Below are 114,362 nucleotides of genomic sequence, written 5' to 3' on the forward strand. Positions count from 1 at the left end.
CACATCTCCGAAGTGATCGCCCAGAGGTCGTGATCTCGGCGTAGTCCGCCGACGTCGAGATAGCTGGACATGGTGCCCTCGCGTCGGCACCCGAGAAGCTGCACCGTACGTGCTGCCGCCACGTTGTCCGTGCAAATGGCAGCCGAGATCCGGCGTAGCCCGAGAGTGTCGAAGAGGTGGCTCATCGCCAGGCCGCCGACTGCGAGTCCGATACCCGCGCGGGCGAATCGAGAGTCGATCCAGACGCTCGTCTGAGCAGTCAGGGCCGCGGGATCGATACATTCGAAATTGCACTGTCCCGCGAACCTCCCGTCGATCTCGACCACCAGGGGCAGAGCAGTGCCGGACCGTTCCGCCCGGCGGCGAGCGAGACACTCGCCCACCCACACGGTGACGGTATGGCGGCGGTCCCAATCGTCCCTGGCGGTCAGCCAGTAGGGCTCGATGAGCCGCCGGTCCCGCAGACGAATCTCTCTCCAGGCCGTTGCGTCGTCCAAACGCGGACTACGCAAGGCCACAGTGTGCCCGGCTACCCGGACCGGCCCGAGGAACAGTCGCTTCTGCCGGATCCGACGAGGGTGGGCCAAGTGCCGCATCGACCTCAGATGGAATCGGCAGGCGGCGATCGCGATCGTGATCGCTGTCCGTGGAGGGTCCACATCTGCTCCTCTCGCCCCGCCGTACCGCCCCTGCAAACTTACGACCCGTATTCGACTTATAAAGATACTCCAAGTTGGTTTTATCGGGTAGATTCTTACTCGAGTCGGGAATGGCCTTCATGAACTCGGAGCGTCGAAGCGCTCCCCGGTGCTGCGGAGGGGCTGTGGACAGCACACTCAATGATCGGATTCGCCACCTCGCCCGCTACTGGCCCATCGTGGTGCTGGCGACGCTGCTGGCCGTGGGGGGAGCAGTGTGGACGACAGGGCAGAGTGCTACGGAGTACACGGGCCGTTCGGCCTTGATCGTGTCGTCCCAGAATCGCGCGCCGGAACAGGACGCGGTTCTCGTGCAGGGCTACGTGGATCTGTTCAACGACTCCTCGTATCAGGAGCAATTGCGTGTCGTCGGGAGCCTTCCCGCAGACACGTCCTTCTCCGCTCGCACTGCGGCGGCCGGACCGATCCTGTTCGTCGAGGCTACGGCGGGAGACGCGGAGACCGCTGCAGAGGCGGCCCGCATCATGGCCGGAACGTTTCGTGACGATGTCAACTCCGTGCGCGACCGGGGGCGGGAAGGATCCCTCGAGGAATTGCGCCAGCGACTCGACGAAGAGCGATCACGGCCGGGAATCGCCGACAACGTGGCGCTTGCTCAGCTGCAGGCGCAGATCAGCGAGCTCGAACTCGACGCGACCAACCAGATCCAGGATCTGCAGCTGAATGCCGGCGTCTCGGAGGACTCGCCATCCCTCTTCCGGAACGTGGCACTCGGTCTACTGGGGGGAATGGTGCTCGGAGTACTCGTGGCGCTCGCACTCGATTCCGTCATGCGGCGGATCAGCACCGCCCAGGATGTTCGGGAGCGCCTCGGTATCGAGTCGCTCGGGGTCGTCCCGGCCGGCGGTTCGACCTCGGCGGATCGAGCACGTCAGCTCGCGTTCCACAACCTCGTGAACACCCTAGCCGCCGGCGAGGTTCGCGGGCTCCGCACCGTCGCCCTGACGTCGCCGACCGGAGGCGAGGTGACAGGACAAGTCGCTCGCCAGGTGGCCCGACGCTGGAGTCGATCCGGCGTCCGTGTCGTCGTGATTCCTCAGAACGTGACGTCGTCGACCGTTGCCGGCGCCGGTGCAGAGGCACCCGGCGATGGACTCCGGGTACTGAGCGTGCGGGATACGACCGGTGAGTCCGTGCCGCTGTCCGGCAAACGGCTCGAGGCACTGCTGCAGCAGCTCCGCGGTGAAGCCGACGTCGTACTGTTCGACCTCGCGCCGGTCACCGAGGACGCCGACGCTCAGATCTTCTGCGCGGCGGCACAGAAAACTGTCCTGGTACTCGACCGGCGCCGCGCACGCCAGCCAGACGCGGCAGAGGCCGTCCGATTGCTCACTCAGGTGGACGCCCACCTCCTCGGAGCGGTCGTCGTGGATCCGCGCGGCGATACTTCTGCGCCGTACCCGCCTGCGGAAGAGATCTCCTGGTCCGCTGCTGTGCACAATCACCACGACCTCGGCCGTACCCCTGCGCCGACTCCAGGAATGCGCCCATGACGACGGCAGCGCACCCGGCCACCCGCGGACCGGCGTCGACCGAGCGTCTGCTGCCCCGATCCTTCACAGCCGTCCACCTCGTCCTGATCGCGGCTGCGACGGCGACAGTCCTCGCGATCGCTGCTGTCGCGACCGGGTTTCCAGCGAAGTTCCCAGTGCTGCTGCTCCTCGCGGCAATTGCAGGCGCGATGGTTGCCGCCGGTCTCCGCTCGCCCGTCGTCGCGCTGTTCCTGCTCCTGTTGACGACGTTTCTCCGGGTGGCGCTGCCGCCGATCCTGCCGGTGGATCCGTTCGTACTTGCCTATGCGGGGGTGATTGCCGCACTTGGGATCTGGATGTACACCACATCAGCAGCCGACGCGCGCATCGGCGCAGTCGAGGCAGCGATGGCGCTGTACGTGGTATGGAACATCGGTTCGATGCTCGCGACGCACCGATACCTTGCGACCGTTCCCGTGACCGGGGCGTCGCTGTCCGTCGTGCGCTTCGTTCTGACCGGTGTCCTGATCCCCTTCACTGCGTATCTCGTGGGCAGATACGTCTTCGTGCGGGTGTCGGCGATTCGAGCACTGCTGTGGATCGTCGCAGTGCTGGCAGCGTACTCGGCAGCAGTGAGCATCATGCAGTTCCTCGGCCCCAAGGCTCTCGTATGGCCGCGGTACATAGTGACGGCTCCGATCTGGGAGGGACGCGCTGTCGGGATCTTCAATCAACCGGTCGTCAACGGCATGGTGCTCATTCTCGGTTTCGCTGTCGCGCTCGTGCTGTCGTCGGAACGCACAGAGCCGCGCTTTCGCCGGCTCTGTGCTGCCGTCATCGCGGTCGCGTGCGCCTACGGTGTGTACTTCACGCATACCCGTGCGGTGTGGCTCGGTCTTGCGCTCGTGATCGTCGCCGGAATGCTGTGGGCACGAGGATTCCGAACCGGATTCGTACTTGCGGCAACCACGGCGGTGATCGCCATTGCCACGAACTGGCAACGGTTCACCGGAACCGATCGTTCGGCCGGGGGCGTCGGCTCACCGGCCGAAGTGCAGGACCGGCTCAACACCGCCGGCACCGCCCTGTGGGCGATAGGGCAGAAGCCGCTGACGGGTTGGGGGATAGGCAGATTCACCGCCGTCAACACCTACCACCACAAGCAGTGGTCGCCGGAGGTGCCGTGGATTCGCGGCTTCGCAATCTCCTCCCACTTCAACGAGCTCGGCATCGCGGCCGAACTCGGGCTGATCGGCCTGGGGCTGTGGATTGCCGTCGTCGTCCTGCTCGCGGTGCGGCTGTTCCGGGCGTATCGGATTCTGCCCGAATACGGACTCGACGGCCGCCGGACGGCCCTTCTGGGCCTGCTGGGACTGATGGTAATGGCGATCACCGGATTGACGGTCGATCTGCGATTCTTCGACTTTCCGAACGCTGCCGTGATGGTGCTGGTAGGGGTCGCGATCGGATGCGCCGACCGGTACACAGCCGAGGCCGGGAGCGTGAAGCGATGACGCGGCGCCATGTCGTGTGGGCGTCGACGAGCATGACCACCCGCGGTGGAGTGGGGAGTTTCGTGCGCACCATGCACGACACGCCGCTGTGGGACCGGTGGGACATCGAACACGTGAGTACGCACCGAAACGGATCCAAGCCCGCCCGGATCGCTGCATTCGCGAATGGCCTCGTCGTCTTCCTTCGTGCGCTGGTCAACGATCGTCCCGACGTGGTGCACCTGCACACGTCGATAGCGGGCAGCTTCATCCGGAAGGCGACGTTGGCCTGGGTCGCGTCCGTCTTCCGAGTGCCGGTCGTGCTGCATGTGCACGGTTCCTCGTTCGACAGATTTCACGATCGCGCGCCCTTCCCGATCCGACTGCTCATCCGTTCGACACTCGCCCGCGCTGCGGTCGTGGTCGCCTTGGGGGAGCGCTGGCGACAACGATTGCAGAAGATTGCACCCGATGCCCGGGTCGTAGTTGTCCCGAATGCGGTCCGACCTGCAACCAGAGTCGACCAGTCCAGCCGGAACGGACCCCTGCACGTGCTGTTCCTCGGCGAGATCGGCGACCGCAAGGGCACATTCACGTTGCTGGAGGCCTGGGCTCGGATTGCGGAAGGGACGACCTCCGCGCACGCACGGTTGACCGTCGCAGGTGACGGAGAAGTAGGGCGCGCGCGTGAACGGGTCCGTGCACTGGCGTTGACGGACACGGTCGCGCTGCCCGGCTGGGTTCCGCCGGAGGCGGTGCCCCAGTTGCTCGACAGTGCGCACGTACTGGTACTGCCCTCGCGTGACGAGGGCCAGCCGATGGCAATTCTCGAGGGCATGGCGCGAGGATTGTGTGTCGTAGCCAGCACGGCAGGCGGAATTCCGGACCTCGTCGACGACTCGTGTGGGGTTCTGATCCCCGCCGACGACACGACTGCTCTGGCCGCAGCCCTCGAACGGGTGCTGTGCGACGAGTTGCTGCGCACCAGGCTGGGCCTCGCAGCCTGGGAGAGAATCCGTTCCGACTTCGATGTGGACGTGGTGTGGCGTCGGTTCGACGACCTGTACGAGGAGCTCCGACGATGAGCACGCAACAGCCGGTGAGAGTGATGTTCGTGGTCCCCGACCTGCGGATCGGCGGCGCAGAACGGCACGCGGTGACGCTTCTGCCGCGGCTCGACCCCGACCGGTTCACGGCTCGGTTGATCTGCATCGGGAGCGAAGGGGAACTCTTCGGCGAGCTCCAGGCACAAGGAATTTCCGCCCATGCGCTGCACAGGAGCAAGAGGCAGGCTTTACGGGCGCTCGTCGAGCTCCGCCGGGAGATGCGTCTATTCGCGCCGGACGTAGTGGTGACTCGTGGATACAGCGCCGAGAGTCTCGGCAGGATCGCGGCCGTGTGGGCGCGGGTGCCGCACTTGTCGGTGTGGGTGCACAACTGCGGCGACATCGACCCACGCAGTCGATGGCGTCGAATCTGCGACAAGGTGCTGCAACCGTTCACCGACATGTTCCTGGGCGTGGCACGCGCGCAGACGAGGTACCTCACCGAGGATCTCGGAATCCCGCAGCGCAAGATCCGGGTCGTTCACAATGGAGTCGAGCCGCACGAATTCATCCCGTCACCGAATCGGGATGTCGCAGTTGCACTAGGAATCCCATCGCACGAACCGATCGTGGGAATCGTCGCCGCCCTGCGTCCGGAGAAGGATCACCGCACCCTCCTGCGCGCGGCCCGCCGCGTTCTCGCAGAGGTACCCGAGACGTGGTTTCTCGTGGTCGGTGACGGCCCCGAGCGTGCTCGTCTCGAACGGTTCGCGCGTGAACTCGGGATCGCGGACCGCGTCGTGTTCACCGGAGCTCGATCGGACGTCAGGGACGTCCTGCGGGCCCTGGACATCTTCGCCCTCACGTCCTCCACCGTCGAGTGCTTCCCGATAGCGCTGCTCGAGGCGATGGCCACCGCACGTCCTGCGGTGTGCACCGACGTCGGCGGCGTCTCCGAATTGCTCGATGGGGGCACCACCGGGATCCTGGTGCCGCCGGCAAATCCGGAAGCGCTGGCGGAGGCGCTGCTCACCCTCTTGCGTTCGCCGGATCTGAGGTGGCGATTCGGGCAGGCAGCCCGTGCGCGGGTGGAGTCTTCCTTCACCCTGACGCAGAGTGTCGCCGAGAGTGAACGTGCGTTGGAGGAGGCCGCCGGTCCACCCCGGAGTCCGGTCCGGCTCACCCTCGTGCTCGACCGCACCTTCGTCGGTGGAATCGAGACCGTGATGCTCGACGTGTTCCGGCGTCTCGACAGACGTCTGGTCCTACCGCGCCTGGTCTGCCTGCACGAGGCCGGGCCGCTTGCCGACGACTACCGGGACGCCGGCATCCAGGTCGAAGTGCTGGACCGGCGAAACCGTTGGGACCTGACGACGCTGCCCAAGTTGATCGACACGCTGCGCCGGGACCGGACCGATGCGGTGCTCGTCACGCATCATCACCGCGCCGCCCTGGCTCTCGGCCGGATCGCCGCACATGCGGCCGGGGTGCGGGCGGATCTCGTTGCCGTTCACGACATGGATCTCGTATCGCAAGGCGGCAGATGCCTTCCGCGATGGACCGTCGCCTCGCTGTGGCTTGCCGACGCCATGATTCTCCTCGGGCACAGCCAGCGGGACTATCTGCACGCGCACGAGGGCGTCGGCAGATCCCGGTGGAGCCGAACCTCGGAGGTCGTCATACCCAACGGCATCGCGGTGGGGGACCCCCCGACCGGAGAAGACAGGGTGCGCGCGCGGCAGGCGCTCGACCTCGGTCCTGAGGACTTCGTCGTCGCCGTCGTAGCCCGGCTCAGCGCGCAGAAGGCGCACCACGTGCTGTTCGAGGCATTTTCCAAGGCACTTCCGCTGCTGCGTCCGGCACGTCTGGTGGTGGTCGGGGACGGCGAGCGAATGGCAGAATTGATCTGCCTGGCAGAGAAACTCGGTATCGCAGATCGTGTGCTCTTCGTAGGGACTCGTCGGGACGTCGCCGTTCTGCTTCCGGGATTCGACGTGACCTGCCTTTCCTCGGTGCACGAGGCGATGCCGCTCGCGGTACTGGAGTCGATGGCTGCCGCAGTTCCTGTGGTCGCGACCGACTGTGGATGCCTGAGTGATCTGATCACCGACGGCGCGGAAGGATATCTGGTGCCGGTCGGTGACGTGGAGGGACTGGCAGATGGTCTACTCGCATTGTCTCGGGACCCCGAACTGCGAGTGCAGATGGGTAAGCGCGCCAGAATGCGTGTGGAGCAGAACTTCCGGATCGAGGACACGGCGCGCGCATATGAGCAGCTTCTCGTCGAGACCCTGGGAGGGCAGCGATGAAGAGACACATTCTGGTGCTGGTGGAGAACCTCTCGGTGCCGTTCGACCGTCGGGTATGGCAAGAGAGCCGGTCGCTGGCCGAGGCGGGATACCAGGTGACGGTGATCTGCCCGATGGGCGGTGGGCAGGATCGGGAGCCGGAGGTCACGATCGAGGGTGTTCGGATCCTCCGCTATCCTCTCCGCGCCGCCACCGGAGGGCCGGCCGGTTATCTCAGGGAGTACACCGCGGCCCTGTGGCACACCACCCGGCTGGCGCTGAAAGTGCGGCGCGAAGGCCGCGTCGACGCGGTGCACGCGTGCAACCCCCCGGACCTGCTGTTCGTCGTGGCACTCGTTCTGCGTCCGGGCGGAGCGCGATTCGTATTCGATCACCACGATCTCGTGCCGGAGTTGTTCCAGTCGCGCTTTCCCGGCGGCGGGCGCATGTTGTACCTTGCGACGAGGCTGCTCGAACGGCTGACGTTCGCGGTATCGGATGCAGTCATTGCAACCAACGACAGTTACCGCCGGATCGCGATCGGGCGTGGACATGTGGCGCCGGACCGGGTCACCGTGGTGCGCAGTGCGCCCGATCTCGAACGATTCGTGCGGCGCGCTCCCGATCCGGAGTTGCGCAGGGGAAAGCGTTATCTCCTCGCGTATCTCGGCGTCATGGGACCGCAGGACGGAATCGACTATCTCCTGCGTGCCGTGGCATATCTGCACCGGGACCTCGGCCGGGACGATGTGCACTGCATCTGCATGGGTGCCGGGGACGAATTCGAGGCCATGCAGGCGCTCGCTCGTGACCTCGGCCTCGACGACGTCGTCGAGTTCACAGGCCGGGTGCCGGACGAGTTCGTGCAACGCTGTCTGTCCACCGCGGACGTGTGCCTCGCGCCGGATCCGCGCAATCCGCTCAACGACCTCTCGACGATGAACAAGATCGTCGAGTACATGGCGATCGGCCGGCCGGTGGTGTCGTTCGACCTCGTCGAGGCCCGTGTCTCGGCCGGCGACGCTGCGCTCTACGCGCCGGCGAACGACGAGAAGGCCTTCGCACGAGCGGTCGACATCCTGTTGAGGGACGACGAGTTGCGTGCCCGGATGGGGGCACTCGGCCGATCGCGGGTGGAGCAGGAACTGTCGTGGCGGACGTCGCGAGAAAACCTTCTTCGATGTTACGGGGCGTTGTTCCGCGACGACGTTGCACTTCCGCAGGTCGCGGGGTGAGTCATTGGCTGTTGCGCAACAGGACCACACCGCTGTACGAACGTATCGTCACACGATCCGTAGTGCTTCCGTCGTTGGTTTCCGGGTCGGCGGTGCCGGTCAGGTGCCGGAACGTCCCGCCCAGCGCTACGGTCGCCGGCTCGTCGCTGCTGTTGACGAGCACGATGCCGTGGTCGAAGTCGCGGCGGAAGACATTCGGTGCAACCATCCCGATTCCTGCAGTTCCGGAATACTGCGCCTCGACATGTGCGAGCGTCGGATTCGGGGCTATCGGGTCGCCGAGGTATCCGCTGCCGAGCCCACCGCCGTCCATCTCGTCGATGTATGCGGGTTCGCCGTAGTCGGATCCCATGGGCGCCCAGTAGCCGTCCTGCAGAAGTGTGGCTGTCAGGAAGAACCGTGCACGGGTGAGTTCGCGTTCGGAGCTGGGTTGGGGACCGAGTTTGTTGATGGTCATGGCCAGTCCCGGTTCCCGATGATCGCCCCGCGCGGTGAGACGAATGTACTGCTCGATGTCGAAGCGGGGATCACGCTCGGCACGAGGGTCGGCGAAGTTCTCCCATGCCCGCCCGTCGAGTTGTCGATCGCGCAGGGTTCTGTCTCCGTTGGCGACGAGCAGGGCAGTGGGCATGCGGTCGCGCATGATGCGTTCGGCCTCTTCGATTCCCCTGCCCCACGGCATGTCCTCGCCGTAGATCTGCGCGTCGGCCTCATCCGTGCCGTTCCGGTCGATATCCCATCGGTCGGAATCGGCGCTGTAGATTCGGTCGCCCCACACGTCCAGGAAGATGCCGTCCCAGACCCCCTCCGACCACACCGTGTCGACCACCCAGTCGGCCGCGTATCTGCCGAAGGACAATCCGTCCACTCTCGGTCCCTGGTCGGTGAGGTTCGACATCGACGTGTCGGGCCATTCGCTGACCACCGTGCCGTCCGCGCGCTTCGCCAGCCACTCGTCGGGGAACTGGCTCTCTCCGTGAGAATCGAACTGCCAGAGACGATATCGATTGCGCCAGTACTCCTCGGAACCGAGCCGGTCGGGATGGTCGATCAAGTTGACATAGGCGAGGAGGCGCGTTCGCGGGTTTGTTGCCCGGACGTCGTCGAAGAAGTCCCGCGGCATTCGGTGGCCCCACTCGTTGTCGATGACGACGACGTCGTACTGGGCGAGTTCTTGCGCGGTCGGCAGATCGTGCTGGAACAGGAAGTACGTGGCTGTTCTGGGGAACGTGAGGAGGCCTGCGTCGGACGGCGCGGGCGGCGGGACGCCGTCGGATGTACTGCATCCCGCGACCGATGCCAGGAGGGCGACGGCGAGGGTCACACACGAACGCTGTACGCGGCGTTGCCACATGGTCGAACCGATCACATGTTCAGACTTCCACGGGGGATGGCGGTTGTCATCCGTCCGGCGCAGACTGATTTCGAGCGGAGACATGATGAACCTCGGTTGGTATGCACACAGATTGGGTTCGATGAGTGCCCCGGAGGTGGTCTGGCGCCTGCGTGGCGTCGGACGTACTTGTCGGTCCGGCGGCAGGTACGGAGTCCCCGCGGATTCCGAACTGCTCGGATCCGGTCACCGAACCTGGAGTGATGCCCTGTCGGCATTCCGCGAAGGGGCAGGGGGGGCGTTGCTGTTCGCGAAGACCCGAGCCGAGGAGATCGCGGATCGGCTCCCTCTCCAAGTCGAGGCGCTGATCCGGGCTGCAGAGCGGACATGTGAAAATCGATTCGAGTTCTTCGCCGATCCGGAGGTCCGGCTGGACACCCCGATCGACTGGTGGTCCGATCCGCTTCGAGCTGTGCAGTGGCCGTCGAAACCAGCTCACCGGATCGATCACCGCAGGGGACCGGGTGACCCGAAGTGGATCTGGGAACTGAACCGGCTGCAACACCTTCCGTGGCTGGCATCGGCTCGGATGTTCACCGGCGAAGAGCGTTTCGCTACTGTTGCGTTGTCCCAGCTCGATTCCTGGATAGTCCGGAATCCACCGGGATGGGGTATCGCATGGCGCGGTGCGTTCGAGGCGGGTATCCGCTCGATCTCGGTCGCACTGACTCTAGACGGACTGCGTGACGCCGAGGCATTGACGGAGGCGCGATTCGCCCGGGCCGTACGGATGCTTGCGGCCGGTGCGGAACGCTGTCTGCAGGATCGTTCGCGGTTCAGTTCGGCCAACAACCATCTTGTGGGAGAACTGGCAGGGCCGGCGATCGTAGCTCTGCTCCTACCGGAGCTGCGCCATGCCGCGCGGTGGGAGGCGGACGCGGTCGCGGCACTGGCCGTGGAAGCTGACCGGCAGATTCTGCCGGACGGCGCGGGTGCCGAGCAGGCACTGGGTTATCAGGTCTTCGTCGTGGAGTTGCTGACTGTCGTCGCTGCTGTGCTGTTTCGCAGATACGGTCACGCGCCGGACCGCCTGACTGCCGCAATCTTCCGCAGCAGGGAGTATCTCGAGGCAGTGATCGGTGAGTGTGACCCGGAGCCGCACTACGGCGACGACGACCAGGGATTCGCGGTACGGCTCGGTCCGGAACCACGCCGAACGGTCAGAGAACATCTCGGAATCGTGGATGCTTTCTTGGCTGACAGGCCGGCCGGCGCGGTGGAATCTCCGGAGTCGCTGACGGCGGCGTGGTTGTCGTCAGCGCGTCCTGTGAAGGTCCGGGAGCAGATCACCCTGCGAACGACGGCAGCGGGTTCCGCCTTCGCGCCGGACGGGGGTATGGCAGTGCTGCGGTCCGGCCCACGGACGATTCTCATGGATGTGGGGGCACTCGGATACCTCTCGATTGCCGCGCACGGCCACTCGGATGCGTTGGCGATGAGTCTGAACTTCGCCGGGGAGTCGCTGATCGGGGACCCGGGGACGGGGAGCTACTACCGGAATCCGGAATGGCGCGAGGCTCACAGGAGTACGCGCGCTCATGCGACGGCGTGTGTGGACGGGCTCGACCAGTCCGTACGCGGCGGTCCCTTCCTGTGGATGCGGCATGCGCAGGTCCGGGTTCGTGAGATCGATCTTCTCGGTGGCATCGTCGACGCCGAACACGACGGCTACCGAAGACTTCCGGCGCCTGTTGTCCACCGTCGCCGTGTGATGGCACCACCGACGCTGAAGTCGGTGCTCGTGTTGGACCTGTTCACCGGCCGCGGCCGACACGACGTGCATGTGTCCTGGCCGATGGCCCCCGATCTCGAGGTCGAGCCCGCCGGTGCCGGCCACCGGGCTCGGCGGCGCGGCGTACCGGTGCTGGAACTCGCATATGCGGTCAGCGGCGGGGTCGTGACGACGGAGGCCGTTCGCGGGGACGACGACAGCGCGCTCGGTTGGTGGTCGCGTGAGCTCGAGCACCGCGTGCCCGCGTGGGCGCCGAGCGTCCGCTGCCATGCCGATCTGCCCTTTGTGTGCGCCACGGTGCTCCTTCCGTTTCCTGAGTCCCGTGCACCCGGACCGCATGCGGTGGTGCCTGCTCGGTCGATAGCCGATCTTCGCGTCGACGTCGAGGAAGGCCGGGTGCAAGTGGAGTGGATCGACCTGGACGGTCCACATCGGGTTGCCTTCGAGATGGATCGCGTAAGGACTTAAACCAACCTCAAGTCTGTTATATGCTCGATTGCGAGGTTGACGGTCTGATCTGGGCGGTGAAAACGTGGAATCAGTCAAGTTGGATCATCGGATAGACGCGACGCGCTCGAAGCTCAGCGTCTTCGGTCTCGGGTACGTCGGATGTGTCTCCGCAGCATGCCTCGCGAGCCGGGGTCACTCGGTCGTCGGTCTGGACGTCGATCCCAGGAAGCTCCGATGTCTTTCTCGCGGTGAGGCGCCGGTGGTCGAACGACGGATCGCCGACATCACCGCCGAAGCTGTAGCGAGCGGGCGGCTGACCGTGAGCGACGACCCCGTCCGCGCCGTGTGCGAGACCGATATGTCCATAGTCTGCGTCGGTACCCCCTCCGGGGCCGGTGGTGGCCTGTCCACCGAGTACCTCGAACGGGTCACCGACATCATCGGGGCGGGGTTGGCGGCGAAGGACTCCTGGCATGTGGTGGTCTATCGCAGCACGATGGTTCCCGGCACTTGTGAAAGCCTGCTCGTGCCTCGTCTCGAGGCGGCGTCGGGGGGAAAGCGTGCCGGCATCGATTTCGGCGTGTGCGTGAATCCGGAGTTCCTCCGTGAGGGGAGTAGCGTCGAGGACTTCTTCGATCCGCCCAAGACTGTCGTGGGCGAGAGCGATCCCCGGAGTGGGATGCAGGTCATGGCACTCTACGAAGATTTCGGGGGATCCCGATTCAGAGTTCGGCCGGCCGTGGCCGAGATGGTCAAGTACGTGGACAACAGCTTCCACGCGCTGAAGGTGGACTTCGGTAACGAGATCGGTGCGATCTGCGGAGCGCTGGGACTCGACTCGCACGCCGTGATGGAGATCTTCGTGTCGGACACGAAGCTCAACATCAGCCCCGCGTATCTCATGCCCGGTTTCGCGTTCGGTGGTTCCTGCCTGCCCAAGGACGTACGAGCTCTCGTCCATACTGCGCGCCGACACGACGTCGAGGTGCCTGTGCTCTCGAATGTGTTGACCTCGAACGAAGTCCACCTCCGCCGCGTCGTCGACCTGGTGCTGTCGCTCGATCGACACCGGATCGGGCTGTTCGGGCTGTCGTTCAAGCAGGGCACGGACGACCTAAGGGAGAGCCCGATGGTGGAGCTCGCCGAACGGTTGATCGGCAAGGGATTCGATCTCAAGATCTACGACGCCGACGTGGCACTGTCGCGGTTGACGGGATCCAATCAGGCATTCCTCGACCATCGCCTGCCGCACATCGGGTCTGCACTGACCGACGATCCCGACGAGGTCCTGTCGCACGGTGAGGTACTCATCGCGGGTTCTCGTGACGAACGGGCGGTCGCTGCTCTCGACCGAGCCGGCGCCGACCATGTGATCGTGGACCTGGTCCGCCTGCCTCACGCCGAGGACCGGCGGCGACGTGGAGGCTACGTGGGAACGGGCTGGTAGCCGTGGGCGCCGAGTCCCCAGAGCCGTTCTTCAGTATCCTCACGACCGCGTACCGTACCGAGCAGTATCTTCCCGAGGCGATCGAGTCCGTCCTGTCCCAGACCCGTGGCGACTGGGAGTTGATCGTGGTCGACAACGGGTACTCGGACGACATCGCGCGGATTGTCGGCACATACGCCGACGACCACCGGATCGGATTGATCCGACAGGCCAATCGGGGTTACGGCGGCGGAGTCACGGCGGCTGCAGGGACGGCCCGCGGCCGTGTGCTCACAGTGCTCGACAGCGACGACCTGCTGCGGCCCGACTTCTGCGAACGCGTGGGGGCCGTCTTCGAGGCGGAACCACACGTCGCCGCGGTCGGCTGCGACGCGACGCTGTTCGGTTTCGGCGACGGCACCGAACGCGGGTACCTGAGAAGTATCGGTTACCGCAACCGGAAACGTCACGTGGATGTGCCACTGACGTTTTCGGATGTGCTCGGAGGGATCGTGCCCTACTACAGCGGCGCTGTCCGGCGCGACGTGTGGAATGCTGTCGGCGGCTACACGGCCCCCGCCGGTGTCGAGGAGGACGTCCTGCTGTGGTTGCGCATCACGGCCGCAGGCTGGGACGTGCGGTTGCTCGACGACCGATTGGCGCGGTGCCGGGTGCGAGCGGACTCGTCCTCGCGCGATCCGTCCCGGGTGGAAGCCTTCGACGAGCGACTGCAGGCGACGTTCCTGTCTCTAGCCGGGGGGCCGGTCCAACGTCGTGCCGTGGACCCGACGTTGCGGCGCTTGCGGTACCACCAGTTCCTCCGCCGGGCTCGGTGGGCATTGCTCGAGGGAGACGTGCGCTCGGCTCGCCGCGCCGCGCGCACCGCGTTCGGCCAGAAGCCGAGTCTCCGAGCTGCCACTGTGGTCTCGGCACTGGCTGTCGCGCCGGGCGTGCTTCGGCGCGTCCATCCCCTCAAGCAGCACCTCTCGGGCACTGTGCGGCGATACGGCGTCGCGGGTGCCCGGATCGTCCGCCCCGTCCGGGGATCCGGGTGACCATGTCGAAGCCTACGGAACGCCCGGAGTCCGCCGAGGCCCCTCCTGTCGGACCGCTCGCGGGACGCTTGCGGCGTGGAGCGGCAATGGCTGCGGCGGGGCTCGTCCTCGTCCAGGGAATCACCTTCGTGCAGACTCTGGTCCTTGCACGTCTGCTCACCCCGGAAATCGTGGGTGTGTTCGCGGCGGCAACGGTACTGACGACATTCCTCGTGGTATTCACCCATGGGACCTTGGCCCAGGCGCTGATCCAACGCGAGAACGAGGTCGACGACGCCGTCACCACCGTGTTCTGGGTGACCCTCGCGACGGGATCCCTCATGGCAGTCGGGGTCCTGACAGCTGCACCGATGATCGGGTGGTTGTTCCACAGCGACGAAGTGGCGACGGTGGCAGCGGTGATGTCCGGGACGGTGCTGTTGACGGCTGCGACGAGTGTGCCCGATGCCGTCATGCAGCGACGGTTCCAGTTCAGTCGCCGGGTCGTCGTCGATCCGGCAGTCGGCCTGACCTACGCTGTGGTCTCGATTGCATGCGCAGCCCAGGGGCTGGGGGTGTGGGCGCTTGCGATAGGTTCGTACGCATCGTTGGCCGTATGGATTGCAGCGAGCTGGTCGCTCTCGCACTGTAATCCGTTCCGCGGACACTTCTCGGTGCGGCTGTGGCGCGAGCTCGCCGTGTTCTCCTTCCCCCTCCTGCTGGACGGTATGGCTGCACGTGCGCAGGAAGCCGTCGAGCTGACCATCATCGGTCGAGGTCTCGACGAAGGGGCTCTGGGCAACTACCGCTACGGACGTCGAATCGCCTTGATCCCGTCCATGGCGATCGTCCAGGTGTGCTCGTATGTCCTGTTTCCGGCCTTCTCCAGGATCGCCTCGGACGTCGAACGGTTCCGGGCGGCATTCCTGCGGTCTCTCCGATGGATATGGCGGGTGACAGTGCCGGTGGCGGCATTGACAGCTGCGCTGGGCGAGTCAGCTGTCGTGTTGTTGCTCGGTGAACCTTGGCGCGGCGCCGGCGTCGCATTGGCGTCGATGGCCGGTATAGGCATCGGAGTGGCGATGACCTCGGTCAGTGCGGAGTCCCTCAAGGGTGCCGGGCGATCCGTGCGGATGAACTGGATGACGGGGGCGGGGATACTCTCCGGCATCCCGTTGCTCCTCCTGCTTCTTCCGCTCGGGCTGTCCGGAGTAGGGCTGGCTGTCTCCGGAACGGCAGTTGTCGTCGGGGTCACGGGACTCGCCGTGACGCGCTCGGTAGTAGGGGTGACCGGACGCGACATGCTGCGGGTAATGTGGTCGCCTGTCGCGGCGTCCGTCCCGATGTTCTTCGCCGTCATGTACTTCGAACGATCGGGAGACACTCCCGACGAACTGTCGCTCGTCGCAGGTATCGGCCGGCTCGTCCTCGAGGTTCTGGTCTTCGGTCTCGGGTATCTCCTCGTCACGAGGTTGGTCGCCCCGGCAGATTTCACCGAGATCCGGGCGGCGGGGGTGTCGCTGATCGCTCGTCTCCGGGGACGGACATGCACGAGAGCGTGACGAGCGCTCGGGGGAGACGGATCCGGATCGGACGGCGGTTGTCGTTCGTCGTCTTCGTGCTCCTGGTGGTGGTCGCCGGAGGCATCCCCCTGTACGTAGCACCCGCTCAGGATCACCTCCTCCCGGCAGACGCAATCGTTGTGCTGGGTGGCCCGGGAGAGGAGCGCTACGCCTACGGGATCGAGCTCGCGAACAGGGGTCTCGCGGCACACGTCGCGCTGTCGGATCCCAGCGGCGGTGAGGACGATCGGCTCACGGGTCTGTGTGCGGAGCCGTCGATTCCGACGGTGACCTGCTTCGAACCCCGTCCTCCGACGACATCCGGGGAAGCGCGAGCGATTCGTGACCTGGCCGCTCGGGAGCATTGGCGGAAGATCATCGTGATCACGTTCCTGCCGCATCTTTCACGTGCGGGATTCATCATCCGGCGCTGTTTCGCCGGCGATGTACTGATGATCGCCAGTCCGGACGGGCTCTCCCCTGGGGAATGGGCATGGCAGTATCTGTATCAGACCGCCGGTTACGCGCGTGCGTTGATAAATCCTCCTTGCTGAAACGCCTGTGCGTACCCGTCGAGCGGTACCCAGCGGCCCTCCAGTTCCCGATAACGCTCGCGCACCTCGGGAAGTAGATCCGGCAAGGTGAGCAGAACCCGGTCGGGCTCCGCCATCATCATGACCTCCGGCGCGACGATCGGCACGTCGGTTCCCGGCATGCGCCGGCCCTGCTTGGCCGGTGAGGCATCTGCCACGGCGGTGACGAGGCGCCGATCGAGCCCGGCGCGTGCGAAGAGCGCTACCGCCCGGGACGCAGCCCCGTAGGCGAAGATCCGTCGCCGCCGGCGTGCCGACGATTCGAGCCAGGCGCGCAGCGCGCGGGACTGCGTGTCCGCTGCCCACTGCAAGCGGCGTACCGACGACACGTCCGTGACACCGATCGCCGTCTCCTTCTCGAGGATGTTCTGGGTCTCCGCCGTCGGCACGGCGCGCGGCGTCCGCCGTGCCGCGACCAGCACGGTGCCGCCGTACAGTTCGAACTCGCGGGCATACACAACGTACAGACCCACCTCGGCTAGCAGCGCGCGCAGTGCGGTCAGTGAGTAGTACGCATAGTGCCCGTGCCGGAGTGCCGTCCACTGGCCCCCCGAGACGATCGTGGCCAACGAATGGAACTGCAGCAGCAGCACGCCGCCGGGGGCGACAGCCGATGCGCGCTCGCGAAACGCCGCGCGCTGGTCGGGAGCGTGCATGATGCCGAACGAGTCGAGCACCACCGAGGCCGCGGCGCCCGCCGCAGCTACCCGGAAGCCGTGTTCGGTGAGCAACGGAAGCCAGGTACCGCCGTGCGGGCTGCCGAACTCGGCTACCGTCCGGCCGACGAGGAGACCTTCCGAGGCCGCAGCACGTACGGCGGCGGCGGCCTGGTCGCGCAGCGCCTGCGGTTCGACTCCACGAGGCTCGTCGGGCACCGAGTCGTCCTCGGCGAGCTGTGCGAGCCCACAGTCGCGGCACAGGTTCATCGCGAGCGGGTGCGCTGTCTCGTCGGCCGTGACGGGAGTGTCGACGGCAGGGAAGCAGTCCGCTGCGGGCATCGGGCCGAGGTCGACGACGCGCTCGACGTCCGGGCTCCCGCATCCTCGGCAGGTGCTCACAGCGCTCTCCTTCCGCCGCAACGGTGCACGGTTCGGCCACGCGGTCGGCGTCGATGCGCGACGATGGGCCGATGCGGGTGGAAACGACGGAACTGGCGGATGTGGTCGTCCTGCGCCCGGAGCCGTTCCGGGACGATCGGGGACTGTTCACCCGCACATTCGACGCCCAGGTGTTCGACGACCACCTCGGCGCGAGCGGAGTGCGCGCCGCCGATTTCGTCCAGGACTCGCAGTCGCGTTCGAAACGCGGCGTTGTACGCGGTATGCACGGACGGTCCGGACGGGGCGAGGCCAAGCTCGTGCGGTGCGCGCACGGCGCGATCCACGATGTGCTGGTCGACATCCGGCGAAGTTCGCACACGTTCGGCCGCCACAGCGCCTTCCTCCTGGACGACGTGGAGTTCGCCCATCTCTATGTGCCGCCAGGCTTTCTGCACGGGTTTCAGGCCCTCACCGAGGTGGCGGACGTGTGCTACCGCATCGACCGGCCGCACGACCCGGTGGAGGATCTGGCGGTCCGGTACGACGACGCCGACCTCGCGATCGGATGGCCCCTCCCGGTGACGGTGCTCAGCGCCCGGGATGCGGCAGCGGGGCCGTGGTCCGCCCTGGCGGCTGGCCTCTGACTGCCCGGACGCCGGCATCCTCACCGCCGCCCGGCGCCGGAGTGCTCGAAGCGCATCGTGCTGTCGAGCACCCCGGCCTCCTGGAGACGCTTCAGGTGGGCGAGCCGGACGAACCGGTTCGAGAAGCCCTCGCGCGTCAACCCGTACTGGAGGTAGCGGGCATACAGTTCGGCTGCCCCGTCGGCCACGGTCCACTGCGGCAGATAGTCGTCGAACGCCTTGCGGATCGCGCTGAAATCGACCCGGTACGAGCGCGGGTCGGCACCGGTCTCGCCGGTGATCACGACCTCCGCGCCCGGGGCGACATCGGCGACGGTCCGGGCGATCTGGGCGACGGTCACATTGTTGGCCTCCATGCCCACGTTGAACGCGGCGCAGTGGATCCGGTCGATCGGCGCGACCAGCGCGTGCGCGAACGCCTCGGCGATGTCCTGCGCGTGTACCAACGGCCGCCACGGCGTGCCGTCGGAGAGCACACGCACCTGGCCGGTCAGCACCGCGGTGCCGACGAGGTTGTTCAGGACGATGTCGGCTCGCAGGCGCGGGGAGAATCCGAACGCGGTGGCATTGCGGAGGAAGACAGGCGAGAAACCGGAGTCGGCGAGGGCGGTCACGTCGTCCTCGACCCGCACCTTGCTTTCCGCATACGGCGTCAGCGGGCGCAGGGGCGCGTTCTCGTCGACTGCGTCCTCGCCGGCCGCGCCGTAGACGGAGCAGGTGGAGGCATAGAGGAATCTCCGCACCCCGGCTGCCTTGGCGCAGCGTGCGAGCCGTACCGACGCCTGATGGTTGATCGCATACGTGATGTCCGGATCGAGCGCTCCGAGGGGATCGTTGGACAAGGCGGCAAGGTGGACCACCGCGTCGAATCCGGTCAGGTGCGACGCGGTGACGTCACGGAGATCGAGCCGGATCGTGGACGGTTCCTCCGGTGCCGGTCCGAGAACGCAGTCCGCGAAGAGACCGGAATCGAGTCCGGTGACGACGTGACCGTGGGCACGCAGGACCGGCACCATGACGGAGCCCAGATATCCCTGATGGCCAGTGACGAGGACGCGCATGGCATGCCTTTCAGAAGTGGACTGTGGCCTTCTCGACTACGAACGCTTCGGCGTGCGGGCGACGGCACTGCACGCCGCGCAGCCGCGACAGACCGAGGAAGGCCTGTTCGTCGAACCAGTCGTGGTCGAGCTGAGAGGGGTAGTGCTTGAGCAGGATCCGGACCTTCTCCTCGGCCACCTTGCGGGTCAGGGGGTGGTAGAGCACCGGGTGGGGGGTGTCGGCCTCCCACTTGAGAATCTCGTATCCGAGCACGAGGTGGTCGCGGAAGACGGTGGGGACGAGTTCGGCGAGCAACCGGTGGTCCTGATGTGCGTCACCGCGCTGCGGTGCGAACACCACGTCGGGTTCGCAGGTGTGCCGGAAGGATTCGAGGGCGGTCTTGATCGCGTCCCAGTACGCGGGGGCGCGGCCGTCCGGAACGTCGAGGACCGTGAGTTCGACGTCCGCCCCGGGGCACAGTGCCGCGAGCGCGTGGCGTTCCTCGATCTCGCGTCGCGAGTCTTCACCCGACAGGACGAAGGCGCGTACCCGCAGGGGTTGTGTCGCCCGGCCGGTCAGGGTGAGCAGTGTGCCGCCGATGCCGATCGCGATGTCGTCGCAGTGGGCTCCGAGCACCGCGACCTCCCCGATGTCGCGGGCGTGCAGTTCGATCACGACGTCACCGTCGCACGGGCGCTCTCCCACACGGTCCACGGATGGATGCCGCGGGCGTAGTTGTCGTCCAGCTCGGCGCGTTCCTTGAACGTGTCGGCCGGTTTCCAGAACCCGTCGTGCCGGTAGCCGTACAGCCGGCCCTGCCCGGCGAGGGTGCCGCAGACGTCGGCGACGAGGTCGCCGCCGGGTGGGAGCAGATCGAAGATCTCCTGACTGAGTACGAAGTACCCGCCGTTCTCCCAGATCGGGAAGCGGCTGACCGGGACGATCTCCTTGATCTCACCGTTCTCGGCGACATCGACGCAGTGGAACGACGACTGTGGGGGGACGACGAGCATCGACGCCGTCGCGCCGGACCGGTGGTAGCGCTCGATCATCACGTCGAGGGGAGCGTCGGTCAGGACGTCCGCATAGTTGGCGAGGAAGTACCGGTCCCCGTCCAGGTGGTCACGCACGCGGCGCAGGCGCTCGCCGATCGCGGATTCGAGGCCGGTGTCGACGAACGTGATCGACCAGTCGCTGATGTCGGTGTTGAGCAACTCGACCCGGTTGTCGTGGAGGACGAAGTCGTTGGACTGTTCTTCGTGGTAGTCGAGGAAGAAGTCCTTGATCTTGGCCGCTCCGTAGCCGAGGCACAGGATGAACTCGGTGTGGCCGTAGTGGGCGTAGTACTTCATGATGTGCCAGAGCAAGGGCCGTGGGCCCACCATCTGCATGGGCTTGGGAATCTCGTCGGTACGGTCGTTGCGCATGCGCATGCCGTAGCCGCCGCAGAACAGGACGACTTTCATACCGTGATCCTCCTGACGAAATCGGCGGGGCCGATGGTGGTGTGCAGTTCGGGCAGCGGGAATACGAGCCGGCCGCCCCAGGCGGAGATGTACTGCAATTGGGTCGTCAGTTCCGCCGCCAGGTTCCACGGCAGGGCGACGACCACGTCGGGCCGGTCCTTCTCGATCTGTTCCGGCGGGAGGATCGGGATCCGGGCGCCGGGTGTGTAACGCCCGTGCTTGTACGGATTGCGGTCGACGGTGTAGGCCATCAGGTCCGGCCGGATTCCGCAGTAGTTGAGCAAGGTGTTTCCCTTGCCCGGGGCGCCGTAGCCGACGACGGACAGGCCCTGGTCGTAGCAGTCGAGGAGGAATCGCAGCAGGGTTCGGCGGACGGAACGGGCGCGGGCTTCGAGTTCGCGGTAACCCGCCGTCGTGTGCAGACCGGCCCGGCGCTCCTCCTCGAGCACGGCTTCCACCTGTGTTCCGGGAGAGCTCGCGACCTCGTCCGGCCGGGCCCAGAGCCGGATCGATCCGCCGTGTGTGCCGAGCAGTTCGACGTCGACGACCGACAGGCCACCGGTGGCCAACGCCCGCATCGCCGACAGCACTGTGTAGTACTGGAAGTGCTCGTGGTAGACGGTGTCGAACTGTGCTTCGCGCACTAGGTTCAGCGCGTGGTGCACCTCGATGGAGATCCAGCCGTCGTCGGCGACGAGGGTGCGCAGCGATCGGGTGAATCCCAGCAGGTCCGGGATGTGGGCGTAGACGTTGTTCGCCACGACCAGGTCGGCAGGCCCGTACTCCTCGCGGATGTCCTCGGCGAGTCCTTCGTCGAGGAACGCGGTGACGGTGGGGACACCGATCGCGCGCGCCGCGGCGCCGACGTTCACCGACGGTTCGATGCCCAGACACGGGATGCCGGCCGCGACAGCGTGCCGCAACAGGTAGCCGTCGTTGCTGGCGACCTCCACGATCGAGGAGTCCGGTCCGAGTTGCAGTTTGCGGACGGCGGCTTCGACGAACTGTCGGGCGTGGTCGACCCACGAGTCGGAGAACGACGAGTAGTAGGCGTATTCGGTGAAGGTGTCCTCGGGGGTGATCAGCGCCGGGATCTGCAGCAGCAGGCAGTCCTCACACAACCGCAGATGCAGGGGATAGGTGGTTTCGGGCAGGTCGAGTTCGTCCGCGGCCAGGAAGCGTTCGCACGGTGGCGTGGCACCGAGATCGAGCACGCTGAGGAGCCGCTCCGATTCGCACAGTCGGCACTTCATTGATCACACCCCTCGGGCAGTCGGCCGGGGACCGCGCTTGCGAGATTTTGCAACATCGGGTCCGACTCAACTAGATAACCATACTGAGAGATCGAACGGTAGCCTTAAACAAACCTCAATATTGTTTTGGCGGCTGTTTGGCGCCGATCGGTAGACACACCTAGACTCGGGACTATTCACTCCCCCGCTCGTGGGTCGGGCACGCCGGGGGCGAGGCGTACTGTGAGGTCCTGGGGAGGTCTCCCGATGTCGTTTCAGATCGTTCAGCGCGAACGGACTCTCGTCGCCGGTCTGCCCGTGCGCAGCCCGCGCCGGGCTCTCGGCAAGGTTCGCGACCGCGCGCTCGACCGGGCTTGGTCGGCGGTGCTGAAGCAGGAGCTCGGCGGTCCGCTGGCCTCCGCCTATACCGATCACGCGGTCGACATCGACTCCTACTACACCCAGACGGTCGGGTATCAGTGCGAGTCGCTGGACCAGGTGACGGAGGGGCACATAGTTGCCTGCCTGCCGGCCGGGACGTACGCGAAGTTCTCCTCGACCGGTACTTTCCCCGGCGTCTTCATCGATCTGTGGGACCAGATCCGTGCGGCCGAGGAGGCCGGCGAGATCGTCCGATCCTTCACCGGTGATTTCGAGTTCTATCCGCACGCGTACCGCATCGACATGTACGTGTCGATCGTGACCTCGGAAAAGGCTGGTGTGCAATGAGTTTCGAACTCACCAAACTGCACGGCCACTATGTGGGCGGCCTCGTTCTGCCGGGACTCGAACCGGGATCGACCGGCCAGCAGTCCGAACTGCTGGCCTTCACGGAGGATCGCATCCGCGCGCGCGGCGTCGGCGAGGTGCTCGTGGTCTACATCTGCCATCCCGAGGTCGGATGGAATGCGGTAATCGGCAGTCGTTGCGAGGGCCTGAGCGAGCTGACGATCGGGGACTCGCTGGTACGGGTCCCCGCCGGGTACTTCGCCCGCTTCGTGCCGGACGGAGAGCATTCCGATCCCGTCGACGACGTGTGGCACCAGGTGGAGATCGCCGAGAAGGAGGGGCTGATCGAGCGGGCACACCGGGAGGAGGTGGCAGTCATCGGACCGTCGGGACTGACGGAACTCTACATATCTCTGGCTTGAACGCTGTTGTGTGCTTCGAACACCGTTCTTCGGCGTGAACACTGTGGGGAGCACCCGGATACTGCATACTCGATCCATACAGCCACATATACGATCCGCACCGTCCCGGGTCGGGGATTTCGACCGCGAGGAGCGCGAGGATCCGATGTGGTCCGCCGGGTGACTCCGACCGGGGTCTCCCGCAAAGTCGGGAGGCCGACCGTGGATCGAGCAGTGCGCGCCGCATCGCACTCGGTGCGGGAGCGAGTCTCGACCTACCGGGATCAGGCCTCCGGATATTCGTTCGTCGCAGCCGCACCGAGTGCGGCGCCGGATCTGTGGAACGAATACATTGCCCGGGCGTTGGGCGCTTATCGTCGATTCGGCGTCGAATCCGCACTGGAATACGAAAGTGTGCGAAGCGGGGAGAGCACGGCAATATTCTGCGCGGGGCTCGATCGAAGGGGGGTCGTCGTGGGCGGGGTGCGGGCCCAGGGGCCTTACCAGAACGCGGACGAGTCCCACGCCTTGACCGAATGGAGCGCGCCGGAGCACGTCGACCATCTCCGCCGCATGATCGAGAGCCGAATCCCGTTCGGTCTGATCGAAGCCAAGGCGGCGTGGGTGTCCGAGGATGTGCCCAAGCGCCGAGAACTCACGCTTGCCGTGGCGCGCATGGGCGCGAAGTTCATGGGCCTGCTCGACTCGCGATACATGATGGCCACCGCCGCCGACAACCTGCTGGATCTGTGGAAGACCTGCGGGGGTGTGGTCGACCCGAGCATGCCGGCCACCCCGTACCCGGACGCCCGCTATCGGACCCGGCTCATGTGGTGGGACCGTCTGCGCACCGATCCGTTCGGCGACGAACTCCGACGAGAAGTGGGTGGGATCCGCTTCGACGGGGAGCCGATGTGAACGCCGACGGCGAGACCGGATGGACGCCCTCCGTGTTTGCGGAGGACCGGCCGCAGGACATGGAGGAGCTTCGACGTCTCCGCTCCGAACCCGGGCTCGTCGTCGTCGACCGTCTCGCCGATCAGGTGAGAGGACTGCGCGAGGTGCTCCCGCGGCCGGAGAGCGACCTGCTCGACGAGCCGGCGCGGTGGGTCCATTACCCCTGGCATCGGACCGTCGTCCGCGTACTCGGCCCGAACTCGTTCCGGCGGTTACGGCTGGATCGTAACCGGAACAAGGTGACGTCGGCCGAACAGGATCGGCTGCAGGAAGTGACGGTCGGAATCGTCGGTTTGAGTGTCGGCTTCTCGGTTGCGCAGGCGCTGGTGCTCGACGGAGTGTGCGGAGAACTGCGACTCGCAGACTTCGATCCGATCGAGTTGTCGAATCTCAATCGGCTGCCGGCTTCCCTCGTCGATCTGGGCACGAACAAAGCGGTCGTGGCCGCGCGACGACTCGCGGAACTGGATCCGTACCTGCCCCTGTCGGTGTGGCCCGATGGAGTGGGGCCGGAAACGATCAGCGAGTTCGTGGACGGACTCGACATCGTGGTGGACGAGTGCGACTCGCTGGACGTGAAGGTCGCGTTGCGTGCGGAAGCGGCCCGGCGGGCGGTACCGCTGGTGATGGAGACGAGTGACCGGGGACTGATCGACGTCGAACGCTTCGATCTGCAGCAGGGGCGGCCGTTCCACGGTCTGCTGGGAGAGATCGACCCGGAGCGGCTCGCCGCGTTGTCGGGCCGGGAGAAGATTCCGTACGCGCTGCGCCTGCTCGGACCGGAGCGGATCTCGGCCCGGATGGCCGCTTCCCTCCTGGAGGTGGAGCAGACGCTGGCCACCTGGCCTCAACTGGGCAGCGAGGTGATGCTCGGCGGCGCGACGGTCGCCGCGGTCGTGCGACGGCTGGGGCTCGGGCAACCGCTGAACTCGGGACGCGGCCGTGTGGATGTCGAAGCCTGCCTCGACGCCCTGACCCTCCCGGCGGATCCCGGAAACCGGCCGGGTGCGGATGCACCCCCGCCCCCGGAATCGGACGATCCGATCGACCGGGTACTGCACGCCGCGAGCAGAGCCCCCTCGGGCGGCAACAGCCAGCCGTGGTCCGTCACGGCCGGCGGCGGAACCCTCGAGATCGACATCGCGGACGACTTCGTGCCGACCGCGATCGACATCCACGCCCGAGGCAGCTACGTCGCGCTCGGCGCGGCCCTGCAGAACGCGCGCATCGCCGCCGCGGCACACCGGATACTCGGTGCGGTCCGGGTGCTCGAACGGGACGCCGGTGAGCCGCCGCGCAAGGTGCTCGCGACGATGCAGTTCTCCGACGGAACGGACTCGGTCCTGGCCGCCCAGTACGAGATGATGCTCGCCCGCGGAACCAATCGGCAGCCCGGCGACGGATCGCCACTTTCCGACGCCGAGACGGCTGCCCTCCACCGGGCAGCCGAACAGGAGGGGGGCCGGATCAGGATCGTCACGGGCGCCGATCGCCTCGCCGAGGCCGCGGAGCTGCTCGCAGAATCGGACAGGATCCGCTACCTGACTCCCGTTCTGCGGCGCGAGATGCTCTCGGAACTGCGGTGGCCGGATTCGGAGGACATCGACAGCGGCATCGACGTCCGGACACTCGGGATGGACGACGCGGAGCGCACGATGCTCGACCTGGCGCTTCGAAACGATGTGCTCGATCAACTCGGGGAGTGGGACCTGGGGCACGGGCTGGGGCGGCTGACCGGAATGCGGGTGCGGAGCAGTTCGGCACTCGTGGCGGTCTTCGCGGCGGGTCCACGGCCCGCCGACTACGTCCGTGCGGGGATGGCAGCCGAGAGCGTGTGGATTTGCGCCCACAGTCTGGGGCTTGCGGTCCAGCCTGCTTCACCGGTGTTCCTCTACGCCGAGGACGACACCGACCTCGTCCGGCTCTCGGAGGTCCGGTTCGGCGCGCTCGGAAAGCTGCAGTCGACGCTCGACGACGCGTTCGACCGGCCGGCCGACCTGCGCTTCGCCCTCCTGCTCCGGGTGGCGCGGGCGCGACCGGAACGGATTCGCAGTGCGCGTCGCTCGGATAGAGTTCGAAAACATCCCTGATCCGGTCCGCTCGCGTCGAATGTGCTGTTCCCAAGGGGTTTGAGATGGCGGAGAAGAGCTTCGAGAACATCGTCACCCGGGTGGCTTCCCACCTCATGCCGGCGGACGCCGTGTCTCATCACTCGGTGATCGAACGGGTGCTCCAGGAGCTCGTCGAGCACTTCGAGGTCGACACCTGCTTTCTTCGCTACAACGATCACGAGATCCACGCGACGGTCCTCGTCGCCGAGTGGCCGCCGCGGGAATTCGTGCCGGACCCGGACCCTCTGGGAGTGGTGCACTTCCGGGACGCCGACCCGATCTTCGCCATGACGGAGACCATGAAGGAACCGGCCGTCACCCGCCCGGGACAGTCGGGGGACGAATACGCCGACCGGGTGCGCGCGGGTTCGGGGGTGCCCGAGGTCTCGGTCGCGGCGGTGCCGCTGATCTCCGGGAGCGTCACCACCGGCACCCTGGGCTTCATCAAGGCCGGTGATCGCGACTGGAGCGAGGACGAAATCAACACCTTGATGATGATCGCGGCTCTGCTGGCGCAGGTGCAGGCCCGTGTCCGCGCCGAACAGGACCTGCGCGACGCGGCCTATCACGACGATCTCACCGGCCTCGCGAGCCGGCGCGCCCTCCTCGAACACCTCGAGGAGCGGCTGAAGCGGGGGCAGCCGGGGCCGGTCGCCGTCCTGTTTCTCGACCTGGACCGGCTCAAACCGCTCAACGACTTCCTCGGTCACGCCGCCGTCGACGTGTTCCTGTGCCGTACCGCACAGCGATTGTCGCGCGTGTGTGATCCGAAGGACATGGTGGCACGCCTCGGCGGTGACGAGTTCGTCGTCGTGCTCGACGGGCCGGTGTCGCTGGAGGCGGCCCGGGAACGCGCCGAGGCGCTGCGGTGGGCGGTCGGGATGTCGGTGCAGCTGGGCAGTCAGGTCGTAGGCCGCGGGGGCAGCCTCGGCGTTGCCGTCGGCGAGCCCGGACGGATCACGCCGGTGGCGCTGCTCGGCCGGGTCGACGAGGCGATGCTGATGGCCAAGAGCAAGGGTGGCAACAGCGTCGTCGCATACACCGAGGACATGCGAGGCGCGAGCGAGCGCCGCAACCTCATCGAGCTGAGCCTGCGGACGTCGATCGACGACGAGCATCTCACCCTGGACTATCAACCCGAGTTCGACCTGCGTGACGGCAGCATTCTCGGTGTCGAGGCCCTGGTGCGATGGAATCATCCGGTGCTGGGCAAGCTGCAGCCGGCCGAGTTCATCGAGGTGGCCGAGTCGACGAACCTGGCGGGCGAGCTCGGAGGCTGGGTGCTGCGAACGGCGTGCGGGCAGTTGGCGGAGTGGCGACGGCGTATTCCGGGACTGAACATTCGGATGAGTGTGAACGTCTCGCCCGTGCAGCTGGTGAGCCTCGATTTCGTGGAGACGGTGGAGAGCGCACTCGAGGAGTTCGGCCTCGGCAGCTCGTGCCTGTGCCTGGAGATCACCGAGTATGTGGTCGTCAGCGATCTCGAACGTTCGCGCAAGACGCTCCGGCGGCTCGAGCGTCTGGGCGTGTGCTGCGCGATCGACGACTTCGGAACCGGGTACAGCTCACTTGCCCACCTGAAGTCGCTGCCGGTCCACACGCTCAAGATCGACAAGGCGTTCGTGCTGAACCTTCAGCGCAGCGAGAGCGATCGCGTCATCGTCGAGTCGATCATGGGACTCGCTTCGGCATTCGGCCTGGATGTGGTGGCCGAGGGTCTCGAGTCGGTTTCGGCAGCGACCAAGCTTCTGGACATGGGATGCCGGCGCGCGCAGGGCTTTCTCCTGAGTCGGCCGAAGCCGCCCGAGCAGATCGAGGAAGTATTGCGCCGCGGAAGAATCGACCTTCCGTGGAAGGTGCCGATCCCCCTGCATGAATGAACCACCGGTCCGTTATTGTGTCTAAAACAATCTCCAGGTAGGTTTTAAGGGGTCCGAGGCTCCTCGACTCCGAAATGGGGATGACTCCGATGCGGAACCGCGAGATGAACACCCCCGTCGCCGGTGCGGGTGGCGCCACAGTCCGGACCACGGTGGACCACGCGGGCGCCACGCGGTCGGATGCGGGGCGGAGCCTGCCTGGACTCTGCGCCCCGAATCCTGTTCCGAGGCCCCGGTGGGAGCGCCGGTATGCCGTTCTGGTGTTCTGCTGCGACCTGTTCTGCATCCTGGTGGCCGACCTGGCAATCACCTTCGGCTATCACACACCGGAGATTCCCACGGGGCAGACGCTCGCCGTCGTCGCCGTGGTCCCGGTCGCTGCGATGTCGAGCCTCGCGATCCAGAGGGCTTGGGACGTCAGGGTTCTGGGAGCCGGCGTCGAGGAGCTGCGCCGAGTCGGCCGGGCGTACGTGCTCGCCACGGCGACGTTGGCCGTGGCCGGCTACGCGTGGGGGACCGCGAGCGGTCAGTCCTGGGTCTTCGGCGCACTACCGCTGGCCGCCGTCGCGACGCTCGGTGCCCGCCTGCTGCTGCGTCGCTTCGTGCGCAGCCGCCGGCGGCGGGGACGCTTCGTACGATCGGTCCTGATCGCGGGTGACACGCTGGAGGTGCACGAGCTGCTTGCCCGAGCGGAGGAGTTCCGCGATGCGGGGTGGCAGATGGACGGAATCTGCCTGCCGGTCACGAAGTCGGACGAGGCGCTCCCGCTCGCCGTCGACGACGTGCCGGTGCTGGGAACCGAGGACGACATCGTCGGAATCGCCCAGTTGCATGAGTTCCAGGCGGTCGCCCTGTTGCCGTCGAGCGGCTGGACTCATTCGAAGACCCGCAGACTCAGCTGGGATCTGGAGCGTACGGGTGCCGATCTGCTGATGGCTCCGGTCCTCATGGACCTGGTGGGGCCGCGTCTGCACATGGCACCGCTCGCCGGGCTGCCGCTGCTCCAGCTCAGCGCTCCTCGCTACGTCGGCCCGGCCTGGGTGGTGAAGAACATCTTCGACCGGGTCGCCGCCCTCGCGATCGTGGTGCTGCTGGCGCCGCTCCTGTTGGCCATTGCCCTGGCCATTCGGGTCACGAGCCCAGGTCCCGTGCTCTTCCGGCAGACCCGCGTCGGCAGGGACGGGCGCACGTTCACGATGTTCAAGTTCCGCAGCATGGTGGTCGATGCGGAGGACCGCCTCGCAGAGCTGGCCGACCGCAGCGACGGCAACGGGATCCTGTTCAAGATGCGGGAGGATCCCCGGATCACGCGGGTGGGCCGCGTCATCCGCCGGTACTCGCTCGACGAGCTGCCGCAGTTGTTCAACGTGGTCACCGGCGACATGTCGCTGGTCGGCCCACGACCTCCGCTCGAGTGCGAAGTGGCGTGCTACGGCGAGGACGGCGCGCGCCGACGGTTGTTCGTGAAGCCGGGGCTGACCGGGTTGTGGCAGGTCAGCGGCCGGAGCAACCTGAGCTGGGAGGAGTCGGTGCGGGCCGACCTGCGGTACGTCGAGAACTGGACCTTCGCGCTCGATCTGTCGATCCTGCGCAGGACCCTGCGTGCCGTGCTGCACAGCGACGGCGCTTACTGAGCTCCCGCGACGCGCCCCTTTCACTCCGTCTCGTTCACGCGTCGAAGAGCGCCTGCCCCCAGTACTCGCCCGGCGCCGGCCCGGCCGGGCACGCGAACACCGCCGATCCCACATGCTGGATGTACTCGTTGAGTGCGTCCCGCCGTGCCAGTTCGCGCTGCATCGGCACGAACTGCTCGAGCGGGTTGCGGCAGAACGCGATGAAGAACAGTCCCGCGTCCAGGTGGCCGAATCCGTCGGAACCGTCGGTGAAGTTGTATCCCCGGCGCAGGATTTTCAGTCCGCCCAGGTGCTGGGCCGACGCGAGCCGCACGTGCGCGTCGACGGGGACGAACGGCCCGTCCGGCCCCTTGGACTCGAGATCGAGTTCGTCGAACTCGCCGGTCTTCCCGAGCGGAGCGCCCTCGCGCTTGGTGCGGCCGATCACCTGTTCCTGTTCCTGCAGCACTGCCCGGTCCCACTGCTCGATGAGCATGCGGATCCGTCGCGCCACCAGGTAGGTGCCGCCGGCGAGCCAGGCCTGGTCGTCGTCGGCGTCGACCCAGACCGATTCGGCGAGCGACGCGGGATCCTCGGCCTTGAGGTTGTTGGTTCCGTCCTTGAACCCGAACAGGTTCCGCGGTGTCTGCTGCGATGTGGAGGTCGACGAGGTGCGGCCGAAGCCGAGCTGTGACCAGCGCACCGATGCGGTGCCGAATGCGACCCGTGCCAGATTGCGGACGGCGTGCACCGCGACCTGTGGATCGTTGGCGCACGCCTGGATCGCGATGTCGCCGCCGCTGCGGGCGGGATCGAGGTTGTCCGCCGGGAAGTGCGGAAGGTCCTGCAGCGCAGCAGGTTTGCGATCGGACAATCCGAACCGGTCGAAGAGCGACGGTCCGAACCCGATGGTCAGGGTCAGCTGGGAGGCGTCGAGGTCCAGGGCCTCACCGGTGTCGGTGGGCGGATGGTAGGGGCCCTCACCGGTGGCGCCGTCCTCGGTGGCCTCGCGCCCGGCGGTCATCCGCTCGGCCATCTCCGTCCACGTCCTCAGCAGCGCGATCACCTCGTCCCGGTCGTCGGTGGTGACGTCGAAGGCGACGAAGTGCATGCGGTCCTGGGCGGGGGTGACGATCCCGGCCTGATGCGGACCCCGGAACGGGACGGTGCCGGCGTGGCCGGCGTCCGTGCCGGGGGCGGTGACCCGGCCGACCACCGCGCCCGCCCCGGCGAGCGCGGCGCCGGCGCCGACGGCACCGAACAGGCGCCGGCGGGAGATGCCCGCGCGGGACGCGGGTGCGGAGGTCGGCGTCTCGCTCATGCGCCCCCTGCCCCCGCGACGACGCCCTGCACCTTGCTTACCTCGGCCGAGAGTGCGTCGAGCAGGCGGGAGAGCTCCTGGCGCTGCGACTCGGTGACCGTGTCGTAGGAGACGAAGCCGTCACCCTGCCGATACTGCGCGAGCGCGGCGTCCAGATCGGCGAAGCGGGCGTCGATGGCCTGCGCCAGCTGCGGGTCGTTCGCGTCGAGGATCGGGCGCAGAGCCGCGACCGCGGCCTGGGAGCCGTCCACGTTGCCCTGGAAGTCCCACAGGTCGGTGTGCGAGAAGATGTCCTCCTCACCGGTGATCTTCGAGGTCGAGACCTCGTCGAGCAGACCCTGCGCGTTGCCGGCGATCTTGGTCGGATCGACCGTGTAGTCGTCGGCATTTACCAGGTCGGCCAGCTCCTGGACGTCGGCAGCGAGTCGATCGGCGATCGCGGCCGTGTCGGGCTGGGCTCCCTGCACCCACAGGTCCTTCTCGAGCCGGTGGAATCCGGTCCACGCCTGACCGGGCTCGAGGTCGGCCTCACGCAGGTCGATCCGGGGATCGAGGTCGCCGAAGCTTTCCGCCTCGGGTTCGATCCGTTCGAAGTAGGTGCGGCTGATCGGGAACAGCCGCTTGGCCTCGCCGACGTCGCCCGCTTTCACGGCGGCGACGAATTCGCCGGTGGCGGAGACGAGCGCCTCGGTCTGGCTGCGGATGTACCGGCGGTAACCATCCCCGGCCTCGGCGAGCTTGCCGTCGGCGTCGGTGGCGGCCTTGGAGTCACCCGTGACCACGAATTCGTGCCGGAGGCCGTCGCCGACCATCCCGGGGCGGCAGGACAGTTCGTAGGTGCCGGCCTCGGGCAGGTTCACGATCAGCTGCCGGGTGAGTCCGGGACCGATGTTCTCGATCTCGCCCATCACCCGGTCGCCGGCGGCGAACACGTAGAACTCGGTGACCTTGGTTCCGTTGTTGGTGATGCTGAAGGTGGAGTGCCCGGTCGTGCCCTCCTCTGCCGCGACCTCGCACGCGTTGTCGGTGGCGGTGACGGCGATCGAGTCGTCGGCTGCGGTCGACTTCTCGGTGCAGCCCGCCAGAGCGAGGGGCAGGGCCGCTGCCGCCGCAAGGGCGTACGTGGATCGACGCATGTGATCGGTGCCTTTCGGAGAGGAGGAGGTCAGGCGGCGACGGCGGGTTCGGCCGTGCGCGCCGGCGCGACGGGACGCAGGAACAGGTACAGGACGACGGCGAGATAGCTCACCCACGCGACGGCCTGCAGGACCGTGGGATCCGGGCGGAGGTTGAGGATGCCGGCCAGCACGGTTCCGTACCAGCTGCCGGCGTCGTAGTGGGCAGAGGCGTCGAAGGCGAGAGTGGAGCCGCCGGGCAGGACGCCGCCGATCTGGAGGGCGCGCAGGCCGTAGGCCAGGATGCCGGCGGCGACCACGACCAGGAAGACACCCGTGTACCGGAAGAAGCGGGCCATGTCGATCCGGATCGCCCCGAGGTACATCAGGACCGTGAGGACGGCGGCCACGCCGAGCCCGAGGAGCAGGCCGACGAGCGGCCACGCGCTGCCGGCGGTGTTCTCGGCGTACCCGACCATCAGCAGCGCGGTTTCCAGACCTTCACGCCCGACCGCGAAGAACGACAGGGTCAGTACCGCGGTCGGTCCTGCGAGCAGTGCCCTCTGCATCCCGGCGCGCAGATCGCCCGAGATCGACCGCGATGCGGTGCGCATCCACAGCACCATGGCGGTCACGATCACCACCGCGACGAGCGAGGCGAGGCCCGCGGCGACTTCGGCGGCGAGCCCGGTGAGGGTGGTGGTGCCGAGATGGATGATCGCGAATGTCGCGGCAACCATGGCGACGGCAGTGCCGACGCCGAGCCGTACCCACCGCAGCGCGTCGCGGCGCTCGGACTTGACGAGGAAGGCGACGAGGATCATCACGACGATGCCTGCTTCGAGGCCTTCGCGCAGGCCGATGAGACCTGAACCCATCAGCTGGGTGGCGATCGAGGGCGCCCCGGAACTCGCGGCGAGCACTGACATGGACACGACTCCAACGGTTAGGTGAGGCGAACCTCTCTTAGGTGACGCAAGCCGAAAACATACACCCGGCGAGAGCGCCGTCGAAAGGGACCTTGGTCTCTTTACCTGCGCTTTGCCGGCGATATGGATGATGGGAACCATGCCCCCTGCCACCTCGCCGCGACGCTCACCGTGGCCGCGCGTCCTGTTCGGCGCGGTCGCTGCGACGATCCTCGTGGTCGTCGGGGTTGCGGTCTGGAGCCCACGCGAGCCGCGCATCCCGATCCCCGACGGCGTCCCGCCCGTACCCGGCACCGCCGTCCCGGCGATCGACGTCGACGCCCCCGGCCGCACCGCCGACCAGTTGCGGGACTGGGCCGCGCCGCAGGCCGAGGCACTCGGCATCCCCCGCACCGCCCTCGAGGCCTACGGTCACGCCGCCGCCGTGCTCGCCGCCGCGCGCCCCGGCTGCGGTCTCGCCTGGACGACCCTCGCCGGTATCGGAAGCGTCGAGAGCCGGCACGGCCGGTACAACGGCGCCGCCATCGCCCCGGACGGCCGCGTCGACCCGCCGATCCGCGGTATGCCCCTCGACGGCGGACCCGGACTGGCCGAGATCCGCGACACCGACGGGGGCCGCCTCGACGGTGATCCCGTTCTCGACCGGGCCGTCGGGCCCATGCAGTTCATTCCCGAGACCTGGTCCCGTTGGGGTGTGGACGCGAACGGCGACGGCGTCGCCGATCCCGACAACATCGACGACGCGGCCCTGTCCGCCGGCCGCTATCTGTGCGACCGCGGAGGCGACCTCACCACTGCCGAGGGGTGGACGCGCGCTCTCATGGCCTACAACCTCTCGGGTGAGTACCTCGCTCTGGTACGCGACCGCGCCGCCGCGTACGGGGTGGGCCGTCGACCCTGACGCGACTGTCCGATCCGTCCGCCTCGCCACCGGGCAACCCGCCGGTGGCCGCCACCGCGGGGCGCGCCGTGCTTCGGGCGCAGGTCGGGGCGGTTAGGCTGTCCCCAGCGTGCAGACCCCGCAGCGTGAAGTCCATCGAAGGAGAATCAGCCAGTGGCCATCATTGAGCAGGTAGGAGCCCGCGAGATCCTCGATTCGCGTGGTAACCCCACGGTCGAGGTCGAGGTGCTGCTCGACGACGGAAGTTTCGCCCGCGCTGCGGTGCCGTCCGGTGCTTCCACCGGTGAGCACGAGGCCGTCGAGCTGCGCGACGGCGGCGAGCGCTACTTGGGCAAGGGCGTCGAGCAGGCCGTCGAGGGCGTCCTCGGCGAGATCGCCCCGGCGATCATCGGTCTCGACGCGACCGAACAGCGCACCGTCGACCAGGCCCTCCTCGACACCGACGGCACCCCCGACAAGGGCCGGCTCGGAGCCAACGCGCTCCTCGGTGCCTCCCTCGCCGTCGCCAAGGCGGCGGCCGAGTCCTCCGGGCTCGAGCTGTTCCGCTACCTCGGCGGCCCGAACGCCCACATCCTGCCCGTGCCGATGATGAACATCCTCAACGGCGGCGCTCACGCCGACACCGGCGTCGACGTGCAGGAGTTCATGGTCGCCCCGATCGGCGCGCCCACCTTCAAGGAGTCCCTGCGCTGGGGCGCCGAGGTGTACCACTCCCTCAAGTCCGTGCTCAAGAGCCGCGGCCTGGCCACCGGCCTCGGTGACGAGGGTGGATTCGCGCCCGACGTCGCCGGCACCAAGGAGGCCCTCGACCTCATCAGCGAGGCCGTCGCCAAGACCGGTCTGAAGCTCGGAACGGATGTCGCGCTCGCGCTGGACGTCGCCGCCACCGAGTTCTACACCGCGGGCACCGGCTACAAGTTCGAGGGCAAGGACCGCACCGCGGACGAGCTCGCCGACTTCTACGACGAGTTGCTCTCCGCATACCCGCTCGTGTCCATCGAGGACCCGCTGAGCGAGGACGACTGGGACGGCTGGGTCGCGCTGACCGACAAGATCGGCAACAAGGTGCAGCTGGTCGGCGACGACCTCTTCGTCACCAACCCCGAGCGCCTCGAGGAAGGCATCGTCAAGGGTGCCGCCAACGCGCTGCTCGTGAAGGTGAACCAGATCGGCACCCTCACCGAGACCCTCGACGCGGTCGATCTCGCGCATCGCAACGGGTACAAGTCGATGATGAGCCACCGCTCCGGCGAGACCGAGGACACCACCATCGCGGACCTCGCCGTCGCCGTGGGCAGCGGCCAGATCAAGACCGGTGCTCCGGCCCGCTCCGAGCGCGTCGCCAAGTACAACCAGCTGCTGCGCATCGAGGAGTCGCTCGGCGACGCCGCCCGGTACGCCGGCGAACTGGCGTTCCCGCGTTTCAACATCGAGGGCTGAGCGCACCCGCATGAGCCAGCGCGGTAGGTCCCGGCCCGGCGCCCGACGCACCCGCACCGAGGGTGCGCCGGGCGCTCGGCGGCCCGGCCGGGCCCGCCCGGCCGGACCGACTGCCTCGACGGAACCGACCGCCGACGCCTCCGGTGCCCGCACCGGAGGCACCGGGGGCCGGGCCCGGCCCACCCGGGTCGGGACGCCGCGCGAGTCCCGGGCCGCCCGCGCCGAGCGCACCTTCTTCGGCCTGTCCACCGGCCGTGCCGTCGTCCTCGCCCTCGTGGTGTGCGGGCTCGCCCTGACCCTCGCGGTTCCGCTGCGCACGTACGTCAGCCAACGGTCCGAGGCCGAGCGGGTCGCCGCGGAACGGGCGCAGCTCGAGCAGGAGATCGCGGCGCTGCGCGAACAGAAGGCGCAGATCGAGGATCCCGCGTGGATCCGCGCCCAGGCCCGCGAGCGCCTGCGGTTCGTCATGCCCGGCGAAACCCCCTACCAGGTGCAGTTGCCCGGCGACTATCAGGAACCGGTCGCCGAGCAAGCCGAGGAACTGCCTTCCACGGGCGCCTGGTACAGCGACCTGTGGCAGTCGGTGTCCGTGCCCGCGCCAGAACCCGAACCCGCCCCGGTGCCGCGGCAGATGCCGGTGGCGCCCCCAGAACCAGGAGAACCGACCGGGTGACCGATCCCGTCGCACAGGAAGACCTCGACGCCGTCGCCGCCCAGCTCGGGCGGGCTCCGCGTGGCGTTCTCGCCATCGCCTACCGCTGCCCGGACGGCGCCCCCGGCGTGGTGAAGACCGCACCCAAGCTGCCCGACGGCACGCCGTTCCCGACGCTGTTCTACCTCACCGATCCGCGGCTCACCGCCGAGGCCAGCCGGCAGGAATCCGGTGGGGTCATGAGGGAGATGACCGAGCGGATCGCCGCCGACCCGGAGATCGCGGCCGCGTACCGCCGTGCCCACGAGTCCTACCTGGCCGAACGCGACGCCATCGAATCGCTCGGCACCGACTTCAGCGGCGGCGGCATGCCCGACCGCGTCAAGTGCCTGCACGTACTCATCGCTCATTCCCTCGCCAAAGGACCCGGGGTGAACCCGTTCGGCGACGAAGCCGTCGCCCTCGCCGCCGACGCCGGCCTGCGCGGCACCGCGATCCCCGCCGACTGGCCCACCTACGCCGAACTGCGCGGGCAGGGCGAGTGACCGCGGGTACCCGCCGCGTCGCGGCGATCGATTGCGGCACCAACTCCATCCGCCTGCTCATCGCCGATCTCGACGACGGCGGCCGGCTCACCGACGTCACCCGGTTGATGCGGGTCGTGCGGCTCGGCCAGGGCGTCGACGCGACCGGCCGGCTCGCCCCCGAGGCGATCGAACGCACCCGCGTCGCCCTCGTCGAATACGCCGGCCTCGTCCGCGAGACCGGGGCGCAGGCGGTGCGAATGGTCGCCACCTCCGCCACCCGCGACGCCGCCAACCGGGACGACTTCTTCGCCATGACCCGCGAGGTCCTCGGCGCGGTGCTCGCCGGTGCCGAGGCCGAAGTCATCTCCGGCGACGAGGAAGCGCGGCTGTCCTTCACCGGCGCCGTGGGCGAACTCGACCCGGCACGCGGGCCGTTCGTCGTCGTCGACCTCGGCGGCGGTTCCACCGAGGTGGTGCTCGGCGACGTGGACGGCGTGCATGCCGCCTACTCCACCGACATCGGGTGCGTGCGCCTGACCGAGCGGTGCCTGCACGACGACCCGCCCACGGCCGAGCAGGTCGCCGCGGCGCGCACGTTCGCGGGGGAGAAGATCACCGAAGCGCTCGCCCACGTGCCGGTGGAGCAGGCCCGCACCTGGGTCGGCGTCGCCGGCACCATGACCACGATCGCGGCGCTCGCGAACGGGCTCGAGGAATACGACCCCGAGCGGGTGCACCTGTCCACTGTCGGCTTCGACCGGCTGCGCCAGGTGTGCGACGGCCTGCTCGCCGCCACCCACGACGAACGCGCCGCGCTCGGCCCGATGCACCCCGGACGGGTCGACGTCATCGGGGGCGGAGCCGTCGTCACGACCGTGCTGGCCGACGAACTCGCTCGTCGCGCGGGCATCGGCGAGCTGGTCGTGAGCGAGCACGACATCCTCGACGGGATCGCACTGTCGATCGCGTAGGCAGCCGCGGCACTCAGCCGCTCCGCGCCCAGCCGTACGCGCTGACGATCGTCTCCGCGGATGACTGGGCGCGGCGCGGCTGCGGGCCCCGAGGCGCCACGCTCTACTCTCTTCATGCGCCCCCATAGCCCAATTGGCAGAGGCAGCGGACTTAAAATCCGCCGAGTGTCGGTTCGAGTCCGACTGGGGGCACCACAACCCACCAGCTGTGAGCCGACCCGACCGGTGCGTTCGATACGGCTTCCGGACCGCCCCGCGTGGGGCCGAGGGCGATGGTCATGACGGGCATCACTGGCAGCCGCGACTTCCGCCCCTACAATGCCCTGTGTGCTTACCGAACCAAACGATCGCCTGGGCGCGTCCGTCCGGAGGGGTGCAGTGCGGCTCGGCATCGTGTGGGGGTCGCTGGCCCTCGCAACTGGAGTCTCACCCCTTGCCTCCGCGGATCCGGGTACCGCAGACGAACAGGTCCGCGCCTCCGCGCCGGAGTTCGCTCCGATTCCAGGAATGGCAGCCTCCCCGCTCGCGGCCACCGCCGACGAGGGGGTCGAGGGCATCCGCCGCGCACCGGCTCCGCTGGTCCTGCGTGCGGCCGACGACTTCGATCGTCCGGACGGTCCGCTCGGCCCGAACTGGATCACCCACGGGGGCGGCACCCTGAAGATCGTGAACGGTCATCTCGACGGCCGGGGGACTCCGTCGACTCCGCTGAGTCTCGCGTTCTGGAGTGAGCCGATGCCGAGCGAGACGCAGGTGATGCGGTGTGTGGTCCGCTGGAACGGACGCGACCCGGAGCACTCGTCGATCGGACCGGTGGTGCGTGCCAATCCCGGTGTCGACACCGGTGTGCAGTTCGCGTTCACCGAGAGCATGATGGCGTTGTACTACGAGGATCCTTCCAGCCCGAACGGATTCGCCCCCGCTGCAGGGACGCCGCAGTACGCGTCCACGTCGAAGTTCCCCGAAGGCGCGGTCGTCGAGCTGCGTGCCGACGGGAACCGGTACACGGCCAGGGTCAACGGCAGGATCGTGCTGCAGGGGACCGTGGAGGCCGACCGGATCCCGTTCACGAATCGGTACGTCGGCACGGTCATCCAGGACGACAGCCGGGAACGGGGCGGTGGACAGCCCCCCGCTCAGCTCGACGATTGCCGGGCGTTGACTCCCTGACGGGACCCGTCGAGCAGAGACCCGGCGGAAGCGGCGATCGTTCACGACATCCGGGAGGGTTCGGCAGGACACGTCGTCAGGCGGGGAGAACCGACGACACGCCACCGATCCAGTTGCCGTCGGGTAGTTCGAGCGCTCTTCCCACCCGGCACGGGGTCCGCGATGACGATACGTTCGGAACATGTCGAACGAATCCGAAAGTGCCGTTCTGTCCCTCACGACGCCGGTCACGATGAGCATCGTCCGGGCCTTCCTCGCGGGCGCTCCCGAAGACGCCACGCTGGAACTCGATTCTTCCGATCCCGGAGAGCCGAAGCTACTGCTGACCTGGGCGAAGCGTCAGAAGGGGTGATCCACGGCCGGGGCGGTCCCGACCGGTCGGGTCAGGGCCGCTCCCGGTTCTCCCGTTCCTCCCAGTCGTGCCCGACCTGTTCCTCCAGCGTCCATTCCGGGGCTCCCGACCGCGGGCGGGTGTGCGCCCATGCGAGGGCTTCGTCCTCGGTCTCGAACGACTGCTGGTCGATGACGGCACCGTCTCGGTCCACAATCCGAAAGTGCTTCACACCCGGAATCGTTCCAGGCGAGCATTCCCTTCGGGCCGCATTCGGCCGAATGCGACGCCCTGAAACGCAGGGGAGGGGTGACGACGGCCGTCGGCGAGCCTTCCGCCGCAGCCTCAGCGCAGCGTTCCGCCCGAGGCCAGCAGCAACAGCACTGTCGCCGAGACGACGACCGCAACGACGACGGCGACGATTGCCACCATGCCGCGCGGAGACTCGGGGTCACCGAAGAGCGGTTCGTCTTTGTCCCACTTCCACGGGCAGCGCACAGCTACAGGAAACCGGATGCCCGGTATGTCTGCAAGGCGTAGTCCCGCCGGCGGTCACGAGGAGCGACGTTTCCGCAGTGCCTGCACTGCGGTGGCCGTAGCGGCGCCGGCCACGACCCACGGTGCGCCGACGACGATCGGATCCATCCACTCGTGTGCGGCATCGACTCGCTTGCGGCCGGCTCGGGCCCGCACCCCGTGATGCGTGAACTCGCTCCGGACACCCGTCTCGGTGATCGGGTTGTCCGGACGTCCCGTGACGAAGGAGCGCAGGTGTGATTCGACAGCGTCGACCCGGTCCGCGCCGAGAAGGATGAGCCAATGCGCGGCGCGGCCCTCGCTGAACCGGCGGTAGGCGTACTTGCGCAGGACCCCCGACAGGCCCCGGGGTGGGCAGGAGGTGCCGAAGACCGGGGTGAGAAATGCGTGCTCGATCGAGCGTTCGCGGGGCCATCGCTCTTCCTGGCGTTCCGGAAAATCCCAGTGGGCGCCGCTCGCGCCAGGATCGAAGCGTTCCTTCGGCACCGCCGGCCGGTCCTTCGGGTCGAGGTCCACGCCCCACCCGGGAATGGTGGCACGCAGTTCGTCGCTCGACTTCCTGCGCTCGGGCTTGTCCGCTGTGTAGGGCATGGTCGCCGATTCCTCCTCAATTGCCGCTCGGCACGACGACCGGTTTGATGCAGTCGTCCAGCTTGGCCGAGAAGATGTGATAGGCCTCCGCGATGTGCTCGAGTGGGATTCTGTGCGTGACAATCTCTTTGGGGTCGAGGTAACCGTTACGGATGTGCTCGAACAAGCGTGGCCATTGACGCTTGACCGGGCACTGGTTCATCCGCAGCGTCAGTCCCTTGTTCATGGCGTCCCCGAACTTCACGGCGCTGAACATCGGGCCGTACGCGCCCATCACGGAGATCGTCCCGCCCTTGCGAACCGAGTCGATCGCCCAGTTCAGGGCGGCCGGAGAGCCGCCCTGCAGTTTGAACTTGGCTGCGGTGACGTGCTGCAGGAGATTGCCGTCAGCCTCGGCGCCGACCGCGTCGATGGCCACGTCGGCACCGAGATGATCGGTGACCTTCTTCATGTGCACGACGATGTCGTCGTACTCGGCGAAGTTGTACGTCTCGGCGTGCGCGAATGTGCGCGCCTTCTCGAGGCGGTACTCGAGGTGATCGATCACGATCACACGTCCGGCGCCCATGAACCACGCCGACTTCGCGGCGTACAGGCCCACCGGTCCCGCGCCGAAGACCACGACGGTGTCGCCTTCGGCGATGTCGCCGAGCTGCGCCCCGAAGTACCCGGTGGCGAGCGCGTCGGTGCACATCAGCGCATCCTCGGCGTCTATCCAGTCCGGGACGAGTGCCGGCCCGACGTCGGCGAACGGCACCCGGACGAATTCGGCCTGACCGCCGTCGTATCCGCCGCAGGTGTGGGAGTAGCCGTAGATGCCGCCGACGGCGGTGGCGTTCGGATTGACGTTGTGGCAGTTCGAATACAGTCCGCGCGCACAGAAGTAGCACGAGCCGCAGTACACGTTGAACGGAACCATCACCCGGTCCCCGGGCTGCAGGTTCTGCACCGACGGCCCGACCGCGTCGACCACACCGACGAACTCGTGTCCGAACGTCATGCCCACGCGGGTGTCGGGCATCATGCCGTGGTAGAGGTGCAGATCGGAGCCGCAGATGGCGGCGAGTTCCACCCGAACGATCGCGTCGTTCGGGTGCTCGATCCTCGGGACGTCCTTCTCCTCCACCCGTACCTTGTACGGTCCCCGATACACCATTGCTCGCATCCGCGCCTCCTCGAGTTGCCCACGACAGGTACCCGGTGGCGCAGCGTCGAAACGGAACCCGTGGGCCCAGGGTGTCGATTCCGCCGGCCGAGTCCTCGAACGCCGAACGGGCTAACTCTTCGTCGCCTCGACCACTCGCTCGGCCACCGCGCGCGACGACGCCGGGTTCTGCCCGGTGTAGAGGCTGCGGTCGACGACCACGTGTGATTCCCATGCCGGTCCCGCGTCGAATCGGGCGCCGCTCTCGCGGAGGCGGTCCTCGAGCAGCCACGGCGCCTTCTCGGCGAGCCCGGCCTGCGTCTCCTCCTCGTTGGTGAAGCCGGTCATCCGGTACCCGTCGAAGAGCCAGCCGCCCTCGGCACCTCGTGCGGGCAACAACGCTGCGGGAGCATGGCATACGACGGAGACGAGCTTGCCGGCGGCCATGAACTCCGCGAGCAGCCTGCCGAACGGTTCGGACACGGCGAGGTCCTCCATCGGGCCGTGCCCGCCCGGGACGAACACGAGGTCGTAGTCCTCGGCGCGCACGTCCTCGAGTACGGCGGGCGAGTCGAGGACCGGCTTCAGCTCAGTGAGGGTCCGCCGCAGCTCGTCACTGCGGTCCTCGCCGCCGGCGGCGTCGGGTGCGAGGCTGGCCTCGTCCACGACCGGGCTGCGGCCGCCCGGCGTGGCGAACGTGAGACGGAAGCCGGCATCGGTGAACACCCGGTACGGCTCGATCAGTTCCTCGGCCCAGAATCCCGTCGGGTGTTGCGTACCGTCGGCGAGCGTCCAGTGATCGGCTCCTGTCACGACGAACAGCACCTCGGTCATGATCAATCCTTCCGGTCGGGAACGGGTCGTGGGGCGACCCACAGGGTGCGTTCCCGTTCCCGGCCGGTTCCAATCGTCGTTCCGGGCATCGCCCGGAATGACGAACGCCCCGGCACGGAGCCGGGGCGTTCGCGTGGCCGGGTCTTCCCCTCCGGCCGTGGTCCACTGTACGCGACCGGGCGGCGGTCCGGCCGCACGGGGCATCCGTTGCGAGGGCGGCGCCGGGATCGTCTGGCGGGCACGTCATCCCGCAGTCCGAAACCGATTTCCCGCAGTGCGGAACGACGCGGACGGCGATCAGGCCCGGGCGGAGAAGATGGCGTTGTAGTCGTACGGGCCGCTCGGCGGCTGCGAGGTCGCGACGGGCTCGGTGCTGCCCTCGTCGCCGGGAGTGGTGGGCTCGACGAAGAGCGGCGTCTGGAACTCGGTTTCGTTGTGCATGATGTCCTTTCGGGCCGGCGAGCCGTGTCGGGCGGCGTAGCTGTGGTACCCCGACGCTGCCGCCGCTACACCCGCACCCGGTATGCGGGTACGGCAGTTCCGGGGCAGGGCTCGGTGGGTGGTGCTCGACCGAAATCACGCTGTACTCGCCCGACCGGAAGCGATCGACCGAGACGTGTCGTCGATGCCCTCACCCTACACGCCGCTGGATGGCCGATGCGTTACGCGCACGGAACCGGTGCGTGACGTGTCGCTGGGTGCGGCGCGGCGAGGTGGGGCAAAGTCTTGTTCGTCCTGTTCGGTCGCGTCTACGGTGAGTTCGGACCGCGTGTACGACACTCCGAATCGGAGGCCGCTATGAAGGCCGGCAAGATCGTCATGTTCGTGGTGGGTGTTCTGCTGTCGATGCTCGGACTGGCCCTGCTCGCCGCCGCCGGGGTGCTCGGCTGGGGGTACTTCGTCCAGCGCGACGACGGCTGGTTCACCGCTCCGACCGAGCGTTTCCGCACCGACTCGAGCGCCCTCGTCTCCGAACGCATCGACCTGGTCTTCGACGACACGCCCACCGGTTTCGGCGCCGAGGACTTCGGCCGGCTCAGATTGCGTGCGGCATCGGAGGATCCCGGACAGCCGGTGTTCGTCGGCATCGGCCCGCAGCGGGAGGTCGACGCCTTCCTGTCCGGGGTCGCACACGCCGAACTCACCGACGTCCGGTTCGAGCCGTTCCGCGCCGAGTACCGCGAGATCCCCGGCGACGACCCCGCCCAGGTTCCCGGTGACGAGGACTTCTGGGCCGCGTCGGCTGCCGGACCCGGGACACAGGAATTGCGCTGGGACTTCCAGGAAGGGGTGTGGTCGATCGTCGTGATGAACGCCGACGCCACCCCGGGCGTCGTCGTGGACCTGCAGGCGGGCGCCCAGTTCCCGTTCCTGGGACCCCTCGCGCTGTGGCTGCTCGTCAGTGCTCTCGTCCTGCTCGTGATCGGGGTTCCGCTGCTCGTCCTCGGCGCGGTGGGGCTCGGCCGGCACGGTCCGCCCTCGGCGCACGCTCCGCCGCCGGCCGCCGTCGCCCCGGGCACCTACCCGGTGATGTTGCGCGGCGACCCGGACTCGCCGTCGCGCTGGCTGTGGCTCGTGAAGTGGCTCTTGGCGATCCCGCACTACATCGTGCTCTTCTTCCTCGCGATCGCGCACTTCGTCACGACCGTCGTCGCGGGCTTCGCGATCCTGTTCACCGGCCGCTACCCGCGGGCGCTGTTCGACTTCAACGTCGGCGTGATGCGGTGGTGGTGGCGGGTGGGGTTCTACACCTACTCGGCGCTGGGCACCGACCGGTATCCGCCCTTCAGCCTGCATCGCACGGACTACCCCGCCGACTTCGACGTCCCCTATCCGGAACGTCTCTCCCGGGGACTGGTGCTGGTCAAGTGGTGGCTGCTCGCCGTCCCGCACTACCTGATCCTCGCCGTGCTCGTCGGAGGCGGGGCCACCGCGACCTCAGGCGACTGGGACGACGCGGCGTGGACCTACTCGTGGTCCCTGCTCGGCATTCTCGTGCTCGTCGCGGCGATCGCCCTGCTGTTCACCGCCCGCTACCCGAGCGGGGTGTTCGATCTCGTCGTGGGCATCAACCGCTGGCGTTTCCGGGTGTGGGCCTACGCGGCGCTGCTGCGCGACGAGTACCCGCCGTTCCGGCTCGACCAGGGCCCCCGGGAACTGCACGAGTACGCGCCGCTGGCCGGGCCGCGCGACGACCTCTCACCGGAACCCGGTCGAACGCAGATTCCGCTGTCGAAGGAGCAGTACGGCAACGCGACCTCCGGGGAGCAGGCACGGCCGGGGGAGGGACGCTGACGGCCCCGGAAACGAGCCGTGGCCCCGTCGACGGGGTCGACGGGGCCACGCGCGTGCTTGCGCGCCGCGGCGCTACTTCTTGAACGAGTCCTTGACCTTGCCGGCGGCATCGGAGATCTTGTCGCCCGCCTGCTTCAGACCGCTCGACGCCTGGTCGCCCCGGCCCTCGGCCTCGAGGTCGCGGTCGCCGGTCGCGCGGCCGGCGCCTTCCTTGGCCTGACCGGTGACGTCCTCGGCCTTGTGCTTGGCCTTGTCGATGAAATCAGCCACTTCATCCTCCTTCGTCCGTGGTCACTTCCATCCCCGGATACCCCGGCCCCGGCCATGCCAATCCTGGGGGCTCGGGTTTGAGTGCCGGATCGCCGGGGAAAGCCCCCGGCATGGCTACATACCGAGTGATCGACCCCAAGGGCGAAGTGGTGGCGACCAAGGACATCGAGAGCGCGGACGACGCGCACGCCTGGTTCGTGGACTCCAAGGCCGACAACAGCGAACTGGGCTGGCGTATGGAGGTCAGGGTCGAGGGCGACGACGACTGGCGGTTCTTCGACGACTCCGAAGGAACCACGTAGCCGAGCAGACACGTGCCGTACCCGGCGTCCGTCACAACCAGTTGCGTTGCTTGAACACGATGTAGAGGGTTCCCGCGGACGCGGCGATGACCGCGGTGCTCGACAGCACCCCGCTCCACTGCCCGAAGCCGGGGTACGGCACGTTCTGTCCGTACCACCCTGTCACCGCGGTGGGCACGGCGATGATCGCGGCCCACCCCGTGAGCTTCTTCATCACCGTGTTCAGCTGCGCGTCCTGCAGCGACAGGTTCGTTTCGAAGACCGTGGTGACCATGTCACGCAGGGATTCGGTCCATTCCGTCGCGCGGATGACGTGGTCGTACAGGTCGCTGTACCAGCCGTCGAGTTCGACGGAGTTGCCCCGCTCGGCCCGGTGCCGCATCACCGCGGCGACCACCTCGCGCATCGGCAGGACGACACGGCGCAACTGGACGAGTTCCTTGCGTACCCGGTAGGTGCGACGCTGGAGCGAGCGTATGTGCGCACGCTCGTCGAACAGCCCGTCCTCGAGTTCCTCGATCGCGTCGTCGAGGCCCTGGATGGCCTCGAACTGGCCGTCGACGACGACGTCGAGCAGCCCGTGCAGCAGCGCGGCGGTGCCGTGCCGCAGCAGGTCGGCGTTGTCGTCCCAGCGCCGCACCATCTCCTCGACGTCGAATCCGGTACCCCGGTGCACCGTGACCAGGCCGCGTGGGACCACGAACACCGAGACCCGCGTGGTCTCGAGCCGGGACCCGAGCGTGTCGGCCGGCTCGCTCCCGTACGCCAGCGACGTGGCGTAGACGGTCAGGAAGGTGTGCGTGGAGTAGCGGGTGACTTTCGTGCGTTCCCCGTGCGCCACCACGTCCTCGACGGCGTGCGGATCGAATGCCAGCTCCTCCGCGATGTCGGTCAGCTCGCGGTGCGTCGGATCGTGCAGATCCACCCACACCAGGGCGGTCTCGTCCCGGAGGTAGTCGGAGACGTCCGCCAGCGGGTAGTTCTCGGCGACGAGCCGTCCGTCGCGCCAGAGCCTGGTGCGGACGTGGTCGGGGACGGCAGCGGTCACGCTCGCAGTCTGCCCTACCCCGGGCCGACCCGGGCTCACAGCGCGACGCGCGCGCCGCCCGCCTCCGCCAGCCGCACCATCTCGTCGAGGAAGGCCTCGTCCACGGCCGGCCAGTCCGGGGGCCACAACAGGGTGCGCAGCCGATCGCGCAGCAGGGGCAGGAGCGGCACCACATGAACTCCGCCGTCGACGAGGTAGCGGAGCATGCCCAGGCGCCCGCACGTCGCTACGGCGGGGGCGAGCACGTGCTGGGCCTCCTCGATCCGTCCGGCGGCGTGCAGGCACGCCACCAGCAGCCGCGCCGCCTGCAGTTCGGCGCGATGGCGGCCGCGTCCGGAGACGCGGCGGTGCCACAGCCGGGCCCACTCGCATGCCTCGGCGGCGTCCTCGGGCCTGCCGCTGCCGTAGAGCAGCCGGATGGCGGTGGCGTCCTCCACCTGAGCGGTGATCTCCGCGACGCCGTCGGGGTCGGGGGCATCGGAATCGGGCATCTGTCGCGGGGCGGGCTGCGGCCCCGGCAGGCCGAGCCGCACGCGTTCGTTGATCACCCGGGCACGCAGTCGCGGCAGCCGATAGTCGTCGGCGGCCCGCGCTCCCTCGTCGAGCAGTGCCGCCGCGGCGACGCGGTCACCGCGCAGCGCCTTGAGCCGCGCGGCCGTGACGAACCGGGCGATCATGAAGTCCGGTACGCCGCCCTCGGTTCCGAGCTCGTGACTTTCGTCGAGCAAGGCCTCGGCCTCGGTGATTCGGCCCTGTTCGTAGAGCAGCTCCCCGAGCATGGCGGCGGCCAGCCGCGCGGCGTGGGTGTGGATGCCGCCCACTTTGCGCGCGGTCCGCAGTCCCGCACGGAAATGTCCCTCGGCCGCGGCGATGTCGAGCTGCTCGTTGGCCGCGATGCCGAGCAGGCACTGCCCGTACACTCGGCTGAACGGGCCGTTGGAGGCACGGTGGTACGGCTCGGCCCACCGCTGCCGTCGCCGGGCGGACTCGAAGTCGAACCGGTAGATGTCCACGAAGGTCGCCACGTTCGCCGCGACGGACACCACCCACGGCCGGAAGGCGTCCGGATCGTCCAGGCACGGCGCGACCTTGTCCGCCACGTCGGCGATGCGGTCGGTGGAGACTGCGACGACACCCTCGACGACATCGGCCTCGACCTGCAGAACCGCGATGTCCTCCGCCGCCGCATTGCAGCAGCTGAAACATCCCCGCGCCGCGTCGAGTGCGGTGCGGGTCTGGTCGGCCCGCTGCAGCAACGCGTTCGCCCACGCCACCGTCATCTGCAGCCGCGGGTGCGTGGCCACCACGCGGGGCGGTAGCTTCGCGACCAGCGCCAGCAGAGTCGTCATGTGGGAGTGCTCGATCAGGAACATCCCGTCGGCGGCGATGATGTCGACGGCGAGTTCCTGGTCGTCGGCGCTGAGCGCATGGTCCACGGCCTCGCGCAGCATGTGCTGGTGTGCGAACCATTGCGCAGCGGCACGATGGAGCGGCTCCACGCGTTCGGGATGATCACGCTCGAGCCGGCGCCGCAGGAAATCCGCGAACAGCCGGTGGTAGCGGAACCAGCTGCCCTCGTCGTCGACCCGGCGCAGGAACAGATCCCGGGCCTCGATCTGCTCGAGCATCGCCTGTCCGTGCAGGTCGCCGGTGAGCGCGGTGGCGAGGCTGCCGGTGATCTCCTCGGTGACGGACGTCGCGAGCAGGAACTCGTACACCTCCGGCTCGAGGGTGTCGAGCACGTTGTCTGCGAGGAACTCGCCGATGGCGTGGTGGCGGCCCGAGAGGTTCTCGATCAGATCGGTCGGGTCCTCGCTGTCGCGCAGGGACAGGGACACCAGTTGCAGCGCGGCGACCCAGCCGTCGGTGACTTCGGTCAGGCCCCGGATGTCCTCGAGTCCGAGGTCGAGGCCGCTCACGTCGCGTAGGAAGCCCTCGGCTTCCTCGGCGTCGAACCGCAAAGCGTCCGAGTCGATCTCGACGAGCTCGTCGAGGACCCGCATCCGGCTGAGCGGCAGCCCGGCCCGGCTTCGGCTGGTCACCACGAGCTGCAGGTGATGACATCCTCGGTCGAGGAGGAAGTCCAGTGCCGCGACGGTTCCCGGTGCGGTGACGAGGTGCCAGTCCTCGATCACCAAGGCCATCGGGGTCTCCTCGTGATGGATCTCGTCGATGAGGGTGGACAGGACGTACCGTTCGGCGTCGTCGCCGTGGGCCTCGAGCACCTGCCGCAGCTGGCGGGCGAACTGCGGACGCACCTGCCGGAACGCCTCGATCAGATGGGTGAGGAACCACACCACGTCGTTGTCGTCCCGGTCGACCGCGAGCCAGGCCACCGCGACGCCCTCGGCGGTGAGGACCTCCCGCCACTGTGCGGCCAGCGTCGACTTCCCGAATCCGGTCGGGGCATGGATCGCGACGAGACGGCGGCGGCGGGCGAGGCGCAGCCGGTCGATGAGGTGGGTGCGCGGGACCAGCGGTCGGCTGGCGGCGTGCGGCCGGAACCGGGTCACCGGCACCGGCGGCGTGGCGATCGCGGTGGGCGTCAGGTGGGGCCCGGTGGTGTGCGGGGTTCCCGGGACGGGCAGCGGCCCGGGTCCGTCCGGATCCGCGGGCAGCGCCATTTCGTCCACGTCGCAGCCGCCCCGCTCCTGGGCCCGCTGCAGCAACTCCCCGAACTCCGCGGCGGACTGCGGACGGGCATCCGGATCGGTGGCCATGCCGCATTCCAGGGCAGAGCACACCTCCTCGGGGACACCGGTGCCCCGCAGGTCCGGGACCGGTTCGGTGGTGATCCGCAGGAACTGCGTGACCACTTGTTCCCCGCGTCGCCGCTCGAAGGCCGCATGCCCGGTCAGTGCGCAGAACAGGGTGGCGGCCAGACCGTAGACGTCGGCGGCCGGGGTCGGCGGCGCGCCGGCCAGGATCTCGGGCGCGGTGAAGGCGGGGGAGCCCGTGATCGCGCCCGACGAGGTGCGGAAGCCGTCCGCGATTCGGGCGATGCCGAAGTCGGTGAGCTGCGGTTCGCCGTACTGGGTGAGCAGGATGTTCGCGGGTTTGACGTCGCGGTGCAGTACGTCGGTCCGGTGCGCCGTCTCGAGCGCGCCGGCGAGTTTGACGCCGATGCGCAGCACGTCCGGCCACGGCAGCGGCCCGTAGCGGCGGATGCGCGCCTCGAGCGAGTCGTGGGGGTGGTAGTGCATGACCAGGTAGGGCCGGCCGCTGCCGGTGGTGCCGACCTGCAGGACGGTGACGATGTGCGGGTGCCCGGAGAGCCGGCCCATCGCGCGTTGCTCGCGGAGGAACCGGTCGAGGTTGTCGGCGTCGAGCGGTGCGGTGAGCACCTTCACCGCGACGGTGCGCTCGAGCGCCGTCTCCAGGCACCGGTACACCACCCCGAAACCACCACGGCCGATCTCGGTTGCGTCGGCGAACCCCGCGAGGCGCAGATCCTCGACGGTCTCGTCCTCCGCCGCGGCGGCGTGGGAGACCGTGGCTCGCTGGGTGGCGAGGGGATCGTTCTCGGCCATCGGGGCACTCACCTCACGTGGATTCCTCCAGGATAGTCCCGGGTGTGGCGGGCACGACACGGATGGATCGCCGGTTCTCCATTACCGTTGTCCGGCCGGGGCTCCCGGCAACGACGGCCGGATCTTCCGGGAAACGACACTGCGATCGGAATTGGGAAACGATGAAGAAGACTCTCGCGGCGCTGTTCGGTACGGGTGCGGTGCTGCTCGCGGCGGCCTGCGGATCGTCCGGTGACTCCGGCTCCGCAGCCGAGGGGACCACCGAGTCCACCACCGCCGCGCCGAGCACGAGCCAGGTCACCGGAAGCACCGGCATCGAGCTGGGCCAGAGCTACGACGAGATCTGCAGTGCCATGGTGCCGTACTTCGACCAGCTCGAATCCTGGGGGCAGGACCGCACCCAGGCCGCCGCCTCCGTCGCCGACGCGCAGAAGTCGCTGCCGGGGTGGGCGGAGCTGAGCGAGGAGCAGCAGGCCGACACCCTGCGCGCCATCGAGAACGCCGGCAAGGGGCAGTGCTGACCGGCGACCCCGCTGCCGGCGACGAGCTGTTCGCCCGGTTGCGGCGCCTCCCCGACGTGGAGGCGCCCAATCTGGTGGCCGTCGACGCCGCCGACAGGTTGATTCTCGACGAGGCCGGCGCCGCGCTCGCCGCGGCGCCGGCCGGGACCGTCGCGGTGATCGACGACCACTACGGAGCCCTCACCCTCGGCGTCGCCGTGCGGCACTCCGCGTCGGGGATCCGGGTTCACCAGGACTCGGTGGTGGGGGAGCGGGCCCTGGCCGCGAACGCCGCCCGCGAAGGACTGACCGATCGTTACACCACGCACGACCTCGGTAGCGATCTGCTCACCGGGGCCCGGGTGGTGCTGCTGCAGTTGCCGCGGTCGCTCGCCGCGCTCACCGAGATCGCCGAGACCGTCGCCCGGTACGCCGACCCCGGCGTCACGGTGTTCGCCGGTGGCCGCGACAAACACATCACGCCCGCGATGAACGAGGTATTGGCCCGCTGCTTCACGGAGGTACGCGCCTCCCGCGGCCGGCAGAAGTCGCGGGTGCTCACCGCCCGCGACCCGATCGCGACCGAGCCGACCTACCCGGTGACCGGCACGGTGCCCGAGGCCGGGCTGACCGTCGTCGCGCACGGAGCGGCGTTCGCCGGCCCTCGCCTGGACATCGGCACCCGCTTCCTGCTGGACTTCGTGCCCCGGCTGCCGCGTGACGCGAGGACCGCCGTCGACCTCGGCTGCGGCACGGGCATCCTGGCCGTCGCCGCGGCCCGGCAGTTCCCCGGCCTGCGGGTGACCGCCACCGACCAGTCCGCTGCGGCGGTCGCCTCGGCCGCCGCCACCGCCGCCGCGAACGACGTCGCCGACCGGGTCGAGGTACTGCGCGACGACGTCGCCGGGACGCTGCCGGATGCCTCCGTGGACGTGGTGCTGTGCAATCCGCCGTTCCACGTCGGCGCCGCGGTGCACACCGGTGCCGCCGTGAAAATGTTCGACGCGGCGGCCCGGCTGCTGCGTCCGGGCGGTGAACTGTGGGCCGTCTACAACACCCACCTGAACTACCGTGGGATCCTGCAGCGGACGATCGGCCGCACGGAAGTTGCAGGACGCAACCGTAAGTTCACCGTGACCAGGTCCGTGCGCACCCGGTAGAGTCCGGTTTGTCCGTGCTCGGCTCGGGTCCGGGAACCCCCGGCGTCCGCGGATCGTTGAACGGACAGAACCGACCACCAGAAGGGATGTGCACGGTGCGCACCACCAGTAACCCGGTGTTCCGCAACCTGCCCAAGCAAGAGGGCGGCGGATACGCCACGTTCGGCTCTGCGACGGCGGGCGCCGCGCAGGTCACTCAGCAATTCGGCCAGCCGCAGTACGCGCCGACGGATCCGTGGGCCCGGCCCACGACCGAGCGGTCGATGACGATCGACGACGTCGTCACCAAGACCGGCATCACCCTCGGTGTGCTGGCGATCTCGGCGCTGATCTCCTACGTCCTCGTCAACGGCAACGTGAACCTCGCCGCGCCGTTCGTCATCGGCGGCGGTCTCATCGGCCTGGTCCTGGTCCTCGTGGCCACCTTCGGCCGCAAGATGGACAACCCGGCCATCGTCCTGGCCTATGCCGTCGCCGAGGGCTTCTTCCTCGGCGCGCTCTCGTTCATGTTCACCGACATCACCTTCGGTGGCGCCGGTGGCGGAACCCTGATCGTCCAGGCGGTGCTCGGCACGTTCGGCGTGTTCTTCGGCATGCTCGTCGTCTACCGCACCGGGGCGATCCGCGTGACCCCGCGCCTGACCCGCATGATCATCGGCGCCCTGATCGGCGTCCTCGTCCTGGCGCTGGGCAACCTCGTCGCGAGCTTCTTCATCGACGGCGGCCTCGGCCTGCGCGACGGCGGCACCCTGGCGATCGTCTTCAGCCTCGTCTGCATCGGCATCGCCGCGTTCAGCTTCCTGCTGGACTTCGACGCCGCCGATCAGCTCATCCGCGCCCAGGCGCCGGAGAAGGCCGCGTGGGGCGTCGCCTTCGGTCTGACCGTCACCCTGGTCTGGCTGTACATCGAGATCCTGCGCCTGCTGTCGTACTTCCAGAACGACTAGCCCAGCTCTCCGGCCACCGTGCCGACCGCGGGCCCCGGGAACACCCGTTCCCGGGGCCCGCGGCGTGTCCGGGGCAGCCACAGGCGCGCGACCGCCGACGTCTGCGGCGGCACCGGCACCGGACCACCGGACCAGAGGTCGAGCCCGGCGGCCAGCACCGGCAGCAGGTGACCGGCCGCGAGCTCGTATCCCGCGGCCGAGGGATGAAATCCGTCCGCGGAGAACAGGTGGTCGGGCGCGGACAGGAACTCGGGCGTCAGCAGGTCGGCCAGCGGCACGGGATGCCCCCCGGCCGCGCGCGTCGCCGCGGCCTGCGCGCGGGCCAGTTGCCGCCCCCACGTCCGTACCACGGTGCGCAGCGGCTGGGGAATCGCACCGACCACCCCCAGATCGGGACACGTACCGACGACGACGACGGCGCCGCTCGTGCGCAGACGCCGCACCGCCGAGCCCAGTCGCTGTGCCGAGCGGTGCAGCGACAGTTTCGCGGTCACGTCGTTGGCCCCGACCAGGATCACGGCCGCGTCGGGCGGCGGACCCGCCACGTACATCGCGTCGACCTGCCCGGCCAGTCCCCGCGACGTGGCGCCGGCGATGGCCTTCGTACCGAGCCGGACGCTGCGGCCCGACTCGTCGGCCAGCGCCCTGGCCAGCAGCACTCCCGGCACCTCCGCCGCGCTCGCGCAGCCCAGGCCGGCCGCCGTCGAATCCCCGAAGATCATCAGGTGCAGGTCGAACGGCACGCCGCGGCGCCACGGCACCGGGGACTGCGCTCCGGGCAGGTACACCCCGTCCGCCTCGGGCGGCTTCGCCCAGGTACGGCCGATGACACCTCTCGCTACCGTCGCCTGGCGCATCAGGTACGTGTACGTGAGCCAGGAGGCGCCGCCGGCGCCGGAGCCGGCGGCGACGGCCGTCGCGCCGGCCAACGCCGCGGTGCGCCACGAGGTTCGGGGCACGGGAGATCACCTTTCCGAGCAGACGGCCCTGGAGTTGCGGACGGCCCTGAGGTTGCCGTGTCCAGTGTGCGTCGAATCCGCCGCTCGAGCAGCCGGAACGCCGTCGGGTACCGGCATCTGAGACCATGGAGGAATGCGCATCGCGGATTCCGTCGTCGACCTCATCGGAAACACCCCGCTGGTCAAGCTCAACTCGGTGACGACACCGGGTTCGGGCGTGGTCGCGGCAAAGATCGAGTACCTCAACCCGGGCGGCAGCTCGAAGGACCGCATCGCCGTCAAGATGGTCGATGCCGCCGAGAAGTCCGGTGCACTGAAGCCGGGCGGCACCATCGTCGAACCGACGTCCGGCAACACCGGAATCGGTCTCGCGCTCGTCGCCCAGCAGCGCGGCTACAAGTGCGTGTTCGTGTGCCCCGACAAGGTCAGCGAGGACAAGCGCAACGTGCTGCGCGCGTACGGTGCCGAGGTCGTGGTGTGCCCGACCGCGGTGCCCCCGGAGCACCCCGACAGCTACTACACCGTCTCCGATCGTCTCGCCCGTGAACTGCCGGGTGGCTGGAAGCCGGACCAGTACTCCAACCCGGCCGGTCCGGAGAGCCACTACGAGACCACCGGCCCGGAGATCTGGCGCGACACGGACGGCAAGGTGACCCATTTCGTCGCCGGCGTCGGCACCGGTGGCACCATCACCGGCACCGGCCGCTACCTCAAGGAGGTCTCGGGCGGCAAGGTCAAGGTGATCGGCGCCGACCCGGAGGGCTCCGTGTACTCCGGCGGCACCGGCCGTCCGTACCTCGTCGAGGGCGTCGGCGAGGACTTCTGGCCCAGCGCCTACGACCCGTCGATCCCCGACGAGATCATCGCCGTCTCCGACGCCGACTCGTTCGACATGACCCGCCGGCTCGCCCGCGAGGAGGGCCTGCTCGTCGGCGGGTCGTGCGGCATGGCCGTCGTCGCCGCCCTGCGGGTCGCCGAGCGTGAGGGGCCGGACGCCCTCGTCGTGGTGCTGCTGCCCGACGGTGGCCGCGGCTACATGTCGAAGATCTTCAACGACAAGTGGATGGCCTCGTACGGCTTCCTGCGGGCCCCGCTCGACGGCAAGCCCGACGATTCGACCGTCGGCGACGTCCTGCGCAGCAAGTCCGGCGAGCTGCCCGCGCTGGTGCACACGCATCCGTCCGAGACGGTCCGCGACGCCATCGAGATCCTGCGCGAATACGGTGTCTCGCAGATGCCGGTCGTGGGCGCCGAGCCGCCCGTCACCGCCGGTGAGGTCGCGGGCAGCGTCAGCGAGCGGGAACTGCTCAGCGCCGTCTTCGAGGGCCGCGCGCGGCTGGCCGACCCGGTCGCGAAGCACATGAGCCCGACCCTGCCGCTGATCGGGGTCGGCGAGTCGATCGCCGCCGCCACGAAGGCGTTCGGCGATACCGACGCGCTGCTGGTCATCGACGACGGCAAGCCCGTGGGCGTGATCACCCGCCACGACCTGCTCGGGTTCATCAGCGCCGGTTCGTAACGGCTGCGGCGGCGGGCCGGGGAGCCTTCCCCGGCCCGCCGTCCTTCCGTCCCGCGGCTAGGCTGAGCCGCATGAGTGAGCAGCGCAGCCACGGATTCTCCACCCGAGCGATCCACGCCGGATACGATCCCGACCCGGCCACCGGTGCCGTCAACGTCCCCATCTATGCGAGTTCGACGTTCGCGCAGGACGGCGTCGGTGGGATGCGCGGCGGCTTCGAGTACGCCCGCACCGGCAACCCCACTCGCAAGCCGCTCGAGGCGAATCTCGCCGCCATCGAGGCGGGAACGTTCGGCCGGGCCTTCAGTTCCGGGATGGCCGCCACCGACTGCCTGCTGCGTTCGGTGCTGCGTCCCGGGGATCATCTCGTCATCCCCAACGACGCTTACGGTGGCACCTTCCGGCTGATCGACAAGGTGTTCACGCAGTGGGGCATCGAGTACACGCCGGCGCCGATCTCCGACGTCGACGCCGTGCGCGAGGCGATGCGGCCCACCACCAAGCTGGTGTGGGTCGAAACCCCGACGAACCCCCTGCTCAACATCGGCGACATCGCGGCACTCGCCGACGTCGCGCACAGCGGTGGGGCGAAGATCGTCGTCGACAACACGTTCGCGTCGCCGTACCTGCAGCAGCCGCTCACCCTGGGTGCCGACGTCGCGCTGCACTCGACCACCAAGTACCTCGGCGGCCACTCCGACGTCGTCGGTGGTGCGCTGGTGACGAACGACGAGGAGTTGGACGCGAAGTTCGCGTTCCTGCAGAACGGCGCAGGCGCCGTCCCGGGTCCGTTCGACGCGTACCTGACGATGCGCGGCATCAAGACGCTGGCCCTGCGCATGGAACGGCACAGCGACAACGCCGAGAAGATCGTCGAGCTGCTCGACGGGCATCCCGCCGTCACCCGGGTGATCTACCCCGGCCACGAGTCGCACCCGGATCACGCCGTCGCCTCGAAGCAGATGCGCCGGTTCGGCGGCATGATCTCGCTGCGTCTGGCCGGGGGCAAGCAGGCCGCCCTCGACTTCTGCGCACGCACCGAGATCTTCACCCTCGCGGAGTCCCTCGGGGGTGTCGAGTCGCTGATCGAGCACCCGGGCGCGATGACGCACGCCTCGACGGCGGGGTCGCTGCTCGAGGTTCCGGACGATCTGGTGCGCCTGTCGGTGGGTATCGAGGATGCCGCCGACCTCGTCGCGGACGTGGAGCAGGCGCTCACGGCCTGACCCGGATGCCGCTCGCGCGTCCGTGCGCGAGCGGCGCCGTCCGTGTTGCTGTAACTTCAAGTCCCGTGTGTGGCGCGTCACAGGGCAAGAACTAGAACGCGTTCTCGCATATATATGATATGGATGTAACGAACCGCATCGGTGATCGAGATCACACAGTACGGTGAAGTCGTTCGTCAAGGGATGGGGAGTTCGCGAATGTCAGTTGACCCGTCGGCGGTGATTGTGGCGGTAGCCACTGCGGCGAGTGCCCTGGTACAGGGAGCGGACATCCCGGAGCATCTTCAGGAACAGGTGACGCAGGTCATCGAGTCGTTCCAGGCATCCGCCGAAGCCGTTGCCTCGGCCACGGATCAGCAGGTCACCGACCTCGTCGCGGCGCTGCCCGAACCGATGCGCCCGGCCGCCGAGCAGGCCGTGGCGGATACGACCTCGGCCGCGAAGGACGCGTTGATGCCGCATCTGCCGCCGGAGGCGGCCGCGGTACTCGAACCGCCGGCCGAGAATCCGGTGCAGGCCGTGCTCGAACAGGCGCCGTCGGTGCTGGCCCCGGCCGCGCCGGCGGGACGGCCGTCGGTGTTCGGCGCCCCCGCCCCCGGCGCTGTGACGGGCAGCGGTGCGTGGGGGTCGGCACCGGGCGGGGTGGGAACCGGCGGTGCGGCGGTGACGTTGCCGTCGATCCCGGCGATCCTGCCGGGCACGAACCTGGCGCCGATCGGGGCGATCGCGGTGTTCGCGCCGTGGCTGCGCAAGGCCGGGAAGTTGTGCGAGGGCGTCGGGGCGCCGGTGCTGGCGGCGTTGTATTCGGCGGAGAACGGATTCCGGTACGGACCGAGCGCTCCGGTCTCGCCGGTGGGCGCGAAGGGGCCGGGGCAGTTCATGCCGGGTACCTGGGATGCCTATGGCAAGGACGCCGACGGGGACGGGCGGGCCGACGTGCTCGGCATCGCCGATCCGGTGATGGCGTCCGGGAATCTGTTGTGCGACAACTACCGGCAGATCGAGCAGTGGAAGGCACAGGGGGTGGTGCGCGGCGACACCCTCGACCTCACGCTCGCGGCGTACAACGCGGGCCTCGGGGCCGTGCGCCGATCCGGGGGCATGCCGTCCGGCCTGCCGGACTACGAGAACCAGACCAAGCCGTACGTGGCGAAGATCCGGGCGACCGAGATGGTGTTCGCGCGGCTGCTCTCACCGTTCTTCGGGCTCGGGCTGCCGGGGATGACCGAGACCGGTAACCGGGTAGTGGATCTGGCGTTCCGGTACCTGGGGCTGCCGTACGTGTGGGGCGGCGGCAACATCAACGGTCCCTCCGGCGGCGGGTTCGACTGTTCGGGCCTGACGTCGTACGCGGTGTACGCGGCGACGGGGATGACGCTGCCGCGTACGTCGCAGACGCAGTGGCGGGTCGGCACCGAGATCCCGATCGAGCTGGCCCGGCCGGGGGATCTGGTGTTCGGCAACTGGCAGTCCGACGGGCCCGGGCACGTGGGCATCTACATCGGCGGCGGCCAGATGGTGCATGCCCCGACGTTCGGAGACGTGGTGCGCGTCGGCGCGGTCTTCCCCGGCATGAAGGCCCGCCGTCTGATCTGAGGTGCTGTACGCGAGAAGGGTCCGACCGGTGCCTCCGGTCGGACCCTTCTCGCGTGTCGGTCGAGCCGCGCGACGGCTCGCCGCCGATCAGCTGTGGTACGGCTCCGCGCTGACGAGCGTCACCTTCATGGTGCTGCCGTTGGGAAGCGTGTACTCGCGGGTCTCGCCGACCTTCGCGTCGATCAGGGCACCGCCCAGCGGGGAGCTGGGGGAGTAGATCTCGATCTCGTTGCCCCGGGCGCCCTCCTCGCGGGTGGCGATGAGGAACGTCTCCTTGTCGCTTTCGTCGCCGTCGTAGTAGACCGTGACGACCGAGCCGGGCAGCGCGACGCCGGACTGCGTGGGCGCGACACCGACCTTCGCGTTGTTCAGCAGTTCCTGCAGCTGACGAATCCGGGCCTCTTGCTGACCCTGCTCCTCGCGAGCGGCGTGGTATCCACCGTTCTCCTTGAGGTCGCCCTCCTCGCGGCGCTCGTTGATCTCGGCCGCGATGACGGGACGATTCGCGATGAGCTGGTCGAGTTCTGCCTTGAGTCGGTCGTACGACTCCTGTGTCAGCCAGGTCACCTGGGTCTCGGTCATCCTCGATCACTTCCTTCGGGTTGGAGCTCCCGGCTCCGTCGACTGGTCGCCGCAACTCGCAGCGACGACGGCAACGCGGATCCCTCGAACGTTCCCCCCAAGCCAGTGGCGAACAGGACCGCACTGCTTCCTATGCAGCAATACACGGCCCCAAAGGGTGGAACCGTGTATCAGGCAATTCTAGCACCAACGTGGTCGCGACCACGGAATCCGCAGCGTGCGGTCAGTGCGCGCGCAGGTATTCGGGCACGTCGAAGCTGCAGCCGTACATGTCCGCCATGCCCGGCCGCTGCGACGTGATCACCGGAGCGTCCATCAGCAGGGTGCCGGATTCGGACGACGGGATCAGCACCTCGCGCCGGCCCGTCTCGGATCCGTCCTTCGACCGCGAGCGGATGATGCACACCGCCTCCTGCGAAGGGTCCTTCCGCGTCACGGTGAACTGCACCTGCACGGTCGAGTCGTCGACGACGGTGTAGGTGACGACCTCGCTCTCGATGTCCGGGGTGCCGAACTTCTGGTAGAGCAGGAACGCCGCGAGCACCCCGGCGACGAGCCCGACGGCGACCAGTGCCCACAGCCAGGTGCGGCGGGACCCGCCCGTCGCCGGGTAGCGGCCGGTCGGGTAGCGGTCGGTCGGGGTGGTGTCGGTCATCACACTTACTTTCGTGCACCCGCGGGCCCAGCGGGGGCGTGGCTGACGAGGGACGTGTCAGGTGGAACTATAGGGGAGGAACCCAGGACGCCGGCCCGCAGTGCCGGTGGTCCGGGTAGCGACGATGCAGCCGACGGCGAGGTGGAGGAAAGACGTGAGCGGACTACGGCTCATGGCCGTGCATGCCCATCCCGATGACGAGTCGAGCAAGGGTGCCGCCACGACGGCCCGCTATGCCGCGGAAGGGCACGAGGTGCTGGTGGTCACCCTGACCGGGGGTGAACGCGGCGACATCCTCAACCCCGCGATGGACATCCCCGGGATCCGGGACCGCATGCCCGAGGTCCGGCGCGAGGAGATGGCCGAGGCCGCCCGCATCCTGGGGGTGCAGCAGCGGTGGCTCGGGTTCGTCGACTCGGGGCTGCCGGAGGGTGACCCGAAGCCCCCGCTGCCCGAGGGCTGCTTCGCGCTGGTGCCCCTCGAGGAACCCACCCGCAAGCTCGTCGAGGTGATCCGGGAGTTCCGGCCGCACGTGATGACCACCTACGACGAGAACGGCGGCTACCCGCACCCCGACCACATCCGGTGCCACGAGGTCTCCGTCGCGGCGTACGAAGCGGCCGGCGACCCCGACCGCTTCCCCGAGGCCGGACCGGCGTGGAAGGTGCAGAAGCTGTACTACTCGCACGGGTTCATCCGCAAGCGCCTCGAGCTGTTCCGCGAGGAGTACGAGCGGCGGGGCGAGCCGTTCCCGATGGAGGAGTGGCTCAAGCGGTGGCGCACCGAGCAGGGCGACATCATGGCGCGGGTGACCACGCAGATCACCTGCAGCGACTACTTCCCCAAGCGTGACGACGCGCTGCGCGCCCATGCGACGCAGATCGATCCCAACGGCTCCTTCTTCGCCGTGCCGCTGGACATCCAGCAGAAGGTGTGGCCGACGGAAGAATTCGAGTTGGCCAAGACCCGCGTGCACACGGCGATCCCCGAAACGGATCTGTTCGCGGGCATCGAGGACGGACAGGTGAGATGACGGTAGGCATGCTGGCGGCCGAGGTCCTGGCCCAGGACCCCACCGGCCCCGAATTCGGCAAGGCGTCGCCGCTCGGTCTCGCACTGATCGTGATCCTGCTCGTGGCGACCGCCCTGCTGATCCGCTCGATGAACAAGCGGCTCGGCAAACTGCCCGAGACGTTCGAACCCGAGCATCCGGAGCCGGACCAGGCCGCCGACGAGGGGACCGATCGCGGGGCGGCGGAAAACCCTCGCGGAGCCGCGCAGAACCCTCGCGGAGCCGCGCAGAACCACAGGCCCGACCACCCCCAGCCCCCGATGGCCGCGAACTGACGGACGCGTCGTGACACCCCCGGAGCCCGCGGCGCCCGAGACCCGTCACCGGAACACTCTCGGTGAGGCGACCAGCCCCTACCTGCGGCAGCATGCCGACAACCCCGTGCACTGGCACCAATGGGGCGAGGAGGCGCTGACCTGGGCCCGCGAGCGGGACGTGCCGGTCCTGCTCTCCGTGGGGTATGCGGCGTGCCACTGGTGCCACGTGATGGCACACGAGTCGTTCGAGGACGAGGCCACCGCAGCGCTGATGAACGAGCACTTCGTGTGCATCAAGGTGGACCGGGAGGAACGCCCGGACATCGACGCGATCTACATGAACGCCACCGTCGCGATGACCGGGCAGGGCGGCTGGCCGATGACGTGCTTCCTCACCCCGGACGGCGCTCCGTTCTACTGCGGCACCTACTACCCGAAGCTGCCGCGCGGCGGGATGCCGTCGTTCACCCAGCTGCTCGAGGCGATCGCCGAGACCTGGCGCAACCGTCGCGCCGACGTGCACCGCTCCGCCGTCGCGATCGTCTCGGAACTGCGCCGCGGCAGCGGCGGCCTCGCGCCCGGCGAGCGGCCGGTGGACGCCGCGCTGCTCGACGCCGCCGACGCCTCCGTCGCCGCCGACGAGGACGCGGTGCACGGCGGGTTCGGAGGCGCCCCGAAGTTTCCGCCGTCCGCGCTGCTCGAGGGCCTGTTGCGCGGATACGAGCGCAGCGGGAACCCGGCCGTGCTGTCCCTCGTCGAACGGACTGCCGAGGCGATGGCGCGCGGTGGCATCTACGACCAGCTGGCCGGGGGTTTCGCCCGCTACAGCGTCGACGCCGGGTGGGTGGTTCCGCACTTCGAGAAGATGCTCTACGACAACGCGCTGCTGCTGCGGATGTACGCGCATCTCGCGCGTCGGACAGCGGCGCCCTGGGCGCGACGGGTCACCGAGGAGACCGTCGAGTTCCTGCTGCGGGACCTGCGCACCGCCGGACGGTGCTTCGCCTCCGCGCTCGACGCCGACACCGACGGGGTCGAGGGCCTGACCTACGTGTGGACGCCCGGGCAACTGGCCGACGTCCTCGGTGACGACGATGCGCAGTGGGCGGCCGAGCTGTTCACCGTCACCGACGCCGGCACCTTCGAACACGGCGCGTCGGTGTTGCAGCTGCGCGCCGAACCGGACGACGCCGAACGCTACGAGCGGGTACGGGCCGAGCTGTTCGCCGCCCGGCTGCAGCGTCCGCAGCCCGGCCGCGACGACAAGGTCGTCACGGCGTGGAACGGTTTCGCGATCACCGCGCTGGCTGAGGCCGGTGCCGCGTTCGGCCGCGCCGACTGGGTCGAGGCGGCCGTCGACTGCGCGCGGACACTGCTCGAGCTGCACCTGGTGGACGGACGGCTCCGGCGTGCCTCCCTCGGCGGCACGGTCGGTGTCCCGGCAGGCGTGCTCGAGGACTACGGAGCCCTCGTCACCGCCCTGCTCGCGGTGTACCAGGCGACGGGCGACGCCGCGTGGCTCGACCCGGCCCGGGAGCTCGCCGACGTCGCCCTGAACCACTTCCAGGATCCGGCACGGCCCGGAAGCTGGTTCGACACCGCCGACGATGCCGAAACCCTGGTGGCGCGGCCGCGGGATCCGATCGACGGCGCCACCCCGTCGGGGGCGGCGCTGATCTGCGAGGCCCTGCTCACCCTCGCCGCGGTGGTGCCCGAGGACCCGCGGTACGCGGACGTGGCGGACGCGTCGCTGCGGTCGGCGGTGGTGCTGCTCGAACGGGCGCCGCGCTCGGCCGGACACTGGCTCGCCGTCGCCGAGGCGGCGGTGCGCGGACCCGTCCAGGTGGCGACGGTCGGCGGCGGCGAGCTGCTCACCGTCGCGCGGCAGGCAGCTCCCGGCGGCGCCGTCGTGGTCGGCGGGGACCCGGACTCGTCACCGTTGCTGGCCGGCCGACCGCTGGTCGACGGACGCCCGGCAGCCTACGTGTGCCGCCGATACGTGTGCGACCGGCCCGTCACGACGGCGGCCGAACTGCGTGCGGCGCTCTCGGCGTGAGCGATCGGGATCTCAGTCGGCGCGGGACGAGGCCAGCAGAGCCGGCAGGGGAGCATCGATGCTGTTGTCGTCGAACGCCTCGAGCACGGCGCGGGCGATCGCGCGCTGCACGGCCCACTGCTTGCCGGCACGGGTGCGCACCGTGATCCGCAGCGTCACCGATTCGGGGGTGACGGAGTTGACGCCGAGCATCTCGGGCGGCTCGAGGACGTCGCGGGCCAGGTCGTCGCGTTCGACCGTCTCGAGCGCGGCGCGCAGCGCCACCTCGCACGCCCGGTGGACGTTGGCGGCGTGGGCGATGGGGGCGTCGACGACGGCGACGGCGTAACCCTGGCTCATGTTGCCCACGCGCAGGATCTCGCCGTTGCGGCAGTACCAGAGGGTGCCGCTGATGTCGCGGACGGTGGTGACCCGCAGGCCGACCGATTCCACGGTGCCGACCGCGTCGCCCAGGTCGACGACGTCGCCGACGCCGTACTGGTCCTCGAGCAGCATGAACATTCCGGAGATGAAGTCACGCACCAGGTTCTGCGCACCGAAACCGAGGGCCACGCCGACGATGCCGGCGGACGCGATGAACGGTGCGACGTTCAGTCCGAGGGTGCCCAGTATCTGCAGGACGCACCAGACGAGCAGCACGACGGAGACACCGGACTTGAGCACCGAGCCGATCGTCTCGGCGCGCTGCGTGCGCCGCTCGTTGACCAGCACACCCGGCAGGCCCTTCGGGGCGCGTTCCTGGAAGGGGCGGAGCAGGCCGGGCTTGCTGCTCTGGTGCCGCGGCTTCGTCATCCGGTCGATGAACCGGTGCAGCACGAACCTCAGGATGAGCGCCACCAGGACGTATCCCGCGATCGCCAGCGGCCGCTCGACGAGCCACTCACGGTTGGTGTCGGTCAATTCGAATGCCAGTCGCTGAACAATCATCCCGGCCGAGTCTACGGATCCGTGACGTGGCTGCCACCGATGTGATCTTCGTCCGATCGGGTTTACCCGAACACCACCAGCCACACGGCGACGGCATGGCAGAGGGCGGCGAGCACCGTCGCCGCATGGAAGAACTCGTGGTAGCCGAAGACGTGCGGCCACGGGTCGGGCCACTTCGTGGCATAGAGGATCGCGCCGATGCTGTAGAGGATTCCCCCGACCAGCAGCAGCACCATGGGGACGATGCCCGCCTCGTCGATCAGCTGGCCGGCGACGGGGACGATCGCCCAGCCGAGCAGCAGGTACAGCGGGACGCCCACCCAGCGTGGCGCGGTGGGCCAGAGCATCTTCAGGGCCACGCCGGCGAGGGCCCCGGTCCACACCACCGTCAGCAGCATGCGACCGGTTTCCGGGGGCAGTGCCAGCGTGGCGAACGGGGTGTAGCTACCGGCGATGAACAGGAAGATCATCGAATGGTCCGCGCGTTTCATCCACGTGCGCGCTCGCGGGTCGTGCCAGTGGACCCGGTGGTAGAGGGCGCTCACGCCGAACACGCCGCAGACGGTGAGGCTGTAGATCACCGTCGACCAGCCCGCGGGTGGATCGGCCACGGTCTGCGACAGGACCACCAGCGCGGTGCCGGCCACCACGGCCACACCGAATGCCCACAGATGGATCCAGCCGCGCATCCGCGGTTTCACGGGCAGTTCGTCGATCCCGAATACCGTCATCGCCGGGCCTCCCTTCGATACCGAAGAGTAACCTACGCTTCCGTAACTTGCCTGCCGTAGCCGGACCCCGGGATGGGAGGAGTCACACTCGGAGGCCGCACCCGACCGCCGCCGCGACCCGAGGCCACCGTGAGCGTAATGTGACCCGCGTGGTGATCTCGGGGTGAACGCGCGCGGCCTGCTGTATCAGCTCTACGAACGACGGCTGCTGAGCAAGCTGGACGGCGCGCCGCACCCCCGGCACGTCGCCGTGATGTGCGACGGCAACCGTCGCTGGGCCCGCGAGAACGGGTTCACCGACGTCAGTCACGGACACCGGATGGGTGCCCTCAAGATCGCCGAACTGCTCAGCTGGTGCGATGCCGCCGGCATCGAGCGGGCCACCATCTACCTGCTCTCCACGGAGAACCTGCGGCGTGAGCCCGAGGAGCTCGAGGCCCTCCTCGAGATCATCACCGACGTCGTCGAGGAGATCTCCGGTCCGGAGCAGAACTGGAGCGTCAAGATCGTCGGCACGCTCGACCTGCTGCCGGACGAACTGAGCCGACGCCTGAGCGAGGCCGCACAGCGCACGCAGGGCCGCACCGGCACCCACGTCAACGTCGCGGTAGGCTACGGCGGCCGGCAGGAGATCGCCGACGCCGTGCAGGCCCTGCTGCGAGCCAAGCAGCGCGAGGGGCTCGACGGCGAGGGTCTGGTCGAGGCCGTCACGGTCGAGGCCATCAGTGATCATCTCTACACCTCGGGACAGCCCGACCCCGACCTCGTGATCCGGACCTCCGGCGAGCAACGGCTCTCGGGCTTCCTGCTGTGGCAGAGCGCGTACTCCGAGATCTGGTTCACCGAGGCCTACTGGCCGGAGTTCCGTCGCGTCGACTTCCTGCGCGCCCTGCGCGACTTCGCGGCGCGGCACCGCCGCTTCGGCGCCTAGCCACCGGTGCGTCCTTTGGGCTGTCCCCGCAGCCCAAAGGACGTACCGGCGGCGCAGCCGCCTACAGTTTGCGCAGGCGCAGACGGTTGATCGAATGGTCGGAGTCCTTGCGCAGGACCAGCGTTGCGCGCGGCCGCGTCGGCAGGATGTTCTCCACCAGGTTCGGCCGGTTGATCGAGTGCCAGATCTCCTTCGCGGCGCCCACGGCGTCGCGGTCCGACAGGTTCGCGTAGTGGTGGAAATGCGCCTCGGGATCGGAGAACGCCGTCTTGCGGAGCGCGAGAAACCGCTCCACATACCATTTCTCGATGTCCTCGAGGCGAGCGTCGACGTAGATCGAGAAGTCGAACAGGTCCGACACCATCAGCCTCGGACCGGTCTGCAGGACGTTCAGGCCCTCGATGATGAGGATGTCCGGTTGCCGCACCACGTGATATTGGCCCGGGATGATGTCGTAGGAGATGTGCGAGTACACCGGGGCCGCCACCTCCGCGGCGCCGGATTTGACCTCGGTGACGAACCGGAGCAGTTTGCGCCGGTCGTAACTCTCCGGAAACCCCTTGCGATGCATGATGTTCCGTCGCATCAGCTCCCGGGACGAGTACAGGAAGCCGTCGGTGGTCACCAGGTCCACCCGAGGATGGTGTTCCCAGCGCGCCAGCAGTGCCTGCAGCACGCGCGCCGTGGTCGACTTGCCGACCGCGACCGAGCCGGCCACTCCGATCACGAACGGCACCTGCTGGTCCGGATGCTTCTCGCCGAGGAACGTTGCGGTCGCGGCGAACAGGCGCTGTCGTGCGGCGACCTGCAGATGGATGAGACGGGCCAGCGGAAGGTACACCTCCGCCACCTCCGCCAGATCGATCTGCTCGCCGAGGCCCCGCAGGCCGCGCAGTTCTTCCTCGGTCAGCACCAGCGGCGTCGACTTGCGCAGCGTCCGCCACTGCTTGCGGTCGAACTCGACGTACGGACTCGGCTCGCTCAGACGCGCCACCGGCACACTCCCGACTCGACGGGCCCGGCGGCACACGCCGGGGATGGCTCGCAGCGAAGGATGTCCATATCGGCCGATTGTGCTCGCTGACACATCCGCTCGCTGCGCGGGGTCCGGTTTCCGGGGTCGCCGACGGGCCGTGGACCGGTTCGGGGTACTAGGGTGCGAGGGCATGGACCCGGACTCGCTGGTGCGTGAATACCTCCTGCTCGGCTTGGCGTTCGACCGGCTCGAGGAGGGTTTCGTCGACGCCTTCACCGGTGACCCGGACCTGCGTCGCCGTGTGGAGAACGCGCCGGCTCCGGATCCTCGTGACTTGTCCCACATCGCACGCAGGCTGCGGGCCGAGCTGCCTGCGACGGGGCTCTCCGGCGAGCGCACCCGCTTCCTCGACGTGCACCTGCGCGCCCTCGACTGCTCGGCCCGCAAGTTCGCCGGTGAGGACATCGCCTTCGTCGAGGAGGTCGAGGCCTACTTCGACGTGCGTATCGACATGGGCGACGAGGATGCGTACCGCGACGCCCACCGGCGGATCGACGCGCTGCTGCCCGGCAGCGGTCCGCTCGCCGAGCGGCTGCAGGCCCACCGCAAGTCCGAGGTCGTTCCCGCGGACCGCCTCGCCGAGTGCGTGGACGCCTTCTCGAGCGCCCTGCGCGACAAGGTCCGCGCGGTGTTCCCGCTACCCGAGACCGAGACCGTCGAATACGAGGTGGTCGGCGACAAGCCGTGGTCGGGGTTCAACTACTACCTGGGCCACTACCGCTCCCGCGTCGCGATCAACTCCGATCTCGACCAGCACATGTCGCACCTGCCTCGGCTGATCGCGCACGAGTCCTATCCCGGCCACCACACCGAACACTGTCGCAAGGAGGCCGGACTCGTCGCCGGGGGGCACGACGAACAGACCCTCTTCGTCGTGAACACCCCGCAATGCCTCATGGCCGAGGGGCTGGCGGACCTCGCGCTCGAGACGATCGTCGGACCGGGCTGGGGGAAGTGGGCCCAGGACATCTACGCCGACCTGGGCCTGCGCTTCGACGGTGAGCTCGCCGAGCAGCTGCACGAGGCGTCGGCCGGGCTGCTGAGCGTCCGCCAGGACGCCGCCCTGCTCCTGCACGACCGGGGGCGCACCGGCGACGAGGTCGTCGCCTTCCTGGAGCGCTGGTCCCTGTCGAGCCCGGAGCGGGCCCGGCAGTCGCTCCGCTTCCTGTCGTCGCCGTTGTGGCGCGCCTACATCAGCACCTACGTCGAGGGGTACCGCCTGCTCGGCGGCTGGCTGGCGCAGGCACCGGCAGGGACGGAACGCGTCGAACGGTTCCGTCGCCTGCTCGACGAACCCCTGGTGCCCAGTGTCCTGCGGTGACGAGCAGTCGTGACCTGCGTCGTCGCCCGAGGGGACCGGGTTCCTGGACCGGGGGTGGGGTTCGTAGACTGGTAGGTGAATTCCCGCCGTCCCCAGCTTGGAGAAACCTCGATGACCGTTGTGCCCGGCACCGACGTCAACACCGCCTCGCTCGCAGATCTGGACCCCGAGCTGGCGCAGGCCATGGCCGGCGAGCTGTCGCGCCAGCGTGACACGCTCGAGATGATCGCGTCGGAGAACTTCGTGCCGCGCGCGGTGCTCCAGGCGCAGGGCAGCGTGCTCACCAACAAGTACGCCGAGGGATACCCGGGACGCCGCTACTACGGCGGCTGCGAGAACGTCGACATCGTCGAGGACCTCGCCCGCACCCGCGCCAAGGAGCTGTTCGGCGCCGAGTTCGCGAACGTCCAGCCCCACTCCGGCGCGCAGGCCAATGCGGCCGTGCTGATGGCGCTGATGAACCCGGGCGAGAAGCTGCTGGGGCTCGACCTCGCCCACGGCGGGCACCTGACCCACGGCATGAAGCTGAACTTCTCGGGCAAGCTGTACGACGTCGCCTCCTACGGGGTCAGCAAGGAGGACCACCGCGTCGACATGGACGAGGTCCGCTCGATCGCGCTGACCGAGAAGCCGAAGGTCATCGTCGCCGGATGGTCCGCGTACCCGCGGCACGAGGACTTCGCCGCGTTCCGCTCCATCGCCGACGAGGTCGGTGCCTATCTGTGGGTCGACATGGCGCACTTCGCCGGTCTCGTCGCTGCGGGCCTGCACCCGTCGCCGGTGCCGTACGCGGACGTCGTGTCCACCACCGTCCACAAGACCCTCGGTGGCCCGCGCTCGGGTCTGATCCTCGCAAAGCAGGAGTGGGCGAAGAAGATCAACTCCGCGGTGTTCCCGGGCCAGCAGGGCGGCCCGCTCATGCACGTCATCGCCGCGAAGGCCGCCGCGCTGAAGATCGCCGCGAGCGAGGAGTTCAAGGACCGGCAGCGCCGTACCGTCTCCGGCGCGAAGATCCTCGCCGAGCGACTGATGCAGTCCGACGTCACCGACAAGGGCATCACCGTGCTGACCGGCGGCACCGATGTGCACCTCGTCCTCGTCGACCTGCGCAATTCGCAGCTCGACGGCCAGCAGGGCGAGGACCTGCTGCACGAGATCGGCATCACCGTCAACCGCAACGCGGTGCCGTTCGACCCGCGTCCCCCGATGGTCACCTCCGGCCTGCGTATCGGCACCCCGGCGCTGGCCACCCGCGGCTTCGGCGACGAGCAGTTCACCGAGGTCGCCGACATCATCGCGGCCGCACTGACGGGTGCGTCCGACGCCGCGACGCTGCGCGGCCGGGTGAGCGCGCTCGCCACCGCCGCTCCGCTGTACCAGGGTCTCGAGGACTGGAAACTGGTCTAGGGGCGGCCCCCGGCCCGTGCCGGAATTGCCACGTTTACCCAATCTTCACCGACACGCCTCTTCGCTCGTCGAGCGAACGGGGCGTGTCGGCGTTAGCGTCGAGGGTGTAGACGGCGCAGTTGCCGGCTACGCGGGAGGTCCTGATCGTGACTGTGTCAGACAGAGCGAGGGGCCGGCACCCGGCCCTCGTGTCCTTCGTGGACACCAGGTTCGACCGGCCCATCGAACGAAGTCTGTGTGGTGCTACACAGGCCTAGGAGCCTCACGTGACTGCAACACGCTCCGTCCCCGCCCGCCGCTCCGGCAGGACCCCGGCGAAGAAACCCGATGTACGCACCTACGTGCTGGACACCTCCGTGTTGCTCTCCGATCCGTGGGCGGTGACCCGCTTCGCCGAGCACGCAGTGGTGCTACCCCTCGTCGTGATCGGCGAACTCGAAGGCAAGCGGCACCACCACGAACTGGGTTGGTTCGCGAGGGAATCGCTGCGGCTGCTCGACGACCTGCGCCTGCAGTACGGGCGGCTCGATCAGCCCATCCCCATCGGGGACGCGGGAGGCACCCTGCACGTCGAGCTCAACCACACCGACCCGCAGGTGCTGCCGGCCGGATTCCGCACGGACACCAACGATTCCCGGATCCTGGCGTGCGCGCTGAACCTCGCCGGCGACGGGCACGACGTGGTGCTGGTCAGCAAGGACATCCCGCTCCGGGTCAAGGCCGGCGCCGTCGGGCTGAGCGCCGACGAGTACCACGCCCAGGACGTGGTGACGTCGGGCTGGACCGGCATGACCGAACTCGAGGTGGACCGGACGCTGATCGACGACCTGTTCGCCGAGGGCATCGTCGACCTCGACACCGCGAGGGATCTGCCGTGCCACACCGGGATCCGTCTGCTGGGCGGCTCGTCCAGCGCCCTGGGCCGGGTCACGCCGGACAAGCGGGTGCAGCTGGTGCGCGGAGACCGGGAGGCGTTCGGGTTACACGGGCGTTCCGCGGAACAACGGGTGGCGCTGGACCTGCTGCTCGACGAGTCCGTCGGCATCGTCTCGCTCGGCGGCAAGGCGGGCACGGGCAAGTCGGCACTGGCACTGACCGCGGGCCTCGAGGCCGTGCTGGAGCGTCGCACCCAGCGCAAGGTCGTGGTGTTCCGTCCGCTGTACGCCGTCGGAGGGCAGGAGCTGGGCTATCTCCCCGGCAGCGAGAGCGAGAAGATGGGGCCGTGGGCGCAGGCCGTGTTCGACACCCTCGACGGTCTCGCCAGCCCGGAGGTCATGGACGAGGTCATCAGCCGGGGCATGCTGGAAGTGCTTCCGCTGACCCATATCCGGGGCCGGTCGCTGCACGACTCGTTCGTGATCGTCGACGAGGCGCAGTCCCTCGAGCGCAACGTGCTGCTCACCGTGCTCTCCCGCCTCGGCGCCGGCTCACGGGTGGTGCTCACCCACGACGTCGCCCAGCGCGACAACCTGAGGGTGGGCCGTTACGACGGCGTCGCGGCCGTGATCGAGAAGCTCAAGGGACATCCGCTTTTCGCGCATGTCACCTTGACCCGCAGTGAGCGTTCGCCGATCGCGGCGCTGGTGACGGAGATGCTCGAGGAGTTCGCCCCCGGCGCCTGAGGCCGGCTGTCGTGGGCCGGCTGTCGTGGGCCGAATGTCACATCGCGTCGATGACATCGACGCGATGTGACATTCGGTCACCACCACCAGCGCCATTCACACCGCCACCGCGGCGGGCGGGTCAGTTCTGCTCGGAGCGCGGACCGAGCTCGGCCTCGAGGACTTCCTGGACGACGCGCATCGCGGCCAGGCCGGCTGGGGCGCCGCAGTAGGCGCCCGCGTGGATGACCGCCTCGACGATCTCGGTGCGGGTCAATCCGTTCCGCAGGGCGCCGCGCACGTGCCCGCGCAGTTCGTTCTCCGCGCGCAGCGCGATCAGCATGCCGAGGTTGAGCAGGCTGCGGCTGCGACGGTCGAGTCCCGGCCGGGTCCACACCGAGCCCCACACGTGCTCGGTGACGAACTCCTGCATCTCCTCGGCGTCGGTGCCGCGGGCGCGGTCGAAGGCTCGCTCGACGAAGTCGGCGCCCATCACCTCGCTGCGGACCCGAACTCCGGCCTCGAACGCGGGCGTCCGGTCGGCGTCGGTCATCGTCGTGCTCCCTGCGTCGTCGCCGTCGAACGGTTCGGCGGCCGGGGAGATTCTACGACCGGCGCAGCACCGCTCGGAGCACGCCTGCACCCGCGGCGCCGACGAGTGTGCCGACGTTGTAATGGTCGTCCCACACCGTGATCTTCCCGTCGCGCAGCTCGAAGGTGCCGCACACCCAGAAGCGGACGGACACCGGGCCGAAGCGCAGGACGTCGGTGCGCTCGGTGAGCACCACGTCTCCGGTCGCGGCGATGTGGTGAACGACGACGTCGAAGCCCAGCGACGGCCGGCGCAGGCCCTCGAGGATGCGCCGCACCCGGGGCACGCCCCGCACGGTCGGCAGCGACGTGTTGTGCCAGGCGATGTCCGGGTCGAGGAGGGCGGTGGCTCGTTCCACGTCCTCGGCCACCATCGCGTCGAGGAATTCGCGGACGACGGCGACGGACTTCGCGTCCGCGGTGATCTCGGATTCGGTCATGATGCTCCTGTTCGGGTGAAGGTTCCCAGGCCGTTCTCGTTCCAGTACTCGAACGTGACGCTCTCCGGGGTGAAGGTGGCGGTGGAGATCGTCCCGTCCGGGGCGTTCTCCCCGCCCTCGACCGGGAAGGTGAACACGTCGCCGTCCCAGTGGTCGAGCCGGTAGGTCTGTCGGGCGGGACCGATGGTGAGCACCAGGGTGCCCTCGCGTTCGTCGATCCGCGCGGGACCGTAGTACTCGCTGGTGTAGTCGCCGGTGTACTGCCCGAGTGGACGGGCCGGGGTGGGGTTCGTCGGGGCGGTGCGCCCGACGAGCGAGCCCTTCGGGTCGTCGAACGTGGCGAAGCGCTGCTCGTACAGGTCGATCCAGTCCTCCCGGATCTCCCCGAACTGCACGAGATCGGTGAACTCGGCGGCGAGGGTTTCCGGCACGCCGATCGGGGCGGCGTTGGTGAGCGCGACGATCGCGACGTCCGCCGACGGGATCGCGGTGAACGCGGTCGCGGCGCCCAGCGCGAACGCCCCGGAGTGACTCAGCGTCACGCGCCCGGCGGGACTCGTGCCCACGTTGAACCCGTACCCGTAGAACCCCGCCCGGCTGTCGACGGTACCCGGTGGGCTCGACACGGCCTGCGGGGACACCGCCGGGAGCAGGGCGTCCGCGTCGACGATGCGCCGGCCCTGGTACTCGCCGTCGCCGAGCAGCATCGTCAGCCACCGCGCGACATCGGTGACCGAGGCGCTCACTCCGCCGGCCGGGGACTGCGCGTCGGGATCGCGAACCGCGCGCGCGACGTACGCGCCGTCGACGAGCTGATGGCCGACGGCCCGGTTGGGCCGGTTCTGGAAGTCCTCGAATCGTGAACTGGTGGAGGTCATTCCGAGAGGCTCGTACAGCACCCGCTGCGACAGTTCCGCCCACTCGGCGCCGGACGCGTCGGCGACCGCCTGCGCCGCGGCCGTGAGCCCGAAGTTGGTGTACTCGTACGAATCGCGGAACGGCCCGAGGGGCAGTAGGCGGAACCGGTCGAACACCTGCTCGCGGTCGAAACCGAGGTCCTCGAGCTCGTCGCCGGCGTGGTCGGGAAGTCCGGAACGATGGGCGTAGAGATCGCCGACGGTCACCCGGCTCGTCACATACGGGTCCGCGAGCGCGAATCCCGGCAGGCGTTCGACCACCGGAGTGTCCCAGCCGATCACGCCTTCGCCGACCTGGTGGGCGACGACGGTGGCGCCGAGCGGCTTGGACATCGACGCCAGCTGGAAGACCGTGTCGGCGTCCACCGCGCCGTCGCGGCCGGCCTCGCGCACACCGAACCCCTCCGCGTACACGATCTCACCGCGGTGCACGACCGCCACGGCCATCCCGGGGATGCCGGTCCGGTCCATCAGCTCCCGGGCGAGTTCGTCGAGGCGGGCGACGGCGTCGTCGACCTGTCCGTCCGGGATGTCGATGCCGGCGACCTGCGGGGGAGAGAGGGACTGGGCGCCCGGCGAGGGCGGCGGCGAGGACGGCGGGGAATCGGCGGTGTCGACCGAGACGCAGGCGGCCGACAGGGTCGCCACGAGAGCGAGGGCGGCGCCGATCCGGCGACGACGGGGTGCGCGCATGTCACGGCCTTTCTCGTCCGTCGCATGGTAAGCCCCCCGGCTCAGCGTGCGGAAGACTCTCGAAGCCGCGGGTCCCGCTACGACGATCGTTGTGCAACCGTGACGTCCGAGCCCGGGGCCGGAGCCACCGCGACGACCAGCGTGGACGCAACGGTGCGGCACGGGGCCGTGGGCAGGTCCCGGACGGAAACCGCCCGGGGCCCGGGGCCACTCGCTAGCGTCGAGACACCGGTGCCCGATCTCCGAGGAGGACGTCATGAACAGAAGAGCCCGTCGCACCGCCACCGTGGCCGCGGCCGCCGCTGCCGCGGGACTGGTTCTGGCCGGCTGCAGCAGCGACGACGGCACCGGCGCCGAGGACGCCGTGGCCAGTGTCACCAGTGCTGCGGAGTCGGCAGTCGAGCGCGCGACGTCCGCCGCGGAGTCTGCGGTCGAGGGCACGACGGGGACCGAGAACACGGAACCGGGCGCCTCCGTCGAGGAGACGACGACGCTGCCGGGTGCGGGCGGCGGCGAGTACACCATCAGCGGGCCGATCCTGGCGAAGTACAACGAGATCGGCGGTGCCGACAGTCCGCTGGGGGCACCGACCGCGGATCAGGAGGACGTCGGCGACGGCTCCGTCGCGGAGTTCGAGGGTGGCATCATCGCCTGGAGCCCCGACACCGACGCGCACGTGGTGTGGGGCGAGATCCGCACCGCCTGGGAGGCCCAGGGCGGTGCGGGTGGCGAACTCGGATTCCCGGTCAGCGACGAGCGGCCCATCCCGAACGGGCTCGAGAGCGAGTTCGAGATGGGCACCATCACCTACGTCGACGGCGCGACGCAGGTGATCCCGAAGTAGCCCGTCCGGACGCGGCCCGTCACGGCTGGAAGACGAGCCGGCCCACGGTGTGCCCGTCCCCGAGACGGGCCACACCGTCGGCGACGTCGTCGAGGGAGAGCCGTTCGCTGATCAGCGGCCGGATGGCGCCGTCGTCCGCGAGGCGGCACAGTTCCTCGTGGCAGGCCTCGATCGCGGCCCGGTTGTACTGCCGGTACAGGCCCCAGTGCAGGCCGATGATCGAGTAGTTCTTGATGAGTGCGTGGTTCAGCGCCGGTTGCGGAATGGTGCCTCCGGCGAACCCGATCACCAGGATGCGGCCCTCGAACGCGATGCACTTGGTGGAGCGGGTGTAGGAGTCGCCGCCGACGGGGTCGTAGATCACGTCCGCACCGCGACCTGCGGTGACGTCCTTGACGACCTCGACGAAGTCTTCGCGGTGCCGGTCGACGACGATGTCGGCGCCGAGAGCCCGGCAGTAGTCCGCCTTCTCGGCGCCGCCGACGACACCGATCACGGTGGCGCCGGCGGCCTTGCCGAGCTGTACTGCGGCGCTGCCGACGCCGCCGGCCGCAGCGTGCACGAGCAGGGTCTCCCCGGCCCGCAGCTGAGTGCGCCGATGCAGGGCGAACCACGACGTCTGGTATCCGATCGACAACGCCGACGCCTCGGCGTCGTCGAGGGAGCCCGGGGCGCGGTAGGCGTCCTCCTCCGGGACCACGGCGAGTTCGGCGAATGCCCCGAAGGGGAACTCGGGATTGCCGACGATCCGGTCGCCGACACCGAAGCGGCTGACGCCCTCGCCGACCGCGACGACCGTCCCGGCCAGTTCGACGCCGGGGGTGAAGGGCAGTTCCGGCTTCAGCTGGTACTGCCCTCGGCACAGCAGCACGTCGGGGAAGTTCGCCGGCGCCGCGGCGACGCGCACCACGAGCCGTCCGGCGCCCGCCTCCGGATCGGGGACGTCGAGGAGCTGCAGCGCTTCCTTGGGCTCGCCGACTTCGTGAATTCGCCAGGCCTTCATGGGATTACCTTTCCATCGAGTTCGGTGTGCGGGGTGCGCTCACGGGGCGACGGCGACGCCGGCCTCCGCTGCGGCGGCGGTGCCGAGCATCGCGCCGCCGTCGACGACGAGGGTCTCGCCGGTGATCCAGCTCGCGGCGTCGGAGGCGAGAAAGGCCACCGCCGAGGCGATGTCGGCCGGCTCGCCGATCCTGCCGAGCGGCAGTGCCGCCTCGAGCCGGTCCTCGTGGTCCTTCCAGAGGGCTTCGGCGAGACGGGTGCGCACGACACCCGGGGCGACGGCGTTGACCCGCACCCGCGGCGCGAGCTCCAGGGCGAGCTGGCGGGTGAGGTGGATCAGTGCCGCCTTCGAGGCGTTGTACAGGCCGATGTTCGCCTCGGGCGCCATCCCGCCGATGGAGGCGGTGTTGACCACCGCCCCTCCGTGCTCGCCCATCCACGCCTGCACGGCCAGTGAGGTCCACAGCACCGGACCCCACAGGTTGACGTCGAAGGTCTTGGCGAAGCGTGCGTGGTCCTGGGCGAGCACCGGACCGAACGCGGGGTTGGTGCCGGCATTGTTGACCAGGATGTCCAGGCGACCGAACCGCTCGACGGTGAGGTCGACGCATCGCCGGGCTGCGTCCTCGTCGACCGCATGGGCGCCGACGCCCAGTGCCGTGCCGCGTACTCCGGCCGCGGTGAGCTGGGCGGCCGCGGCGTCGGCCGCGTCCTGCTTGCGGGAGGTGAGCACCACGTTCGCTCCGGCCGCCGCGAGGTCTCGGGCGACGGCCAGCCCGATACCGCGGGAGGCGCCGGTGACGATCGCGGTGCGGCCGGTCAGATCGAGTCCGGTCATCGTCAGCCCACCGTCACCTTGTGGCCGTTGAGCGTGGCGGCGGGAGCGGGGCGGTACTTGCGCAGTTCGGCGACGGCAATGGAACGCTTGTGCACCTCGTCGGGGCCGTCGGCCAGGCGCAGGGTGCGCATGTGCGCGTACATCATCGCGAGCGGGAAGTCGTCGGTGACGCCTCCGCCGCCGTGCACCTGGATGGCGCGGTCGATGATCTTCAGCGCCATCGCCGGGGCGGCGACCTTGATCGCGGCGATCTCCATCCGGGCCTGCTTGTTGCCGACGGTGTCCATCAGGTGGGCAGCCTTGAGGGTGAGCAGCCGGGTCATCTCGATCTCGATCCGGGCCTCGGCGATCCAGTCCTGGACGTTGGCGCGCTCGCTGACGGGCTGACCGAACGTGACCCGGCTCGATGCGCGCCGGCACAGCAGTTCGAGGGCCCGCTCGGCCATGCCGATGGCGCGCATGCAGTGGTGGATGCGGCCGGGGCCGAGACGGGCCTGGCTGATCGCGAAGCCCTCGCCCTCACCGGCGAGCACGTCCTTGCTCGGCACCCGTACGTTCTCGAAGGTGATCTCGGCGTGGCCCTCGCGGTCGGCGTAACCGAAGACCGGAAGGTTGCGCACGACGGTCACTCCGGGAGCGTCGATGGGTACCACCATCATCGACTGCTGGCGGTGCGGGGCCGCCGTGGGGTCGGTCTTGCCCATGACGATGAGTACCTTGCAGTTCTTGTGCATCGCGTTGGAGGCGAACCACTTTCGTCCGTTGAGGACGTACTCGTCGCCGTCCCGGACCATGGACAGCTCGATGTTGGTGGCGTCGGAGCTGGCGACGGCGGGTTCGGTCATCGCGAACGCCGAGGCCATCGTGCCGTCGAGCAGCGGGCGCAGGTACTTCTCCTTGTGCTCGTCGGTCCCGAAGAGGGTGAGCACCTCCATGTTGCCCGTGTCGGGCGCGTTGCAATTGCACGCCTCGGAGGCGATGTGGCTGCGGCCCATGATCTCGGCGAGGGGCGCGTACTCGAGGTTGGTCAGGCCCGGACCCCAGTCGGGGTGGGGGTGGAAGAGGTTCCACAGGCCGCGCCGGCGGGCCTCGGCCTTGAGTTCCTCGAGGATCGGGGGCTGGAAGTGCGGGTCCCCGGAGGCGCGCATCTGCTCCTCGTACACCGCCTCGGCGGGGTAGACGTGCTCGTCCATGAAGGCGAGGAGGGTGTCGCGGTACTGCACGGTGCGCTCGGACATTTCGTAGACCGACATGGTCACTCCTGGCGGAAGGGGAGGGGCAGGGCTGGGGATCGCCCGTCGTCGAGGTGCGTCGCGAACAGGATGGTGACGGACGTCTCCTTCTCTGTATAGTTGAACGCGGTTTCAACTTCAAGTTTTGATTCGGCGCGAGTCGCTCCGGCCGCGCGGAGAGGAAGCATCCATGACCGACGACATCAGCACCCTGCCCGTACGACCCACGGGCCTCGACGACCTCCAGGACCTGGTGGGACGGGACATCGGTCCGACGGACTGGGTGACCGTGACCCAGGAGCTCGTCAACGCCTTCGCCGAGGTCACCGACGACCACCAGTGGATCCATGTCGATCCCGAACGCGCCGCGACGAGTCCGCTGGGGACGACGATCGCGCACGGTCTGCTCGTGCTCTCGCTGGGGCCGGGCCTGTCCTACAAGCTCATGAGTTTCGACGGGTTCGCCCACGGGCTCAACTACGGCTACGACAAGGTGCGCTTCGTCTCGCCGCTGCCGGTCGGTTCCCGGATCCGGATGCGCATGCAGGTGCTCGGGGCAGAGGCCGCCGGTAGCGGCATCCAGATCCGGACGCTGCAGACGTTCGAGCGGGAGGGGCAGGAGAAGCCGGTCGCGGTGGCCGAATCGCTCGCCCGCGTCGTCTCCTGAGCGGAGTACGGCACAGATGCTGCCGGCCTCCACGAGCGATCGTGGAGGCCGGCAGCACCCGTTCGGTTACCGTGCGTGGGCGATGCCCGGGACGGCCTTCGGGTCGCGGCGCACCGCCGCGGGGTTCGTCTCCTTCAGCATCCACGCCGAGAACAGCGTGAGGGTGCCCATCAGGGCCACGAACACCGAGACCAGGGTCGTCGTGCCGGTGTTGGCGATCAGGGCGGTCATGATGAACGGCGTGCCACCGCTGACGGTGACGGCGGCGAGCTGGTAGGCGAGCGACGCGCCGGAGAGCCGGACGTTCGGCTCGAAGAGCTCGCCCAGGTACGCCGCCAGCGGGCCGTAGGTCATGGACTGGAAGATCGAGCCGACCGTGACGGCAACCGCGAACAAAACGAGGTTCGCGGTATTGACGAGCCAGAAGTAGGGGAATGCCCACAGCACGAGTGCCGCGGCCCCGATCATGATCATCGGCCGGCGGCCGACGCGGTCCGAGATCCACCCCGACCACAGGATGAACCCGAGGCCCACCAGCGAGCTGGCCAGCGAGATGGCCAGGATCGAATTGCGGTTCATACCGAGTTCGGTCGTACCGTAGCTCAGGACACCGGCGATGCTGATGTAGAACAGCGAGTTCGTCGCGGCGAGCAGACCGCAGCCCAGCAGGATCTTGCGCCAGTGGGTGCGGATCGCCTCGGCGAGCGGGGCCTGGACGACCTGCTGTTCGGGCCGCTTGGCCGCGACTTCGGCCTGCAGTTCCCGGAATTCGGGGGTATCCTCCACCCTGGTCTGGATGTAGAGGACGACGGGGAACAGCGCGGCACTGGCGAGGAACGGGATCCGCCAGCCCCAGTCGAGGAACACCTCGTTCGACATCGCGGCCGTCGCCGTGAGGAATGCGACGTTGCCCAGGATGACGCCGCAGGGCACACCCATCTGCCCGAACGTGCCGGCGAAACCTCGACGTTTGGGATCGGCGGACTCGGTGAGCAGCAGGACGATTCCACCCCACTGCCCGCCACAGGCGATGCCCTGCAGGAAACGGAGCGTCACCAGCAGGATCGGGGCGAGAACGCCGATGGCGGCGGCGGAGGGCAGGCAGCCGATCAGGAACGTCGCCAGGCCCATGAGCAGCAGGCAGACCACGACGACGGGTTTGCGGCCGTAGCGGTCACCGAAGTGCCCGGCCACGAGTCCGCCGATGGGCCGGGCGACGAACCCGGCCCAGAAGGTGCTGAAGGACAACAGCGTTCCCATCAGGGGCGAGCTGTCGGGGAAGAACACGTGCGGGAACACCAGCGCCGCGGCGGTGCCGTACAGAAAGAAGTCGTACCACTCGATCGAGCTGCCGATGAGCCCGGCGGCGAGCAGTTTACGATGGGCGCGCGTGTGGTGCGACGTGCCGGCGGTCGTGATGCCGGTCGGACTCACGGATGGCGATGTCACAGATCAATTCCTCCGGTCGGACGGGCCGAGAAACAGCACTCAAACATGAATTCGGGTTCAGGCTGTGGTGCTAGTCTGGGGCATCGGTCATGTGATGTCAATCACGAGCCGGCCTCCCCCCAATATGTCTCTCGACGAAGGGAAACCACTCATGGCCAGTGTTCTCGACCCCGTCCTCGCCCACGCGGACGCGGCGCCGGAACGCATCGCCCTGCGCACGCGGGACGGGCAGCGAAGCTATCGCCGACTGCGCGACGACGCGCTGCGCTACGGCGCGCTGCTCCGCAGGCGCGGCGTCGCCGCCGGCGACCGGGTGCTCCTGCTCGCCCCGTCCGTACCCGAGTTCGTGGTGGCCTACCTCGGCATTCAAGCGGTCGGTGCCGTGGTGGTGCCGGTGAACACCATGTCCACCGCAGCCGAACTGCGCTACGCGCTCGAGGACTCGCGGGCCGTGCTCGCGATCGCCTGGCATGCCGCCTCCGGCTCGACGGCCGAGGCCGCGGACAGCCTCGGTGTGCCGTGGCTGTCGCTGGAGCCGGGCGCGGCGGTCGAGGAGGGGCCCGTCGACCCCGTCGACCGTGCCGACGGTGACATCGCGGCGGTGCTGTACACGTCGGGCACCACCGGCCGCCCGAAGGGGGCCCAGCTCACCGTCTCGAATCTGCTCTCGGCAGGACGTATTTCGTGCAGATTGTCCGGATCGGGACCCGAGGATCGAGTCGGGACCGGACTGCCGCTGTTCCACATCTTCGGCCAGGCTTCGGTGATGATGTCGGCCTTCACCGCCGGGGCCTCCCTGTCCCTGCTGTCCCCGTTCGATCCGGCGGCAATGCTCGACCTCGTCGTCCGGGACCGGCTGACGGTGGTGTGTGGGGTGCCGACCATGTGGAACGCGATGTTGCATGCCGAATCGCCATACGGACCAGCAGATTTCGAGGGACTCCGACTGGCGGTGTCCGGGGGAGCGTCGCTTCCGGGGGAAGTAGCCCGCGACTTCGAGTACCGCTTCGGCTGCACCATCCGGGAGGGCTACGGCCTGACCGAGACCACGGCCATGGCGACCTTCTCGTGGGGGGACGTCCCGGCACGCATCGGGTACAGCGGCACCGCGGCCCCGGACATCGAGGTCGAGGTCTACGGGCCGGACGGCGCCGCGTGCGGCCCCGGCGAGGTGGGCGAGGTGTTCGTCCGCGGACCCGTCGTCATGGCCGGGTACTGGCAACGACCGGCCGACACGGCGGCCGTGCTCGACGACGAGGGCTGGTTCCGCACCGGCGATCTCGGGGAGTTCGACGAGCAGGGCCGGTTGCGCATCGTCGACCGGGTCAAGGACCTCGTCATCCGGGGCGGCTACAACGTGTATCCCAGCGAGGTCGAGGAGGTGCTCTACGAGCATCCGGACGTGGTCGAGGCGGCCGTGGTGGGCGTGCCGGACCGTCACTACGGCGAGGAGATCGCCGCGGTGGTCGTGCTGCGCGACGGCGCCGGCGCCGCCGCCGAGGACGTCGTTCGCTGGTGCCGGGAACGGTTGTCCGCCTACAAGGCGCCTCGCATCGTCCGCTTCGTGGACGCCCTGCCGAAGGGAGCGTCCGGGAAGATCCTCAAGCGGGCCATCGACCGGGACGAGTTGTCCCGGTTCGTCGTTCGCCGCTCCGAGCCAGCGGTGTGACCGGTGCCGTCCGTGGCCGGGTGCCGTGCCCGGCCACGGACGGCGCGCCGGGCTCAGTACGTATCGCGACGTTCGAAGATCTCGCGCGGGTTGTCGATCAGCATCCGATCGATGTCCGCCTCGCTCACCCCGGCCTCCCGCAGCGCGGGCAGCACGTCGTTGTGCAGGTGCATGTAGCTCCATCGCGGCGTCGCCACGGCGAGCATCTGCGGGTCGAGCCAGTCGTTGAGGGTGGCGTAGTCCTGCGAGAGCAGCATCCGGCCGGCGTAGCCGCGTTCGACCAGCGCCGCGATGGTCTTCACCCGCTGCTCGAAGCCGAGATAGACGTCCACGCCGCAGCGATCCATGCCGATGTACGAGCCGGCGTCCATCAGCGACGTCAGGTAGCCGATGTCGTCGGAATCGCCGCTGTGGCCGACGATCACGCGCGAGAGGTCGACACCCTCCTCGGTGAACAGGCGCTGCATCACCCGTCCCGACTCGGAGTGGGCGTGGGTGTGCACCGTGATCGGCACGCCGGTGCGTCGGTGGGCGACCGCCACGGCCCGGGCCGTGCGCTCGACTCCCGCCGTCAGGCCCGGGGCGTCGATGGCGCACTTGAGCATTCCCGCGCGCACGCCGGAGTCGAGGATGCCCTCCTCGATGTCGCGGACGAAGAAGTCCACCATCGGTTCCGGGCCGCCGAACAGGGTGTCGGGGCCGCGGTAGTGGAAGTAGTGCGGCAGGTCCATGTAGGTGTAGAGACCGGTGGCCACGACGATGTTCATGTCGGTGGCCTCGGCGACCCGTCGGATGAGGTCGATGTTGCGGCCGGTGCCGACCACGGTGAGGTCGACGAACGTGTCGAAACCGGCCGCGTGCACCTCCCGTACGCGAGTGATCGCCTCGGCGACCGCCGCGTCCAGGTCGACGCCGATGTCCCAGTTGCCGTGCAGTTCGGGGGAGAGGACGAACAGGTGCTCGTGCATCAGTGTCCGGCCGAGGCTGCCGCTGTCGACGGTACCGGTGACGGTGGGGACGGTGGTCATGACGTCTCGCTTCCTACGACCTGAATGAGAATTCAGTTTCGTATCAGATCACGATGAGACGCGCATCACAAGACCCCGAGGGTCGTCAGTCCCGCGGCTGGACCCGCGTCATCGCGAGCACGTCGAGCCTCCGATCCAGCTCCTCTTCACTCAGGCCGTCACCGATCAGGCCCCGGTCGATGACCGCCTGCCGGATGGTCTTCTTCTCCCGCAGCGCCTCTTTCGCGACCGCAGCGGCCTCCTCGTACCCGATCGCCGAGTTCAGCGGCGTCACGATCGAGGGCGACGATTCCGCGAGGGTACGCAGATGTTCGGTGTTCGCCACGAGCCCGTCGACGCACCGCTCGGCGAACAGGCGCGAGACGTTCGCCAGCAGGCGCAGCGACTCGAGCAGGTTGCGGGCCATCATCGGGATGTAGACGTTGAGTTCGAACGCACCCGCGGCACCACCCCACGCCACAGCCGCGTCGTTGCCCACGACCTGCGCCGCCACCTGGGTCACCGCCTCCGGCAGCACCGGGTTCACCTTTCCCGGCATGATCGAGCTGCCGGGCTGCAGATCCGGCAGCTGGATCTCGGCGAGACCTGTCAGCGGCCCGGACCCCATCCACCGGATGTCGTTGGCGATCTTCGTCAGCGAGACCGCAATGGTCCGCAACGCCCCGGACGCCTCGACGAGACCGTCCCGGGCGGCCTGCGCCTCGAAGCTGTTCTTCGCCGGGGTCAGCGCTTCCACCCCGGTCGCCCGCACCAGTTCGGCGACGACGCGGGGACCGAACCCCTCGGGGGCGTTCAGGCCCGTCCCGACGGCCGTGCCTCCGATGGCCAGCTCACCCAGCCGCGGCAGGGTCGCCTGCACCCGCTCGATGCCGGCCTCGATCTGCCGGGCGTAGCCACCGAACTCCTGGCCGAGTGTGACCGGCACGGCATCCATCAGGTGCGTCCGCCCGGACTTGACGACCAGTTTCCACTCCGCCGCCTTCGCGGCGAGCGAGGCCCGCAGCTGATCGAGGGCCGGGACGAGATCCTTCACCGCCGCCTCGGTGGCGGCGACATGTGTCGCAGTCGGGAAGGTGTCGTTCGACGACTGCGACATGTTGACGTGATCGTTGGGATGTACCGTCACCCCGCGCTGGGCGGCGATGCTCGCGATGACCTCGTTCGCATTCATGTTCGAGCTCGTGCCCGAACCGGTCTGGAACACGTCGATGGGGAACTGGTCGTCGTGCAGGCCCTCGGCGATCTCGGTGGCGGCGGCGACGATCGCATCGGCCTTCTCCGCGTCGAGCAGACCGAGATCCTTGTTGACCTGGGCGCACGCCGCCTTGAGCAGACCCATCGCGCGGATCTGGGTGCGCTCGAGGCCGCGACCGGAGATCGGGAAGTTCTCCACGGCCCGCTGGGTCTGAGCGCGCCACAGGGCGTCCGCCGGGACCCGGACCTCGCCCATGGTGTCGTGTTCGATTCGGAACTGCTGCTCGGAATTGTCGGCCATGGCTTCACAGTAGGCGGCTCGAGCCGCAGCGGCGCCCCTTCGGACAGGCGGAGATCCGAAAGGGCGCCACGACCGCGGACCGGGTCACGGCATGGGAGGAACGGCCCCCGCGACGCCGTGGAAATCGATCGAGGTGAATTCGCTGAGCTTCTTCAGCCGGTGGTACGCCTCGACCATCCGGACGGTGCCGGACTTGCTGCGCATCACGATCGACTGCGTCGTCGCGCCGCCGCCGTAGTAGCGGACACCCTTCACCAGCTCACCGTCGGTGACGCCGGTCGCGCAGAAGAAGATGTTCTCGCCCTTGACCAGATCGGTGGTGGTCAGCACGCGGCCCGGCTCGTGGCCCGCGTCGATCGCCTTCTGCCGCTCCTCGTCGTCCTTCGGCGCCAGGCGACCCTGCAGCGCGCCGCCCATGCACCGCATCGCGGCCGCGGCGATGATGCCCTCCGGGGTGCCGCCGATGCCCAGCAGCATGTCGACACCCGAACCCGGGCGTGCCGCGGCGATCGCGCCGGCGACGTCACCGTCGGAGATCAGCCGGATGCGCGCGCCGGTCGCGCGCACGTCGCTGATGAGCTGCGCGTGCCGGGGACGGTCCAGGATCGTGACGGTGATGTCGGAGATCTCCGAGTGCTTCGCCTTCGCGACACGGCTGATGTTCTCGGCGACCGGTGCGGTGATGTCGATGACGTCCGCGGCCTCCGGGCCGACAGCGATCTTGTCCATGTAGAACACAGCGGACGGGTCGAACATGGCGCCGCGCTCGGCGACGGCGAGCACCGCGATGGAGCCGGGTGCGCCCTTCGCCATCAAGGTGGTGCCGTCGATCGGGTCGACCGCCACGTCGCACAGCGGCCCGTCGCCGTTGCCGACCTCCTCGCCGTTGTAGAGCATGGGCGCCTCGTCCTTCTCGCCCTCGCCGATCACGACGACGCCGCGCATGGACACCGAGCTGACCATGTGACGCATGGCGTCGACGGCGGCGCCGTCGCCGCCTTCCTTGTCGCCGCGGCCTACCCAGCGGCCCGCAGCCATCGCCGCGGCCTCGGTGACACGCACCAGCTCGAGGGCGAGATTGCGGTCCGGGGCCTGGCGGCGGGTCGGGGTGCTGGCCGTCATGGGCTACTGCCTCCTGGTGCGGTCGGTCGACGTGGACGCCGACGCGGGACGGCCGTCGAACAGGCGACCGTCGGGTTCCGATGGTTTCGAGTGGTAATTCTCTCATCACCGCCCCGTGAGCGGGGCTCGGACCCGGCCACGTGCGGGTATCGATGCCGGCGGCTGTCAGACTGGAGACGTGGCCCCCCAGAAACCCCGCATTCTCCACGACACGCGCGACATGGCGTGGTCGCTGATTCCGCTGCTGCTGATCATGGTCGTCATCGCCGCCATCGCCAGCCAGTGCTCCTTCAGCCCCGGCGGCCCCACCGCGGGGCCCGTGCCCAGCTTCGACGTCGACGCGGGCCTGAAGTACGACGCGCGCGAGCTGGACTTCCCCATCCGTCAGCCGAAGGTGCCGGAGGACTGGCAGGCGAACTCCGGCAGCCGCAGCATCATCACCGGCGAACAGGGCGGCGACTCGAGCACCGTCGGGTTCATCACCCCCGCCGGCCGGTACGTGCGGTTCACCCAGTCGAACGCGGGCGAGGACGAGCTGGTGCGATTCGTCGCCGGGGAGCCGCGCACCGCAACGGGGGCGCAGGACATCGCCGGCCGCGACTGGGTGGTCTACGGGGGGCAGGGCGTCGAGCCGCTGTGGGTGTCCGACTTCGGCGACGTCCGGATCCTCGTCGGCGGTTCCGGCGACGAGGCCGAGTTCCGCGAACTCGCGGCCGCTGCGGGTGCAGCCGAGCCGCTACAGCCCTGACGGGCGAGGCCGCTCACTCCTCGTCTTCGTCCACCTCGTCGTCGTCCACCTCGTCGTCGCTGTGCGCCAGTGCCGCCTCCACGCGCTGCCGGGCGCCGGCGAGATGCTCCTCGCAGCGACGCGCGAGCGCCTCGCCCCGCTCCCACAGCGTCAGCGACTCGTCCAGGTCCAGGCCACCCTGTTCGAGCATCTTGACCACGTTGACCAGCTCGTCGCGTGCCCGCTCGTAGCCGAACTCCGCAACGTCGTCGTTCGGGCCGCTCACGGGCGTTTCCTTCGTCTCGCTCATCCGCTCCTCGTCACTTCTCTCGTCCGATGACGGCCGCGCGCACCGCACCGTCGGCAACCCGTACCCGCAGCTGGGTGCCGGGCGGTGCGTCGTCGACCGACCGCAACACCTCCGCGTCCCCGTCCGGGACCATCCGCTGCACCACCGCGTAGCCGCGGGCCAGGGTGGCGGCGGGACCGAGCGTCCCGAGCCGCGCCTCGAGATGTTCGATCCGGGTGGCCTCGGCGGCGATCGCCCGGCCCACATCGCGCCGGGCGCACTGCCGCAGCCGCTCGATCTCCTCGCTCCGCCTTTCGACGGTGCGCAGCGGGTCGGCGAGCACCGGTCGGCTGCGCAGCTGTTCGATCACGTGTTCCTCCCTGCGCACCCAGTTGCGCAGCGCCGCGGCCGCCCGCGCCCGCAGCTCGTCCACCAGGTCCTGCTCGGCCACCGCGTCGGGCACGATCCGTTTCGCCGCGTCCGTGGGGGTGGCCGCCCGCAGATCGGCGACGTAGTCGGAAAGCGGACTGTCGGGTTCGTGCCCGATGGCGCTGACCACCGGCGTCGTGCACCGCACGATCGCGCGGCACAGCGCCTCGTCGGAGAACGGCAGCAGATCCTCCACGCTGCCGCCGCCGCGCGCGAGCACGATCACGTCGACGGACGGGTCCGCGTCGAGTTCCTCGAGCGCATCGAGGATCTGCGGGACCGCGGTGGGCCCCTGGACGGCGGTGTTGCGGATCTCGAACCGGACGGCCGGCCACCGGCGCTGCGCGACGCTGAGCACGTCCCGCTCGGCGGCGCTCGCCCGACCGGTGATCAGACCGATCCGGTGCGGCAGGAACGGCAGTGGCCGTTTGAGCCGCGGGTCGAACAGCCCCTCGGCCGCAAGCAGTGCGCGAAGCCGCTCGATTCGAGCGAGGAGTTCGCCGATTCCGACGGCACGGATCTCGGTGACCCGCAGGGCCAGGGTGCCGCGGCCGGTCCAGAACGACAGCTTGCCGAACATCACCACCCGGCTGCCCTCGGTGAGCGGCACGGGGGAGTTCTGCACCAGCTGCGGCGAGCACGTCACCGACAGCGACATGTCCGCCGACGGATCCCGCAGCGTGAGGAAGGCGGTGCGGGTGCCGGGACGCACATTGAGCTGGGTGATCTGTCCCTCCACCCAGACCGCGCCGAGCCGGTCGATCCAGCCGGCGACCTTCTGTGAGACGGTCCGGACCGGCCATGGATGCTCCGCGGAGTTGGACGGGGTGGCCGTGGGCGCGGAGGTCACTTGGTGCTTGCGTTCGCGATCCGGTTGGACAGCATGGTCTCGAACGGGTCGCGCGCGCGGGTGGCGCTTTCGTACTCGAGCAGCGCCCGCAGGTCCTCGACCGACAGGGTGCGCATCCGCGCTCGCAGCTGTGCCAGGGTCAGCGACGGGTAGTCGAGCAGCTCGACGATCTCGGGAAGCTCGGCCCCGGCCGCGCTCCCGGCGGCAGTCTTCTTCGCCGCCTTCTTCGCCGGTGCCTTCGCGGACTTCTTCGCGGGTGCCTTCGCGGGTGCCTTCGCGGACGTGTCACCCTCGCCGCCGGCCGCGGTCGTGCCGGCACTGATCTTGGCGGCGGTGGACTCGGCGGTCGACTCCGCTCCGGCGCGGGGCCCGGACCCCTTCGTCCCGGCGTCGGCCGACGTGCCCGCCTCGGGGCCGGCCGAGACCGGGACCGCCGCCTCGGTGGCTGGTGGCATCGAGTAGAGAGCGAAGCGTCCCGGCGTCGCGGCGGTCGACGGCTCGGCAGTGCCCACCGGCTCGGCGTCCTCGTCGAAGGTGGCCCACGACGGCGCCTCGGCGGGCGCAGCGCCGAGCAGCTCGAACAACTGGTCACCCTTGATCGCGAGCGACGTCATCGTCTGCTGGATCCGCATCGTCGTCTGAAGGATCTGGCTGACCGTGGTCATCGGCAGGGCGACCGCCGTGGACGGCAGCTTGAGGGTCTCTTCGTACGCGGTGACGGCCAGCCCGGCCGCCACCCGCGCCATGAACGGTGGACGGATCATGTGAAACAGACTGCCTCACGTGCCGCCCGATTGGTAGCCGAGGAGGGCCGACCCCGCGGACGGCCCGTACCCTGGAGACATGTCTGCGCCTGTTCCCCTCGAAGTCGGAATCACTCGGTCGGCCGGTTCATCGGCTGCCGGTAAGCGCGTCCTGCTCGCCGAGCCGCGCGGGTACTGCGCCGGTGTCGACCGAGCCGTCGAAACGGTGGAGAAGGCACTCGAGAAGCACGGTGCCCCCATCTACGTCCGCAAGGAGATCGTCCACAACCGTCACGTGGTCGAGACCCTCGCCGAGCGCGGGGTGGTCTTCGTCGACGAGACCGACGAGGTACCGGAGGGTGCAGTGCTCGTGTTCTCGGCCCACGGTGTCTCCCCCGCGGTGCACGCCTCCGCCGCCGAACGCAACCTGCGCACCATCGACGCCACATGCCCCCTGGTGACGAAGGTGCACCAGGAGGCGAAGCGCTTCGCTCGCGACGACTACGACATCCTGCTCATCGGGCACGAAGGCCACGAGGAGGTGGAGGGCACCGCGGGCGAGGCCCCCGACCACGTCCAGCTCGTCGACGGTCCGGATGCGGTCGACCAGGTCACCGTGCGCGACGAGGCGAAGGTCATCTGGCTCTCGCAGACCACCCTCAGCGTCGACGAGACCATGGAGACGGTCCAGCGGCTGCGCGAGAAGTTCCCGCTGCTGCAGGATCCCCCGAGCGACGACATCTGCTACGCCACCCAGAATCGGCAGGTGGCGGTCAAGGCGATGGCGCCCGAATGCGACCTGGTCATCGTCGTGGGGTCCCGCAATTCGTCGAACTCGGTCCGGCTCGTGGAGGTGGCTCTCGGGGCCGGTGCCCGGGCTGCGCATCTCGTCGACTACGCCCGCGAGGTCGACCCGACCTGGCTCGAAGGAGTCCGCACCGTCGGAATCACCTCCGGCGCGTCGGTGCCGGAGGTCCTCGTGCGCGGCGTGATCGATCTGCTCGCCGAGCACGGTTTCGCCGACGTGCAGTCGGTCACCACAGCCAACGAAACCCTGGTGTTCGCGCTGCCCCGCGAACTTCGCTCCGCGCGTCGCGCGTGATCCGGAGCGGGCTCGGTCAGTCCTCGTACCGGTCCCGGTAGCGCACTCGGGGCTGCCGGTATTCGGGGGTATCCGGGCCAGGAGACCGACGACGGGTGGGCGGGGGCACTTCTTCCCGCTCGTAGGGCCGGTCGGGGCGGGACCGGTGATCGCCGCGACGGTCGTAGTCCCGGCGGGTCTCGGCGGCCCGTCGCGGGGCCGGTTCGGCGCGGTGTGGGGCCGGTTCGGCGCGGTGTGGGGCCGGTTCGGCTCGCCGGGGCCGGTAGGCGACATCAGGTGCCGCGGGTGGCTCGCTTGCGCCCCGACGTGCCGTTTCCGGGGCCGGAGCGGTGGAGCGGCGCCGCACCACCGGGTTGTCGCGCGTGTCCGCAACCTGTCGCACGCTGGCCTTGGTGGAGGCCGGGGGCCGGGCGGCCGCACGGGCGCGACGTCCACGCGCCGGCTTCGTAGCCCCGGCACCGTCGCGGTCCTGCTGCGAGCCGCGTGACGGGGTCCCGGCGGCGCGGGCGCCCCGCCGGCGCGGACGGGCCGGGGCCGGTACCTGCGACCGGCTCAGGAAGATCCGCAGCCCGCCGACGACCAGGACCGCCACCGTGGCGGTGAGCATCACCGGGAACCGGTTCACCAGCGGATACGCCACGTTGAGCGCCAGGTCCTTCAGGCCCCCACCACCGGATTCGACGAGGAACTCCTGCGCGATCGGGACGGCGACAAGGAGCAGTAGCGGCGGCTGCGCCATCGCGGTGAACAGCGCCCGATGCTGCACGGCCGCTACCGCCGCGACGCATCCGAGCACGTAGAACGCGGAGAACGCCGAGCCGAGCTCGTTTCCGCGTGCCGCATCGATGAGGAAGCCGAGCAGGGTCGAGCCCGCCGCGACGAGGACCGCGCCCCACCACGGGACGCCAGGCACAGTGGGCGCCACCGACCGCATGTCGAGCGGCACCGCCGAGCGAGCACGTTGCGTTGCAGACACATGTCGACACTAGACCCATCGGGTCAACTTGCTTCGTCGACAGGACCGTCGGACTCGGAGTTGTCCGTCGGACTCACGCGGCGCGGCCACGCATCGACCGGTCGCACCTCCGGGTGTTCGCCGTCGAAGATCTCCAGTTCGCTCAGCTTGCGGGCCGTCACCCCGACCCGGGACTCCATCGACGCGACGGTCAGGTTGAACGAGTCGACGGCCTTGCCCAGCTGGGACCCGAGCCGGTCGAGGTGCCCGCCGACGACCCCGATCCGCTGATACAGCTCCCGGCCGAGCTGGTGGATCGTCGCGGCCTCCTTCGACAGGGCCTCCTGGCGCCAGGTGTGCGCGATGGTGCGCAGCAGCGCCACCAGGGTGGTGGGGGTGGCCAGGATCACGTTCCGCGCGAACGCGTACTCGAGCAGGTCCGAATCCGCGGCCAGCGCCGCATCGAGGAACGGGTCGCCGGGAACGAACAGCACCACGAACTCGGGCGTCGGATCGAACGATTCCCAGTAGGCCTTCGCCGAGAGCTGGTCGACGTGCGTGCGTACCTGACGGGCATGCCGCACCAGGTGCTGATCGCGTCGAGCAACGTCCTCCTCCTGGGCGGCGTCGAGATAGGCGGCGAACGGCACCTTCGCATCCACGACGATCTGCTTGCCACCGGCGAGATACACCAGCAGATCCGGGCGGACCCCGTCCTTGGTGACCTGGGTGTCGAAGTCGCAGTGCCGCACCATTCCGGCGAGCTCGACCACGCGTTCGAGCTGGATCTCGCCCCATCGTCCGCGCACCTGTGGGGCGCGCAGGGCCGTCACCAGCTGCTGCGTCTGCGTGGAGAGCAGCTGCGAGGCGCGGTGCATGCCTTCGACCTGCTCGGTGAGACCGGCGTACGCGTGTACCCGGTTGCGCTCGACGTGCTCCACCTGCCGGGCGAGCGCCCCCACCGCCTCCTGCAACGGTCCGACGAGACGTGAGACCTGTTCGCCGATCGCGCCCGAATGGCGGCGCGCGGAGTCCTCGCTCACGGCGCCGAGCGCCTGCCGCAGCTGCCCTTCGTTCTCACGCAGAGCCGCGAGTTGGGCCTCCGCCCGCGCGGCGCGGTCGCCGCTGCGGGCGGCGTGCAGCAGCCAGCCGACAACTCCGCCGAGCGCGAGGGCGGCAAGCAACGCCAGTGCCGTGAGTGCCGTCATGGTGCGCATGATGCCCGAGTGGACCGACACGCTCACCCGGACCGGGCGACGGCGTGTCGGTGCGCTGCTCTACGGTCTGACGGCATGCGGATCCTGCACACCTCGGACTGGCACATCGGCCGCACCTTCCACGGTGTGGATCTGTTGTCCGACCAGGCCCAGGCCCTCGCCGCCCTCGCCGACCTCGTCGCCGAGCGGCGGGTCGACGTCGTGGTGGTGGCCGGGGACGTCTACGACCGCTCCATCCCGAGTGCCGACGCCGTCGCGGTGTGCAACGCGGGGCTCGAGGCGATCCGCGCGGCCGGTGCCGTCATCGTCGCGACGTCCGGCAACCACGACTCTCCCGTCCGCCTGGGCGCCGGCGCGGCGTTCGCCGCCGAGGGCGGGTTGCACCTGATCACCCGGGTCTCCCAGATCGACCGGCCCGTCCTGCTCGACGACGCCCACGGCACCGTCGCCTTCTACGGCATCCCCTACCTGGAGCCGGAGATCACCCGCGCCGAGCTGGGTGTGCCCGAGGCCCGCTCGCACGCGGAGATTCTCGGGGCGGCGATGGACCGGGTCCGCGCCGACGCGCGTGCCCGCGACATCCGCGCCGTGGTTCTCGCGCACGCCTTCGTCGTCGGCGCCGAGGCGTCCGGTTCCGAGCGGTCCATCTCGGTCGGCGGCGTCGAGACCGTCCCGGCGTCGGCGTTCGACGGCGTCGACTACGTCGCTCTCGGTCACCTCCACTCCCCGCAGACCGTCGCCGAGCACGTCCGCTACTCCGGTTCGCCCCTGCCGTACTCGTTCGGGGAGCGCACCCACAGCAAAGCCGTGTGGCTCGTCGAGCTGGATGCGGCCGGGCGGGCGGACGTCGAGCGCGTCGACCTGCCTGTCGTGCGGGGCCTGAGTCGTCTCACCGGCGTCCTCGACGATCTGCTCACCGACGACGCGCACGCCGCGGCGGAGGACCACTACGTCTCGGCCGTTCTCACCGACGCCGTGCGGCCCCTCGATGCGATGCGCCGGCTGCAGTCCCGTTTCCCCCGGGCCGTCCACGTCGAGTGGGAACCGCCCGCCGCGACCTCGACCGTCACCTATCGGCAGAAGGTGCGCGGCCGGACCGACCTCGACATCACCCGAGGATTCCTCACCGACGTGCGGTCCGAGCCGTCCGCGCGGGAGCTGCGCTGGGTACAGCAGGCGCTGCGCGACGTCGACCGCGCCGCGGGTGTCGGGACCGAGCAGACCGCCGCACCGGGGGAGGCGTCCGCGTGAGGCTGCACCAGCTGGAGGTCACCGCGTTCGGGCCGTTCGCCGACACCGTGCGGGTGGACTTCGACGAGCTCGGCGCCGACGGACTGTTCCTGCTGCACGGCCGCACCGGCGCCGGCAAGACCTCCATCCTCGATGCGGTGGCGTTCGCCCTGTACGGCACGGTGCCCGGGGCCCGCGCCGACGGGCGCCGGCTGCTGTCGGATCACGCCCCCGCCGGCACCGCACCCCAGGTCGGTCTCGAGGCGACCATCGCCGGCCGGCGGCTGCGGATCGTGCGCAGTCCCGACTACGAGCGGCCGAAGCTGCGCGGTACCGGGACCGTCAAGCAGAACGCCAAGGCGAGCCTGACCTGGCTCGACGGTTCGGGTGAGCACCTCTCGCGGCTGCCCGACATCGCGGAGGCCGTCCGGCGGCTGCTGGGGATGAGCGCCGAGCAGTTCTTCCAGGTCGTGCTGCTGCCCCAGGGCGAGTTCGCGAAGTTCCTGCGCGCCGACAGCGAGGACCGCGGCAAGCTGCTCGAGCGGCTGTTCGACACCACTCGATTCGGTTCCGTCGAGCGCTGGTTCAAGGACCGCCGCAGCGCCGCCGCCACCCGCCTCGAAGAACAGCAGCGCGCCGTCGACCTGCTCCTCGCCAAGGTCAGCGCCGCAGCCGGCCTCGAGGCGGGAGCGGACGCCGAACCGGTCGTGTGGGCGCACCGGCTGCTCGACGACGGCGCCGAGAACCGGGATCTCGCGCTGGCGGCACTCGACCGAGCGCGTGCCGACGACACCCGCGACCGGGCGGCCCTCGCGGAGGCGACCGAGCTGCGACGGTGCCAGGAACGCCGCGCCCGCGCGGTCGCCGAGCTCGCCGAGCTGGATGCCGCGGCCGACGAGCTGCAGTCCCTGACCGCAGAACTCGAGACGGCGCGGCGGGCGGCGTCGGTCGTCGAGATCGCGCGCGACGCGCGCCGCGCCGCCGAAGCCGCCGCCACCGCCCATGCCGCCGCGGTGGACGCCGCCGTGCCCTTGGCCGCCGACCGGGAGGGGCAGGCCCTCGTCGCGGAGCTCGACGGTTCCCCCGCCGACACCGACCGCGGACTGATCCGGCCCCACGAGCAGCGGTGGTCCGCGGAGGTGGTCCGCCTCGACGGCCTGCTCGAGCAGGAGGAGCGCCTGATCCGGCTCGAGACCGACCGCGTCGCTCTGCAACGGCAGCGCCGCGACCTGGTTGTGCGCGCCGAGCGGATCGCCGTGGACCTGGACCAACTTCCGAACCGCCGCGATGCCGCGGAGCAGGCCGCGCGCGCGTCCGAGCAGGCCGCCGCCACCCTGCCCCGACTCGAGGCCGAACTCACGCGGACCAGCGACGCCCTCGCCGCCGCCACCGAGCTCCGGGACCTGGTCCCGCAGCTGCAACGGCTCGAGGACGAGGTCGCCGCCCGCCGCGACGCGCATCTCGACGCGCGCACTGCCCTGCTCGACGTGCGTGAGCGCCGGATCGCCGGGATGGCCGCCGAGTTGGCCACCGATCTGGTCGACGGGCATCCGTGTGTGGTGTGCGGCGCCACCGCCCACCCGTCCCCGGCCCGGCTGGCCCCGGACACCGCGACCAAGACGGACGAGGACGCGGCCCGGGACGCCGAGCAGCGCGCCGCCACGGCACTGACGCGGGCGCAGGCGGCCGTCGCGGATGTCGCCAACACCGTCGCGGTGCTACGGCAGCGCTGCGGCGACGCCGGTCTCGACGAACTCACCGAAGCGCGGGCCGCGGCCGCCGCCGCGCACGCTGCGACGGCGGCCACCGCAGCCGAATGCGAGCACCGTCGCGGCGAGATCGTCCGGCTGCGCCAACTCGACGCCGACCTGCGCGAGCAGGCGCGCGCGGTGGATGTCGAGGCCGCCCAGGCCGCGCACCGCGAGGACAGCGCCGCCGCGGAGGCCGACGAGATCCGTGCCCGCATCACCGCGGCAGCCGGGGGCGAGGACTCCCTCGCCACCCGCCGACGTCGGATCGCGGCGCTCGCCGCCGCCGCGGCGAACCTGCTCGACGCCCGGGTTCGGGCCGCGAACGCGGCGACGAGTGCGCGCGAACGTGCCCGGGAGGCGGCCGCAGCCGCGGAACGGGCGCGATTCGGGAGCGTCGAGCAGGCCCTGGCAGCGGTCCGTCCCGAGGCGCGCCTGCGTGAGATCGACCGGGCGCTGCGCGCGGCGGCCGACCGGCGCGCGGCGGCGCAGGGCGTGCTCGCCGACCCGGACACGGCCCGGGTCGGCGACGCCCCGGTGGACCTGACGGAACCGGAGGCCGCGGTCGCGCGGAGCGCGGCCGCGCTGGCCGCGGCCGTCTCCACAGCTTCCGAGGCCGAGCGCCGCCACGCCGACATCGAGAAGTTCGCGACGCGTCTCGAGGACGAGTACGCGAAGCTGGTGCCGCTGCGGGACGAGCAGGCCGAACTCGCGGCCCTCGCCGAAGTCGTCGCGGGCACCGGGCAGAATGCGCGCAAGATGTCGCTGCGCTCGTACGTGCTTGCGGCTCGCCTCGAGGAGGTAGCCGAATCGGCGTCGGTGCGGTTGCGGCGCATGTCCGGTGGCCGCTACGAATTCGTGCACTCCGATGCGGCAGGCACGCACGGCAAGCGCGGTGGCCTCGGGCTCGACATCCACGACGAGTACACCGGTGTGGTGCGGTCGACGAAGACCCTCTCGGGCGGTGAGTCGTTCCAGGCGTCGCTGGCGCTGGCGCTCGGGCTCGCCGATGTCGTCGCCGCCGAGTCCGGGGGACTGGTGCTCGACACGATGTTCATCGACGAGGGGTTCGGCACGCTCGACGCCGACGCGCTCGACGCGGTCATGGGCGTGCTCGACGAGCTGCGCGCCGGCGGCCGGGTGGTCGGCGTGGTCAGCCACGTCGACGAGATGCGTCAGCGTATCCCCAGCCGCCTGCACGTCGTGCGCGGCCGCACCGGGTCCACGGTGGAGATCGCCGGCTGAGCCCGGCCGATCAGGCCGGGCCGGACTCGGCAGGTGCCGGCGGCAGTGCCGGGGTTTCCTCGGTGGTCTCGAGTTCGTCCGTCGTGGCGCTTCGTTCGTCGATCTGCTCACCGACGTAGCGCAGCACCACGGCCGCGACGGCCGCGACAGGAACGGCCAGGAACGCACCGATGATGCCGAACAGCGACGATCCTGCGGTGACGGCGAGCAGCACCACCACCGCGTGCAGGTGCATGCTGCGCGATTGCAGCACGGGCTGGAGCACGTTCCCCTCGAGCTGCTGCACCGCAATGATGATGACGAGAACGATGATGGCGGTGGTCAGCCCGTTCGCGACGAGCGCCACGAGAACGGCGAGCGCTCCGGCGACGAAGGCACCGACGATCGGGATGAACCCGCCGATGAAGGTGAGGATCGCCAGCACGGGCGCCAGCGGCACCCCGAGGATGACCAGACCCAGGCCGATGAAGAACGCGTCGATGAAACTGACGAGCGCTTGCGTGCGGATGAACCCGCCGAGGGTGTTCCACATCCGGATCAGCACCTCTTCCAGGTGCCGCCCGGCACGACCGCCACCGACGGCGTGCACCCACGGGATGAACCGCGGGCCGTCCTTGATGAAGAAGAACACCAGGACGAGGACCAGGCCGATCGTCACCAGCAGGGAACCGGCCGTGCTGACGCCGGTGAACACGCCGCTGGCGATGGTCGCGCCGCTCTCCTGGACCTTGTCGATCACCACCTGGGTCGCGTTCTCGAGCTGCTCGTCCTTCAGGTTGAACGGCGGGCCCTGCACCCAGTCCAGCACCTTGTTGATGCCGTCGGTGGTCTTGTTCGCGAGTTCCGGTGCCTGCGCCACCACCGACGGGACGATGCCCGCGATGATGCCGCCGACGATCGCGAAGAACAGGAACAGCGTCAGGCCGGCCGCGGCCGCCGGCGGCACGCCGCGCCGCATCATGCCGCGGGTGGGCGGCCACAGCATGGTGGCGACGACGATCGCCAGTGCCACGGGCAGGACGATCACCCACATCTTCTCGATGATCCAGCCGATGACCAGCGCGCCCGCCGCGATTACGACCAGCGCCGCCGACCACTTCGCCAGCGCCAACCCGCCGGAGGCGATCAGCGTGGTGCGGTCCGGTTTCGGTGCCGGTGGCTTCCGCTCGGTGCTCTGCACATCGCTCAACGGACGGTCCTTCCGATGCTCTCGACGCCGCGGATCGGGCTCGTCTGCAATCTACGGGAACCGCGGCTCGCAGGGCGGTTCACCGGCGCGAACACCACGGAACGTGGCAGGCTTCCGGCCATGAAGAAGATCACCGCCGTGCTGGCCGCGAGTGCCGCGGCCGTCGTGCTCGTGTCCTGCAGTTCCGGTGACGACGCGTCGAACGAGTCCGACGCGGCGCGCACGACGATCGGCGGGGCCGCCTCGAGCCTCGCCTCGGCCGCGTCGAGCGTCGCCGAGCGGGCGCGCGGCGCCTTCGACGAGGCGAAGCTCGCGACGTTCGTCGCCGCGTTCCGCACCGGCTACCCCAACCTCGCCGCCGACCGCGACGACGCCTCCATCGAGGCGATCGTCATCGAGACGTGCCCGCTGATCGACTCCGGTGCGAGCGATCAGGAGGTGATCGCCAAGGTCGGCGAGCTGGCCCAGAACGGGGACACCGCGGCCACCGAGGAGCAGGCCGGCCGGATCTCGCAACTCGTCCGTGTCGCCTGCTGACGACCCGGCGGGGGTCGGGCCCGGGTCCGCGACGCGCTGGCAGTCCGAGCGCAGCGCCGACGATTCCCGCGCCTACATCGAGCGGTTCGCCGAACTCGCGCACGCCGGGACGGACCTGCACGGCGAGGCCCGGTTCGTCGACGTGCTCGTCCCGCGCGGCGCGCGGATCCTCGATGCCGGCTGCGGCACGGGCCGCGTCGGACTCGAGCTGGCCCGGCGGGGCCATCGGGTGACCGCGGTCGATCTCGACCCGGTGCTCGTGGAGGAGGCCCGGTCGCACCCGGAGCTGACCGTGCATCTCGCCGACCTGGCGCAGCTGGATCTGCCGGGTCCGAGGTTCGATGCGGTGGTTTCGGCCGGCAACGTGATGGTGTTCCTCGCGCCCGGCTCCGAGCGGGCCGTGCTCGGGCGGATCGCCGCACACCTGCGCCCGGACGGAGTGTTCGTCGCCGGGTTCACCACCGGCGCGGCATACCGTCCGTCTCAGTTCGCCGCGGATCTCGCGGCCGTCGGCCTGGTACTCGAGCAGCGTTTCGCCACCTGGGACCTGCGGCCGTGGCGCGACGACGCCGAGTGGCTGGTGGCCGTCGCGCGCCGTGCGGTTGGCGGGGGCTCGACCGCGACCCCGTAGAATATCGATTCCGTGAGCCTAACCCTCGGAATCGTCGGTCTTCCCAACGTCGGAAAGTCGACGCTGTTCAACGCGCTGACCAAGAACGAAGTGCTTGCCGCGAACTACCCGTTCGCCACCATCGAGCCGAACGTCGGCGTCGTCGAGCTGCCCGATCCGCGGCTGGAGCGGCTCGCCGAGATCTTCGGGTCGCAGCGCATCCTGCCCGCGACGGTGTCGTTCGTCGACATCGCCGGCATCGTCAAGGGCGCCTCCGAGGGCGCCGGCCTCGGCAACAAGTTCCTCGCCAACATCCGCGAGGCCGACGCCATCTGCCAGGTCGTGCGGGTGTTCGCCGACGACGACGTCGTCCACGTCGACGGCCGTGTCGATCCGCTCGCGGACATCGAGATCATCGAGACGGAGCTGATCCTCGCCGACCTGCAGACTCTGGAGAAGGCCCTGCCGCGCCTCGAGAAGGAGGCGAAGAAGAACAAGGAACTCAAGCCGCAGTTCGACGAGGCCGTCAAGGCCCAGGGCGTGCTGAACGAGGGCAAGACCCTGTTCGCGGCGAAGGACTCGCTCGACTTCGGTCTGCTGCGCGAGCTGAACATGATGACGACCAAGCCGTTCCTCTACGTGTTCAACGCGGACGAATCGGTGCTCACCGACGAGGCGAAGCAGCAGGAGCTCCGTGCGTCCGTCGCGCCGGCCGACTGTGTGTTCCTCGACGCGAAGGTCGAATCCGAGCTGATCGAACTCGAGGCCGACGAGGCTCAGGAGCTGCTCGAGTCCATCGGTCAGACCGAGCCGGGTCTGCACTCGCTCGCCCGCGTCGGCTTCCACACCCTCGGCCTGCAGACCTACCTCACCGCCGGACCGAAAGAGGCCCGGGCCTGGACCATCCCGCAGGGCGCGACCGCCCCGCAGGCCGCCGGTGTCATTCACTCCGACTTCGAGCGGGGCTTCATCAAGGCCGAGGTCGTCTCCTTCGAGGATCTCGACTCGGCCGGGTCGATGGCCGAGGCGAAGGCCCGCGGCAAGGTCCGCATGGAGGGCAAGGACTACGTGATGGCGGACGGCGACGTCGTGGAATTCCGCTTCAACGTCTAGTGGGGCTACGTCGCCCCAGGTGGGCGGCTCTACGTCACGAGGAATCCGCAGGTGAGAGCCACTTTCTGAGCAGTAATGGCACACCTGCGGATCAGTGGCTGATTAGCCCCCGCTGGGGCTAAGACGGGGCTGGCCCATCGCATGTTCCCTGACCCTGGACACTACGGCGACCCTGGATCCCCGAGGAGGACGGCGGCGTGGGCAACAATCTCCCCGAGCCCGTGGCCGTCGCAGCACCGACGCCAGCCCCGGAACCCGAGCCGTCGAACGTGATCCAGCTATTCGGGAGGTGGGTCTCCGGCCCTGCGCCTACGTGCCACCTGAGCCCGGCGGGCCGCGTCAACTGAACGAGAATCTGTGTGGACGGTAATCGACTTGGCCCGGAGAACTTCAGGCGAATCGCTGCCGTCCACAAGGACACGAACATACAGTCCGGAACCGCGTCGGATAACGGACTCCGCAACTCCCTCGATGTGCTGGCCGTCGCTATTGGCGCCACTCACCCGTTGTCCAAGGAGTCGCTCTGAGAGTTCAGCTTCCTCTGATTCTTCGAGTCGCTGCCTCTCCATCGCGATGCGCCTGGCCTCATCATCCCTGAGCCGCAATTCCTCGTACTCCCGCCGACTCAGTATCGGGCGCCTGTCATGCTCCATTCGTTCATCGATTTGACGGGCGAGGAAACTGATAGCCGACGACTGTTCTTGGGTAGTGCGTTCGCTAGTCCGGACTCGGTCAAGAATCTCGGCAAGAATGTCTGAGTCAGATCTTCTCGGCTTGCCTCTCCCACCACTCTGCCGACCGAGCAAGGACACCTCGTCGACCTTCGCCTCGAACGCGGGCCACTCACGTTCGAACACTGCATCCAGTATCGCCTCTGTCAACGGACGCTCGCAGTGGTTGTTGATGCTCGCCATGAGTTCACGGACGTCTTCTTTGTTGCTCGCCAGAGTGTGTTGAAACTCCGAAAGCGGGCCTGTCACATCTGCTGGCGTAATGTCCACTAAGAGTGTGCGCACCCTAGAATCTGTTGCCTTAGCCAACGCTCCAGCCTCGAAATTCAGCCACTCAGCGCTCTGGTTTTCACGAGTAACACAGACGATGGCCTGGCTTGTGTCGCCTAACCGTTTCGATATCTCCGGGCTCCAGCGCGCTCCCTTTTCGATGCTGTTCTTCGACATGAACGGGTCCAGTTCCTGGATCACTTGTCGAAGCCAGGTCTGCAGGAAGTCAGCCAAATGCTTCGCTGGATCGCCTGACCAGCTAACAAAAATCTGCAATTGTATCCACTCCCTGCCTCGCTCTATCCGCACCGGAATTGGCCAATTCTATCGGCGAACTACCTATCGAGGCGTAGGCCACGCCGGTTGGGTAGCACGGGGGTCGCATGGACACTGTCACGGCGGCATCGACGACACTCTAAAACCGGTCTACCTGTGGATTTCTGGTGCCCCCAGTCGGACTCGAACCGACACTTGGCGGATTTTAAGTAAGCACGGTGCGCTATTTCCAGGCTCGCGCCACCAGGGGCAAGGCAGTCACGAACGACGAATCACCGCAGGTCGGAGCACACAACGCCCTAGCGCTGGCTACCGCAGGGCTAGCGCTGAACCACCCCCGAACTACCGCCGTTGGGTAGCACGGGGGTGTACTGGCGCGCGGCCACCACCGGCCCGTAGCCTGGCGTCAACGGGCCGTGCCCGCCCCCGCACACCCCGGCACCCGGTCGGGATCAGCGGCTCGCAGTACCCGCGGTCGTGCCGCGTCGCAGTCACCTCGCAGTACCAGTTCGGTCAGGGACCGGCTCGGAACCAGAGCAGTGCTCGGTTCATCCGCCCGTCGTCTTTCACCGAATTGGAGCACCCAATGAGCACCACCCGTCCCGCCCGCACCGGGCAGTGGAACACCCGCCCGCTGTTCTCGCATCCCGCCCGCCCTGGCGGCACCACCATCGCCGCCGCTCGTTCCGCGCTGTACGCCTGGGGCGGCGACAGCGGCTACAGCACCGAAGGCGACGTGCTGGTCAACAGGACCGCCGACGGCGTAGACCTGAACTCCATCTGGGCGACCGCCGCCAACGCGATGTCGCTCTACAACCGCGAGCGGTCGGCCCTGGCGGCGCTCATCAGCTACCCGACGACCAACGTCGGCGACGCGATCCCCCAGCAGGTCGCCAGCGACAACTTCGAGGTCGCCAGTGAGTTCGGAGAGCCGGAGGGCATCCGCAGCAACCCCAACGCGCTGATCCTCGGCTACGACTTCCAGGACTACGACCTGGCGTCCCGGTTCACGTGGAAGTTCCTGCGGAGTGCCACCGCCCAGCAGGTTCAGGACGCGCTCAACCGCGCGCTCGAGGCCGACAACCGCCTCGTCACCGGGAAGCTGCTGCGCCGCTTGTTCGACCCCACCGAGGGCACCAACGAACACATGCACAGGACTCTCGGTCTGTGGAACGGCACCGACGGCATGACCCCACCCCCGCACGCCGGGCTCGACTTCCCCAGCACGACCAGTCACTACCTCGCCAGCGGCAACGCGGCGGTGGACCCCGGCGACCTGCTGGACGCCATTGATCAGGTCCGCAGCAAGGGCTTCGGCATCAACGTCGGTACGCGGCTGATTGTGCTGTGCCACCCCGCCGAGGCCGAAGAGATCAGCACGTTCCGAGCCGGCCAGGAAGCCAACGGCGTCATCAGCAAGCATGACTTCATCCCGTCGGCCAGCGCCCCGGCCTACCTGACCGCCGAGAACGTCGTCGGGCAGGTCGCGCCCGGTGAGTTCGGCGGGCTGGAGGTACTCGGCAGCTACGGCCCCGCCTGGATCCTGCCCAGCTACTTCGTCCCGCAGGGCTACCTCGCGGTCGTCGCGACGGGCGGGCCGAACAGCTCCCTGAACCCCGTGGCGTTCCGCCAGCACGAGAACCCCGCGTACCAGGGCCTGCGGATGATTCCCGGCCGCGATCAGCGATACCCGTTGCAGGACAGCTTCTTCCAGCGGTCGTTCGGTTGCGGCGTCCGCTACCGCAGCGCGGCGTGCGTGGTCCAGGTGACCCCCGGCTCCGTCTACACCGCGCCCACGTGGGCGTGGAGCTGATGAGCTGGCGTAACGGGGCCTACGGCCCCGTCGAGGACCGCCCCGTCGCCCAGAGCCACCCCGAGGCGGGCGCGTACTCGTGGGGACCGGGGCTGACGCCTCAGGGCCTGGAGGACGCCGCTCCCGCAGACGGCGGGCGGTACCACGGCAAGTCGCCGAAGACGGCCGAGCCGTCCGGTCTGCGCCACCTGGCCGACCGGCTCGCCGAGCGAGGCTGACATGGCCCGGAAGCGCAACCAACGCCGCGACAGGCTGGGTCGCTTCGCGGGCGCGGGGACCAAGGTGTCGGCGTCGGCCAAGGGCGCACGCACCGCGGCCAAGGCCGCGACCAAGACCGGCGCGCGCAAGGTCGCCACGGGCGCGAAGAACAGCTACGTGCAGGGCAGCTTCAGCCGGAACCTGGTCGTGGGCCAGGGCGGCGACTACAAGGGCGTGAAGGCGGGAGTTGAGTTCACGACGCCCAAGGGCCGGGGCGTGCTGGTCAAGGGGATCCTGGGCTATCACGGCAAGCCGGACCGCCGGCTCGACATCACCCCGTCGCTGGACGTCGAGCAGAAGAAGCTCACCGTGAAGGCCCAGCCTCGTCCGCTCTCAAGCCGCCACGCCAGCGCAGGCACGAAGATCCGACGGTAGTGCTTGACCTGCGGCGGGGTGGGCACCAGCACCCCCACCGCACGCGGTAGTAGGCGGGCGGGGCGCACGGCCCGGTCTAAACGGCCACCCGCACCGCCCCGGCCACCGCACCGCACCACACAGCTTCGTAGGGCAGAGCACGCGAGGACTCGGGAACCTGGGCCCGAGTTGCGATCGTTCGCCACGCCGATCGCCATGCTGCGCCCCCGCTGGTTCCCCTTGCCTTTCCGGTGAGGGCGCAGCTCCAAGCTCCCGCGGATCGTCCATCCCGGCTCCGCGGGGACAAAGCCGTCGGACTGCGAGCATGCTCCGGCGACGGCGAGGGTAAGGCCACAGGTTGACATGCCCCTGGGGTAGCTGCCCACAGAAGACCCCTGAGGATCGGTCACCTCGGGGGTCTTCTGCTGTCGGTAGGTAGCGCTCCTTGACTTGTTTTCGCGGCTACTCGTAGACACCGACCCCACGCGAGGTCGTCAGCGTGGACAGCAGACGCCCGCTCACAATCGTGCAGCTCCGTCAAATTCTGACCAGTCGCATCGAAATCGCTTGCAGTGGAACGCTATACACGGGGCACCACTTGCGCTGTGCTGGCGGGCCATGCCATAGTGGTGCCGTACCCAAGCCGCCCTACGGCGGGGCGGGTGCGGCGAAGGAATCTGAGGAATTGCCGGGACTGTCGGGCAGCCTCGAACGGGCGAGTATCCATCACCGCTCCCGTGGGGTCAGATCTCCCAGCCGGGATTGAAGCAGTAATCCCAGGTTTCCATCGATCACGATGGTCTCCTGGGATCTTGCGTTCCAGGGGACCCCGAACCAGGGAGTACCCATGAGCCAGCAGTGCAGCCAGCGCACAGTCCCGGCACCGAGCCGCCCGGTGCGCCGCGCCCCGATCAACCCCGACGAGCTCTCCAACCTGCCGACCCGCCAGGGGCGCGACGGGGCGGTGCAGTTCTTCCACGAGATCGGGGTTCAGGGCATTACCGACACGCGCATTCGCAACGCCACCGAGAAGGGCGAACTGCGACGCTTCAAGATCGCAGGGCAGAACTGGTACAGCGACCGAGACCTGTGGGACTTCCTGCAGAGTCTGGCGATCGGTGGCCGCGGTGCTCAGACCCGCAAGGGCGGTGTGGCATGAAGCGCGAATACTCTCTGGACGAACTGCGGCTGATGTTCCCCGCCTTGGACGCCCACGAGCGAGGCGACTCAAACGCGATGCGCGGGGTGGGCGACCCGCTCGTGGATCAGATTCGGGCCGTTATGGAACCGTACTTCCTGGAGGATCCGCAGAGGCCACTGTCTCCGGCGGCGAGGGAGTACCCCGCCGTCAGCGACGGTCTCGACCGAGCTCAAACGGTAGCTCTCAGCATCCGCGAACGGTGGGACGGCGTTGAGCGCGGGTCGTTCCAGGACCGTCAGTTGAAGGCACTCTATCGAGGCGGTCAGCCCGTCGGGATCGTGGTGCTGCACTGCCGCGAGTGGACATATGACAGCGCCTACTCGGTTCCGCAGAGCATGGCTGTGATCGTTCCGATCGGCTGGCCGAGAGAGGAAGTCGCTCGCGAGATCGCCCGCGACACATGGGCGTGCTGGCTGTGCGAGCGCGACCAGAACTACAACTGCGAGTCGTTCCTCATGGTGAGCTGCGGTGGCATCGTTCACGTCATGTCCGCGTGCCACCAGTGCAGGCGCGAGCTCGACCTTCCCGGCCTGGACTGGGCGGACCGATGAGGGCGGGGTGGTGTGAGCCGGGGACTGCGATCGTCGCCGGCCCGAGTCTGCCGGAAGCTCCAGACCTGTTCCTCGGCTGGGCGTTCCAGATCAAACGGCGGTGGGGCCGCACCGTCGTCATCGATCAGGACGACCGCGAGTGGGTCGGCGGGGTGACGGTGATCCCGCCAGGGGGATATCGGTTGTGTACGGCGGTGCAGGGCCTGGTGCGCTACCCCGCTGCACGGGTTGTGGGTGGCCTATCGCCGGTGCCTGAGCCTCGCCACATCGGATTTGTATGGCCTACCGGCATACCCGGCAGGGTGGCGGGTAGGTCAAGCCCCGCAATCGAAAAGGACGCGCTCGGCGTTTACCGAACGCGCCCTTCTCGTACGGAGAGCGGAGCCTTCTCCAGCTGACGGAGGCCAGCCCCCTAAGCGTACAGCACTGCCACACAACGAGATTGGATGGAGGTCGCCGGTCTGAGCGCTATTCGGACCGGCGACGTCTCTGCACGAAAGAGACAGCGCTACAACGCATCTCAGAAGTGCTTGCAGTACACTGGTAGTGCCACACAAAGCAAATCCCCGCCGCTGGTAGGGCCAGGGCGGGGATTTGCTTTCAAGTTCCGAGGCTCCCATCTCGGATTCAACCGCTCCCCACGAGAAAGCGACTGAACATGACTCCCCAAGCGAAAGGATCGTCAATGCGTAATACTACCAGCCACACCGGCAAGCAGCAATCACGGAATTCGCAGGATTACAAGCGAATCCGCCCCGACGAGTTCGTCCAGGCCGCGAAAGCGCTTGTCGAGCTCGGATGGCACCCAATCCCGCTTGGTAAAGCCAAAGGGAAGGAACTCCTCGTAGGCGGCGTCACCGGCTACGAGGGCATTGACATCACCGACGAAGACATCTTCCGTGAGTGGGCTGACCGGTGGGCCGCAACCGAAGACGGGCTGAACCTGGCGACGCGGATGCCGGTCGGTGTGATCGCTCTTGACGTGGACTGCTACGGCGACAAGCCTGGTGCCGAGACGATGGCCTCGTGCGTGGACGAGTGGGGTGACCTCCCTCCTACGTGGTCCATCACCGCGAGGTCTGACGGCAGCTCGAAGCTGTTGTATCGAGTCCCCGAGGGCTGGAAAGGCGTAGGCGTTCTTCCCGCCCCGATCGGTAAGAATGGGTCTGGCGTGGAAGTGATTCAGCGCCACCATCGGTACGCGGTTGTGCCGCCGTCGGTCCACGACGTGGGTCCGGTCCGGCTGTTCGACCCGGACGGTGAAGAATGCGATCACCTGCCCACGCCCGACGAGCTGCCGATGCTGCCGGAGGCGTGGTGTGACGGTCTCTACAAGTTCCGCCCGGACGTAACGCGAGACCGTACTGCCGACCCTGACGAGCTGCTGGGGTTATTCCAGGACGGATTGATGACCGATGCTGTCCAGAGGGCGATGCAGAAGGTGCTCGACGCCCTCAGTTCTGGCGCGGGCCGTCACGACGAGATGAACGAACGGTTGTTGGAGTTGCTGCGTCTGGGCTGGGGCGGCGCACCGGGTGTACGGCTTGCTGTCGAGGTCGTTAAGACTGCGTTTGTGCAGGCTCTTGGGGCTGAACGCGGGGTGGCAACGGCGCAGTCGGAGTTCGATCGGTCGCTCAAGGGTGCGGCTGAGATCGTCGCTGCGGCTGGTCCGTCTGTTGCACATGCGTTTCAGCCTGGGGGCGTCTGGCACAGCGATTCCCGGTGGATTCCCGCTGGCGATGGAGGCGGATTGCTCGTGCGCGGTGAGAGCGGATCGGCCGGAGACGACCAGCCGTCGGTCAGACGTTTCGCCACTGTGAGCGCACGTGAGCTGGCGCAGCCGGTTCCACCGATGGAGTGGCTGGTCCGTGGTGTGTGGCCGCGACGGTCGTTCGGACCGATGGGCGGCGAGAAGAAGACGCTCAAGTCGTACAACCTGCTATCGATGAGCGTCGCCGTTGCCAGTGGCGAACCGCTGTTCGGCGAGTTCAAAGTGGAATCTCCGGGGCCGGTCATCTACTACGTGGGTGAGGGCGGACGCGTGCCTTTTCAGCGGCGAGTGCAGGCTATCGCTCGCGCCTACGGCGTAGACCTGGCCGAATTGCCGCTGGACGCGGTGTTCGAAGTGGGGTCTCTGGACAGCCCAGAGTTCACCGACGAGCTCAAGCGCAAACTGGACGAGATTCAGCCCGAGCTGGTCATCCTTGATCCGCTGTATGCGTTCCACCCTGCCGGTGTGGAGGCGCAGAACCTGTACGAGCGCGGCCGGATGCTCGCTCAACTGTCCGCGCTGACGGCGAACGAGACCGCGCTGGTCGTGGCGGATCACTTCCGCAAGACTGGGGCCGCTGACCTGGACCTGGACTCTATCGCGCAGACAGGCATGGGGCAGTGGGCCGACAGCTGGATTCTCCAGAAGCACCGCGTGGACGCCGACCTCGCCAACGGCAAGTATCAGCTTGCGGTGGAGTTCGGGTCGCGGCAGTGGGGCGGCAGCCGCTGGGAACTCGACTGGCAGCTCGCCACCGCCGAGCAGGTCGAGAACGGCGAAGAAGGTAGCGCCGCGATTGGATGGGAGATCCGCCGGGGTGACGGCGATACCGGCGCGGCGAAGAAGGGCCGCGGGCAAAGCAGTTCAGAACGGAAGAGCCAGATTCTCGAGCTCGTGGGAAAGAACCGCCTTGTCTTCACCAAGAACCAACTGGTCGCGGCAGTCGGTGGAAAAAAGGATACGGTCAGAGCCGATATCCAAGAGCTGGAGAACGCTCGACGTTTGGTGGTGAAGGACGCGCCTGCTCTCGAGGGTGGGCGAGAAGTAGTGCGTCAACGGTACGACCTGGGGCCGGGCCTGACGTTCAAAATGAGCTCGGTTGACGAGGATTCCGGCGATGACGACGCCTAGTCAGGCGGTGGGCCGTACCAACCCGGCCCCTGGGGTTGGGGCCATGTTGGGCCATATGGGGCCATGTTGCGTAAAAGTGCAGGCCAGGGGCATAAACCAACTCGGCCCCCAACCCGACCCGACCCGAGAGCCGGGTGTGGGTCGCGGGTGGCCGGGCAACTCAACCCGGCCCCCGCGCACCCTTAGGGCCATGTTGGTTGGGGCCATGTTGCCCAGTGGTGTTGAAAACAAGGAAATTACGCGATCCGTCGAGGAGGAGAAGGCATGGAACTGACGATGAGTTTTCCACCGAAGGGGACGGTCGGTAGGCCCCGTGAAGAGCGAGCGGTGGAAGGCGCGGTGCTGGTGTACCGGGCGGTGGTGGAGTGCTCGGCGGAGGGGAAGCTGCCGAACGTGAGGACTATCTGCGCGCACGCGGGAGTCTCAGCAACAGATCGCGACCCGCGTAGGCACGTGTACTTCTTCCATCTCGGGCGGGACCTGTGCGTGGAGGCCGGGCTGTTATCGGTGGCGTCCCACGGGCGCTCTCGGGTCTATTCGGTAGTGGGGCAGTCGCTTACCGACGTAGAAGTCGCAGAGCGGGTGTCGGGCCTCATCACACCGGAGCGGGTGGCGCTCCCGGCAACGTTCACAACGAAAGGACTGGAAGATGATCGAGAAGAACGAGTTCCCCGATGGTCGGGGCGATAACGAATTCACATGTGGGTCTGAGCACAGCCGTGGTCAGATTGGGGGTCGTAGTGGCTCGGTTGGTGGCTCTGGCAACGGCTCGGAGCCGGCGTCTCTGCCCGGCGAGCCTGCGTCCCGCGCGAGGCGTTGGGCGTGGGTCTACGAGGAGCTGGCCGACCTGCAGAGCGCCGACGCTGACGAGCTGCGCCGTCAGGTCGAGGACGAAGCCGCCCCGCTCGCCCCGCGGCCTACCCCCGAACCCGCCCCGGCGAACGACATCGTCGATCTCGGCCTTATTCCGTACGAGGACGCGTTGGAGCAGGTTCGCCGCACCAGCCCGCCACCGCGCCACCCCCGCGCCCGCAGGCGCGGCAGGTAGGCCATTCGCGCCCGCCCAGCCGTCGCCACATCGGATTAATAGGGCACCGGGCGGGGGCTGGCAGGGGCGCCCTGCAAAGTCAACCGCAGGGGCGACGTACTCGTCAGATTTCGGTCGTCGTGGGGCTGGGCTGGGGCTATAGAAGCTCGTCTCGGGAGCGTCAGTGCAGGTGAAAGCGCTACTCGGACAACATGACTGACGTTTCGACAGAACGTTTGAGCCGGTAGGCTGTGAATGAACGTTGACAGGCAAGGGAGCGAAACTTGACGAATCGCTATGCAATTCGTGAGCAGACCACCGGACGGTTCCAGGCGCGGTGGTACGACGACGGCGGACAGCGCCGCAGCAAGACGTTCGCCACGCGGACCGAGGCCAAGCGGTTCCTGGACAACATCAAGGCCGACCGCAACCGGGGCGACTACATCGACCCCAGCGACGCACGGCGTACCTTCCGCGAGGTGGCCGAGCTGTGGCTGAACAGCCGCAACCTGCGACCCAAGACGGAGCGGTCGTACCGGACGATCCTGGACCAGCGCATCTATCCCACCTTCGCGGATCGGGCCATCGGCAGCATCACCACGATGGACCTGGTCGCGTGGATTACGGATCTGTCGCTGCACGGCAAGCGGGTGGGCCACAGCAACAAGCCCGCCAACGCGGATTCGCCTCGGGCCGAACGAGACGCGCGATACCGAGAGCGAGCCGGCCGAGCTCCCACCGGCAAGCCACTGGCACCGGGAACGGTCCACAACGCGGTGCGAGTAATGCGGCAGGTGCTTGACGCCGCCGTGCGCGCCCGGTACCTGCGCGGCAACCCGGCGCACGGCCTCACCCGCGACGACCTACCCAAGGCGCACCGGGACAACACGGCCACGCCGTACCTGAGCGCGGCCCAGGTGGAGCGGCTGGCCGTGGCGATGGAAGCCGTCAGCGGTGACCCGGCGCTCGGGCTGCTGGTGCGCTTCGCCGCGCAGACGGGGATGCGAGCGGGGGAGTGCTGCGGCCTGCGATGGGAAAACGTAGACCTATTGCGCGGGCGCATCACCGTCGCGGAAAGCATCAGCACCGCCCGCGGTGGCGACTGGTGCGTGGTCCCGCCGAAGAACGGCAAGACGCGCGTGGTCCCTATCCCGCCGCCCTTGCGCGACGCCCTGGCCGACCTGGCGACCGAGCGCGCAGAGGCAGGAGCGTTCGCGCCCCAGTCGTACGTATGGCCCGGACCCACCGGAGCCGACCAGCCGATGAGCTGGGGCCGCGACTTCTACCTGAAGTGGTGGAAGCAAGCCGTCGCCAAGGCGGGGCTGCCCAGCGCACTCCGCTTCCACGACATGCGGCACACCTGCGCGGCGCTGCTCATCGCGGCCAACATTCCCGCCAAGGCCATCCAGGCGCATCTGGGCCACAGCTCGTTCAAGATCACGATGGACACCTACGGGCACCTGTACGAGGACGCCAGCGATACCGTCGCCAACGCGATGAACGCTGCGTTCGCGGCCCCGGCAGCTCCGGAGCCGACGAACGTGCGAGCGATCAGGGGTTAACGGTCACGCCGTGGTTTCCTCCGTCCCGCCGGTCCACTTTCGATAAGCAGACGCGGACCCTTGTCGACCTGGAATCCGTTCGATCTGCTTGCCGTCGATTAAGCGAAGGAAGACCTTCTTTACTGCGTTCTCTGATCCAATTCCGGTCAGACCGCGAAGTGTGCGGTTGTTGATCTCGTCGTGTGTTTCGAGGTATTCCATGCAGATCTCTTCTGGCGAAGCCAGCCGCTCATGTCGAATATTTACGAGCACAGAATTCGGGCGTTCAAGGATTTCAGGCGACTTGAGCTTAAGCGATTTCATCGCATCAAATGCGGTGTTGAGGCCCTCGCCGACGTCCTTGTTTGGTGCATCGGGAAACTTGTTGATGAGTCGCACGATTACGGCATTTCGAGAAAAGCGTTCGTCTAGAATGTTCTCAGGTGTGATGTGTGCGGGGAGTCGGCCGGGGCTCTCCACTTCCACGCGATTATCGAAAATTCGAATATGAATATCGTCAGGAATGCTGTAGTCTCGGTGAATTACGGCATTAGTGATGATTTCATGGATTGCTTCGCGGGGATACTGGATTTCCGACAGGCCGTCCTTGCTGGCGACTTTCGTTTCTTCGACGATGGTCACTACCTGGTCCACTGCGGAGAAAATCTGGTCGTACAAGGCCCCTTCGATCGTAATCGGATCGAACGCGAGGTTCTTTCGTGTGCCCTCCAGATCGGATGTCCTGTAACGGTAGACCTTGATCCCCGACCTTTTTGGTAGCGCGATCTGCGGTTCGTCGGCGAATAGGAGTACGGCCGCGACCGTAGGAAGATCGCCATGAATAAGCATCTGCTTCTTGAACCAGGCCTCAGGAGTATTTGTGTGGATTTGGTGGTTCATAAATCGGCTTGTGGGCGAAGATTCCAGAAGCTCACTGACTGGGTAGCGGACGGTTTCAGATTCAAACGAAGTGATACCTTTTGTCCGCTCAAGGAGCTTGATGTCGTCATCGGAATTTACGGGAATATTCTGCGCTCCGCGCCGCTTGTAGATCTTCCCGTTCGATGCCTTCTTAATCGCGATCGACTTGTCGATTTCGACGTGGAGAACCTTGCCGTAATATCCGTCCGATTCAATGAACTCGTACCGGTGCTCGCCGCCGAGGGGGAAGAGTGTCTCGAAGATCTGGATATGACCGTTCGCATCCTCTTGTGTTTGGAAGCCGCGCCATTCTCGCTTCCGGTTGCCGTCGCTACCCGAGATCTCGGCAATCCCGATGTAGATCTCGCCCCCATCCGCGTTAGCGAATGCCGCAAGTGTCTTGGTGAGGGAGGACGGTGCGATCTCGGTGGCCTTGACGTCTGAGAAGTGTCCCTCCTCGACGCTTAGTACCTTTGCTGCCTCACTCGTGGGGATATTCACGACACGGATGCTCATAAGGCGGAGTCTAAAGTGATGGTGCGACACAACCTGGCGATGGGGCTACAACGGGGCTAAGGCGACCGCCTGAAACAGTATTTCCGCAGGTAGATCGGCTAAACCAGCCACCCAGTAGCGTTCCGCTTCAACGTCTAGAGGCCACGGCATCGGTGACACCGGTGATTGCTGTGGTCTTCACCGGGTTGCCGATCGCGAAGCCACCGAACCCGACACGCACGGCGCTCAGCGCCTCGGCACGGGTGCCTCGCCCAGGGTCCGGCGGGTGACGAACCTCCGCGGCGTCCCCGACAGCGGATCTCTGAACTCCAGCTCTCGCGCGAGCAATTGGAGTGGGAGGGAATGATCGTCCGGGGCTTCGGGCAGTAGGTCGGGATACCAACGGTCGCCCAGGATCCCGGCGCCGAGCGCTGCCAGATGCACCCGCAACTGGTGCATCCGTCCGGTGCGTGGACGCAGAACCGTATGCAGCACAGCACGTCCGGAGGCGCTCACGCCGGTTCCGCGCACCTCGACCGTCGTCTCGGCGTTGGGTTCACGGAAGTTGTCGACGACCACCCGTAACTCGCCGCGTCGCGCCTCGATGTGGTTGCGGTAGACGAAGGGCAGGGCCCGCCCGGTAAGCGCCGGTGCGTCCGGGTCCCACCCGGGCGGTCGCGCCGACACCGCCTCGTAAACCTTGAAGACCCGCCGCTTTTCGAACAGCGACTGGTACGCGCCACGCGTCGCGGGACGGGCCGAGAACATCACCAGGCCGGCGGTCGGCCGGTCCAGTCGATGGATCGGCGTCAGGTCCGGGTTGTCGAGGCGGGTCCGCAACCGGACGAGCGCGGACTCGCGCAGGTATCGCCCGCCGGGGGTGGTCGGGAGGAAGTGCGGCTTGTCGATCACGACGAGGTCGTCGTCGACATGCAGGATCTCCTCGTGGAACGGCATCGGTTCCTCCACCGGCAGATCGCGGTAGTACCAGACGAACCGATGCGTGCCCAGCGCGGTGCCGCGACCGATGGGACTGCCGTCGGCGCCCACGATCTCGCCGGCGTCGAACCGCCGGTACAGGTCGTCGGCGTCCAGGTGGTCGAACCTCGCGACGACGTACGCGGCGATCGTTGCCCACGGTCCGGACGTCGGGACTCGCAGGCGCGTGGGTCCGACCCCGTTCTTGACGGGGAGCGGGGAGGGCATCGGCACGCCCGTCATCATCCCACCGCCTGCCGGTCGGTCCGTGCCGCGGGTCGGGCCGAGACGTGGGCGGCACTGCCTGGCTCACACGCGATCGCCGGGCCCCGCGACGCGGAACCTGGCGATCTGGTGTGACGGTCGATCAGTGGAGCCCGACGACCTCCTGGGCGATGGCGGCCAGGCGGGTCTGGGCGGCCGACACGACACCGTGCCGGTTCTTGTGGGCCTCCTCGTACGCGACGATCGCGCGCACGTCGGCCGGTTCGGTCAGTTCCTTGACCTCGGCGACCGCCTGGGAGACATTGAGGCTGTCGTAGTCGGCGATCGGAAGTTCCTCGGCGGAGAGGATGCCGGTGGCGCTGCGCGCCGTGTGGATCGCCTGGGCAGTTCCGTCCGCACCTTCGCGGCGGGTGATCCGTTCGGCGGTCTCGAGCGCCGCGTCCCGGCTGGCCGTCAGGGTCTTGGTGGCGACGTCACCGGCATGCGCGCCACGGGCCAGCAATGAACCCAGGGCGGGTCGCGTGGAGCGGGCGGCGTCGATCGCGCGGTCGATGCCGCGCGTGGACCACATCACCGGGATGTTGACGATCCGCACCGCCGCGCCGGCGGCCGCCTGCAGCGGGGTCCGTCGCAGCGCGGCGGGCCCGCCGAGGGCATCCTCGGCCAGAACGGTCGTCAACCACTCCACAGTTGCGCTGTGGGCGGTGATCAGACGATCGGCCAGGCCGACGACCGCGGGGGTCTGGGCGGCCGTGGCGAGGGCCTTGAGGTAGCGGGCGCGGTCGAGAAGCTGGTGCTCGAGCGCGAGGTCGCCCAGGAGCGCCTCCTCGAACGGCTGGGCCTGTTCGACCATGGCCTTCACCGCGGCGGCGGCGCGGCCGACGAACGGGCCGATGACGTCGGGCAGGCCGCCCAGCTCGCGGATGGTGCGCTCGATGGCTTCGGCGCGGTCGCGGCCGTTGGCGGCGTTCTCGGTCAGTTCGCGGCGGACGGCCTCGGTGCGGGCCTGGGCGATCCGGGTCTCGGCGACCTGGATCTCGGTGTTGGTCAGGTCGAGCAGTGCTCGCAGCTGGGTGAGCAGCGTGGCGGTGTCGGTCTTGGTCATCGTGCGTTCGCTCCTTCGGTCGATGTCATCGATGGGGCTCACCGACGTGACACGAATCGGCTACCCGACCCCTACCGGCGGGTAACGCGCTGTGAGGGAGAACACACTCGAAGGGCGCATGGCCTGCGGGGTGTCCGAGTCGTGCGCCGACGGTAGGGAGGGCCGATCAGGCCGCGCGCGACAGCACCGCGACCAGGAACCCGGACCGGTCGGTGAACGGCCGCAGATCCCAGGTCGAGAGCTTCAGATCTACCGCGAGACCGTGGGCCGCGGCGTCGGCGAAGAACTGCGGGAACTCGTAGCCCCGGTCCGCGCCGAATCCCACGACCGCCCGGCCCGTCGGGGCGAGATGACGGGCAAATCCCGCCAGTACCGCGCCACGAGTGGAGGGCGCCAGGAAAGTCATCACGTTGCCCGCGCAGACGATGACGTCGAAATCCGCCGCGACACCGCGGGCCGGCAGATCCAGTTCGGCGAGGTCGCCGACGAGCCAGGTGGGGCCGGGATGGTCCTGTTCCGCAGCGGCGATCAGGACCGGATCGACGTCGACGCCGACCACCGCGTGACCGGCTCGGTGCAGATAGCCACCGATCCGTCCCGGGCCGCAGCCTGCGTCGAGGACTCGCCCGCCGCGGTCGAGCATGGCATCGACCAGTCGGGCTTCGCCGGCGATGTCCTTACCCTCGGCCGCCATCTTCCGGAACCGCTCGACGTACCAGGTGGAATGCGCGGGGTCGGCCGCGGTGATCTCTTCCCACTGGCTGGGGATGCGATCGCTCATCGTCGTTCCTCCTCGATTCGGCCGTGCGGCGGGCCGCGGTCCCCAGCGGCGCGGGTCGCAGTCACCGTATGCGGTCACCTTAGGCACCCGGGGTGCCGGGCTGTCGAGCGCACCTGCGGGCGTCCCGGCCGCGCAGGCCCGTCCGATGCCTGGTCTCCCGGTTGACATCCATGTGTCCGAAGGCGAACGTGCAGTGGACGAGTCCGGCGGCGCGGCGCGGGTGCGCGAGCCCGGCTCACCTATCCTCCCTGCAGAGGAGTGCGATGTGATGTCCGACTCCGGGCCCGGCGAGCCTCGCCGATATCGCAGGGGCCCCACCCACCGCGTCGAGAACGTCGTGATGAGCGCCCTGGTGCGGGCCGGCATCGTTCCGCATTCGTACCTGCTGACCACCCGAGGCCGTCGCACCGGCCGCACGCGCGCCAACCCTGTCACCGTCGTCGAGCATGCAGGCCGGCGCTGGCTGGTGGCGCCCTACGGTGTGGTGCCGTGGGTGCTCAACGCGCGCGCTGCCGGCCGCGTAGGCCTGACCCGCCGCTTCCGCACCTGCCGCTACACGGTCCGGGAGGTGCCGGCGCACGAGGCCGCGCCGGTCCTGCGGAAGTACGTCCGCGTCGCGTCCGCCACCCGGGACTACTTCCGGGCCGGCAAGGATGCCTCGACGGAGGAATTCGAGGCGGAGGCCGACCGCCACCCGGTGTTCGAACTCACCCCCGATCGCACGCCCGGGAACTGAGTGCTCGGGTGCGGTGCGGCGGGTAGACGAGTCGGTCGGCGAGAAATCCGACGGGAACTCGGACTCCGCCCCCGTGCCTGTTATTCGTTCGTGACCGAATGTTGCCGTTCGGTGATCTGAGTGACGGTGGGAACGTCACCCGAAGGGGGAATGCTCGTGCACGGCAGGCTCACGAGCATCAGCAGCAACGGTCGGGCGAGGGCCGTGCGGTGCGCACGAGGTTGGGACGTGACCATGGCGAGCACACCGGCATCCCCCGAGATCTCCGGCGAACGGGC

105 protein-coding genes and 2 tRNA genes (2 of these 107 only partly in view) are annotated in these 114,362 nt (G+C 68.7%); 60 read left to right on the forward strand and 47 right to left on the reverse strand.

All coding sequences use genetic code 11. From position 1 onward, the window contains the following. Window positions 1-596, reverse strand: the 5' portion of a protein-coding gene (locus ACM26Y_RS06720; protein WP_416063625.1) for a GNAT family N-acetyltransferase. The gene continues 124 nt to the left of window position 1, outside the view; the window shows 596 of its 720 coding nt (coding positions 1-596); its start codon is at window positions 594-596; its stop codon lies off the left edge, out of view. A gap of 227 nt (window positions 597-823) precedes the next feature. On the opposite strand from ACM26Y_RS06720, the gene ACM26Y_RS06725 reads away from it, so the two are divergent. The 5 genes from ACM26Y_RS06725 to ACM26Y_RS06745 are packed head-to-tail and all read left to right on the forward strand — an operon-like array spanning window position 824 to window position 8,253. Next, window positions 824-2,212: a hypothetical protein gene (locus ACM26Y_RS06725; RefSeq protein ID WP_416062983.1), complete on the forward strand. Its 1,389-nt coding sequence runs from the start codon at window positions 824-826 to the stop codon at window positions 2,210-2,212. Continuing rightward, window positions 2,209-3,705 carry an O-antigen ligase family protein gene (locus ACM26Y_RS06730; protein WP_416062984.1) on the forward strand — a complete coding sequence of 499 codons (1,497 nt, stop codon included), beginning with the start codon at window positions 2,209-2,211 and terminating at the stop codon, window positions 3,703-3,705. Before ACM26Y_RS06725 ends, ACM26Y_RS06730 begins: the two co-directional genes overlap by 4 nt. Then, entirely contained in the window at window positions 3,702-4,769 is a 1,068-nt protein-coding gene (locus ACM26Y_RS06735; RefSeq protein ID WP_416062985.1) for a glycosyltransferase family 4 protein, read from the forward strand. The genes ACM26Y_RS06730 and ACM26Y_RS06735 overlap by 4 nt, the downstream gene beginning before the upstream one ends. Continuing rightward, window positions 4,766-7,039 carry a glycosyltransferase gene (locus tag ACM26Y_RS06740; RefSeq protein ID WP_416062986.1) on the forward strand — a complete coding sequence of 758 codons (2,274 nt, stop codon included), beginning with the start codon at window positions 4,766-4,768 and terminating at the stop codon, window positions 7,037-7,039. Before ACM26Y_RS06735 ends, ACM26Y_RS06740 begins: the two co-directional genes overlap by 4 nt. After that, window positions 7,036-8,253, forward strand: coding sequence for a glycosyltransferase family 4 protein (locus ACM26Y_RS06745; RefSeq protein ID WP_040274496.1), 1,218 nt, complete (start codon window positions 7,036-7,038; stop codon window positions 8,251-8,253). Before ACM26Y_RS06740 ends, ACM26Y_RS06745 begins: the two co-directional genes overlap by 4 nt. A gap of 1 nt (window position 8,254) precedes the next feature. On the opposite strand, the gene ACM26Y_RS06750 is transcribed toward ACM26Y_RS06745, so the two are convergent. Further along, window positions 8,255-9,577, reverse strand: coding sequence for a putative glycoside hydrolase (locus tag ACM26Y_RS06750; protein ID WP_416062987.1), 1,323 nt, complete (start codon window positions 9,575-9,577; stop codon window positions 8,255-8,257). Window positions 9,578-9,887: 310 nt separating this feature from the next. Between ACM26Y_RS06750 and ACM26Y_RS06755 the strand changes: the two genes are divergently transcribed. The 5 genes from ACM26Y_RS06755 (at window position 9,888) to ACM26Y_RS06775 (ending at window position 16,404) form a co-directional block, all read left to right on the forward strand. Beyond that, on the forward strand, window positions 9,888-11,846 hold the full coding sequence (locus ACM26Y_RS06755) for an alginate lyase family protein (RefSeq protein ID WP_416062988.1): 1,959 nt from the start codon (window positions 9,888-9,890) through the stop codon (window positions 11,844-11,846). A gap of 64 nt (window positions 11,847-11,910) precedes the next feature. After that, a complete protein-coding gene (locus ACM26Y_RS06760; RefSeq protein ID WP_235157133.1) occupies window positions 11,911-13,275 on the forward strand; it encodes a nucleotide sugar dehydrogenase in 1,365 nt (454 codons plus the stop codon). Between the two features lie 2 nt (window positions 13,276-13,277). Beyond that, window positions 13,278-14,309, forward strand: a complete 1,032-nt coding sequence (locus ACM26Y_RS06765) for a glycosyltransferase family 2 protein (RefSeq protein WP_416062989.1) — start codon at window positions 13,278-13,280, stop codon at window positions 14,307-14,309. A 2-nt stretch (window positions 14,310-14,311) separates the two neighbouring features. Further along, window positions 14,312-15,850, forward strand: a complete 1,539-nt coding sequence (locus ACM26Y_RS06770) for an oligosaccharide flippase family protein (protein ID WP_416062990.1) — start codon at window positions 14,312-14,314, stop codon at window positions 15,848-15,850. A 38-nt stretch (window positions 15,851-15,888) separates the two neighbouring features. Continuing rightward, window positions 15,889-16,404: a YdcF family protein gene (locus ACM26Y_RS06775; RefSeq protein ID WP_416062991.1), complete on the forward strand. Its 516-nt coding sequence runs from the start codon at window positions 15,889-15,891 to the stop codon at window positions 16,402-16,404. Here ACM26Y_RS06775 and ACM26Y_RS06780 read toward each other — a convergent pair. Beyond that, window positions 16,371-17,501, reverse strand: coding sequence for a class I SAM-dependent methyltransferase (locus ACM26Y_RS06780; protein WP_416062992.1), 1,131 nt, complete (start codon window positions 17,499-17,501; stop codon window positions 16,371-16,373). The genes ACM26Y_RS06775 and ACM26Y_RS06780 overlap by 34 nt on opposite strands. A gap of 71 nt (window positions 17,502-17,572) precedes the next feature. On the opposite strand from ACM26Y_RS06780, the gene rfbC reads away from it, so the two are divergent. Further along, entirely contained in the window at window positions 17,573-18,127 is a 555-nt protein-coding gene (gene rfbC / locus ACM26Y_RS06785; protein WP_416062993.1) for a dTDP-4-dehydrorhamnose 3,5-epimerase, read from the forward strand. A 20-nt stretch (window positions 18,128-18,147) separates the two neighbouring features. Here rfbC and ACM26Y_RS06790 read toward each other — a convergent pair whose 3' ends face one another. Genes ACM26Y_RS06790 through ACM26Y_RS06805 form a run of 4 tightly spaced genes read right to left on the reverse strand, consistent with a single transcriptional unit; the run spans window position 18,148 to window position 21,887 of the window. Next, complete coding sequence (locus ACM26Y_RS06790) at window positions 18,148-19,188, reverse strand: NAD-dependent epimerase/dehydratase family protein (RefSeq protein WP_416062994.1); 1,041 nt, start codon at window positions 19,186-19,188, stop codon at window positions 18,148-18,150. A gap of 10 nt (window positions 19,189-19,198) precedes the next feature. Continuing rightward, a complete protein-coding gene (locus ACM26Y_RS06795) occupies window positions 19,199-19,843 on the reverse strand; it encodes a PIG-L deacetylase family protein (protein ID WP_003935119.1) in 645 nt (214 codons plus the stop codon). Continuing rightward, window positions 19,840-20,634, reverse strand: coding sequence for a glucose-1-phosphate cytidylyltransferase (locus ACM26Y_RS06800; RefSeq protein WP_371384237.1), 795 nt, complete (start codon window positions 20,632-20,634; stop codon window positions 19,840-19,842). The genes ACM26Y_RS06795 and ACM26Y_RS06800 overlap by 4 nt, the downstream gene beginning before the upstream one ends. Next, a complete protein-coding gene (locus ACM26Y_RS06805; RefSeq protein ID WP_416062995.1) occupies window positions 20,631-21,887 on the reverse strand; it encodes a methyltransferase domain-containing protein in 1,257 nt (418 codons plus the stop codon). Before ACM26Y_RS06805 ends, ACM26Y_RS06800 begins: the two co-directional genes overlap by 4 nt. A gap of 246 nt (window positions 21,888-22,133) precedes the next feature. On the opposite strand from ACM26Y_RS06805, the gene ACM26Y_RS06810 reads away from it, so the two are divergent. The 6 genes from ACM26Y_RS06810 (at window position 22,134) to ACM26Y_RS06835 (ending at window position 29,578) form a co-directional block, all read left to right on the forward strand. Continuing rightward, entirely contained in the window at window positions 22,134-22,595 is a 462-nt protein-coding gene (locus ACM26Y_RS06810; protein ID WP_040274513.1) for an effector binding domain-containing protein, read from the forward strand. Next, entirely contained in the window at window positions 22,592-23,017 is a 426-nt protein-coding gene (locus ACM26Y_RS06815; RefSeq protein WP_416062996.1) for a hypothetical protein, read from the forward strand. Before ACM26Y_RS06810 ends, ACM26Y_RS06815 begins: the two co-directional genes overlap by 4 nt. A gap of 507 nt (window positions 23,018-23,524) precedes the next feature. Continuing rightward, the gene (locus ACM26Y_RS06820; protein ID WP_416062997.1) at window positions 23,525-23,914 is read left to right on the forward strand and encodes a hypothetical protein; all 390 of its coding nucleotides are present in this window, start codon (window positions 23,525-23,527) and stop codon (window positions 23,912-23,914) included. After that, entirely contained in the window at window positions 23,911-26,043 is a 2,133-nt protein-coding gene (locus ACM26Y_RS06825; RefSeq protein WP_416062998.1) for an Rv1355c family protein, read from the forward strand. Before ACM26Y_RS06820 ends, ACM26Y_RS06825 begins: the two co-directional genes overlap by 4 nt. A 44-nt stretch (window positions 26,044-26,087) precedes the next feature. After that, window positions 26,088-27,944, forward strand: coding sequence for a putative bifunctional diguanylate cyclase/phosphodiesterase (locus tag ACM26Y_RS06830; RefSeq protein ID WP_416062999.1), 1,857 nt, complete (start codon window positions 26,088-26,090; stop codon window positions 27,942-27,944). Between the two features lie 260 nt (window positions 27,945-28,204). Beyond that, window positions 28,205-29,578, forward strand: a complete 1,374-nt coding sequence (locus ACM26Y_RS06835; protein ID WP_416063000.1) for a sugar transferase — start codon at window positions 28,205-28,207, stop codon at window positions 29,576-29,578. 34 nt (window positions 29,579-29,612) lie between these two features. On the opposite strand, the gene efeB is transcribed toward ACM26Y_RS06835, so the two are convergent. The 3 genes from efeB to efeU are packed head-to-tail and all read right to left on the reverse strand — an operon-like array spanning window position 29,613 to window position 32,922. Continuing rightward, window positions 29,613-30,878: an iron uptake transporter deferrochelatase/peroxidase subunit gene (gene efeB / locus ACM26Y_RS06840; RefSeq protein WP_416063001.1), complete on the reverse strand. Its 1,266-nt coding sequence runs from the start codon at window positions 30,876-30,878 to the stop codon at window positions 29,613-29,615. Then, window positions 30,875-32,014 (reverse strand): iron uptake system protein EfeO, encoded by a 1,140-nt coding sequence (efeO, locus tag ACM26Y_RS06845; RefSeq protein WP_416063002.1) that lies wholly within the window; start codon window positions 32,012-32,014, stop codon window positions 30,875-30,877. Before efeO ends, efeB begins: the two co-directional genes overlap by 4 nt. A 29-nt stretch (window positions 32,015-32,043) precedes the next feature. Further along, entirely contained in the window at window positions 32,044-32,922 is an 879-nt protein-coding gene (gene efeU / locus ACM26Y_RS06850; RefSeq protein WP_416063626.1) for an iron uptake transporter permease EfeU, read from the reverse strand. 139 nt (window positions 32,923-33,061) lie between these two features. Here efeU and ACM26Y_RS06855 point away from each other — a divergent pair, with 139 nt between their 5' ends. The 8 genes from ACM26Y_RS06855 (at window position 33,062) to ACM26Y_RS06890 (ending at window position 38,935) form a co-directional block, all read left to right on the forward strand. Continuing rightward, window positions 33,062-33,823, forward strand: coding sequence for a lytic murein transglycosylase (locus ACM26Y_RS06855; protein ID WP_416063003.1), 762 nt, complete (start codon window positions 33,062-33,064; stop codon window positions 33,821-33,823). Between the two features lie 153 nt (window positions 33,824-33,976). After that, window positions 33,977-35,263 carry a phosphopyruvate hydratase gene (gene eno / locus ACM26Y_RS06860; RefSeq protein WP_003935106.1) on the forward strand — a complete coding sequence of 429 codons (1,287 nt, stop codon included), beginning with the start codon at window positions 33,977-33,979 and terminating at the stop codon, window positions 35,261-35,263. A 10-nt stretch (window positions 35,264-35,273) separates the two neighbouring features. Further along, a complete protein-coding gene (locus ACM26Y_RS06865; RefSeq protein ID WP_048771906.1) occupies window positions 35,274-35,936 on the forward strand; it encodes an FtsB family cell division protein in 663 nt (220 codons plus the stop codon). Next, on the forward strand, window positions 35,933-36,460 hold the full coding sequence (locus tag ACM26Y_RS06870; protein WP_040274530.1) for a DUF501 domain-containing protein: 528 nt from the start codon (window positions 35,933-35,935) through the stop codon (window positions 36,458-36,460). Before ACM26Y_RS06865 ends, ACM26Y_RS06870 begins: the two co-directional genes overlap by 4 nt. Beyond that, window positions 36,457-37,413, forward strand: a complete 957-nt coding sequence (locus tag ACM26Y_RS06875) for an exopolyphosphatase (RefSeq protein ID WP_416063004.1) — start codon at window positions 36,457-36,459, stop codon at window positions 37,411-37,413. Before ACM26Y_RS06870 ends, ACM26Y_RS06875 begins: the two co-directional genes overlap by 4 nt. Window positions 37,414-37,531: 118 nt before the next feature. Next, window positions 37,532-37,608 (forward strand) — tRNA-Leu (locus ACM26Y_RS06880). A 312-nt stretch (window positions 37,609-37,920) separates the two neighbouring features. Continuing rightward, window positions 37,921-38,583 carry a hypothetical protein gene (locus ACM26Y_RS06885; RefSeq protein ID WP_416063005.1) on the forward strand — a complete coding sequence of 221 codons (663 nt, stop codon included), beginning with the start codon at window positions 37,921-37,923 and terminating at the stop codon, window positions 38,581-38,583. A gap of 181 nt (window positions 38,584-38,764) precedes the next feature. Continuing rightward, window positions 38,765-38,935, forward strand: coding sequence for a hypothetical protein (locus ACM26Y_RS06890; protein WP_162919285.1), 171 nt, complete (start codon window positions 38,765-38,767; stop codon window positions 38,933-38,935). Between the two features lie 31 nt (window positions 38,936-38,966). Here ACM26Y_RS06890 and ACM26Y_RS06895 read toward each other — a convergent pair whose 3' ends face one another. The 6 genes from ACM26Y_RS06895 to ACM26Y_RS06920 form a co-directional block, all read right to left on the reverse strand. Next, window positions 38,967-39,128, reverse strand: coding sequence for a hypothetical protein (locus tag ACM26Y_RS06895; protein ID WP_416063006.1), 162 nt, complete (start codon window positions 39,126-39,128; stop codon window positions 38,967-38,969). A gap of 131 nt (window positions 39,129-39,259) precedes the next feature. After that, entirely contained in the window at window positions 39,260-39,412 is a 153-nt protein-coding gene (locus tag ACM26Y_RS06900) for a hypothetical protein (RefSeq protein WP_289377280.1), read from the reverse strand. A 54-nt stretch (window positions 39,413-39,466) separates the two neighbouring features. Beyond that, window positions 39,467-40,042, reverse strand: a complete 576-nt coding sequence (locus ACM26Y_RS06905) for a hypothetical protein (protein ID WP_416063007.1) — start codon at window positions 40,040-40,042, stop codon at window positions 39,467-39,469. A 16-nt stretch (window positions 40,043-40,058) separates the two neighbouring features. Then, on the reverse strand, window positions 40,059-41,207 hold the full coding sequence (locus ACM26Y_RS06910; protein WP_416063008.1) for a zinc-dependent alcohol dehydrogenase: 1,149 nt from the start codon (window positions 41,205-41,207) through the stop codon (window positions 40,059-40,061). Window positions 41,208-41,318: 111 nt separating this feature from the next. Next, window positions 41,319-42,020 (reverse strand): type 1 glutamine amidotransferase domain-containing protein, encoded by a 702-nt coding sequence (locus ACM26Y_RS06915; protein WP_416063009.1) that lies wholly within the window; start codon window positions 42,018-42,020, stop codon window positions 41,319-41,321. A 297-nt stretch (window positions 42,021-42,317) separates the two neighbouring features. After that, window positions 42,318-42,461: a hypothetical protein gene (locus ACM26Y_RS06920; protein ID WP_169833332.1), complete on the reverse strand. Its 144-nt coding sequence runs from the start codon at window positions 42,459-42,461 to the stop codon at window positions 42,318-42,320. Window positions 42,462-42,818: 357 nt separating this feature from the next. Between ACM26Y_RS06920 and ACM26Y_RS06925 the strand changes: the two genes are divergently transcribed. Further along, window positions 42,819-44,315 carry a DUF4389 domain-containing protein gene (locus ACM26Y_RS06925; RefSeq protein WP_210062651.1) on the forward strand — a complete coding sequence of 499 codons (1,497 nt, stop codon included), beginning with the start codon at window positions 42,819-42,821 and terminating at the stop codon, window positions 44,313-44,315. Between the two features lie 72 nt (window positions 44,316-44,387). Here the strand turns inward: ACM26Y_RS06925 and ACM26Y_RS06930 are convergent, their stop codons facing one another. Next, window positions 44,388-44,585: a CsbD family protein gene (locus ACM26Y_RS06930; protein ID WP_003935098.1), complete on the reverse strand. Its 198-nt coding sequence runs from the start codon at window positions 44,583-44,585 to the stop codon at window positions 44,388-44,390. Window positions 44,586-44,695: 110 nt separating this feature from the next. Here ACM26Y_RS06930 and ACM26Y_RS06935 point away from each other — a divergent pair, with 110 nt between their 5' ends. Continuing rightward, a complete protein-coding gene (locus ACM26Y_RS06935; RefSeq protein WP_010592900.1) occupies window positions 44,696-44,887 on the forward strand; it encodes a hypothetical protein in 192 nt (63 codons plus the stop codon). A 31-nt stretch (window positions 44,888-44,918) separates the two neighbouring features. Here ACM26Y_RS06935 and ACM26Y_RS06940 read toward each other — a convergent pair whose 3' ends face one another. Continuing rightward, window positions 44,919-45,935, reverse strand: coding sequence for a magnesium transporter CorA family protein (locus ACM26Y_RS06940; protein WP_416063010.1), 1,017 nt, complete (start codon window positions 45,933-45,935; stop codon window positions 44,919-44,921). A 35-nt stretch (window positions 45,936-45,970) separates the two neighbouring features. Further along, a complete protein-coding gene (locus ACM26Y_RS06945) occupies window positions 45,971-49,465 on the reverse strand; it encodes a protein kinase domain-containing protein (RefSeq protein ID WP_416063627.1) in 3,495 nt (1,164 codons plus the stop codon). 161 nt (window positions 49,466-49,626) lie between these two features. Between ACM26Y_RS06945 and ACM26Y_RS06950 the strand changes: the two genes are divergently transcribed. The 3 genes from ACM26Y_RS06950 to ACM26Y_RS06960 all read left to right on the forward strand — a co-directional run bounded on the left by ACM26Y_RS06950 (window position 49,627) and on the right by ACM26Y_RS06960 (window position 52,072). Beyond that, window positions 49,627-49,986: a hypothetical protein gene (locus ACM26Y_RS06950; RefSeq protein WP_003935094.1), complete on the forward strand. Its 360-nt coding sequence runs from the start codon at window positions 49,627-49,629 to the stop codon at window positions 49,984-49,986. Continuing rightward, a complete protein-coding gene (locus ACM26Y_RS06955) occupies window positions 49,980-51,125 on the forward strand; it encodes a class I SAM-dependent methyltransferase (RefSeq protein ID WP_416063011.1) in 1,146 nt (381 codons plus the stop codon). Before ACM26Y_RS06950 ends, ACM26Y_RS06955 begins: the two co-directional genes overlap by 7 nt. Before the next feature lie 95 nt (window positions 51,126-51,220). Beyond that, on the forward strand, window positions 51,221-52,072 hold the full coding sequence (locus ACM26Y_RS06960) for a Bax inhibitor-1/YccA family membrane protein (RefSeq protein WP_003935092.1): 852 nt from the start codon (window positions 51,221-51,223) through the stop codon (window positions 52,070-52,072). Here ACM26Y_RS06960 and ACM26Y_RS06965 read toward each other — a convergent pair. Beyond that, on the reverse strand, window positions 52,069-53,031 hold the full coding sequence (locus tag ACM26Y_RS06965; RefSeq protein ID WP_416063012.1) for an SGNH/GDSL hydrolase family protein: 963 nt from the start codon (window positions 53,029-53,031) through the stop codon (window positions 52,069-52,071). The genes ACM26Y_RS06960 and ACM26Y_RS06965 overlap by 4 nt on opposite strands. Before the next feature lie 133 nt (window positions 53,032-53,164). Between ACM26Y_RS06965 and ACM26Y_RS06970 the strand changes: the two genes are divergently transcribed. From ACM26Y_RS06970 to ACM26Y_RS06980, 3 genes are all read left to right on the forward strand, one after another. Further along, window positions 53,165-54,550, forward strand: coding sequence for a cystathionine beta-synthase (locus tag ACM26Y_RS06970; protein ID WP_040274555.1), 1,386 nt, complete (start codon window positions 53,165-53,167; stop codon window positions 54,548-54,550). A 71-nt stretch (window positions 54,551-54,621) separates the two neighbouring features. Beyond that, a complete protein-coding gene (locus ACM26Y_RS06975; RefSeq protein WP_003935087.1) occupies window positions 54,622-55,776 on the forward strand; it encodes a cystathionine gamma-synthase in 1,155 nt (384 codons plus the stop codon). A gap of 198 nt (window positions 55,777-55,974) precedes the next feature. Beyond that, window positions 55,975-57,372 carry a bifunctional lytic transglycosylase/C40 family peptidase gene (locus tag ACM26Y_RS06980; RefSeq protein WP_040781413.1) on the forward strand — a complete coding sequence of 466 codons (1,398 nt, stop codon included), beginning with the start codon at window positions 55,975-55,977 and terminating at the stop codon, window positions 57,370-57,372. A gap of 87 nt (window positions 57,373-57,459) precedes the next feature. Here ACM26Y_RS06980 and greA read toward each other — a convergent pair whose 3' ends face one another. Next, window positions 57,460-57,954, reverse strand: a complete 495-nt coding sequence (gene greA / locus ACM26Y_RS06985) for a transcription elongation factor GreA (protein WP_003935085.1) — start codon at window positions 57,952-57,954, stop codon at window positions 57,460-57,462. A gap of 223 nt (window positions 57,955-58,177) precedes the next feature. Continuing rightward, window positions 58,178-58,609 (reverse strand): DUF4307 domain-containing protein, encoded by a 432-nt coding sequence (locus ACM26Y_RS06990; protein ID WP_416063013.1) that lies wholly within the window; start codon window positions 58,607-58,609, stop codon window positions 58,178-58,180. A gap of 154 nt (window positions 58,610-58,763) precedes the next feature. Between ACM26Y_RS06990 and mca the strand changes: the two genes are divergently transcribed. From mca to ACM26Y_RS07005, 3 genes are read left to right on the forward strand one after another with little or no spacing between them, the layout of a single operon-like run. Continuing rightward, window positions 58,764-59,642, forward strand: a complete 879-nt coding sequence (gene mca / locus ACM26Y_RS06995; protein WP_003935083.1) for a mycothiol conjugate amidase Mca — start codon at window positions 58,764-58,766, stop codon at window positions 59,640-59,642. Beyond that, window positions 59,639-59,956, forward strand: coding sequence for a hypothetical protein (locus ACM26Y_RS07000; protein WP_289379894.1), 318 nt, complete (start codon window positions 59,639-59,641; stop codon window positions 59,954-59,956). Before mca ends, ACM26Y_RS07000 begins: the two co-directional genes overlap by 4 nt. 10 nt (window positions 59,957-59,966) lie before the next feature. Then, entirely contained in the window at window positions 59,967-61,994 is a 2,028-nt protein-coding gene (locus ACM26Y_RS07005; protein ID WP_416063014.1) for a thioredoxin domain-containing protein, read from the forward strand. 12 nt (window positions 61,995-62,006) lie between these two features. On the opposite strand, the gene ACM26Y_RS07010 is transcribed toward ACM26Y_RS07005, so the two are convergent. Continuing rightward, on the reverse strand, window positions 62,007-62,921 hold the full coding sequence (locus tag ACM26Y_RS07010) for a mechanosensitive ion channel family protein (protein WP_203011513.1): 915 nt from the start codon (window positions 62,919-62,921) through the stop codon (window positions 62,007-62,009). A 62-nt stretch (window positions 62,922-62,983) separates the two neighbouring features. Then, window positions 62,984-63,652 (reverse strand): PAQR family membrane homeostasis protein TrhA, encoded by a 669-nt coding sequence (gene trhA, locus ACM26Y_RS07015; RefSeq protein WP_416063015.1) that lies wholly within the window; start codon window positions 63,650-63,652, stop codon window positions 62,984-62,986. Window positions 63,653-63,815: 163 nt separating this feature from the next. Here trhA and ACM26Y_RS07020 point away from each other — a divergent pair, with 163 nt between their 5' ends. Then, a complete protein-coding gene (locus ACM26Y_RS07020; protein ID WP_003935078.1) occupies window positions 63,816-64,583 on the forward strand; it encodes an isoprenyl transferase in 768 nt (255 codons plus the stop codon). Between the two features lie 61 nt (window positions 64,584-64,644). Here ACM26Y_RS07020 and coaA read toward each other — a convergent pair whose 3' ends face one another. Beyond that, window positions 64,645-65,577 carry a type I pantothenate kinase gene (gene coaA, locus ACM26Y_RS07025; protein ID WP_003935077.1) on the reverse strand — a complete coding sequence of 311 codons (933 nt, stop codon included), beginning with the start codon at window positions 65,575-65,577 and terminating at the stop codon, window positions 64,645-64,647. 172 nt (window positions 65,578-65,749) lie between these two features. Here coaA and ACM26Y_RS07030 point away from each other — a divergent pair, with 172 nt between their 5' ends. The 3 genes from ACM26Y_RS07030 to ACM26Y_RS07040 all read left to right on the forward strand — a co-directional run bounded on the left by ACM26Y_RS07030 (window position 65,750) and on the right by ACM26Y_RS07040 (window position 69,969). Beyond that, on the forward strand, window positions 65,750-66,940 hold the full coding sequence (locus tag ACM26Y_RS07030; protein ID WP_416063016.1) for a DUF885 domain-containing protein: 1,191 nt from the start codon (window positions 65,750-65,752) through the stop codon (window positions 66,938-66,940). A 111-nt stretch (window positions 66,941-67,051) separates the two neighbouring features. After that, a complete protein-coding gene (gene glyA, locus ACM26Y_RS07035; protein ID WP_416063017.1) occupies window positions 67,052-68,347 on the forward strand; it encodes a serine hydroxymethyltransferase in 1,296 nt (431 codons plus the stop codon). A gap of 266 nt (window positions 68,348-68,613) precedes the next feature. After that, a complete protein-coding gene (locus tag ACM26Y_RS07040; RefSeq protein WP_193788771.1) occupies window positions 68,614-69,969 on the forward strand; it encodes a PhoH family protein in 1,356 nt (451 codons plus the stop codon). Window positions 69,970-70,090: 121 nt separating this feature from the next. Here the strand turns inward: ACM26Y_RS07040 and ACM26Y_RS07045 are convergent, their stop codons facing one another. The 3 genes from ACM26Y_RS07045 to ACM26Y_RS07055 are packed head-to-tail and all read right to left on the reverse strand — an operon-like array spanning window position 70,091 to window position 72,589. Continuing rightward, a complete protein-coding gene (locus tag ACM26Y_RS07045; RefSeq protein ID WP_416063018.1) occupies window positions 70,091-70,501 on the reverse strand; it encodes a carboxymuconolactone decarboxylase family protein in 411 nt (136 codons plus the stop codon). Between the two features lie 52 nt (window positions 70,502-70,553). Then, window positions 70,554-70,979, reverse strand: a complete 426-nt coding sequence (locus ACM26Y_RS07050) for a limonene-1,2-epoxide hydrolase family protein (RefSeq protein WP_289379910.1) — start codon at window positions 70,977-70,979, stop codon at window positions 70,554-70,556. Further along, window positions 70,976-72,589 (reverse strand): serine hydrolase, encoded by a 1,614-nt coding sequence (locus tag ACM26Y_RS07055; protein ID WP_416063019.1) that lies wholly within the window; start codon window positions 72,587-72,589, stop codon window positions 70,976-70,978. Before ACM26Y_RS07055 ends, ACM26Y_RS07050 begins: the two co-directional genes overlap by 4 nt. Window positions 72,590-72,845: 256 nt before the next feature. Here ACM26Y_RS07055 and ACM26Y_RS07060 point away from each other — a divergent pair, with 256 nt between their 5' ends. Further along, window positions 72,846-73,433, forward strand: coding sequence for an LGFP repeat-containing protein (locus ACM26Y_RS07060; RefSeq protein ID WP_416063020.1), 588 nt, complete (start codon window positions 72,846-72,848; stop codon window positions 73,431-73,433). Window positions 73,434-73,452: 19 nt separating this feature from the next. Here ACM26Y_RS07060 and ACM26Y_RS07065 read toward each other — a convergent pair whose 3' ends face one another. From ACM26Y_RS07065 to ACM26Y_RS07075, 3 genes are read right to left on the reverse strand one after another with little or no spacing between them, the layout of a single operon-like run. Further along, window positions 73,453-74,436: an NADPH:quinone oxidoreductase family protein gene (locus ACM26Y_RS07065; protein ID WP_054373440.1), complete on the reverse strand. Its 984-nt coding sequence runs from the start codon at window positions 74,434-74,436 to the stop codon at window positions 73,453-73,455. 39 nt (window positions 74,437-74,475) lie between these two features. Next, window positions 74,476-75,273: an SDR family oxidoreductase gene (locus tag ACM26Y_RS07070; RefSeq protein WP_054373439.1), complete on the reverse strand. Its 798-nt coding sequence runs from the start codon at window positions 75,271-75,273 to the stop codon at window positions 74,476-74,478. A gap of 2 nt (window positions 75,274-75,275) precedes the next feature. Then, window positions 75,276-76,526 (reverse strand): acyl-CoA dehydrogenase family protein, encoded by a 1,251-nt coding sequence (locus ACM26Y_RS07075; RefSeq protein WP_289379917.1) that lies wholly within the window; start codon window positions 76,524-76,526, stop codon window positions 75,276-75,278. Between the two features lie 169 nt (window positions 76,527-76,695). Here ACM26Y_RS07075 and ACM26Y_RS07080 point away from each other — a divergent pair, with 169 nt between their 5' ends. After that, window positions 76,696-77,172 carry a MaoC family dehydratase gene (locus ACM26Y_RS07080; protein WP_416063021.1) on the forward strand — a complete coding sequence of 159 codons (477 nt, stop codon included), beginning with the start codon at window positions 76,696-76,698 and terminating at the stop codon, window positions 77,170-77,172. 66 nt (window positions 77,173-77,238) lie between these two features. Here the strand turns inward: ACM26Y_RS07080 and ACM26Y_RS07085 are convergent, their stop codons facing one another. Continuing rightward, on the reverse strand, window positions 77,239-78,606 hold the full coding sequence (locus ACM26Y_RS07085) for an MFS transporter (protein WP_416063628.1): 1,368 nt from the start codon (window positions 78,604-78,606) through the stop codon (window positions 77,239-77,241). A gap of 166 nt (window positions 78,607-78,772) precedes the next feature. Here ACM26Y_RS07085 and ACM26Y_RS07090 point away from each other — a divergent pair, with 166 nt between their 5' ends. Next, window positions 78,773-80,290, forward strand: coding sequence for an AMP-binding protein (locus ACM26Y_RS07090; protein WP_416063022.1), 1,518 nt, complete (start codon window positions 78,773-78,775; stop codon window positions 80,288-80,290). A gap of 53 nt (window positions 80,291-80,343) precedes the next feature. Here ACM26Y_RS07090 and ACM26Y_RS07095 read toward each other — a convergent pair whose 3' ends face one another. The 3 genes from ACM26Y_RS07095 to glpX all read right to left on the reverse strand — a co-directional run bounded on the left by ACM26Y_RS07095 (window position 80,344) and on the right by glpX (window position 83,935). Continuing rightward, window positions 80,344-81,318 (reverse strand): phosphotriesterase, encoded by a 975-nt coding sequence (locus ACM26Y_RS07095; protein ID WP_003935063.1) that lies wholly within the window; start codon window positions 81,316-81,318, stop codon window positions 80,344-80,346. Between the two features lie 85 nt (window positions 81,319-81,403). Continuing rightward, window positions 81,404-82,813, reverse strand: a complete 1,410-nt coding sequence (locus ACM26Y_RS07100) for a class II fumarate hydratase (protein WP_289379922.1) — start codon at window positions 82,811-82,813, stop codon at window positions 81,404-81,406. Between the two features lie 84 nt (window positions 82,814-82,897). Next, on the reverse strand, window positions 82,898-83,935 hold the full coding sequence (gene glpX / locus ACM26Y_RS07105) for a class II fructose-bisphosphatase (protein ID WP_010592864.1): 1,038 nt from the start codon (window positions 83,933-83,935) through the stop codon (window positions 82,898-82,900). A gap of 178 nt (window positions 83,936-84,113) precedes the next feature. Here glpX and ACM26Y_RS07110 point away from each other — a divergent pair, with 178 nt between their 5' ends. Beyond that, the gene (locus ACM26Y_RS07110; protein WP_081005244.1) at window positions 84,114-84,683 is read left to right on the forward strand and encodes a DUF4245 domain-containing protein; all 570 of its coding nucleotides are present in this window, start codon (window positions 84,114-84,116) and stop codon (window positions 84,681-84,683) included. A 13-nt stretch (window positions 84,684-84,696) separates the two neighbouring features. On the opposite strand, the gene ACM26Y_RS07115 is transcribed toward ACM26Y_RS07110, so the two are convergent. The 3 genes from ACM26Y_RS07115 to ACM26Y_RS07125 are packed head-to-tail and all read right to left on the reverse strand — an operon-like array spanning window position 84,697 to window position 86,994. Further along, window positions 84,697-84,972 carry an exodeoxyribonuclease VII small subunit gene (locus ACM26Y_RS07115; RefSeq protein ID WP_003935059.1) on the reverse strand — a complete coding sequence of 92 codons (276 nt, stop codon included), beginning with the start codon at window positions 84,970-84,972 and terminating at the stop codon, window positions 84,697-84,699. Window positions 84,973-84,982: 10 nt separating this feature from the next. Beyond that, window positions 84,983-86,230 (reverse strand): exodeoxyribonuclease VII large subunit, encoded by a 1,248-nt coding sequence (gene xseA, locus ACM26Y_RS07120; RefSeq protein ID WP_416063023.1) that lies wholly within the window; start codon window positions 86,228-86,230, stop codon window positions 84,983-84,985. Further along, window positions 86,227-86,994 (reverse strand): lipid droplet-associated protein, encoded by a 768-nt coding sequence (locus ACM26Y_RS07125; protein ID WP_416063024.1) that lies wholly within the window; start codon window positions 86,992-86,994, stop codon window positions 86,227-86,229. The genes xseA and ACM26Y_RS07125 overlap by 4 nt, the downstream gene beginning before the upstream one ends. 79 nt (window positions 86,995-87,073) lie before the next feature. Between ACM26Y_RS07125 and ACM26Y_RS07130 the strand changes: the two genes are divergently transcribed. After that, window positions 87,074-88,075: a 4-hydroxy-3-methylbut-2-enyl diphosphate reductase gene (locus ACM26Y_RS07130; RefSeq protein ID WP_003935056.1), complete on the forward strand. Its 1,002-nt coding sequence runs from the start codon at window positions 87,074-87,076 to the stop codon at window positions 88,073-88,075. A gap of 16 nt (window positions 88,076-88,091) precedes the next feature. Here the strand turns inward: ACM26Y_RS07130 and ACM26Y_RS07135 are convergent, their stop codons facing one another. Then, on the reverse strand, window positions 88,092-89,021 hold the full coding sequence (locus ACM26Y_RS07135) for a DUF6542 domain-containing protein (protein WP_416063629.1): 930 nt from the start codon (window positions 89,019-89,021) through the stop codon (window positions 88,092-88,094). 53 nt (window positions 89,022-89,074) lie between these two features. Further along, window positions 89,075-90,238, reverse strand: a complete 1,164-nt coding sequence (locus ACM26Y_RS07140; protein WP_040781409.1) for a DNA recombination protein RmuC — start codon at window positions 90,236-90,238, stop codon at window positions 89,075-89,077. An 84-nt stretch (window positions 90,239-90,322) separates the two neighbouring features. Between ACM26Y_RS07140 and ACM26Y_RS07145 the strand changes: the two genes are divergently transcribed. Both ACM26Y_RS07145 and ACM26Y_RS07150 read left to right on the forward strand, forming a co-directional pair. After that, window positions 90,323-91,498, forward strand: a complete 1,176-nt coding sequence (locus ACM26Y_RS07145) for a metallophosphoesterase family protein (RefSeq protein WP_416063025.1) — start codon at window positions 90,323-90,325, stop codon at window positions 91,496-91,498. Beyond that, window positions 91,495-94,470 (forward strand): AAA family ATPase, encoded by a 2,976-nt coding sequence (locus ACM26Y_RS07150; protein WP_416063026.1) that lies wholly within the window; start codon window positions 91,495-91,497, stop codon window positions 94,468-94,470. The genes ACM26Y_RS07145 and ACM26Y_RS07150 overlap by 4 nt, the downstream gene beginning before the upstream one ends. A 10-nt stretch (window positions 94,471-94,480) precedes the next feature. On the opposite strand, the gene ACM26Y_RS07155 is transcribed toward ACM26Y_RS07150, so the two are convergent. Then, complete coding sequence (locus ACM26Y_RS07155) at window positions 94,481-95,650, reverse strand: AI-2E family transporter (RefSeq protein WP_416063630.1); 1,170 nt, start codon at window positions 95,648-95,650, stop codon at window positions 94,481-94,483. A gap of 129 nt (window positions 95,651-95,779) precedes the next feature. Between ACM26Y_RS07155 and ACM26Y_RS07160 the strand changes: the two genes are divergently transcribed. From ACM26Y_RS07160 to ychF, 3 genes are read left to right on the forward strand one after another with little or no spacing between them, the layout of a single operon-like run. Then, window positions 95,780-96,196 (forward strand): hypothetical protein, encoded by a 417-nt coding sequence (locus ACM26Y_RS07160; RefSeq protein ID WP_371384495.1) that lies wholly within the window; start codon window positions 95,780-95,782, stop codon window positions 96,194-96,196. Beyond that, window positions 96,183-96,827 (forward strand): class I SAM-dependent methyltransferase, encoded by a 645-nt coding sequence (locus ACM26Y_RS07165; protein ID WP_416063027.1) that lies wholly within the window; start codon window positions 96,183-96,185, stop codon window positions 96,825-96,827. The genes ACM26Y_RS07160 and ACM26Y_RS07165 overlap by 14 nt, the downstream gene beginning before the upstream one ends. Window positions 96,828-96,839: 12 nt before the next feature. After that, window positions 96,840-97,919: a redox-regulated ATPase YchF gene (gene ychF, locus ACM26Y_RS07170; RefSeq protein WP_003935048.1), complete on the forward strand. Its 1,080-nt coding sequence runs from the start codon at window positions 96,840-96,842 to the stop codon at window positions 97,917-97,919. Between the two features lie 278 nt (window positions 97,920-98,197). Here the strand turns inward: ychF and ACM26Y_RS07175 are convergent, their stop codons facing one another. Beyond that, window positions 98,198-99,121, reverse strand: a complete 924-nt coding sequence (locus tag ACM26Y_RS07175) for a hypothetical protein (RefSeq protein WP_416063028.1) — start codon at window positions 99,119-99,121, stop codon at window positions 98,198-98,200. Window positions 99,122-99,361: 240 nt separating this feature from the next. Then, window positions 99,362-99,447, reverse strand: a tRNA-Leu gene (locus ACM26Y_RS07180). Window positions 99,448-99,782: 335 nt separating this feature from the next. On the opposite strand from ACM26Y_RS07180, the gene ACM26Y_RS07185 reads away from it, so the two are divergent. From ACM26Y_RS07185 to ACM26Y_RS07220, 8 genes are all read left to right on the forward strand, one after another. After that, entirely contained in the window at window positions 99,783-101,009 is a 1,227-nt protein-coding gene (locus ACM26Y_RS07185) for a hypothetical protein (protein WP_416063029.1), read from the forward strand. After that, window positions 101,009-101,227, forward strand: a complete 219-nt coding sequence (locus ACM26Y_RS07190) for a hypothetical protein (protein WP_416063030.1) — start codon at window positions 101,009-101,011, stop codon at window positions 101,225-101,227. Before ACM26Y_RS07185 ends, ACM26Y_RS07190 begins: the two co-directional genes overlap by 1 nt. Window position 101,228: 1 nt before the next feature. Beyond that, entirely contained in the window at window positions 101,229-101,642 is a 414-nt protein-coding gene (locus tag ACM26Y_RS07195) for a hypothetical protein (protein ID WP_416063031.1), read from the forward strand. An 826-nt stretch (window positions 101,643-102,468) separates the two neighbouring features. After that, the gene (locus ACM26Y_RS07200) at window positions 102,469-102,780 is read left to right on the forward strand and encodes a hypothetical protein (RefSeq protein ID WP_416063032.1); all 312 of its coding nucleotides are present in this window, start codon (window positions 102,469-102,471) and stop codon (window positions 102,778-102,780) included. Further along, complete coding sequence (locus tag ACM26Y_RS07205) at window positions 102,777-103,373, forward strand: hypothetical protein (protein ID WP_416063033.1); 597 nt, start codon at window positions 102,777-102,779, stop codon at window positions 103,371-103,373. The genes ACM26Y_RS07200 and ACM26Y_RS07205 overlap by 4 nt, the downstream gene beginning before the upstream one ends. 685 nt (window positions 103,374-104,058) lie before the next feature. After that, window positions 104,059-106,275 carry an AAA family ATPase gene (locus ACM26Y_RS07210; RefSeq protein ID WP_416063034.1) on the forward strand — a complete coding sequence of 739 codons (2,217 nt, stop codon included), beginning with the start codon at window positions 104,059-104,061 and terminating at the stop codon, window positions 106,273-106,275. A 649-nt stretch (window positions 106,276-106,924) separates the two neighbouring features. Further along, entirely contained in the window at window positions 106,925-107,323 is a 399-nt protein-coding gene (locus ACM26Y_RS07215; RefSeq protein WP_416063035.1) for a hypothetical protein, read from the forward strand. Between the two features lie 263 nt (window positions 107,324-107,586). After that, window positions 107,587-108,864, forward strand: a complete 1,278-nt coding sequence (locus ACM26Y_RS07220; RefSeq protein ID WP_416063036.1) for a tyrosine-type recombinase/integrase — start codon at window positions 107,587-107,589, stop codon at window positions 108,862-108,864. Between the two features lie 3 nt (window positions 108,865-108,867). Here the strand turns inward: ACM26Y_RS07220 and ACM26Y_RS07225 are convergent, their stop codons facing one another. The 4 genes from ACM26Y_RS07225 to ACM26Y_RS07240 all read right to left on the reverse strand — a co-directional run bounded on the left by ACM26Y_RS07225 (window position 108,868) and on the right by ACM26Y_RS07240 (window position 113,348). Then, entirely contained in the window at window positions 108,868-110,280 is a 1,413-nt protein-coding gene (locus ACM26Y_RS07225) for an ATP-binding protein (RefSeq protein WP_416063037.1), read from the reverse strand. A gap of 225 nt (window positions 110,281-110,505) precedes the next feature. Then, the gene (locus ACM26Y_RS07230; RefSeq protein ID WP_054373427.1) at window positions 110,506-111,483 is read right to left on the reverse strand and encodes a pseudouridine synthase; all 978 of its coding nucleotides are present in this window, start codon (window positions 111,481-111,483) and stop codon (window positions 110,506-110,508) included. Between the two features lie 121 nt (window positions 111,484-111,604). Beyond that, the gene (locus tag ACM26Y_RS07235; RefSeq protein WP_416063038.1) at window positions 111,605-112,567 is read right to left on the reverse strand and encodes a ferritin-like domain-containing protein; all 963 of its coding nucleotides are present in this window, start codon (window positions 112,565-112,567) and stop codon (window positions 111,605-111,607) included. A gap of 166 nt (window positions 112,568-112,733) precedes the next feature. Further along, a complete protein-coding gene (locus ACM26Y_RS07240) occupies window positions 112,734-113,348 on the reverse strand; it encodes a class I SAM-dependent methyltransferase (protein ID WP_416063039.1) in 615 nt (204 codons plus the stop codon). 268 nt (window positions 113,349-113,616) lie between these two features. Between ACM26Y_RS07240 and ACM26Y_RS07245 the strand changes: the two genes are divergently transcribed. Next, window positions 113,617-114,084, forward strand: a complete 468-nt coding sequence (locus ACM26Y_RS07245) for a nitroreductase family deazaflavin-dependent oxidoreductase (protein ID WP_416063040.1) — start codon at window positions 113,617-113,619, stop codon at window positions 114,082-114,084. A 234-nt stretch (window positions 114,085-114,318) separates the two neighbouring features. After that, on the forward strand, window positions 114,319-114,362 hold the start of the coding sequence (locus tag ACM26Y_RS07250) for a hypothetical protein (RefSeq protein ID WP_003935043.1). 163 nt of this gene lie beyond the right edge of the window; the window shows 44 of its 207 coding nt (coding positions 1-44); its start codon is at window positions 114,319-114,321; its stop codon lies off the right edge, out of view.

Source organism: Rhodococcus indonesiensis, assembly GCF_047782815.1.
GTDB classification, from domain to species: Bacteria; Actinomycetota; Actinomycetes; order Mycobacteriales; family Mycobacteriaceae; genus Rhodococcus; species Rhodococcus indonesiensis.

Coding starts and splice junctions, on each gene's coding strand:
- ACM26Y_RS06730 (WP_416062984.1), top strand. CDS start 2,209: ATGACGACGGCAGCGCACCCGGCCACCCGCGGACCGGCGTCGACCGAG.
- ACM26Y_RS06735 (WP_416062985.1), top strand. CDS start 3,702: ATGACGCGGCGCCATGTCGTGTGGGCGTCGACGAGCATGACCACCCGC.
- ACM26Y_RS06740 (WP_416062986.1), top strand. CDS start 4,766: ATGAGCACGCAACAGCCGGTGAGAGTGATGTTCGTGGTCCCCGACCTG.
- ACM26Y_RS06745 (WP_040274496.1), top strand. CDS start 7,036: ATGAAGAGACACATTCTGGTGCTGGTGGAGAACCTCTCGGTGCCGTTC.
- ACM26Y_RS06770 (WP_416062990.1), top strand. CDS start 14,312: ATGTCGAAGCCTACGGAACGCCCGGAGTCCGCCGAGGCCCCTCCTGTC.
- rfbC (WP_416062993.1), top strand. CDS start 17,573: ATGCGGGTGGAAACGACGGAACTGGCGGATGTGGTCGTCCTGCGCCCG.
- ACM26Y_RS06790 (WP_416062994.1), bottom strand. CDS start 19,188: ATGCGCGTCCTCGTCACTGGCCATCAGGGATATCTGGGCTCCGTCATG.
- ACM26Y_RS06800 (WP_371384237.1), bottom strand. CDS start 20,634: ATGAAAGTCGTCCTGTTCTGCGGCGGCTACGGCATGCGCATGCGCAAC.
- ACM26Y_RS06805 (WP_416062995.1), bottom strand. CDS start 21,887: ATGAAGTGCCGACTGTGCGAATCGGAGCGGCTCCTCAGCGTGCTCGAT.
- ACM26Y_RS06810 (WP_040274513.1), top strand. CDS start 22,134: ATGTCGTTTCAGATCGTTCAGCGCGAACGGACTCTCGTCGCCGGTCTG.
- ACM26Y_RS06815 (WP_416062996.1), top strand. CDS start 22,592: ATGAGTTTCGAACTCACCAAACTGCACGGCCACTATGTGGGCGGCCTC.
- ACM26Y_RS06830 (WP_416062999.1), top strand. CDS start 26,088: ATGGCGGAGAAGAGCTTCGAGAACATCGTCACCCGGGTGGCTTCCCAC.
- efeB (WP_416063001.1), bottom strand. CDS start 30,878: ATGAGCGAGACGCCGACCTCCGCACCCGCGTCCCGCGCGGGCATCTCC.
- efeO (WP_416063002.1), bottom strand. CDS start 32,014: ATGCGTCGATCCACGTACGCCCTTGCGGCGGCAGCGGCCCTGCCCCTC.
- efeU (WP_416063626.1), bottom strand. CDS start 32,922: ATGTCAGTGCTCGCCGCGAGTTCCGGGGCGCCCTCGATCGCCACCCAG.
- ACM26Y_RS06855 (WP_416063003.1), top strand. CDS start 33,062: ATGCCCCCTGCCACCTCGCCGCGACGCTCACCGTGGCCGCGCGTCCTG.
- ACM26Y_RS06865 (WP_048771906.1), top strand. CDS start 35,274: ATGAGCCAGCGCGGTAGGTCCCGGCCCGGCGCCCGACGCACCCGCACC.
- ACM26Y_RS06885 (WP_416063005.1), top strand. CDS start 37,921: ATGGCAGCCTCCCCGCTCGCGGCCACCGCCGACGAGGGGGTCGAGGGC.
- ACM26Y_RS06890 (WP_162919285.1), top strand. CDS start 38,765: ATGTCGAACGAATCCGAAAGTGCCGTTCTGTCCCTCACGACGCCGGTC.
- ACM26Y_RS06905 (WP_416063007.1), bottom strand. CDS start 40,042: ATGCCCTACACAGCGGACAAGCCCGAGCGCAGGAAGTCGAGCGACGAA.
- ACM26Y_RS06910 (WP_416063008.1), bottom strand. CDS start 41,207: ATGCGAGCAATGGTGTATCGGGGACCGTACAAGGTACGGGTGGAGGAG.
- ACM26Y_RS06915 (WP_416063009.1), bottom strand. CDS start 42,020: ATGACCGAGGTGCTGTTCGTCGTGACAGGAGCCGATCACTGGACGCTC.
- ACM26Y_RS06920 (WP_169833332.1), bottom strand. CDS start 42,461: ATGCACAACGAAACCGAGTTCCAGACGCCGCTCTTCGTCGAGCCCACC.
- ACM26Y_RS06925 (WP_210062651.1), top strand. CDS start 42,819: ATGAAGGCCGGCAAGATCGTCATGTTCGTGGTGGGTGTTCTGCTGTCG.
- ACM26Y_RS06935 (WP_010592900.1), top strand. CDS start 44,696: ATGGCTACATACCGAGTGATCGACCCCAAGGGCGAAGTGGTGGCGACC.
- ACM26Y_RS06945 (WP_416063627.1), bottom strand. CDS start 49,465: ATGGCCGAGAACGATCCCCTCGCCACCCAGCGAGCCACGGTCTCCCAC.
- ACM26Y_RS06950 (WP_003935094.1), top strand. CDS start 49,627: ATGAAGAAGACTCTCGCGGCGCTGTTCGGTACGGGTGCGGTGCTGCTC.
- ACM26Y_RS06970 (WP_040274555.1), top strand. CDS start 53,165: ATGCGCATCGCGGATTCCGTCGTCGACCTCATCGGAAACACCCCGCTG.
- ACM26Y_RS06975 (WP_003935087.1), top strand. CDS start 54,622: ATGAGTGAGCAGCGCAGCCACGGATTCTCCACCCGAGCGATCCACGCC.
- ACM26Y_RS06980 (WP_040781413.1), top strand. CDS start 55,975: ATGTCAGTTGACCCGTCGGCGGTGATTGTGGCGGTAGCCACTGCGGCG.
- greA (WP_003935085.1), bottom strand. CDS start 57,954: ATGACCGAGACCCAGGTGACCTGGCTGACACAGGAGTCGTACGACCGA.
- ACM26Y_RS06990 (WP_416063013.1), bottom strand. CDS start 58,609: ATGACCGACACCACCCCGACCGACCGCTACCCGACCGGCCGCTACCCG.
- ACM26Y_RS07000 (WP_289379894.1), top strand. CDS start 59,639: ATGACGGTAGGCATGCTGGCGGCCGAGGTCCTGGCCCAGGACCCCACC.
- ACM26Y_RS07010 (WP_203011513.1), bottom strand. CDS start 62,921: ATGATTGTTCAGCGACTGGCATTCGAATTGACCGACACCAACCGTGAG.
- trhA (WP_416063015.1), bottom strand. CDS start 63,652: ATGACGGTATTCGGGATCGACGAACTGCCCGTGAAACCGCGGATGCGC.
- ACM26Y_RS07030 (WP_416063016.1), top strand. CDS start 65,750: ATGGACCCGGACTCGCTGGTGCGTGAATACCTCCTGCTCGGCTTGGCG.
- glyA (WP_416063017.1), top strand. CDS start 67,052: ATGACCGTTGTGCCCGGCACCGACGTCAACACCGCCTCGCTCGCAGAT.
- ACM26Y_RS07045 (WP_416063018.1), bottom strand. CDS start 70,501: ATGACCGACGCCGACCGGACGCCCGCGTTCGAGGCCGGAGTTCGGGTC.
- ACM26Y_RS07050 (WP_289379910.1), bottom strand. CDS start 70,979: ATGACCGAATCCGAGATCACCGCGGACGCGAAGTCCGTCGCCGTCGTC.
- ACM26Y_RS07055 (WP_416063019.1), bottom strand. CDS start 72,589: ATGCGCGCACCCCGTCGTCGCCGGATCGGCGCCGCCCTCGCTCTCGTG.
- ACM26Y_RS07060 (WP_416063020.1), top strand. CDS start 72,846: ATGAACAGAAGAGCCCGTCGCACCGCCACCGTGGCCGCGGCCGCCGCT.
- ACM26Y_RS07065 (WP_054373440.1), bottom strand. CDS start 74,436: ATGAAGGCCTGGCGAATTCACGAAGTCGGCGAGCCCAAGGAAGCGCTG.
- ACM26Y_RS07070 (WP_054373439.1), bottom strand. CDS start 75,273: ATGACCGGACTCGATCTGACCGGCCGCACCGCGATCGTCACCGGCGCC.
- ACM26Y_RS07075 (WP_289379917.1), bottom strand. CDS start 76,526: ATGTCGGTCTACGAAATGTCCGAGCGCACCGTGCAGTACCGCGACACC.
- ACM26Y_RS07080 (WP_416063021.1), top strand. CDS start 76,696: ATGACCGACGACATCAGCACCCTGCCCGTACGACCCACGGGCCTCGAC.
- ACM26Y_RS07090 (WP_416063022.1), top strand. CDS start 78,773: ATGGCCAGTGTTCTCGACCCCGTCCTCGCCCACGCGGACGCGGCGCCG.
- ACM26Y_RS07095 (WP_003935063.1), bottom strand. CDS start 81,318: ATGACCACCGTCCCCACCGTCACCGGTACCGTCGACAGCGGCAGCCTC.
- ACM26Y_RS07100 (WP_289379922.1), bottom strand. CDS start 82,813: ATGGCCGACAATTCCGAGCAGCAGTTCCGAATCGAACACGACACCATG.
- glpX (WP_010592864.1), bottom strand. CDS start 83,935: ATGACGGCCAGCACCCCGACCCGCCGCCAGGCCCCGGACCGCAATCTC.
- ACM26Y_RS07115 (WP_003935059.1), bottom strand. CDS start 84,972: ATGAGCGAGACGAAGGAAACGCCCGTGAGCGGCCCGAACGACGACGTT.
- ACM26Y_RS07125 (WP_416063024.1), bottom strand. CDS start 86,994: ATGATCCGTCCACCGTTCATGGCGCGGGTGGCGGCCGGGCTGGCCGTC.
- ACM26Y_RS07130 (WP_003935056.1), top strand. CDS start 87,074: ATGTCTGCGCCTGTTCCCCTCGAAGTCGGAATCACTCGGTCGGCCGGT.
- ACM26Y_RS07140 (WP_040781409.1), bottom strand. CDS start 90,238: ATGACGGCACTCACGGCACTGGCGTTGCTTGCCGCCCTCGCGCTCGGC.
- ACM26Y_RS07145 (WP_416063025.1), top strand. CDS start 90,323: ATGCGGATCCTGCACACCTCGGACTGGCACATCGGCCGCACCTTCCAC.
- ACM26Y_RS07160 (WP_371384495.1), top strand. CDS start 95,780: ATGAAGAAGATCACCGCCGTGCTGGCCGCGAGTGCCGCGGCCGTCGTG.
- ACM26Y_RS07185 (WP_416063029.1), top strand. CDS start 99,783: ATGAGCACCACCCGTCCCGCCCGCACCGGGCAGTGGAACACCCGCCCG.
- ACM26Y_RS07190 (WP_416063030.1), top strand. CDS start 101,009: ATGAGCTGGCGTAACGGGGCCTACGGCCCCGTCGAGGACCGCCCCGTC.
- ACM26Y_RS07195 (WP_416063031.1), top strand. CDS start 101,229: ATGGCCCGGAAGCGCAACCAACGCCGCGACAGGCTGGGTCGCTTCGCG.
- ACM26Y_RS07200 (WP_416063032.1), top strand. CDS start 102,469: ATGAGCCAGCAGTGCAGCCAGCGCACAGTCCCGGCACCGAGCCGCCCG.
- ACM26Y_RS07205 (WP_416063033.1), top strand. CDS start 102,777: ATGAAGCGCGAATACTCTCTGGACGAACTGCGGCTGATGTTCCCCGCC.
- ACM26Y_RS07210 (WP_416063034.1), top strand. CDS start 104,059: ATGCGTAATACTACCAGCCACACCGGCAAGCAGCAATCACGGAATTCG.
- ACM26Y_RS07215 (WP_416063035.1), top strand. CDS start 106,925: ATGATCGAGAAGAACGAGTTCCCCGATGGTCGGGGCGATAACGAATTC.
- ACM26Y_RS07225 (WP_416063037.1), bottom strand. CDS start 110,280: ATGAGCATCCGTGTCGTGAATATCCCCACGAGTGAGGCAGCAAAGGTA.
- ACM26Y_RS07230 (WP_054373427.1), bottom strand. CDS start 111,483: ATGATGACGGGCGTGCCGATGCCCTCCCCGCTCCCCGTCAAGAACGGG.
- ACM26Y_RS07235 (WP_416063038.1), bottom strand. CDS start 112,567: ATGACCAAGACCGACACCGCCACGCTGCTCACCCAGCTGCGAGCACTG.
- ACM26Y_RS07240 (WP_416063039.1), bottom strand. CDS start 113,348: ATGAGCGATCGCATCCCCAGCCAGTGGGAAGAGATCACCGCGGCCGAC.
- ACM26Y_RS07245 (WP_416063040.1), top strand. CDS start 113,617: ATGTCCGACTCCGGGCCCGGCGAGCCTCGCCGATATCGCAGGGGCCCC.